General features: G+C 71.3%; 102 protein-coding genes and 2 riboswitches (2 of these 104 only partly in view). Of the genes, 58 read left to right on the forward strand and 44 right to left on the reverse strand.

Annotated elements, in window-relative coordinates; all coding sequences use genetic code 11:
- Positions 1-663, reverse strand: the 5' portion of a protein-coding gene (locus ACQ143_RS11050) for an alpha/beta fold hydrolase (RefSeq protein WP_449570738.1). The gene continues 6 nt to the left of window position 1, outside the view; 663 of the gene's 669 nt are visible here — the first part of the coding sequence; its start codon is at positions 661-663; the stop codon falls past the left edge of the window.
- A gap of 166 nt (positions 664-829) precedes the next feature.
- On the opposite strand from ACQ143_RS11050, the gene ACQ143_RS11055 reads away from it, so the two are divergent.
- The gene (locus tag ACQ143_RS11055) at positions 830-1,897 is read left to right on the forward strand and encodes an FUSC family protein (RefSeq protein WP_449570739.1); all 1,068 of its coding nucleotides are present in this window, start codon (positions 830-832) and stop codon (positions 1,895-1,897) included.
- A 332-nt stretch (positions 1,898-2,229) separates the two neighbouring features.
- Positions 2,230-2,751, forward strand: coding sequence for a hypothetical protein (locus ACQ143_RS11060; RefSeq protein ID WP_449570740.1), 522 nt, complete (start codon positions 2,230-2,232; stop codon positions 2,749-2,751).
- Between the two features lie 99 nt (positions 2,752-2,850).
- Here ACQ143_RS11060 and ACQ143_RS11065 read toward each other — a convergent pair whose 3' ends face one another.
- Complete coding sequence (locus ACQ143_RS11065; RefSeq protein ID WP_449570741.1) at positions 2,851-3,225, reverse strand: YccF domain-containing protein; 375 nt, start codon at positions 3,223-3,225, stop codon at positions 2,851-2,853.
- A 75-nt stretch (positions 3,226-3,300) separates the two neighbouring features.
- On the opposite strand from ACQ143_RS11065, the gene ACQ143_RS11070 reads away from it, so the two are divergent.
- The 6 genes from ACQ143_RS11070 (at position 3,301) to ACQ143_RS11095 (ending at position 12,148) form a co-directional block, all read left to right on the forward strand.
- Entirely contained in the window at positions 3,301-5,736 is a 2,436-nt protein-coding gene (locus ACQ143_RS11070) for an ATP-dependent helicase (protein ID WP_449570742.1), read from the forward strand.
- 90 nt (positions 5,737-5,826) lie between these two features.
- Complete coding sequence (locus tag ACQ143_RS11075) at positions 5,827-7,428, forward strand: HNH endonuclease signature motif containing protein (protein WP_449570743.1); 1,602 nt, start codon at positions 5,827-5,829, stop codon at positions 7,426-7,428.
- A 154-nt stretch (positions 7,429-7,582) separates the two neighbouring features.
- Complete coding sequence (locus tag ACQ143_RS11080; RefSeq protein ID WP_449570744.1) at positions 7,583-8,752, forward strand: SseB family protein; 1,170 nt, start codon at positions 7,583-7,585, stop codon at positions 8,750-8,752.
- Between the two features lie 287 nt (positions 8,753-9,039).
- Entirely contained in the window at positions 9,040-10,068 is a 1,029-nt protein-coding gene (gene ligD / locus ACQ143_RS11085; protein ID WP_449570745.1) for a non-homologous end-joining DNA ligase, read from the forward strand.
- Positions 10,065-10,571 carry a nitroreductase family deazaflavin-dependent oxidoreductase gene (locus ACQ143_RS11090; RefSeq protein WP_449570746.1) on the forward strand — a complete coding sequence of 169 codons (507 nt, stop codon included), beginning with the start codon at positions 10,065-10,067 and terminating at the stop codon, positions 10,569-10,571. Before ligD ends, ACQ143_RS11090 begins: the two co-directional genes overlap by 4 nt.
- Complete coding sequence (locus tag ACQ143_RS11095) at positions 10,568-12,148, forward strand: aspartate:alanine exchanger family transporter (RefSeq protein WP_449570747.1); 1,581 nt, start codon at positions 10,568-10,570, stop codon at positions 12,146-12,148. The genes ACQ143_RS11090 and ACQ143_RS11095 overlap by 4 nt, the downstream gene beginning before the upstream one ends.
- Before the next feature lie 25 nt (positions 12,149-12,173).
- Here ACQ143_RS11095 and ACQ143_RS11100 read toward each other — a convergent pair whose 3' ends face one another.
- Entirely contained in the window at positions 12,174-13,217 is a 1,044-nt protein-coding gene (locus ACQ143_RS11100) for an ATP-dependent DNA ligase (RefSeq protein ID WP_449570748.1), read from the reverse strand.
- Between the two features lie 222 nt (positions 13,218-13,439).
- Positions 13,440-14,108, reverse strand: a complete 669-nt coding sequence (locus tag ACQ143_RS11105) for a TetR/AcrR family transcriptional regulator (protein ID WP_449570749.1) — start codon at positions 14,106-14,108, stop codon at positions 13,440-13,442.
- A gap of 149 nt (positions 14,109-14,257) precedes the next feature.
- On the opposite strand from ACQ143_RS11105, the gene sucC reads away from it, so the two are divergent.
- The 3 genes from sucC (at position 14,258) to ACQ143_RS11120 (ending at position 16,886) form a co-directional block, all read left to right on the forward strand.
- A complete protein-coding gene (gene sucC, locus ACQ143_RS11110) occupies positions 14,258-15,424 on the forward strand; it encodes an ADP-forming succinate--CoA ligase subunit beta (protein WP_449570750.1) in 1,167 nt (388 codons plus the stop codon).
- 28 nt (positions 15,425-15,452) lie between these two features.
- Complete coding sequence (gene sucD, locus ACQ143_RS11115) at positions 15,453-16,355, forward strand: succinate--CoA ligase subunit alpha (RefSeq protein WP_449570751.1); 903 nt, start codon at positions 15,453-15,455, stop codon at positions 16,353-16,355.
- A gap of 90 nt (positions 16,356-16,445) precedes the next feature.
- Positions 16,446-16,886 (forward strand): nitroreductase family deazaflavin-dependent oxidoreductase, encoded by a 441-nt coding sequence (locus tag ACQ143_RS11120; protein WP_449570752.1) that lies wholly within the window; start codon positions 16,446-16,448, stop codon positions 16,884-16,886.
- Positions 16,887-16,907: 21 nt separating this feature from the next.
- Here ACQ143_RS11120 and ACQ143_RS11125 read toward each other — a convergent pair whose 3' ends face one another.
- Positions 16,908-19,502: a hypothetical protein gene (locus tag ACQ143_RS11125; protein WP_449570753.1), complete on the reverse strand. Its 2,595-nt coding sequence runs from the start codon at positions 19,500-19,502 to the stop codon at positions 16,908-16,910.
- 97 nt (positions 19,503-19,599) lie between these two features.
- Positions 19,600-21,057 carry an NCS2 family permease gene (locus ACQ143_RS11130; RefSeq protein ID WP_449570754.1) on the reverse strand — a complete coding sequence of 486 codons (1,458 nt, stop codon included), beginning with the start codon at positions 21,055-21,057 and terminating at the stop codon, positions 19,600-19,602.
- 85 nt (positions 21,058-21,142) lie between these two features.
- Here ACQ143_RS11130 and ACQ143_RS11135 point away from each other — a divergent pair, with 85 nt between their 5' ends.
- The 17 genes from ACQ143_RS11135 (at position 21,143) to ACQ143_RS11215 (ending at position 39,248) form a co-directional block, all read left to right on the forward strand.
- The gene (locus ACQ143_RS11135; protein WP_449570755.1) at positions 21,143-22,717 is read left to right on the forward strand and encodes a cell division protein PerM; all 1,575 of its coding nucleotides are present in this window, start codon (positions 21,143-21,145) and stop codon (positions 22,715-22,717) included.
- Positions 22,718-22,721: 4 nt separating this feature from the next.
- On the forward strand, positions 22,722-23,312 hold the full coding sequence (gene purN, locus ACQ143_RS11140; protein WP_449570756.1) for a phosphoribosylglycinamide formyltransferase: 591 nt from the start codon (positions 22,722-22,724) through the stop codon (positions 23,310-23,312).
- 28 nt (positions 23,313-23,340) lie between these two features.
- On the forward strand, positions 23,341-24,948 hold the full coding sequence (gene purH / locus ACQ143_RS11145) for a bifunctional phosphoribosylaminoimidazolecarboxamide formyltransferase/IMP cyclohydrolase (RefSeq protein WP_449570757.1): 1,608 nt from the start codon (positions 23,341-23,343) through the stop codon (positions 24,946-24,948).
- A 13-nt stretch (positions 24,949-24,961) separates the two neighbouring features.
- Complete coding sequence (locus ACQ143_RS11150; RefSeq protein ID WP_449570758.1) at positions 24,962-26,323, forward strand: RDD family protein; 1,362 nt, start codon at positions 24,962-24,964, stop codon at positions 26,321-26,323.
- A 21-nt stretch (positions 26,324-26,344) separates the two neighbouring features.
- Entirely contained in the window at positions 26,345-30,877 is a 4,533-nt protein-coding gene (locus tag ACQ143_RS11155; protein WP_449570759.1) for an FtsK/SpoIIIE domain-containing protein, read from the forward strand.
- 104 nt (positions 30,878-30,981) lie between these two features.
- Complete coding sequence (locus ACQ143_RS11160) at positions 30,982-31,269, forward strand: WXG100 family type VII secretion target (protein WP_449570760.1); 288 nt, start codon at positions 30,982-30,984, stop codon at positions 31,267-31,269.
- A 165-nt stretch (positions 31,270-31,434) separates the two neighbouring features.
- The gene (locus tag ACQ143_RS11165; protein ID WP_449570760.1) at positions 31,435-31,722 is read left to right on the forward strand and encodes a WXG100 family type VII secretion target; all 288 of its coding nucleotides are present in this window, start codon (positions 31,435-31,437) and stop codon (positions 31,720-31,722) included.
- A gap of 84 nt (positions 31,723-31,806) precedes the next feature.
- Entirely contained in the window at positions 31,807-32,112 is a 306-nt protein-coding gene (locus ACQ143_RS11170) for a hypothetical protein (protein ID WP_449570761.1), read from the forward strand.
- 5 nt (positions 32,113-32,117) lie between these two features.
- The gene (locus tag ACQ143_RS11175) at positions 32,118-33,356 is read left to right on the forward strand and encodes a hypothetical protein (protein WP_449570762.1); all 1,239 of its coding nucleotides are present in this window, start codon (positions 32,118-32,120) and stop codon (positions 33,354-33,356) included.
- A 27-nt stretch (positions 33,357-33,383) separates the two neighbouring features.
- On the forward strand, positions 33,384-34,001 hold the full coding sequence (locus ACQ143_RS11180; RefSeq protein WP_449570763.1) for a hypothetical protein: 618 nt from the start codon (positions 33,384-33,386) through the stop codon (positions 33,999-34,001).
- On the forward strand, positions 33,998-34,597 hold the full coding sequence (locus ACQ143_RS11185; RefSeq protein WP_449570764.1) for a hypothetical protein: 600 nt from the start codon (positions 33,998-34,000) through the stop codon (positions 34,595-34,597). The genes ACQ143_RS11180 and ACQ143_RS11185 overlap by 4 nt, the downstream gene beginning before the upstream one ends.
- Positions 34,594-35,373, forward strand: a complete 780-nt coding sequence (locus ACQ143_RS11190) for a hypothetical protein (protein ID WP_449570765.1) — start codon at positions 34,594-34,596, stop codon at positions 35,371-35,373. The genes ACQ143_RS11185 and ACQ143_RS11190 overlap by 4 nt, the downstream gene beginning before the upstream one ends.
- 148 nt (positions 35,374-35,521) lie before the next feature.
- Positions 35,522-35,860, forward strand: coding sequence for a hypothetical protein (locus ACQ143_RS11195; RefSeq protein WP_449570766.1), 339 nt, complete (start codon positions 35,522-35,524; stop codon positions 35,858-35,860).
- Positions 35,861-35,885: 25 nt separating this feature from the next.
- Positions 35,886-37,094 (forward strand): hypothetical protein, encoded by a 1,209-nt coding sequence (locus ACQ143_RS11200; RefSeq protein ID WP_449570767.1) that lies wholly within the window; start codon positions 35,886-35,888, stop codon positions 37,092-37,094.
- Positions 37,091-37,759: a hypothetical protein gene (locus ACQ143_RS11205; RefSeq protein ID WP_449570768.1), complete on the forward strand. Its 669-nt coding sequence runs from the start codon at positions 37,091-37,093 to the stop codon at positions 37,757-37,759. The genes ACQ143_RS11200 and ACQ143_RS11205 overlap by 4 nt, the downstream gene beginning before the upstream one ends.
- Entirely contained in the window at positions 37,756-38,559 is an 804-nt protein-coding gene (locus ACQ143_RS11210; RefSeq protein WP_449570769.1) for a hypothetical protein, read from the forward strand. The genes ACQ143_RS11205 and ACQ143_RS11210 overlap by 4 nt, the downstream gene beginning before the upstream one ends.
- Positions 38,560-38,588: 29 nt before the next feature.
- Positions 38,589-39,248, forward strand: coding sequence for a hypothetical protein (locus ACQ143_RS11215; protein WP_449570770.1), 660 nt, complete (start codon positions 38,589-38,591; stop codon positions 39,246-39,248).
- Here ACQ143_RS11215 and ACQ143_RS11220 read toward each other — a convergent pair whose 3' ends face one another.
- On the reverse strand, positions 39,249-40,670 hold the full coding sequence (locus ACQ143_RS11220) for a dihydrolipoyl dehydrogenase family protein (protein WP_449570771.1): 1,422 nt from the start codon (positions 40,668-40,670) through the stop codon (positions 39,249-39,251). It abuts the gene before it with no gap.
- A gap of 102 nt (positions 40,671-40,772) precedes the next feature.
- Between ACQ143_RS11220 and ACQ143_RS11225 the strand changes: the two genes are divergently transcribed.
- The 4 genes from ACQ143_RS11225 (at position 40,773) to ACQ143_RS11240 (ending at position 46,760) form a co-directional block, all read left to right on the forward strand.
- Positions 40,773-42,314 (forward strand): DNA-3-methyladenine glycosylase 2 family protein, encoded by a 1,542-nt coding sequence (locus ACQ143_RS11225; protein WP_449570772.1) that lies wholly within the window; start codon positions 40,773-40,775, stop codon positions 42,312-42,314.
- Entirely contained in the window at positions 42,311-42,835 is a 525-nt protein-coding gene (locus ACQ143_RS11230) for a methylated-DNA--[protein]-cysteine S-methyltransferase (RefSeq protein ID WP_449570773.1), read from the forward strand. The genes ACQ143_RS11225 and ACQ143_RS11230 overlap by 4 nt, the downstream gene beginning before the upstream one ends.
- Positions 42,836-43,134: 299 nt before the next feature.
- Positions 43,135-44,946, forward strand: a complete 1,812-nt coding sequence (locus ACQ143_RS11235; RefSeq protein WP_449570774.1) for an ABC transporter ATP-binding protein — start codon at positions 43,135-43,137, stop codon at positions 44,944-44,946.
- Positions 44,943-46,760 carry an ABC transporter ATP-binding protein gene (locus ACQ143_RS11240; RefSeq protein ID WP_449570775.1) on the forward strand — a complete coding sequence of 606 codons (1,818 nt, stop codon included), beginning with the start codon at positions 44,943-44,945 and terminating at the stop codon, positions 46,758-46,760. Before ACQ143_RS11235 ends, ACQ143_RS11240 begins: the two co-directional genes overlap by 4 nt.
- Before the next feature lie 38 nt (positions 46,761-46,798).
- Here ACQ143_RS11240 and ACQ143_RS11245 read toward each other — a convergent pair whose 3' ends face one another.
- Together ACQ143_RS11245 and ACQ143_RS11250 are read right to left on the reverse strand one after the other, a co-directional pair.
- Positions 46,799-47,578, reverse strand: a complete 780-nt coding sequence (locus ACQ143_RS11245; protein ID WP_449570776.1) for a hypothetical protein — start codon at positions 47,576-47,578, stop codon at positions 46,799-46,801.
- Between the two features lie 84 nt (positions 47,579-47,662).
- Entirely contained in the window at positions 47,663-48,115 is a 453-nt protein-coding gene (locus ACQ143_RS11250; protein WP_449570777.1) for a GNAT family N-acetyltransferase, read from the reverse strand.
- Between the two features lie 153 nt (positions 48,116-48,268).
- On the opposite strand from ACQ143_RS11250, the gene ACQ143_RS11255 reads away from it, so the two are divergent.
- Both ACQ143_RS11255 and ACQ143_RS11260 read left to right on the forward strand, forming a co-directional pair.
- Positions 48,269-50,488, forward strand: coding sequence for an NADP-dependent isocitrate dehydrogenase (locus tag ACQ143_RS11255; RefSeq protein ID WP_449570778.1), 2,220 nt, complete (start codon positions 48,269-48,271; stop codon positions 50,486-50,488).
- Positions 50,489-50,559: 71 nt separating this feature from the next.
- Entirely contained in the window at positions 50,560-51,822 is a 1,263-nt protein-coding gene (locus ACQ143_RS11260; protein WP_449570779.1) for a hypothetical protein, read from the forward strand.
- 47 nt (positions 51,823-51,869) lie between these two features.
- Here the strand turns inward: ACQ143_RS11260 and ACQ143_RS11265 are convergent, their stop codons facing one another.
- The 3 genes from ACQ143_RS11265 to ACQ143_RS11275 all read right to left on the reverse strand — a co-directional run bounded on the left by ACQ143_RS11265 (position 51,870) and on the right by ACQ143_RS11275 (position 54,837).
- Complete coding sequence (locus tag ACQ143_RS11265; RefSeq protein WP_449570780.1) at positions 51,870-52,853, reverse strand: acetylxylan esterase; 984 nt, start codon at positions 52,851-52,853, stop codon at positions 51,870-51,872.
- Positions 52,854-52,916: 63 nt separating this feature from the next.
- Entirely contained in the window at positions 52,917-54,329 is a 1,413-nt protein-coding gene (locus ACQ143_RS11270; protein WP_449570781.1) for a L,D-transpeptidase family protein, read from the reverse strand.
- 79 nt (positions 54,330-54,408) lie between these two features.
- Positions 54,409-54,837 (reverse strand): hypothetical protein, encoded by a 429-nt coding sequence (locus ACQ143_RS11275; RefSeq protein WP_449570782.1) that lies wholly within the window; start codon positions 54,835-54,837, stop codon positions 54,409-54,411.
- A gap of 117 nt (positions 54,838-54,954) precedes the next feature.
- Here ACQ143_RS11275 and ACQ143_RS11280 point away from each other — a divergent pair, with 117 nt between their 5' ends.
- The 7 genes from ACQ143_RS11280 (at position 54,955) to ACQ143_RS11310 (ending at position 61,811) form a co-directional block, all read left to right on the forward strand.
- Complete coding sequence (locus ACQ143_RS11280; protein WP_449570783.1) at positions 54,955-56,118, forward strand: ROK family transcriptional regulator; 1,164 nt, start codon at positions 54,955-54,957, stop codon at positions 56,116-56,118.
- Positions 56,119-56,184: 66 nt separating this feature from the next.
- Positions 56,185-57,450, forward strand: coding sequence for an extracellular solute-binding protein (locus ACQ143_RS11285; RefSeq protein WP_449570784.1), 1,266 nt, complete (start codon positions 56,185-56,187; stop codon positions 57,448-57,450).
- A gap of 73 nt (positions 57,451-57,523) precedes the next feature.
- Positions 57,524-58,480, forward strand: a complete 957-nt coding sequence (locus ACQ143_RS11290; protein WP_449570785.1) for a carbohydrate ABC transporter permease — start codon at positions 57,524-57,526, stop codon at positions 58,478-58,480.
- A complete protein-coding gene (locus tag ACQ143_RS11295) occupies positions 58,477-59,424 on the forward strand; it encodes a carbohydrate ABC transporter permease (protein ID WP_449570786.1) in 948 nt (315 codons plus the stop codon). The genes ACQ143_RS11290 and ACQ143_RS11295 overlap by 4 nt, the downstream gene beginning before the upstream one ends.
- Positions 59,424-60,356, forward strand: a complete 933-nt coding sequence (locus ACQ143_RS11300; protein ID WP_449570787.1) for an ROK family protein — start codon at positions 59,424-59,426, stop codon at positions 60,354-60,356. The genes ACQ143_RS11295 and ACQ143_RS11300 overlap by 1 nt, the downstream gene beginning before the upstream one ends.
- Positions 60,349-61,128: a glucosamine-6-phosphate deaminase gene (locus ACQ143_RS11305; RefSeq protein WP_449570788.1), complete on the forward strand. Its 780-nt coding sequence runs from the start codon at positions 60,349-60,351 to the stop codon at positions 61,126-61,128. The genes ACQ143_RS11300 and ACQ143_RS11305 overlap by 8 nt, the downstream gene beginning before the upstream one ends.
- A gap of 20 nt (positions 61,129-61,148) precedes the next feature.
- The gene (locus ACQ143_RS11310; protein ID WP_449570789.1) at positions 61,149-61,811 is read left to right on the forward strand and encodes a hypothetical protein; all 663 of its coding nucleotides are present in this window, start codon (positions 61,149-61,151) and stop codon (positions 61,809-61,811) included.
- Between the two features lie 57 nt (positions 61,812-61,868).
- Here the strand turns inward: ACQ143_RS11310 and ACQ143_RS11315 are convergent, their stop codons facing one another.
- From ACQ143_RS11315 to ACQ143_RS11330, 4 genes are read right to left on the reverse strand one after another with little or no spacing between them, the layout of a single operon-like run.
- Entirely contained in the window at positions 61,869-63,251 is a 1,383-nt protein-coding gene (locus tag ACQ143_RS11315; protein ID WP_449570790.1) for an FAD-binding oxidoreductase, read from the reverse strand.
- The gene (locus tag ACQ143_RS11320; protein ID WP_449570791.1) at positions 63,248-63,646 is read right to left on the reverse strand and encodes a YrdB family protein; all 399 of its coding nucleotides are present in this window, start codon (positions 63,644-63,646) and stop codon (positions 63,248-63,250) included. Before ACQ143_RS11320 ends, ACQ143_RS11315 begins: the two co-directional genes overlap by 4 nt.
- A 35-nt stretch (positions 63,647-63,681) precedes the next feature.
- A complete protein-coding gene (gene nagA / locus ACQ143_RS11325) occupies positions 63,682-64,818 on the reverse strand; it encodes an N-acetylglucosamine-6-phosphate deacetylase (RefSeq protein ID WP_449570792.1) in 1,137 nt (378 codons plus the stop codon).
- On the reverse strand, positions 64,815-66,332 hold the full coding sequence (locus tag ACQ143_RS11330) for a family 20 glycosylhydrolase (RefSeq protein ID WP_449570793.1): 1,518 nt from the start codon (positions 66,330-66,332) through the stop codon (positions 64,815-64,817). The genes nagA and ACQ143_RS11330 overlap by 4 nt, the downstream gene beginning before the upstream one ends.
- An 81-nt stretch (positions 66,333-66,413) precedes the next feature.
- Positions 66,414-66,496, forward strand: a riboswitch (ZMP/ZTP riboswitch).
- Between the two features lie 67 nt (positions 66,497-66,563).
- Here ACQ143_RS11330 and glyA point away from each other — a divergent pair.
- Positions 66,564-67,838, forward strand: coding sequence for a serine hydroxymethyltransferase (gene glyA / locus ACQ143_RS11335; RefSeq protein ID WP_449570794.1), 1,275 nt, complete (start codon positions 66,564-66,566; stop codon positions 67,836-67,838).
- Between the two features lie 264 nt (positions 67,839-68,102).
- Positions 68,103-68,987, forward strand: a complete 885-nt coding sequence (locus ACQ143_RS11340) for a bifunctional methylenetetrahydrofolate dehydrogenase/methenyltetrahydrofolate cyclohydrolase (RefSeq protein WP_449570795.1) — start codon at positions 68,103-68,105, stop codon at positions 68,985-68,987.
- A gap of 163 nt (positions 68,988-69,150) precedes the next feature.
- Here ACQ143_RS11340 and ACQ143_RS11345 read toward each other — a convergent pair whose 3' ends face one another.
- The 10 genes from ACQ143_RS11345 to ACQ143_RS11390 form a co-directional block, all read right to left on the reverse strand.
- A complete protein-coding gene (locus ACQ143_RS11345; protein WP_449570796.1) occupies positions 69,151-69,906 on the reverse strand; it encodes an amino acid ABC transporter ATP-binding protein in 756 nt (251 codons plus the stop codon).
- Positions 69,903-70,748, reverse strand: a complete 846-nt coding sequence (locus ACQ143_RS11350; protein WP_449570797.1) for an amino acid ABC transporter permease — start codon at positions 70,746-70,748, stop codon at positions 69,903-69,905. The genes ACQ143_RS11345 and ACQ143_RS11350 overlap by 4 nt, the downstream gene beginning before the upstream one ends.
- Before the next feature lie 46 nt (positions 70,749-70,794).
- Positions 70,795-71,637: an ABC transporter substrate-binding protein gene (locus tag ACQ143_RS11355; protein ID WP_449570798.1), complete on the reverse strand. Its 843-nt coding sequence runs from the start codon at positions 71,635-71,637 to the stop codon at positions 70,795-70,797.
- Positions 71,638-71,813: 176 nt separating this feature from the next.
- Positions 71,814-72,374, reverse strand: a complete 561-nt coding sequence (locus ACQ143_RS11360; RefSeq protein WP_449570799.1) for a hypothetical protein — start codon at positions 72,372-72,374, stop codon at positions 71,814-71,816.
- A 120-nt stretch (positions 72,375-72,494) separates the two neighbouring features.
- Entirely contained in the window at positions 72,495-73,292 is a 798-nt protein-coding gene (locus ACQ143_RS11365; protein WP_449570800.1) for an HpcH/HpaI aldolase family protein, read from the reverse strand.
- On the reverse strand, positions 73,277-74,062 hold the full coding sequence (locus tag ACQ143_RS11370) for a 2-keto-4-pentenoate hydratase (RefSeq protein ID WP_449570801.1): 786 nt from the start codon (positions 74,060-74,062) through the stop codon (positions 73,277-73,279). The genes ACQ143_RS11365 and ACQ143_RS11370 overlap by 16 nt, the downstream gene beginning before the upstream one ends.
- Before the next feature lie 15 nt (positions 74,063-74,077).
- Entirely contained in the window at positions 74,078-75,244 is a 1,167-nt protein-coding gene (hpaD, locus tag ACQ143_RS11375) for a 3,4-dihydroxyphenylacetate 2,3-dioxygenase (protein WP_449570802.1), read from the reverse strand.
- Positions 75,245-75,284: 40 nt separating this feature from the next.
- Entirely contained in the window at positions 75,285-76,850 is a 1,566-nt protein-coding gene (gene hpaE, locus ACQ143_RS11380; protein WP_449570803.1) for a 5-carboxymethyl-2-hydroxymuconate semialdehyde dehydrogenase, read from the reverse strand.
- 11 nt (positions 76,851-76,861) lie between these two features.
- On the reverse strand, positions 76,862-77,545 hold the full coding sequence (locus ACQ143_RS11385) for a GntR family transcriptional regulator (RefSeq protein WP_449570804.1): 684 nt from the start codon (positions 77,543-77,545) through the stop codon (positions 76,862-76,864).
- Positions 77,542-79,053 (reverse strand): fumarylacetoacetate hydrolase family protein, encoded by a 1,512-nt coding sequence (locus ACQ143_RS11390; RefSeq protein WP_449570805.1) that lies wholly within the window; start codon positions 79,051-79,053, stop codon positions 77,542-77,544. The genes ACQ143_RS11385 and ACQ143_RS11390 overlap by 4 nt, the downstream gene beginning before the upstream one ends.
- Before the next feature lie 128 nt (positions 79,054-79,181).
- On the opposite strand from ACQ143_RS11390, the gene ACQ143_RS11395 reads away from it, so the two are divergent.
- The 5 genes from ACQ143_RS11395 to ACQ143_RS11415 all read left to right on the forward strand — a co-directional run bounded on the left by ACQ143_RS11395 (position 79,182) and on the right by ACQ143_RS11415 (position 84,152).
- Positions 79,182-80,567: an MFS transporter gene (locus ACQ143_RS11395; RefSeq protein WP_449570806.1), complete on the forward strand. Its 1,386-nt coding sequence runs from the start codon at positions 79,182-79,184 to the stop codon at positions 80,565-80,567.
- Positions 80,568-80,681: 114 nt separating this feature from the next.
- The gene (locus tag ACQ143_RS11400) at positions 80,682-81,650 is read left to right on the forward strand and encodes an ABC transporter ATP-binding protein (protein WP_449570807.1); all 969 of its coding nucleotides are present in this window, start codon (positions 80,682-80,684) and stop codon (positions 81,648-81,650) included.
- Positions 81,651-81,653: 3 nt separating this feature from the next.
- Positions 81,654-82,421, forward strand: a complete 768-nt coding sequence (locus ACQ143_RS11405) for an ABC transporter permease (RefSeq protein ID WP_449570808.1) — start codon at positions 81,654-81,656, stop codon at positions 82,419-82,421.
- A 10-nt stretch (positions 82,422-82,431) separates the two neighbouring features.
- Entirely contained in the window at positions 82,432-83,535 is a 1,104-nt protein-coding gene (locus ACQ143_RS11410; protein WP_449570809.1) for a sensor histidine kinase, read from the forward strand.
- Positions 83,529-84,152, forward strand: coding sequence for a response regulator (locus ACQ143_RS11415; RefSeq protein ID WP_449570810.1), 624 nt, complete (start codon positions 83,529-83,531; stop codon positions 84,150-84,152). Before ACQ143_RS11410 ends, ACQ143_RS11415 begins: the two co-directional genes overlap by 7 nt.
- Position 84,153: 1 nt before the next feature.
- Here ACQ143_RS11415 and ACQ143_RS11420 read toward each other — a convergent pair whose 3' ends face one another.
- Positions 84,154-85,821: a thiamine pyrophosphate-binding protein gene (locus ACQ143_RS11420; protein ID WP_449570811.1), complete on the reverse strand. Its 1,668-nt coding sequence runs from the start codon at positions 85,819-85,821 to the stop codon at positions 84,154-84,156.
- Positions 85,822-86,075: 254 nt separating this feature from the next.
- On the opposite strand from ACQ143_RS11420, the gene ACQ143_RS11425 reads away from it, so the two are divergent.
- Together ACQ143_RS11425 and ACQ143_RS11430 are read left to right on the forward strand one after the other, a co-directional pair.
- Positions 86,076-87,548 carry an NAD-dependent succinate-semialdehyde dehydrogenase gene (locus ACQ143_RS11425; RefSeq protein WP_449570812.1) on the forward strand — a complete coding sequence of 491 codons (1,473 nt, stop codon included), beginning with the start codon at positions 86,076-86,078 and terminating at the stop codon, positions 87,546-87,548.
- Between the two features lie 38 nt (positions 87,549-87,586).
- Positions 87,587-88,654, forward strand: a complete 1,068-nt coding sequence (locus ACQ143_RS11430; RefSeq protein WP_449570813.1) for a winged helix DNA-binding domain-containing protein — start codon at positions 87,587-87,589, stop codon at positions 88,652-88,654.
- A gap of 22 nt (positions 88,655-88,676) precedes the next feature.
- Here ACQ143_RS11430 and ACQ143_RS11435 read toward each other — a convergent pair whose 3' ends face one another.
- Positions 88,677-90,119, reverse strand: a complete 1,443-nt coding sequence (locus ACQ143_RS11435) for a helix-turn-helix domain-containing protein (RefSeq protein ID WP_449570814.1) — start codon at positions 90,117-90,119, stop codon at positions 88,677-88,679.
- Between the two features lie 125 nt (positions 90,120-90,244).
- Here ACQ143_RS11435 and ACQ143_RS11440 point away from each other — a divergent pair, with 125 nt between their 5' ends.
- The gene (locus ACQ143_RS11440) at positions 90,245-92,134 is read left to right on the forward strand and encodes a phosphoenolpyruvate carboxykinase (GTP) (RefSeq protein WP_449570815.1); all 1,890 of its coding nucleotides are present in this window, start codon (positions 90,245-90,247) and stop codon (positions 92,132-92,134) included.
- A gap of 59 nt (positions 92,135-92,193) precedes the next feature.
- Here ACQ143_RS11440 and ACQ143_RS11445 read toward each other — a convergent pair whose 3' ends face one another.
- Together ACQ143_RS11445 and ACQ143_RS11450 are read right to left on the reverse strand one after the other, a co-directional pair.
- The gene (locus ACQ143_RS11445; protein WP_449570816.1) at positions 92,194-94,083 is read right to left on the reverse strand and encodes an ABC transporter ATP-binding protein; all 1,890 of its coding nucleotides are present in this window, start codon (positions 94,081-94,083) and stop codon (positions 92,194-92,196) included.
- A gap of 47 nt (positions 94,084-94,130) precedes the next feature.
- On the reverse strand, positions 94,131-94,340 hold the full coding sequence (locus ACQ143_RS11450; RefSeq protein WP_449570817.1) for an AsnC family protein: 210 nt from the start codon (positions 94,338-94,340) through the stop codon (positions 94,131-94,133).
- An 89-nt stretch (positions 94,341-94,429) separates the two neighbouring features.
- On the opposite strand from ACQ143_RS11450, the gene ACQ143_RS11455 reads away from it, so the two are divergent.
- Genes ACQ143_RS11455 through ACQ143_RS11465 form a run of 3 tightly spaced genes read left to right on the forward strand, consistent with a single transcriptional unit; the run spans position 94,430 to position 97,064 of the window.
- Positions 94,430-95,371 carry an ABC transporter ATP-binding protein gene (locus tag ACQ143_RS11455; protein ID WP_449570818.1) on the forward strand — a complete coding sequence of 314 codons (942 nt, stop codon included), beginning with the start codon at positions 94,430-94,432 and terminating at the stop codon, positions 95,369-95,371.
- Positions 95,368-96,228, forward strand: a complete 861-nt coding sequence (locus ACQ143_RS11460; protein ID WP_449570819.1) for an ABC transporter permease — start codon at positions 95,368-95,370, stop codon at positions 96,226-96,228. The genes ACQ143_RS11455 and ACQ143_RS11460 overlap by 4 nt, the downstream gene beginning before the upstream one ends.
- A complete protein-coding gene (locus ACQ143_RS11465; protein ID WP_449570820.1) occupies positions 96,225-97,064 on the forward strand; it encodes an ABC transporter permease in 840 nt (279 codons plus the stop codon). Before ACQ143_RS11460 ends, ACQ143_RS11465 begins: the two co-directional genes overlap by 4 nt.
- Before the next feature lie 30 nt (positions 97,065-97,094).
- Here ACQ143_RS11465 and ACQ143_RS11470 read toward each other — a convergent pair whose 3' ends face one another.
- From ACQ143_RS11470 to ribD, 5 genes are read right to left on the reverse strand one after another with little or no spacing between them, the layout of a single operon-like run.
- Positions 97,095-97,445 carry a Fe-S protein gene (locus ACQ143_RS11470; RefSeq protein WP_449570821.1) on the reverse strand — a complete coding sequence of 117 codons (351 nt, stop codon included), beginning with the start codon at positions 97,443-97,445 and terminating at the stop codon, positions 97,095-97,097.
- Between the two features lie 60 nt (positions 97,446-97,505).
- Positions 97,506-97,982: a 6,7-dimethyl-8-ribityllumazine synthase gene (gene ribH / locus ACQ143_RS11475; protein WP_449570822.1), complete on the reverse strand. Its 477-nt coding sequence runs from the start codon at positions 97,980-97,982 to the stop codon at positions 97,506-97,508.
- A 43-nt stretch (positions 97,983-98,025) separates the two neighbouring features.
- On the reverse strand, positions 98,026-99,300 hold the full coding sequence (ribA, locus tag ACQ143_RS11480) for a GTP cyclohydrolase II (RefSeq protein ID WP_449570823.1): 1,275 nt from the start codon (positions 99,298-99,300) through the stop codon (positions 98,026-98,028).
- On the reverse strand, positions 99,297-99,926 hold the full coding sequence (locus ACQ143_RS11485) for a riboflavin synthase (RefSeq protein ID WP_449570824.1): 630 nt from the start codon (positions 99,924-99,926) through the stop codon (positions 99,297-99,299). Before ACQ143_RS11485 ends, ribA begins: the two co-directional genes overlap by 4 nt.
- Positions 99,926-101,011, reverse strand: a complete 1,086-nt coding sequence (ribD, locus tag ACQ143_RS11490) for a bifunctional diaminohydroxyphosphoribosylaminopyrimidine deaminase/5-amino-6-(5-phosphoribosylamino)uracil reductase RibD (protein WP_449570825.1) — start codon at positions 101,009-101,011, stop codon at positions 99,926-99,928. Before ribD ends, ACQ143_RS11485 begins: the two co-directional genes overlap by 1 nt.
- Positions 101,012-101,084: 73 nt before the next feature.
- Positions 101,085-101,227, reverse strand: a riboswitch (FMN riboswitch).
- A 97-nt stretch (positions 101,228-101,324) separates the two neighbouring features.
- Between ribD and ACQ143_RS11495 the strand changes: the two genes are divergently transcribed.
- Together ACQ143_RS11495 and glpK are read left to right on the forward strand one after the other, a co-directional pair.
- Entirely contained in the window at positions 101,325-103,100 is a 1,776-nt protein-coding gene (locus tag ACQ143_RS11495; RefSeq protein ID WP_449570826.1) for a glycerol-3-phosphate dehydrogenase/oxidase, read from the forward strand.
- A gap of 46 nt (positions 103,101-103,146) precedes the next feature.
- A complete protein-coding gene (gene glpK, locus ACQ143_RS11500) occupies positions 103,147-104,682 on the forward strand; it encodes a glycerol kinase GlpK (protein ID WP_449570827.1) in 1,536 nt (511 codons plus the stop codon).
- A gap of 24 nt (positions 104,683-104,706) precedes the next feature.
- On the opposite strand, the gene ACQ143_RS11505 is transcribed toward glpK, so the two are convergent.
- From ACQ143_RS11505 to sdhC, 9 genes are all read right to left on the reverse strand, one after another.
- Positions 104,707-105,585, reverse strand: a complete 879-nt coding sequence (locus ACQ143_RS11505) for an Fpg/Nei family DNA glycosylase (RefSeq protein ID WP_449570828.1) — start codon at positions 105,583-105,585, stop codon at positions 104,707-104,709.
- Positions 105,586-105,728: 143 nt separating this feature from the next.
- Entirely contained in the window at positions 105,729-106,289 is a 561-nt protein-coding gene (locus ACQ143_RS11510; protein WP_449570829.1) for a GNAT family N-acetyltransferase, read from the reverse strand.
- A gap of 37 nt (positions 106,290-106,326) precedes the next feature.
- Positions 106,327-107,331 carry a tryptophan--tRNA ligase gene (trpS, locus tag ACQ143_RS11515; protein WP_449570830.1) on the reverse strand — a complete coding sequence of 335 codons (1,005 nt, stop codon included), beginning with the start codon at positions 107,329-107,331 and terminating at the stop codon, positions 106,327-106,329.
- A gap of 58 nt (positions 107,332-107,389) precedes the next feature.
- On the reverse strand, positions 107,390-108,232 hold the full coding sequence (locus ACQ143_RS11520; protein WP_449570831.1) for an exodeoxyribonuclease III: 843 nt from the start codon (positions 108,230-108,232) through the stop codon (positions 107,390-107,392).
- Between the two features lie 33 nt (positions 108,233-108,265).
- Positions 108,266-109,504: a YihY/virulence factor BrkB family protein gene (locus ACQ143_RS11525; RefSeq protein WP_449570832.1), complete on the reverse strand. Its 1,239-nt coding sequence runs from the start codon at positions 109,502-109,504 to the stop codon at positions 108,266-108,268.
- A 43-nt stretch (positions 109,505-109,547) separates the two neighbouring features.
- Positions 109,548-110,303: a succinate dehydrogenase iron-sulfur subunit gene (locus tag ACQ143_RS11530; RefSeq protein WP_449570833.1), complete on the reverse strand. Its 756-nt coding sequence runs from the start codon at positions 110,301-110,303 to the stop codon at positions 109,548-109,550.
- Positions 110,303-112,129 carry a succinate dehydrogenase flavoprotein subunit gene (sdhA, locus tag ACQ143_RS11535; RefSeq protein ID WP_449570834.1) on the reverse strand — a complete coding sequence of 609 codons (1,827 nt, stop codon included), beginning with the start codon at positions 112,127-112,129 and terminating at the stop codon, positions 110,303-110,305. Before sdhA ends, ACQ143_RS11530 begins: the two co-directional genes overlap by 1 nt.
- A 25-nt stretch (positions 112,130-112,154) precedes the next feature.
- Positions 112,155-112,607, reverse strand: a complete 453-nt coding sequence (locus ACQ143_RS11540; protein WP_449570835.1) for a succinate dehydrogenase hydrophobic membrane anchor subunit — start codon at positions 112,605-112,607, stop codon at positions 112,155-112,157.
- Complete coding sequence (sdhC, locus tag ACQ143_RS11545; RefSeq protein WP_449570836.1) at positions 112,607-113,041, reverse strand: succinate dehydrogenase, cytochrome b556 subunit; 435 nt, start codon at positions 113,039-113,041, stop codon at positions 112,607-112,609. Before sdhC ends, ACQ143_RS11540 begins: the two co-directional genes overlap by 1 nt.
- A 193-nt stretch (positions 113,042-113,234) precedes the next feature.
- Here sdhC and ACQ143_RS11550 point away from each other — a divergent pair, with 193 nt between their 5' ends.
- The gene (locus ACQ143_RS11550) at positions 113,235-114,350 is read left to right on the forward strand and encodes a mannose-1-phosphate guanylyltransferase (protein ID WP_449570837.1); all 1,116 of its coding nucleotides are present in this window, start codon (positions 113,235-113,237) and stop codon (positions 114,348-114,350) included.
- A gap of 214 nt (positions 114,351-114,564) precedes the next feature.
- On the forward strand, positions 114,565-115,343 hold the 5' portion of the coding sequence (locus ACQ143_RS11555) for a BMP family lipoprotein (protein ID WP_449570838.1). 364 nt of this gene lie beyond the right edge of the window; 779 of the gene's 1,143 nt are visible here — the first part of the coding sequence; its start codon is at positions 114,565-114,567; its stop codon lies off the right edge, out of view.

Genomic DNA, 115,343 nt, shown 5'->3' on the forward strand with positions numbered 1-115,343 from the left:
CATGCCGAGATAGTCCTCGATCAGGAAGCCGGTCTCACCGGCGTGGGTCGACACGAACAGGTGCCCGGCGCCCTCGATCGTGGTGAGGCTCACCAGGTGCGGCGCGGACGCGCGCAGCTGCTCGCCGTTGGCGGGCGGTGCGACCTGGTCGTCGGAGCCCTGGATGATCAGCACCGGGTGGTGGCCGGTCAGTGCAGCCCATTCGGCTTCCGGCGTCGCCGCCAGCGCGGCGGTCTGGATGCCGGAGATCTCGGCGTCCTGCGGCAGCCCGGCCGTCGTGTCGTCGTCCCCAGCGTCGGGGCCGTCGACGGTGAGCAGCAGCACGCCGTCGACCCGTTCGTCGTGGTCGAGCGCCACGGTGCGGGCGACCGAGCCGCCGAAGCCGTGGCCGCCGACCCAGGCGTCCTCGAAACCGAGGTGGTCGAGCACATCGACGACGTCTTGCGCGAGGTCGTGCATCGTGGCGGCGGCGGTGCGGCGCGCTCCGATGCGCACGACGCGGAAGCCCTCCTCTTCGAGCACCATGGCCAGCGTGCCGAGGTAGGTGATCTCGAGGCCGCGGCCGGGCAACAGCACCAGCACGGGGCCCTCGCCCGCGCCGTCGACGATGTAGCGGATGGCGCGGCCGTCCGGCTCGAAGATGCTGGCTTCTGTCGTGGTCATGGGGCCCTCTCGCGTCGTGCGGTCGGTGTCCAGTTTCCCAGCCTCCGGCCCGCGTCGCCAATCCCGCGCCCCGCCGCGGCGTGGACCCGCAGCCGCCGCACCCCGGTCCTTGTGCCCGCACGTCAAGCCCCTCGGCGGCCGGATGTCGGACGCATAGTTTTCGGCCATGGCATCCACCTCACCCCGCCGCAGGCGGGTGGTCACCGCCGTGCGGTCTGCGGCCGATGAGGCCACCGCCGCGTCGCGGCTGCTGCTCGCGCTGAAGACCGCCCTGGCCGCCGCCGTGGCCTGGTATCTCGCGCCGTTCGTGCCGTTCGCCGACGCGGAGTACTCCTACTACGCGCCGTTGGGCGTGCTCGTGAGCATGCACCCCACCGTGGTCGACTCGGTGCGATCCGGCCTGTTCTCGCTGGTCGGGTTGGCGTGCGGAATCGTCCTGGGACTGGGGGGACTGGCGATCACCTCAGCCGGAGCTCCCGGCATCGTCGCCCTCGCCGTCGTGGTCGGCGCCGGGGTCGCCCTCGGCGGTGTGCGTGCGCTCGAGACGGGACGCGACTGGATCGCGATCGCCGGGCTGTTCGTGCTGCTGCTGGGCGGCCGGGAGGCCGACGAGTTCTCCCTCTCGTACCTGGTGACCATGGGGTTCGGTGTGGTCGTCGGCGTGGCTGCCAACTCTCTGCTGCTCCCGCCGCTGTATGTGCGCGAGGCGGGCGACCGGCTGAGCGAGCTGCGCGGCGGCATCGTCGCGCTGCTGACGCGCATCGCGGAGATGGTGGATGCCGGCGACGTCGACGCGGCCGAACTCGACCGGGATGCCGATGCGCTGGCCGCCCTGGTCGACGCCGTGGCCGCCGATGTGCAGGACGCCGAGCGCAGCCGTCGCGGCAACCCCCGCGCGCGCCGCGTCGGCGATGTGTCCGAGCAGAACTCGCGGCGCTGGTGGGCGCTGGAGCGCACCGGCTTCTTCGCGCGCGACGTCGCCGACCTGGTCGCCCGCACCCCGGGGGTCGTCGACGGCTCGCAGGGCCGACCCGGGCTGCTGACCCGGGCGCTGCGCAGTACCGCCGACGCCGTCGCCGTGCCGCCCGGCGGGGCCGACGCGGACGAGAAGGTCCGCACGGCCGCCGACGCCGTCGAGCACTACGCCGCGAGCCTGGACGGGGGTGTCGGCCCGGCATCCGCTCTGGCCTCGTCACTCGGGCGCATCACGTCGATGTCGCGCCCGCTGGAGTGAGCGGGGCACGCCGATGTCGATCGACGCGACGGCGGGAGTCGAACCCGCTGCACTGCCGGTATGACCCGGAGCCCGGACCGACCGGATCGCCGCGTTGACCCCGGGTGACTGGTGGCCACCGCGAGGGCACGCCCACGCTACCCGGCGCCCCCGACCCTGAGGGCGCGGATGACCGGGGGTTCCGGCATGCGTCCCCGTATGACGTGTCGGCTAGCACACCGGGCCGCGCGGATCCGCAGTGGGCTCCCAGGAACGCGCGGGTAGCGTGGAGTCTGGGCCTCCGTCCTATCGGTGGCCTCCCCATCCCCCCGATTCCTGAAGAGGTGTTCGTCATGCGTGCCCGTCGTGCCGCTCTTGTTTCCCTGACCGCCATCGCCGGCCTCACCCTCGCCGGCTGTGCCTCCAGCTCCACCGACGAGCCCACCGACGCCGCCTCGTCGAGCACCGTCGTCGCCTCGTCGTGGGAAGACCCCGCGGCCGCAGGCGACCGCGTCGGCGCCGAGGGTGTCGAACTGCAGGTGTGGAGCAACACCACGCCCGACGAGTCCGCCGTGGCCACCCTGGGTGAGCCCGCCGAAGGCACCCAGTGGGTCACGCTGAACGTCGCCCAGTGGGTCGCGGACGAGGGCCTGTCCGATGTCGACGTCGCCCCCGTGCTGCGCTCGACGGCGGACGACGCGTTCGAGGCCGCGGGTGTCTCGCCGCGCAGCGTCGAGGTGCCGATGACCGCCGACCAGCTCTACACGTACGTCTGGAGCTTCGAAGTGCCGGCCGAGCTCGTCGACCCGACCGAGCTCATCGTGTGCACGAGCGCCGATGAGGTCGCCGGCTGCAGCGCCATCGCCGCCGAGTAATCCTCCGCAGACGCAGTCCGGCCGGGCCCTCACGGGGTTCGGCCGGACTTCTTTTCGGTGCTGACGGCCTTTTCGGGCGACGACGGCGGCCGGTCGCCGTCAGGTAGTGCGGACGATGTCCTTGCCCAGCGGCATGAGCGAGATCGGCACCATCTTGAAGTCGGCGATCGCCATCGGGATGCCGATGATCGTGAGGCACAGCGCGATGCCCGACGCGATGTGCGCCAGCGCCAGCCACCAGCCGGCGAAGAGCACCCAGATCACATTGCCCAGGAACGAGCCGACACCGGCGGTGGGCTTGGCCACGATCGTGCGCCCGAACGGCCAGATCACGTACGCGGCGGTGCGGAACGAAGCGATCGCCCACGGGATCGTGATGATCGGAACGCACAACAGGATGCCGGCGATCACATAGCCGACGAACAGCCAGAAGCCGGCGAAGATCACCCAGATGATGTTGAGCAGCGTGCGCATGGCTCCATTGTCCCCGTGCGGGCTGGGTGGATGCCGGGGGCCGGTGTCGGGCGGCGAGCCTAGACTTGACGGGCCATGCCTGAACCTGTCAAGCCCGTGATCGTGGGCGACTCTTCCGCGCGCGCCGACGACGATCTGCTGCGCGGCCTCAACCCACCGCAACGCGACGCCGTCACCTACCGCGGCCCGGCTCTGCTCATCGTCGCCGGGGCCGGTTCCGGCAAGACCAGCGTGCTCACCCGCCGCATCGCGTCGCTGCTGCGGAACCGGGAGGCCTGGCCGAGCCAGATCCTCGCGATCACGTTCACCAACAAGGCCGCCGGCGAGATGCGCGAGCGCGTGCAGCAGCTGGTGGGCGACAGTGCGCAGAGCATGTGGATCTCGACGTTCCACTCCGCGTGCGTGCGGATCCTGCGGCGTGAGGCGCGGCAGTTCGGTTTCACCAAGAGCTTCACCATCTACGACTCGGGCGATTCGCGGGCGCTCATCAAACGCCTCGTCAAGGAGCATGAAGCCGACGCGTTCGGCCTCACCCCGGCATCCGTGCAGTCGCGCATCTCGAAACTCAAGAACGAGCTGGCCGATGCCGAGTCGTTCGCGCGGCAGGCGAACCTCTCCGACCCGGCCGAGCGGCTGTTCGCCGAGATCTTCAGCGACTACCAGCGGGCGCTGCAGAAGGCGAACGCGTTCGACTTCGACGACCTGATCGCCCAGACGGTGTACCTGTTCCGCGCCTTCCCGCACGTGGCCGACGTCTACCGCCGCCGGTTCCGGCACATCCTGGTCGACGAGTATCAGGACACCAACCACGCGCAGTACGCGCTCATCCATGAGCTGACGCGGCCGGTCGTCGGCGATGCCGAGCCGTATGCCGCCGGCGGCATGATGATCTTCGAGGCCTCCGAGGCCCCCGAACTCGAGGGTGCGTCGCTGACGGTGGTGGGTGACTCCGACCAGTCAATCTACGCGTTCCGGGGCGCCGACATCCGCAACATCACCGAGTTCGAGCGCGACTTCCCCGGCGCCAAGGTCGTGCTGCTCGAGCAGAACTACCGCTCGACGCAGAACATCCTGTCGGCGGCGAACGCCGTCATCAGCCACAACTTCGACCGCAAGGACAAGAAGCTGTGGACCGATGTGGGCGACGGGGACCCCATCATCGGGTTCACCGGCTATTCGCAGCACGACGAGGCACAGTTCGTGGCCGACGAGATCGAAGCGCTGCGTGCCAAGGGCGTCGACTACGCCCAGATGGCCGTGTTCTACCGCACCAACTCGCAGTCGCGTGCCCTGGAGGAGATCTTCATCCGCGCCGCGGTGCCGTACAAGATCATGGGCGGCACGAAGTTCTACGACCGCGCCGAGATCAAGGATGCGATGGCCTACCTCATCGCGGTCGCCAACCCCGCTGACGAGCTCGCCGTGCGGCGCATCGTGAACAAGCCGCGCCGGGGCATCGGCGACGTGACGATCGAGGCGATCTCGCGCTACGCCGCCGAGGAGGGGATCACCTTCCGCGACGCGCTCGCCAACGCGTCGGCGCTCGGAGTCGGACCCAAGCTCCAGAAGGCGATCGCGCAGCTCGACGCCGTGCTGGCCGAGGCGAGTGAGATCATGCTGCCCTCGTCGGGCGAGATCGCCCCGCCCACCGCGGTGACCGAGGGGCTCACGCTGCTGCTCAACAAGTCCGGGTACTCCGACGCGCTGCGCATGTCCAAGGATCCGCAGGACGAAGCGCGCGTCGAGAACCTCGACGAGCTCATCGCCGTGACCCGCGAGTTCGCCCGCAACAATCCCGAGGGCACCGTGCTCGACTTCCTCACCGAGGTGGCGCTGGTGTCGGATGCCGACGACCTCGAGGATGCGTCGGGGGTCGTCTCCCTGATGACGATGCACACCGCCAAGGGCCTCGAGTACGACGCCGTGTTCGTCACCGGTGTCGAAGAGGACCTCATCCCGCATCGCATCTCGGCGGGGGAGCCCGGCGGACCTCAGGAGGAGCGGCGTCTGTTCTACGTTGCGCTCACCCGCGCGCGCAAGCGCCTCTACCTGTCGCTGGCGATGACCCGGGCCCAGTTCGGGGAGGTGTCGGTCGCCATGCCGAGTCGCTTCCTGCAGGAGATCCCGCACGAGCTGATCGACTGGCGGCAGTCGCCGGGCGATGTGAACTCCCGTGGCGGCTCCCGCTCGCGGGCCCTCAACGCGCGCCGGCCCGGCGGCGGGTTCGGTGGCACCTCCGGCGGTCGGTACGGAGACGATCTGGTGCCTCTGCCGCGTCGCGAGAAGCCGGCCGGATCGATCGAGAAATTCGCCAACCGCATCCCGGCGAAGGTCCGCGACAACAGCGGCCTCGAGCTGGCGCCCGGTGATCGCATCCGGCACGACGACTTCGGTGAGGGCCGCGTCGACCTGGTCACGGGCGAGGGCGCCAAGCGCGTGGCGCACGTGCGATTCGACAGTGCCGGGGCCAAGAAGCTGCTCATCAAGATCGCGCCGATCAGCAAGCTGTAGGCCTTCTCGGGGACGAGGCAGCTTCGCGCTGTAGACCCTGCTATGTCGAATCTAGCTTCGAATGTCGGAGGTCCCTGCCAGAATGTGAATATGAACATTCTGGCGGACGTGGGGCGGCGACTGGATCGCTTGTCATGCTTCGCCGAGCTCGGCGTCGACGCCGCGGAATTGCCGTCGGCGGTTCTCGGTCTGAGTGATCGATCGGTCGTGGAGATCGCCCGCGACCTTGCTGCGATCGCCGGTGATGTGGCCCGGCTGCAGGCGCTGGTGGCAGGGGTGGCGGCGCACCGCTCGCCGCGCAGAGCGGGCCAGGGCGGGTTGGCGGCGGGTGAGGGCCATGCCTCCCCGGCGTCGTTGATCCAGGACATCACCGGCGGGTCGAGGGGCGACGCGCTGCGACAGGTGCGCGTGGGCAAGGCGCTGCTGGAAGAGGCGATCGAGCAGGAGCAGCGGCGCGCCGGTGGCGGCGCCGATGCCGATCCGGGTGCCGGTGGCGGGGTGGATGCCGCCGGCGGCGCGGATGCCGAGGGCGCCGACGGTCCCGGATCGACGCCCGGTGGTCCGGGCAGCCGCGACGAGGCACCGCGACCGACATTCACGACGGTGCTGCGCGACGCGCATCTGGGCCGTCGCCTCACCGATCAGCAGCATGATGTGATCCGCCGCGGTCTGGGCGAGCCGTTCGACGACGCGGCGGACACCGCCGAGGTGTGGGCGGTCGCGGCCGCGGGCCTGATCGATGACGCCGCCTCGCTGACGCTGGAGGATCTGGCGGTGCACGCCCGGGCTGTGCGCGACGCGATCGATCCGGCCGGAGCCGAGGAGCGGTATGCGCGGCGGTTCGAGAATCGCTCGTTTCGCACATGGCTCGACCGCGACGGGCAGCGCCGCGGCAGCGTGGTCTTCGATGACGAAGACGGACTGTGGGCGCAGGCGATACTGGATGCCGGTTTGCGGCCCCGTCGGGGCGGGCCCCGGTTCATGACCGACGAAGAACGTGCGACCGGCACCCGGTTGCGCGACGACCCGCGGACGAACGACCAGCTCGCGTACGACCTGCTCATGTCCGTGATGCGGGCGGGGGCCGTCGCGGACGCGAAAGACGTGTTCGGCGTGCGGCAGCCCGGGGTGCGGATGGTCGTCGTGAAGGATCCCACCGGCGACGACGGGAGTGGTGTGTGCGCCGGCCCGCGGGACGCCTACGGGCGACTGCTCGCCACGGGATACTCCGAGGATCGTGGGCACCCGCTGGCCGGATCGGTCATCGACCGGAACCTGTGCATGCACGGCAGCACCGAGGTCACGGTGGACGTATGCGGGAACCCGTTGGACGCGGGCCGGGAACAGCGGCTCTTCCAGCCGAAGCAGCGCTTGGCGTTGGCGGCGCGAGACGGGGGCTGCATGTGGCCGGGCTGCGACATGCCTGCGTCGTACTGTGAGTCGCATCACATCGACCCGGTCGCACAGGGCGGCCGTACCGACATCGACCGGGGCATCCTGCTGTGCAAGTACCATCACCTGCTGCTCCACAACCGCGGCTGGCGCATCACGCGCGATGGGAAGGACGCGTTCCGGTTGCACCCGCCCTCCGACACCGGCGGGCCACCCACCACTCTGGTCGCCAAAGCGCCCTGGAAGTGGGCCTGGGATCCGCCGCCCGCACCGGCCAGACCCCACTGGCGCGCCGCCTGACGGGTCGGGTGGGGACAGGGCCGGCGGCATGGCGGTCGCCCACCTGACGCGGCCGGGCGAGCAAGCCGTCACGCCGCCTCACGCGGCCCGGCGGCGACGCGTCACGGTCGGTCGCACCCGGGACGTCCGATGGCCGCGCGGTTAGGCTGGCACGATGGCACTGTTCTCACGCCGATCGAAGACCCCCTCTGCCGCCCAGCCGAGCACGGGGGAGGCCGACGTACCGGTGGAAACCGAACCGGGTGCCGACGCCGGCGCTCCTGCCGGTGTGGACCCCGGCGCGTCCGCCGCTGACGGGACCACCGCGTCCACCGAACCCGCGATGCCCGCCGCTGACGGGACCACCGCGTCCGCCGCACCCGCCACGCCCGCCGCTGACGGGACCACCACGTCCGCCGCACCCGCGACGCCTCCCGGCTCCGAGGCACCCGATGAGCCGGTGCCGCACGTCAACATCTCCCTGTCCACCTACGGCAAAGCACCGACCCCGGCCCCGGCCGCGGCTCCGCTGCAGGCCCCTGCGGAGGCACCGGCCCCGACCGAGAAGGTGCCCGGCCTGCCCGACAACGTCGTGCTGCGCAGCGCCCTGGCCGCGCTTCCCGAGAAGCCGGAGAACCGCGACATCATCAACGCGATGCGGCAGACGATGCAGGGGAACCTCTACGTGCGGGTGCGCGGCGACGCGCGGGCGCTGCTGGCCGAGGGCAAACAGCTGAACCTCGCCGTCTCGGCGATCGAAGACCAGCGCTTCCTGCTCGCGTTCACCGGCGGTGAGGCCCTGCAGCGCAGCATCGCCTCCGACGGCGACACCCAGACCTCCGCGGTCGGGCAGCCGGCGCAGGTCATCCTGCGCACCGTCGTCGACGGCCCCTACGCGGGGCTCATCATCGACCACGCCACCCCCCAGGCACGCATCATCCTGCCTCGGCAGCTGATCGAGAAGGCGCTCGAGCAGGCCGACGACGGCTTCCCGGTCAAGAACCTGCTCGCCGCACCGCGCACCGACGCGACGGCGAACGACCTCGCCCAGGCGCTCACGCGCGCGAAGCTGTGGGTCGCCGCCGGCAAAGCCGAAGACTCCGACCGCGTGGGCCTGGCCGAAGTGCGCACGCAGGACGGCGAGCGGCTGCTGCAGGTGTTCTCGCACCCGCTCGAAGTCGTCGTCCAGGGCCGCGACGAGCGCCCCCTCCCACTCACCGCCGAACAGCTCGGCAAGGCGCTCGCCGCCGACTCGGAGATCACCGGCATCCTGATCGACCCGGCAGGGCCGTGGATCCGCCTGAACCGCGACGACCTGGCGCCCGTCCTCGCCCTCGCCCAGTGACGCGCGACCGGCACGCCCAGCACGCCGGCGCGCCCCCGCTCCCGCCCACGCCGGCGGCTCCCAGCCGGTGGGATTAGTTCCGGCCGGCACCCCTGTACTTCCTGCCAGAACCCGGTATTCTCGGAGCCAAGAAGCAGAGGTTCACCGAAGCTTCCACAGTTTACGGACCCGTACGACTGGCCGCCGGATGACCCGCGCCGCGACGGGTCCGTTCTGTGTGTGCCGTCGCCGACACCGGCTCCTGCCCGGCCCTTCTCGCCGCGCCTACGAAGCCGTAGGTTCGGAACATGGCTTCCGAGCGCATCACTCTGACCGTCGGCGACCACGAGGTCGGTCTGTCCAGCCCCAACCGCGTGCTGTGGCCGGAACCGGGCATCACCAAGCACGAGCTCGCCGAGTATGCGATCACGGTGGCCGAGCCGTTCCTGCGCGCCAACGGCCACCGGCCGGTGTCGCTCGAACGCTTCCCCGACGGCGTCGACGGAGAGAGCTTCTTCTCGAAGAACCCGCCCAAGGGTGCGCCGGCGTTCGTCGACCAGGTCATGTGCACCTACAACAGCGGGCGCCGGCATCCCCAGGTCGTCCTGACCGAGGCCGCCGCCGTGGTCTGGGCCATCCAGATGAACACCGTGGTCTTCCACCCCTGGGCGTCCCTGGCCACCGACACCGACAACCCCGTCGAGCTGCGCATCGACCTCGACCCGCAGCCGGGCACCGGGTTCGCCGACGCCGCCGCCGTCGCACCCGCCCTGCGCGAAGTGCTGCGCGAAGCGGGGCTGGAGTCGTGGCTCAAGACCAGTGGAAACCGCGGCATCCACGTGTTCTGCCCGATCGAGCCGACCCACGAGTTCCTCGATGTCCGCCACGCCGTGATCGCCGCCGGACGCGAACTCGAACGGCGCATGCCGGACAAGGTCACCATGAACTGGTGGAAGGAGGAGCGCGGCGAGCGCATCTTCATCGACTTCAACCAGGCCAACCGCGATCGCACGATGGCGGGCGCCTACAGCCCCCGTGCGCTGGCGGGCGCGACGGTGTCCACGCCCATCACCTGGGACGAGTTGGATGCCGGTGTCGACCCGGCCGCGTTCACGATCCGCTCCGTGCCCGAGCGACTCGCCGCCCTCGGCGACCCGTGGGCGGAGATGTCCCGCGCGCCCGGCCGCATCGACACGCTCCTCGAGTGGTGGCAGCGCGACCTCGACGACGGGCTCGGGGAACTGCCCTTCCCGCCGGAATTCCCCAAGATGCCGGGGGAGCCGCCCCGGGTGCAGCCCAGTCGCAAGAACGCCGACAACTGGGAGGAGACCGGATGACGCAGCCGAGCGTGCCCGCCCGCATCGCCGCCTGGGCGCTGGGCAACCGCCGGCTCATGCGCCTGCCGATCGGCCTGTACCGCGCCGGACTGGGCTGGGTGTTCGGGGAGCGGCTCGTCATGATCGAACACCTCGGCCGCGTCTCACAGGAGCCGCGCTACGTGGTCGTCGAGGTGGTCGAGCGGGGGCGCAACACCCTCCGCGTGGTCTCCGGTTTCGGCACCCGGGCGCAGTGGTACCGCAACCTGCGCGCCAACGGGGTGGCCTATCTGAGCACGGGGCGGGCACGGCGCGTCCCTGCGCACGTGCGCTTCCTCGACGACGCGGAGGCGGAGGCGACGCTGACCCGGTACGGCCGCCGGTACCCGAAGGCCTACCGGGAGCTCACCGCCGCGCTGGACCTCGCCGCCGGGGGCGAAGCGCACATCGCGATGGTGGAGTTCACACCGCCGGAGCCGGCGGCGGTGCCCGGACTCCCGGCCGGACCGGGCGACTGCCCGTGAGCGGGATCTTCGCGTTCCTGCAGGCGCAGCCCTCGATCACGCTGTTCCTGCTGGTCGGCCTGGGCGCGGCCCTGGGCCGCGTGCGGGTGCGCGGCATCTCGCTGGGGGCCGTGGGGGTGCTGTTCGCGGCGATCGCGCTCAACGCGTGGGCCGTCTCACAGGGCGTCACGCTCGAGATCCCGGCTGCGGTCGGCGACCTCGGCGTGATCGTGTTCGCCTTCTGCACCGGCGTCATCGCCGGTCCCGGGTTCTTCAACGCCCTGAAATCCGCCTACCCGACGATCCTCGTGGCGGTGGTGATCCTGCTGGCCGCCGCCGCGGCCGGGGTCGCGCTGGGCAGTGCGCTCGGAGTGACCAGCGACACGATCGCCGGCACGTTCGCCGGCGCGATGACCAACACCCCGGCTCTGGCCGCCACCGGCGGCAGTCCGGCCGCCACGGTCGGGTACGCGAGCGCGTACGTCTACGGCGTGGTCGGCGCGATGGTCGCGGTATGGCTCGCCCTGCGCCACAGCCCCTCCGACACCGACACCCCCGCGCCGATCATCGACAAGGCGGTCCGGGTCGACACCACCTCCCACCCCACCGTCGGCGACCTCGCCCGCCGGTACGGCGGGCGCATCACCGTCTCGCGGATGCACCGCGAGGACGAGGGCTCGATGCATGTGGCGGACGAGGACACCGAACTGACCGCCGGTGCCGTCGTCAACGTCGTCGGCCCCCGGGACGACGTCGACGCCGTGACCGAAGAACTCGGCCACACCTCGACCGTCGACGTCGTCGGTCAGCGCAGCACCCTGGACTACCGCCGCATCATCGTCTCGCGGGCCGCGCTGTCCGGCCGCACGATCGCGAGCCTGGGCCTGCGCGAGAAGTTCGGCGCGTCGATCGTGCGGATCCGGCGCGGCGACGTGGACCTCGTTGCCACCCCGGATGCGGTTGTGCAGCAGGGCGACCGGCTGCGGGTCGTCGGCCCGAAGGCGCGGATGCCGGAGGTGTCGGCCTACCTCGGCGACTCCGAGCGCGGCACGACCGACACCAATCCGGTGGCGCTCGGCCTTGGCGTCACGATCGGGCTGCTGGTGGGCGTCGTCCAGATCCCGCTGCCCGGCGGCGGAGCGTTCACCTTCGGGTTCGCCGCCGGCGCCCTGATCATCGGGCTCGTGCTGGGGCGCGTGCGCCGCATCGGCGCGGTGTCGGTGTCGCTGCCGATCACCGCGGCGACCGTCATCGCGGAGTTCGGCCTGCTGGTGTTCCTCGCGTTCGCCGGGATCAAAGCCGGCTCGCAGATCGTGGCCGCCATCACCTCGGGGGAGGTCGTGACCCTGCTCGGGCTGGGCGCGGTGATGACGACGATCGTGGTGGTGGCGACCTACCTCGTCCTGCGGCACGTGTTCGCGCTCGGCGGCACGCGCCTGTCCGGTGCGCTCGGCGGCGCGATGACCAACCCGGCGCTGCTGGCGTTCGCTCAGGAGCGGACCCACTTCGACCCGCGCGTCGCGTTGGGCTACAGCCTGATCTACCCGGCCGCGATGGTCGTCAAGATCGTCGCCGCGCAGATCATCATCCTGCTCTGAGGTCGCCCGCACGCCCGGGGCCGGCTCAGCGCAGGACGTCGGCGAGGTCGTAGGCCGACACCTGCTCGAGCTGCGAGAACGTGCACGACCGCGGCTCGCGGTCGGGATGCCACCGCTCGAACTGCACCGTGTGACGGAACCGCCGGCCCTCGAGCTGGTCGTACCGCACCTCGAGTACCCGCTCCGGTCGCAGCCGCACGTACGAGACGTCCTTGCCGCCGCTGAACCGCGACCGGTCGGTCTCGCCGGTGACCGCCTGCCCCGCGGCATCCACTTCGACCAGCTCGGCCAGCTCGTCGACCAGCTCGAGCCGGCGCGCGTTGCTCCATGCGGCGACACCGCCGACATTGTGCAGGTGACCGTCGTCGTCGTAGAGCCCCACCAGCAGTGAACCGACGCCCTGACCGCTCTTGTGGATCCGGTAACCCAGCGCCACGACATCCGCGGTACGGGAGTGCTTGATCTTGAACATCGTGCGCTTGCCCGGCGCATACGGCTGGTCGAGCGGCTTCGCGACGACGCCGTCCAGCCCGGCCCCCTCGAACTCGGCCAGCCAGCGTCGGGCCACCTCCGGGTCGTCGGTCGTGCGGGTCACATGGAGCGGGTGGCCGATGCCGGCGAGCAGGTCTTCGAGCTCTGCCCGGCGCTCGGAGAACGGCGCCGGCTGCAGGTCACGATCCCCGCGCGCCAGCAGATCGAACGCGATGAACATCGCCGGGGTGGTCTCGCTCAGCATGGACACTCGGGACGCGGCGGGGTGGATGCGCTGCGACAGGATCTCCCACTGCAGCCGCTGCGACCCGGGTTCGCCGTCGGCCACCACGATCTCCCCGTCGAGCAGGCACGGCTCCGGCAGCAGCCGGGCGCACGCGTCGACGAGCTCGGGGAAATAGCGCGTCAGCGGCTTCGCGCCCCGCGAGCCCAACTCGACGTTCTCACCGTCCCACGCCACCAGCGCCCGGAAGCCGTCCCACTTCGGCTCGAACAGGAGACCGCCCGGCGTCCGTGCCGGATCGGGGATCTCGGGCACCGACTTGGCGAGCATGGGCGCAGGGATGTCGTAGGGCACGCCCCCATCCTGCCCGCGCCCGGTGACCGGCGTAACCCCCGGTTCGGCGACGCGGGCCCCGCACACGGTGAGGGGCGGAGCCCGCAGTCCCCGCCCCGCGACGCCGGTGGCCCCCCGCGCAGGACGGCCAGTTCGGTGTCGCGACCGATCATCCGGGTGCTGCGCGCGGGCATGGACCCATCGTGGCAGGCCGCCGCCGCGAAGGCGACGACCCAGACCCCGTCAGTCGAGCTGTTCGGCGAGGCGGCGGGCGCGTTCGGCGGCGGGCATGCGGCGGGGGAAGGTCGCGACCACCACGTCGTCGGCGGCCGGGGCCTCGCCGTCGGGGTGCACGCCGAATCGGTGCAGCAGGGTGTCGTAGGCGTCGTTGAGCACCGACAGCGGCACCCGCTTGGGGCCCCGCAGCAGGCGGCGCAGCACGTGGTTGTGCACGGCGGTCACGTTCGCGGCGAATGCGACCGCGTCGATGGGGTCGAGCCCGGGCACGGCGCCGCGCAGGTACTCGTCGAACAGTCGCTCGTACCGGAACACCTCGACGATCTCGCGCTCGCGCAGCGCCGGCACCTGCCGCACGACGGTGTAGCGGCGGCGGGCGAGCTCGGGGTCGGCGGCGAAGTGCCGGTACACGCGCACGGATGCCGCGCACACGGCCGCCCACGGATTCGCATGCGTGCGGCTGAGGAAGTCGCGCAGCTCGGCGATGAGCAGGTCGTGGTCGGAGAAGACGACGTCGTCCTTGCCGCCGAACTGCCGGAAGAACGTGGAGCGTGACACCCCGGCCGCCTGCGCGATCTGCTCCACACTGGTCGCTTCGAAGCCCTGCGTGGCGAACAGGTCGAGCGCAGCGGCCACGACGGCGTTGCGTGCTGTGGGGTGGGCCGGGTCGCTCATCGTGCCTGAAATCTTAGTGTGCCCGCCTGGTGGGACCGGCCGGGCCGGTCCGTCGCGGCGGGCGTACTAAACTGGGAGATCGGTCGATCTCTCGACATCGAGATATTTTCGGCACCGATCACCCACAGTCGCCCAGCGAAGGATTGCACGTGGATCTCTACGAGTACCAGGCACGAGACCTGTTCGAGAAATACGAGGTGCCGGTGCTCGCCGGCATCATCGCCGACACCCCCGAGGAGGCGAAGGCGGCGGCCGAGAAGATCGGCGGCGTCGTGGTCGTCAAGGCCCAGGTGAAGACCGGCGGCCGCGGCAAGGCCGGCGGCGTCAAGGTCGCCAAGACCCCCGACGAGGCCTACGAAGCGGCCCAGGCCATCCTGGGCCTGGACATCAAGGGGCACGTCGTCAAGCGCGTCATGGTCGCCGCGGGCGCCGACATCGCCGAGGAGTTCTACTTCTCGGTGCTGCTGGACCGTGCGAACCGTTCGTACCTGTCGCTGTGCTCGGTCGAGGGCGGCATGGAGATCGAGGAGCTCGCCGTCGAGCGCCCCGAGGCGCTGGCCCGGGTCGAGGTCGACCCGCTGGTGGGCATCAACAAGACCAAGGCGATCGAGATCGCCAAGGCCGCGAACTTCCCCGACGAGCTCGTCTCGAAGGTCGCCGACGTGTTCGTCAAGCTCTACAACGTGTACAAGGGCGAGGACGCCACGCTCGTCGAGGTGAACCCGCTCGTGCGCACCGCCTCGGGTGACATCATCGCCCTGGACGGCAAGGTCACCCTCGACGACAACGGCTCCGAGGTGCGCCACCCCGACCACGAGGCGCTCGAGGACAAGGATGCCGCCGACCCGCTCGAGGCCAAGGCCAAGAAGGCCGGCCTCAACTACGTCAAGCTCGACGGCCAGGTGGGCATCATCGGCAACGGCGCGGGCCTGGTCATGTCGACCCTCGACGTCACCGCCTACGCCGGCGAGAACCACGGCGGCGTGAAGCCGGCGAACTTCCTCGACATCGGCGGCGGCGCCAACGCGCAGGTCATGGCGTCGGGTCTGGACGTCATCCTCGGGGACCCGCAGGTCAAGAGCGTGTTCGTCAACGTGTTCGGCGGCATCACCAGCTGCGTCGCGGTGGCCGAGGGCATCGTGAAGGCGCTCGAGATCCTGGGCGACGCGGCCACCAAGCCGCTGGTCGTGCGCCTGGACGGCAACCAGGTCGACGAGGGCCGGGCGATCCTGGCCGAGGCCAACCACCCGCTGGTCACTCTGGCCGCCGGCATGGACGAGGGCGCCGACAAGGCTGCCGAGCTCGCGAACGCCTGAGACGAAGAGACGGAAACAAGGACAAGAGATGTCGATCTACCTCAACAAGGATTCCAAGGTCATCGTCCAGGGCATCACCGGTGGTGAGGGCACCAAGCACACCGCGCTGATGCTGAAGGCGGGCACCAACATCGTCGGCGGCGTCAACGCGCGCAAGGCCGGCACCACCGTCACCCACGAGAAGCCGCACGAGGGCGAGGTCGAACTGCCCGTGTTCGGCAGCGTCGCCGAGGCCATCGAGAAGACCGGCGCCGACGTGTCGGTGGCCTTCGTGCCGCCGAAGTTCGCCAAGGACGCGATGATCGAGGCCATCGACGCCGAGATCCCGCTGCTGGTCGTCATCACCGAGGGCATCCCGGTGGGCGACAGCGCCGAGGCGTGGGCGTACGCGAAGAGCAAGGGCAACAAGACCCGCATCATCGGCCCGAACTGCCCCGGCATCATCACCCCCGGTGAGGCGCTCGCCGGCATCACTCCGGCCAACATCACGGGCCCCGGCCCGATCGGCCTCGTGTCGAAGTCCGGCACGCTGACCTACCAGATGATGTTCGAGCTGCGCGAGATCGGCTTCTCGACCGCCATCGGCATCGGCGGCGACCCGATCATCGGCACCACGCACATCGACGCCCTCGCCGCGTTCGAGGCCGACCCCGACACGAAGGCGATCGTCATGATCGGCGAGATCGGCGGCGACGCCGAGGAGCGCGCGGCCGAGTACATCAAGGCGCACGTCACCAAGCCGGTCGTCGGCTACGTGGCCGGTTTCACCGCGCCCGAAGGCAAGACCATGGGCCACGCCGGTGCCATCGTCTCGGGCTCGGCGGGCACCGCCGCCGCCAAGAAGGAGGCCCTGGAGGCCGCCGGCGTCAAGGTCGGCAAGACGCCGTCCGAGACCGCCGCCCTGATGCGCGAGATCATCGCCGGACTGTAAGACCGGCACGAGGAGGGGGTGGATGCCACGGCATCCACCCCCTTTCGCGTGCCGGGGCCGCGGGCGGCGCCGCGGCCCTACCCTGGAGGTATGCCGCTCACCGGAACCTACCTCCCCTCCACGTCCGAATGGGCCCGCACGCAGGCCGAGAAGTACGAGGCCTCCGGAGGCACGGAGGCGAACCTGCTGCGCGGCGTGCCGATCATCGTGCTCACCACCGTCGGCGCCGTCTCCGGCGGGCTGCGCAAGACCGCGCTCATGCGGGTCGAACACGAGGGGTGCTACGCGGTGGTCGCCTCCAAGGGCGGCGCCCCGGACGAGCCCAAGTGGGCCGAGAACATCCGTCGTCACCCGCACGTCGAACTGCGGGACGGGGCCGTCAAGCGCGATTACCGGGCGCGTGAGCTCAGCGGTGCCGACCGCGCCGAGTGGTGGCAGCGGGCGACCGCCGTGTGGCCCGACTACGACGACTACCAGGGCAAGACCGACCGGCTCATCGCCGTCTTCGTGCTCGAGCCGTTCGACGGCTGAGCGGCGGATCGGCAGCGCTCCTCACCCGGGCCGTCGGTCGAGCAGATCGTCGACCGCCTGTGCGTACGCCGGCGTGCGGTAGTACTCGCTGTGGGTGCCCACCTCGACCATGTAGCCCGACAGGTCGAGCTCTTCGGCGACGCGGTCGACGTCGTTGCGGAAGCCTCGGGGCGGGTCGGCCCGCGCCGTGCTCACCGCCGGGAACCCCAGATAGTCCGTCGGGCGCCACAGGCTCAGCCACGCGACCCCGCCCGGGACGAGGTTCCCGGCGAGCCGGCCCACCGCGTGCGACGCCGGATCGGCTGCGGTGGTGCCGCCCTGGGCGAGGTAGTCGGCCTGCCACGGGTCGGTGTCCCGCACCCGCGGGGCCAGGGCCGGTTCCGTGCCGAGCGCGGCGGGACCGAGCAGTTCGGGCAGCATGCGCCCGAAGTAGGCGCGCAGCTGCACCCCGAAGGTGAGCAGCGAGATGCGCGCCAGCACGGGCCGGGTCGCCGGGGCGCCCGCCAGCAGGCCGAGGGCCGACACCGCGAGCACCCCGCCCATGCTGTGCGCCGCCAGCACCGCCCGCCGCTCCGGCGCCGCGTCGAGCCAGGCCACCAGGCGCCCCGCGATCTCCGGCAGGGCGCGCTCGGCGTACGACGGGGGACCGAACGGGTGACCGGTGCGCGGCAGGTAGCAGACGATGTCCCAGACCAGCCCGAGCGGCCGGTTGCGCGTGGTCGCGGCACCGATGGCGAGCACCGCGACCGCTCCCGCGCCGGTCCAGGCCAGCACCGGCAGGGACACCGCCAGGAAGGTGCGCACGGTGCCGTCGGGCACGACCGGCAGCGTCGACCACAGCGACGTCCCGCGCAGGTACGCGGCCCAGGACCAGACGATGCCGGCCAGCAGTGCGACGCCCAGGCAGCCCGTGACGACGCCGACCAGCGGCTCGACGAGGTGCGCACGGGCGGCGTTCGCGCGCGCCGTCGCGATCCGGGCGAACAGCGTCGTGGGGGAGGGGGGCAGCACGCCGCCGGGCGGGACGTCGATGGCACCCGGGCCGCCGGGTGCCCCCCACTCCTGGGCCCGCTCGGTGACGTCGCGGCGCGCGGCCGCCGCCGCGAGCACCCCGGCCAGGCCGACGATCAGCCCCACCAGCGCCGTCGCCCCCAGCGCGACCCAGCAGCTCGACACCACGAGTGCGGCCGACGGCCCCGTCGCCTCGGCGTCGCGCACCAGCGCCGCCGCACCCGGGGTGCCGTTGATCAGGTTGCCGGTGGTCACGACCACGATCGAGCTCAATGCCGTGGCCAGCGCCAGCGCCATCGTCAGGAAGACGGCCGGCCCGCACCCGTGCCAGGCCGCGTGGCGGCGCCCGGCGACCGGGCGCCAGGCGACGCCGCTGACGGCGACCAGCGCGGCGGCGCTCACGATGACCAGCGGCGTCGCGCCGGCGCCGTACAGCCGGGTCGGGCCGGAGGCGGCCGCCGGGGCGGTATCGGCGAACACGAGGGCCACCAGCACGATGAGGAACAGGGCCAGAGCGCCGTACAGCACACCCCGGGAAGCGGCGTCGCCGGGCCGGCCGTCACCCGGCTCGGCGGCCAGCGCCGTGGTCGGCGCCACGACCGTGAGCACGCCGGCGCCCAGCAGCCCGGCCGCCGCCAGCACGGCGGGCACCGCGAACACCCAGAACGATACCGACGAGGTCGCGGCGCCGACGCACGTGCCGTCGATGCCCAGACCGGTGCACGTGGTGTGCCAGGCCATCGCGGCGTGCGCGGCGGTCAGCAGGGTGGTCAGCAGCATCCCGGCGGCGAAGTGCAGCCGTGCGAGCGTCGAGCTGCGACGATGGGCCCAGAACCCCGGGTGGGCCAGCAGCGCCGTCGGCGCCGCGGCGTCCCGGCGGGCCTCGGGCATCTCGGCGGCGCTGTCGCCCGCCATGCCCGGCAGCACCTCGTACCGCAGCCGGGAGACCACCGACAGCAGCCACAGGGCACCCACCGCGGCCGCCGGGGCGAGGGCGAACAGCGCCAGGCGCTGGCCCGGTGTCCACCGCGCCAAGGGGGCGGCCAGATCGGCGACGGGCCCGCACAGCCGGGGAGCGGCGGCGCACTGCAGCGCGCCGATGTCCAGCGCCACAGCGACGGCGGTGCAGGTGAACAGCAGGGTCAGCAGCAGCCCGAACAGGCGCGTCGCGGCGGCGAACCGGCGCACCCCGCTTTCGTCGGCGCGCGCCGACGGCAGCCGCCACGACCATTGCGCGGCGTTGGCGATGCTGAACGGCAGGATCATCGCGTAGAAGACACGCGCCACGGCGCTGGCGGCCACGCCCGCCGGCCCCGCGCTGCCGAGGTCCGGCGTGGTGCGCACCATGCCGCCCCACGAGTACGCCTCGCGCACGATGCCCGGCGGCACATAACCGCGCTGCCCCTGCGTCAGCGCCGAGAGTGCCGTGGCGGTGGGGCGCCAGAAGCTGCCCAGCTTGTCGCCGGCCACGAGCTCCACATCCTGCGGGCGCAGATCCAGCAGGGCGGGGGCGGTCGTGTTGTTCACGCCGTGCACCCGCAGCTCGAGCACGGCGGCGGCCGGCGGCGTCGCCGCGGCGACGGGGCCCGTCTGCTCGGCCTGCATGGCCGTCATGCTAGCCGGGCGCAGCCGGCGCCGGCAGGCCCGCGGGAAAGAAGAAGGGGTGGATGCCGCGGCATCCACCCCTTGATCCGACGCGGCGTCAGCTGCCCACGAGCAGCTCGATGGGGCCGCGGGCGAAGTAGATCACGAAGCCAGCGGCCACGATCCACAGCAGCGGGCTGACCGTCTTGGCCTTGCCCGACAGGGCGTGCACGACGACCCAGCTGATGAAACCGGCGCCGATGCCGTTGGCGATCGAGTAGGTCAGCGGCATGACGCTGACGGTGAGGAACACCGGCAGCAGCACGCGGAAGTCCGTCAGGTCGATGCTCTTGACCTGCGCCATCATCATCGCGCCGACGACCACGAGAGCCGCCCCGGCCACCTCGGTCGGAACGATCGAGGTCAGCGGCGTGAAGAACATCGCCAGCAAGAACAGCACGCCCGTCACGACGTTGGCCAGGCCCGTACGCGCCCCCTCGCCGATGCCCGCACCGGACTCGACGAACACCGTGGCCGACGACGACGAGGTCGCGCCACCGGCGAGCGCGCCGACACCCTCGACGACCAGCGCCGACTTGATGCGCGGGAAGTCGCCCTTCTGGTCGGCCAGCCCCGCCTCCTTGGCCAGACCCGTCATGGTGCCCATCGCGTCGAAGAAGTTCGAGAACACGAGCGTGAACACGAGCATGACGAGCGTGACGATGCTGACCCGACCCAGGTCGAAGCCGAAGTCGACGGCGCCGATCAGACTGAGATCGGGGACGCTGACCGGCGAGCCGTTCAGGGCCGGCACCGTCAGACCCCAGCCACCGGGGTTGTCGACCGCCGAGCCCAGCGACCAGATCGCCTCCGCGATCACCGACAGCACCGTGCCCACGACCAGGCCGATGAGCATCGCACCCTTCACCCGCAGCGCGATGAGCACGCCGGTCAGCAGCAGCGTGATGAGGAACATGAGCGTGGGCACCGTGGTGACCGAGCCGCCCTGGCCGAGCCCGACCGGGGGCGAGTTCGCGCCGGTCGAGGTGACGAAGCCCGAGTTGACGAACCCGATGAAGGCGATGAAGAAGCCGATCGCGACGGTGATGGCGATCTTCAGCTGCACCGGCACCGCGTCGAAGATCATCTTGCGCAGCCCGGTGGCCGCCAGAAGCACGATGATCGCGCCGTTGATCATCACCAGCGCCATGGCCTCGGCCCAGGTGACCTCCCCGACGACGCTGAACGCCACGAACGCGTTGATGCCCAGTCCTGCGGCGAACGCGAACGGCAGGCGCGTGACCAGGCCGAACAGGATCGTCATGACGCCCGCGGTCAGTGCGGTGGCCGCACCGACGGCGCCGAAGGACAGCGTGGTGCCTTCGACATCGGCGGAGCCGGTCAGGATGATCGGGTTCAGCACGACGATGTACGCCATCGTGACGAACGTGACGACGCCGCCGCGGACCTCCGCGCCGAGCGTGGAGCCGCGGCGGGTGATCTCGAAGAAACGGTCGAGCTTGCTGGTGGGGGTGGTCGAGTCGGGCTTCGGGTCGGCCGACGTGGTTGTGGTCATGAATCCTCCTGGAAGAAACGTAGCGGACCGGTGCCGGGCGCGCCCGCCGGGACGGGCCGGCTGCGGTGGGTAGGGTCGATCTCGCATGAACCGCCTTCTCGTCACCCTGCTGGCCGCCCTCGACGCCGCGATCGCCGTCGCCGTCGGTCTCGTCGTGGTCGCCGCACCCGCCACCCTGCTGTGGGCCTTCGGCTTCGGCGGCACGGCCGACTGGAGCGCGCTGTGGCCGGCGGTGGTGCGGGTGTGGCAGTTCGGGCACTTCGTCCCGGTCGAGATCACCCTGAGCGAGCAGTACCTGACCGCGACCGGCATCCCTGCCGACGGGGCCCGGTTCGCGCTCTCCCTGGCGCCCACGGCCCTGGCCGCGTTCACCGCGATCTTCGCTGCGCGCTCCGGCGCCCGCGCCGCGAAGGCGGGCGCGTGGCCGTTGGGCGTGGCCGGCGGCGCCGTCGTCGTGGTGGCGGCGGCGTCCGCGTTCGCCCTCACCGCGCACCTCGACGTCGCCGCCGTCGACACGGTGGTCGCCGTCGCCGGCCCCGCCCTCGTCTATGTCGTCCCCGCGCTGGGCGGCGCCCTCGTGGGCGCGTGGCGGCACGGCGACGACGGGTGGGTGGATGCCGCGCGTGCGGCCCTCGCCCGGCACTCCGACTGGGTGCACGTCCCCGCCGCTGCCGCGCGGGGCGCGGCCGCCGCTCTCGTCGGTGTCGTCGGCTTCGCGGCGGTGTGCCTGGCCGGGGTCCTGCTCGCCCGCGGGGGCGCGATCGTCGGGCTGTACCAATCCGCGCACCTCGACCTGCTCGGCGTCGTCGTCTTCTCCCTGGCACAGCTGGCCTTCCTCCCGACGCTCGTGGTGTGGGCCGCCGCGTACGTCGCCGGACCCGGCTTCGCCCTCGGCGCCGGCACCACCGTCTCACCGGCGGGCACGAGCCTCGGCGTCGTGCCCGGCATCCCCGTGCTCGGCGCCGTGCCCGAGGGCGCCTCGACTTGGTTGCTGCTGCTGGCCCTCGGCGTGATCGGCGCCGGCGCCCTCGCCGGCGGGATCGCCCGCGCGCGGCTGGCAGGCGGATCGGCCGGCGACGAGCCGATGGCGCCGCGCCTGGCGGTGCTCGGTCTGCTGGTGGCCACGAGCGCGGCCGCGGCCGCGCTGCTGGCGGCGCTCGCCTCCGGCAGCATCGGGCCGGGCCGGATGGCGACGGTGGGTCCGGCGGCCGGCCCGTTCGCCCTGGCCGTCGCCGTGGAGATCGGCATCGGCGCCGGCATCCTGCTGCTCGCGCCCCGGCTCGAGCCGGCACCGGAGGACCGGGCCCCCGCACGGCACCGCACGCCGGCGGTGGCACCCTGGCACGATCACGCCACCGGTCTCGCAGCCGAACCGGCGAGGGCCGCGGAGGACACCGCACCGGTCACGCCGTGGCCGGAGGCCGATCCGGACGCGACCGGGCCGATCGAGCTGTGGCCGGAGGCTGATCCGGACGCGACCGCCCCGGTCACGCCGCTCGAAGCCGACGCCCCCGCCGAGCCGGGCGGCGCCACCGTGCCGCCGCCCGCGGGCACCGCCGCCGACGAGGCCGCGCCCGACACCGCCGAGACCATGCCGCTCGACGAGTTCCTGCCGCCGCGTCACGACACCGAGGGTGGCACGCGGCCGCCGTTAGACTAGCCGGGTGCTCACGGTCGCCGTCCTCATCTCCGGAGCCGGCTCGAACCTCCGGGCGCTCCTCGAAGCCGCCGCCGACCCCGATTTCCCGGCGCGCGTGGTCGTCGTCGGCGCCGACCGCCAGGCCGACGGCTTCGACCACGCCGAGCAGTTCGGCATCCCCACCGTCATGGTGCCGTTCCGCCAGTTCGAGACGCGGGAGCAGTGGGGCCGGGAGCTGCGGGCGCAGATCGACGTGTGGCAGCCCGACCTCGTGGTGCTCAGCGGGCTCATGCGCCTGCTGCCGGCCGAGCTGGTCGACGCGTGGGCCCCGCGCCTGATCAACACGCACCCCGCCTACCTGCCCGAGTTCCCCGGTGCGCACGGGGTGCGCGACGCGCTCGCCGCCGGCGTCACCCAGACCGGGGCGAGCGTCATCGTCGTCGACAGCGGGGTCGACTCCGGTCCGGTGCTCGCGCAGGAGCGCGTCCCCGTGCTGCCCGACGACACCGAGCACAGCCTGCACGAGCGCATCAAGCCCGTCGAACGTCGACTGCTGATCGACGTCGTCCGCCGCATCGCCACCGGTGAGCTCGACCTCGCCGCCTACGCCACCTGACCCGACCCCCGACACCTCTGGAGCTCCCATGGCCGGTCCCACCATCGATCCCGCCCGCTACCGTCCCCGCGACGTGGTCCCCGTGCGCCGGGCCCTGGTCTCGGTCAGCGACAAGACCGACCTGCTCGTGCTCGCCGCCGCGCTCGCCGAGGCCGGGGTGGAGATCGTGTCGACCGGATCGACGGCCCAGACCATCCGCGACGCCGGTCACGAGGTCACCGACGTCTCCTCCGTCACCGGCTTCCCCGAGTCGCTCGGCGGCCGGGTGAAGACCCTGCACCCGTCGGTGCACGCCGGTCTGCTCGCCGACCTGCGCCTCGAAGAGCACGAGCAGCAGCTGGCCGCCCTCGACATCCAGCCGTTCGAACTGGTCGTGGTGAACCTCTACCCGTTCGTCGAGACCGTGGCATCCGGAGCCAGCGCCGACGCCGTCGTCGAGCAGATCGACATCGGGGGACCGGCCATGGTGCGCGCCTCGGCGAAGAACTTCGCGAACGTCGCCGTCGTGGTCTCGCCCGAGTCGTACCCGGCCATCATCGAGTCCCTCGGCCAGGGCGGCACCACCCTCGCCCAGCGCAAGGAGCTCGCCGCCCGCGCGTTCACCCACACCGCCACCTACGACCGCGCCGTGGCGACCTGGTTCGCCGACGAGACCATCGTCGAAGAGGGCGACCTGCCCCAGCACCTCACGATCAAGGCCGAGCGCCTCGCGACGCTGCGCTACGGCGAGAACTCGCACCAGCGAGCGGCCATCTACACCCGCGTCGGCGGCCACGGCATCGCCCAGGCGACCCAGCTGCAAGGCAAGGAGATGTCGTACAACAACTACGTCGACGCGGATGCCGCGTTACGTGCCGCGTTCGACATGGTCAAGCCCGCGGTGGCCATCATCAAGCACGCCAACCCGTGCGGCATCGCCGTGACCGCCCCCAATGCTCTCGACCCCATCGCCTCGGCGCACCTGCGCGCCCACGAGTGCGACCCGGTGTCGGCGTTCGGCGGCGTCATCGCGGCCAACCGCACCGTGACCCTGAAGATGGCCGAGAACCTGCGCGACATCTTCACCGAGGTCATCGTGGCTCCCGACTTCGAGCCGGAAGCGCTCGAGGTGTTCCGCCTGAAGAAGAACCTGCGCATCCTGCAGCTGCCCGCCGACTGGAAGCAGGAGACGATGGACGTGCGCCTCGTCTCCGGCGGCCTGCTGCTGCAGGACGCCGACCGGTTCCCCGACGACATCGAGTCGGTCGCGCACGACTGGGAGCTGGTCGCCGGCGAGCGCCCCGCCCCCGAGGAGCTGGAGGGCATGATCTTCGCGTGGAAGGCCTGCCGCGCCGTGAAGTCCAATGCGATCGTGCTGGCCCAGGGCTCGGCGACCGTCGGCGTGGGCATGGGACAGGTCAACCGCGTCGACTCGTGCCGCCTGGCCGTCGAGCGTGCCGGCAGCCGCGCCGCCGGATCGGTCGCGGCCTCGGACGCCTTCTTCCCGTTCGCCGACGGGCCGCAGGTGCTCATCGACGCCGGCATCAAGACGATTATCCAGCCGGGCGGATCGGTGCGCGACGAGGAGGTCATCGACGCGGCCCGCGCCGCGAACGTGACGATGTTCTTCACCGGCGAGCGGCACTTCTTCCACTGATCGGGAGGCACCGGTGAGCGAGAGCGAAGCGCGGCGCGCCCAGCCCGGCGGGGTGTCGATCTGGGAGATCGACGAGGCCGAGCGTCCCGTCGAGGGGTTGGACCCCTACGGTCGCCCGCGCCCGGAATACGCCGCATCGCTCGGCCTGATCCCGGCCCCGTTCGGACGGCGGGTGCTCGCGACCGTGTATGAGGCGCTGGTGGTGTGCGTCCTTCAGCTGCCCCTGCTGCTGGTGACGCTGCCGGCGCTGCTCGACACGGTCACCGGCGGCGACCCGGCGGCGGTGCTGCAGCGCGGCGACCTGGTGTGGGTGGTCCTGGCCGGAGCGTTCTCCTACGCCCTGACGACCGCATTCCTCCTCGTGCAGCTCATCCTGCTCGGCCGCCGCGGCGTCACCCTCGGCAAAGCGTTCACCGGCATCCGGGTCGTCAACGTGCGCACCCTCGAGCGGCCGAAGTTCTGGCGCGGCGCCGTCGTGCGCTACCTGGTCATGTGGGCGAGCTTCCTCGTCGTGCTGATCGGCCCGCTGCTGGTCATCGCGCTGTCGCCGCTGTTCGATTCCGAGAAGCGGGGCCGGGGCTGGCCCGACCGCGCCGCGCAGACCTGGTTCGTCGACGCGCGTCGCGGCCTGAACCCCTACGACGCCAAGCGCATGCGCATCGCCCGTAAGGCGGTGAGCACCGACCTGGTCGACCAGCGCAACGTGCTCCCGTCCCTGGCCACCCCCCGCAGCGGGCGCGGCCCCGAGGTGTACATCCCGGTCACGCGCAGCAGCTCCGGCGTGCTCGGCGCCGCCCGCAGCGAACGCACCGACGCGCCCGGCGAACCGCCCGCGATCCCCACCGTCGTCGCGCCCTCGGTGGCCGAGCTCGCCGCCGCCCCGGCCGCCGCTCAGCCACCGGCCGCACCGGCCGCCGCCCCGACGCCGGCCGCCCCGCCACCGGTCGTCGGGCCACCGGCATCCACCCCCGCCCCCGCCGCCTGGCAGCCGCCCCAGCTGCTGCCCCGCGATCCGGAACCGGCGGCGCCGTCGTCGACCCGCAGCGTCTCGCTCGTGCTCGACACCGGGGAGACCCTCGACATCCCCGACGGCGGTGCCCTGATCGGGCGCGCCCCCACTGCCGGCCCCGCCGACGCGGGCCTGGACCTCGTGTCGGTCGTCGACGCGTCCATGTCGGTGTCGAAGACCCACCTGGCCGTGCTCGTGGGCGACGAGGTCGTGGTCGTCGTCGACCGCGGATCGACCAACGGCAGCGCCGTGATCCGTGGCGGTGGCGAACAGCCGCTCGCCCCGGGAGAGAAGGTTCCCGTGACCGCCGGCGATACCATCCGATTCGGGGACCGGCTCGCCCAGGTCCGCATCTCCCGCCGCTGACCGCAGAATGAGGACACCTGCATGAGACTCAAACTGACGCTTCAGCGCAGCAACGCGCAGCGCACCGACATCGTGATCACCTCCGACACGACCGCGACCGTCCACGACGTCGCCCGGCGCATCGTCGACGCCGACCCGCAGCGCGAGATGGTCGCCGCTCCCGACGACGTGCTGACCCTGTCGGTGGCCCCGCCCACCGGGTCGGATTTCGCGATGCTCGACCCGAACCTGCTGATCAGCGACGCACCGGTCGGCTCCGGGTTCCTCGCATCCGTCATCAACCTCGGCGCCGACTATCAGCCCGCCCGCGCCGCCGGGGCGCCCGCTACCGCCGTGCTCGTCGCCGTCGCCGGCCCCGTGGCCGGGCGCGAGTTCCCGCTGCCGCGCGGCCACTTCACCGTCGGCCGCGCCCCCGACAACGACGTGGTGCTCGACGACCCGCTCATCTCGAAGCGGCACGCGCGCATCGAGGTGGGCGCGGCGGTCGAGATCGTCGACCTCAACTCGGCCAACGGCATCGTCATCGACGGCGGCCTCGTGCCGCGCCTGCGCGTGATCCCCGGGCAGCGGTTCGTGCTCGGCGACACCGAACTGGTCGTGCGCATGGTCGAGGACTTCGCCCCGCAGCACGAGCCCGACCCGGTGCTCGAGCGCGGCGGCAGCCTGCTGTTCAACCGCAGCCCCCGCGTCGAGCCCCGCTATGCGGGGGAGGAGCTGCCCGAACCGAGGATGCCGAAGGAGCTGGCCACCCGGCTGTTCCCCTGGCCGATGCTGGTGGCGCCGATCCTCCTCGGCCTGACCATCTACTTCATCAGCGGCAACGTGCGATCCCTGGTCATCATCTTCATGACCCCGCTCATGCTGCTGGGCAACTTCGTCTCGCAGCGCACCCAGGTGGGCCAGCGGACGAAGAAGGAGGCCGAGGTCTTCGAGCGCACCTTCGAGCAGCTCGAGGAGGACCTTTACCGCGAGCGGCCGCGTGAACGCGAAGTGCGCAACGCCGAGGTGCCGCCGGTGGCCGTCGTGTTCGACGAGGCGATGCGGCTCGGGCCCATGCTCTGGACCCGCCGGCCCGAGCACTGGAACTTCCTCGCGGTGCGCCTGGGCAGCTGCGAGGCCCCCTCGCGCACCACCGTCAAACGCAGCGAGAACCCCGATGCGCTGCAGGAGTACGTCGACCGGGTGGAGCGCCTGCGCGAGCGCTACCGCATGATCGACGGCGTGCCGGTGCTCGAATCGCTGCAGAGCGTCGGGGTGGTCGGTGTGGCCGGACCCAAGCGCGAGGCCGCCGACGCGCTGCGGGGCCTGGCGGTGCAGCTGTTCGGGCTGCACTCGCCCAACGAGCTGGTCGCGGTCGCCCTCACCGAGCCGGAATGGGCCCAAGAGCTCGAGTGGCTCAAGTGGCTGCCGCACACCTCGAGCGAACGCAGCCCCTTCCGCGACATGCCGCTGTCGGACTCGGCATCCACCGGTGCCGCGCTGCTGTCGGGCCTCGAGGAGCTCGTGATGCGGCGTTCGAAGGCCTCCGCGAGCCCGCGCCTGCCCTACGACGCGGACTGGGATCCGATGCACTACGGCACCGATGTGCGCCGCGCCGCCGAGGAGGCGACCTTCCCCGGTCAGGCCGCAGTCGTGGTCATCGTCACCGGCGACGCCCCCGTCGACCGCGCCCGGCTGACCCAGGTGCTCGAACGGGGCGCCGACGTCGGCGTGTACGGCCTGTTCGTCGCGCCCGTCGTCGATGCGCTGCCGGCGGTGTGCCGCAGCTTCGTCGACGTCACGAACGGGCTGGAGCACGCCCAGGTGGGCACCGTGCTCAGTGGCGTCGAATACCCCGACGCGGAAGTCGAAGGCGTCTCCAACGAGCTGATGACGATGCTGGCCAAGCGCCTGGCGCCGGTCGCCGACTCGAGCACGGTCATCGAGGACTCCTCCGACATCCCCAACTCGGTCATGTTCCTCTCGCTGGTCGGCTCCGAGATGGCCGAGGATCCGAGCTTCGCGATCGACCGGTGGCAGGAGAACAACACGATCATCGACCGCTCGGGCGCCACGCTGCCGCGGCTGAAGAAGGCCGGCAACCTGCGCGCCATCGTCGGCCAGGGCGCGTCGGACGCCATGACTCTCGACCTGCGTCTGCAGGGCCCGCACGCGCTCGTGGGCGGCACCACCGGTGCCGGCAAGTCCGAGTTCCTGCAGGCCTGGGTGCTGGGCATGGCCGCCGCGCACAGCCCCGACCGGGTCACATTCCTGTTCGTCGACTACAAGGGCGGGTCGGCCTTCGCCGACTGCGTCGAACTGCCGCACTGCGTGGGCCTGGTCACCGACCTGAGCCCGCACCTGGTGCGCCGCGCGCTCACCAGCCTGCGCGCCGAGCTGCACCACCGCGAGCACCTGTTCAACCGCAAGAAGGCGAAGGACCTGCTCGAGCTGGAGAAGCGTCGCGACCCCGACACGCCACCCGCCCTCGTGCTGGTGATCGATGAGTTCGCGGCGCTGGCCGGCGAGGTGCCCGAGTTCGTCGACGGCGTCGTCGACATCGCCCAGCGCGGCCGCTCGCTCGGCATCCACCTGATCATGGCCACGCAGCGTCCGGCGGGCGTGATCAAGGACAACCTGCGCGCCAACACCAACCTGCGGGTCGCGCTGCGCATGGCCGACGAATCCGACTCGAAGGACGTCGTCGACGATCCGGTCGCCGCCAGCTTCGACCCCTCGATCCCCGGGCGCGGCATCGCCAAGACCGGTCCCGGTCGTCTCGTGCCGTTCCAGTCCGCGTACGCGGGCGGGTGGAGCACCGACGAGAAGCCGGTCGCCGACGTGAGCGTGGCCGAACTGCGGTTCGGGTCGATCCAGAAGTGGGAGCTCGACGACGCCGGGGACGACGCCGCGCACGACGCCGACCCCGGTCCCAACGACCAGAAGCGCATCGTGGCGACCCTCATCGCCGCCGCCGCGCAGGCGAAGATCCCCGCCCCGCGCCGGCCGTGGCTCGACGACCTCGAGCAGACCGTCGACATCCGGCGCCTGCCCGCGGGACGCTCCGGCGCCATCCTGCTCGGCAAGCGTGACGTGCCCGAGCGACAGCTGCAGGAGGCCGTGTACTTCCATCCCGACCGCGACGGCTCGATGCTCGTGTACGGCACGAGCGGGTCGGGTAAGTCCACGGTGTTGCGCACCATCGCCATCTGCGCCGCGATCGGCCGCCGGCCGGAGAACGTCGCCGTCTACGGCCTGGACTTCGGCTCCGGGTCGCTCAAGAGCCTCGAGACGCTGCCGCACGTCGGCTCGATCATCCCCGGTGACGACGCCGAGCGCGTGCAGCGCATCATGCGGTCGCTCGCCGCCGTGCTCGACGACCGCGGCAAGCGCTTCAGCGCCGCCAACGCGTCGAGCATCGCCGAATACCGCGAGCTCACCGGCCGCGACGAGCCGCGCATCATCCTGTTGCTGGACGGCCTGCCGCAGTTCCGCGCCGAGTGGGAGGCCACCACCGCCCGCATGCCCTTCTACCAGGCGTTCATGCGGATCCTCGGCGAGGGCCGCCCGCTGGGCGTGCACGTGGTCGCGACGGCCGATCGGTCGGGCTCGGTGCCCACCGCGGTCAGCTCGAACGTGTCGCGCCGGGTCGTGCTGCGCCTGTCGGACGAGAACGCCTACGCGCTGCTGAACGCGCCCAAGGACGTGCTCGACGAGCGATCGGCCCCGGGTCGCGCGATCGTCGACGGCTTCGAGACGCAGATCGCCGTGCTCGGGGGCACGCCCAACGTGGCCGAGCAGACCAAGCTCATGGAGCAGCTGGCCGCCGAGCTGCGCGCCGGCGGTGCCCGCGAGGTCGACGAGATCGGTTCGCTGCCCACCCGGCTCGCCCTGCGCGACCTGCCCGACCGCATCGGCGACTTCCCGGTGCTCGGCATCGCCGAAGACACCCTCGCCGCCCGCGACTTCGACCCGGTCGGCACCTTCGTGGTGGCCGGCCCGCCGCTGTCGGGAAAGACCAACGCGATGAAGGCCATCGTCACGGCGATGACCCGATTCGACCCGGGGGTGCGACTGTTCCACTTCGGCGGACGCCGCTCACAGCTGCGCGACTTCGCGCCGTGGATGCGCAGCGCGACGACCCCCGAAGACGCGAAGGAGCTGGCGACCGAGCTGGCAGAACTCGTCGCCGACGAGTCGATCGACACGCGACTGATGATCGTGGTCGAGGACGTGCCGCAGTTCGCCGACTCGCCGGCCGAGCGACCCCTGAAGGCGCTGTTCCAGGCCGTCAACCGCAGCGACCACTTCCTCATCGGCGACGCCGACGTCAACCAGGTCACGAGCGGCTTCGGCCTCATCGGCGACTTCAAGGCGGGCCGCAAGGGCATCATCATCCGCCCTGATGCGTTCGACGGTGACTCCGTGTTCAAGGTGCCGTTCCCCAAGGTCAAGCGGTCCGACTTCCCCGAGGGTCGCGGCATCTTCGTGCAGGCCGGTCGCGCCGTGACCGTGCAGCTGCCGTTGGTGGATGCCGCGACACTGCCCGTCGGCGAGCCGTCGCCGGCCGGCTGATCGGGGATGGGGAGTGCTCCCCATCGACGGGGTCGTGTGGGGGTTGTTAGGTTTTCGGTGTCGGCCCGGAGCGGGTCGGGATCATTCGACTGAGGGAGTTGACGATGGCTGATTTCGGAGCATCGTATTCGGAGATGGAGCAGGTGGCTTCGACGCTGTCGCAGGCCCGTGACGACATCCAGGGCCAGCTGGACACGCTGAAGAGCCAGGTGGACACGCTGCTGGGTGAGGACTTCAAGACGCAGCACGCGTCGGGCAAGTTCGGTGAGGGCTACGAGGAGCTGACCACCGGTCTGAAGAACGCCACCGACGGCATCAACGACATGGCCGAGGCGCTGCTCGGCATGATGCGCGCGATCCAGGACCTGGACCAGCAGCTCGCCGGCGGCTGAGCCGCGCACACGCTTCGAGAGGGCGGGTCCGGTCGGGCCCGCCCTCCGGCGTGCGGTCGGGGCGGGGATGGGGAGTGCTCCCCATCGACGGGGTCGTGTGGGGGTTGTTAGGTTTTCGGTGTCGGCCCGGAGCGGGTCGGGATCATTCGACTGAGGGAGTTGACGATGGCTGATTTCGGAGCATCGTATTCGGAGATGGAGCAGGTGGCTTCGACGCTGTCGCAGGCCCGTGACGACATCCAGGGCCAGCTGGACACGCTGAAGAGCCAGGTGGACACGCTGCTGGGTGAGGACTTCAAGACGCAGCACGCGTCGGGCAAGTTCGGTGAGGGCTACGAGGAGCTGACCACCGGTCTGAAGAACGCCACCGACGGCATCAACGACATGGCCGAGGCGCTGCTCGGCATGATGCGCGCGATCCAGGACCTGGACCAGCAGCTCGCCGGCGGCTGAATCGCCGCACCGGGCGGGCCGACGTATCGGCCCGCCCTTTCGACATCCCGGCACCCGTGACCGACGCAGCGGAAGTGAGTACCCATGAGCGTGAAGATCTCCTACGACGAGCTCGGCGAGCTGTACACCAACCTGCTCGCCATCTCCACGGAGTTCGACGAGGCCTCGGCCCGTCGCAGCGACCTGGAGGATGCGGTCGGCCGGCCCTACGGCTATGGCGACCTGCGCTCGGTCACCGGTGACTTCGAGAAGCAGTGGGACGACCGGCGCAACAAGCTCAACGAGGGGCTCAAGAAGGTGACCGAGCGCGCCAAGACCGTGCTCGAGGGCTTCGGCGACTTCGACGTCGAACTCGCCGCCGAGATCGCCGCCTCGATGCAGGAGGTCTGACCCGCATGGCCACGCACGACTCACCCCAGGGCCGCCCCGTCGAGGTCGTCGGCGGCAACGCCGACGACATCCAGGATCGCGGACAGCAGGTCATCAATCTCGGCGCGGCGATGACGGAGGCCGAAGGGCTGCTCACGCGCCTGGTGCAAGACGGCGCCAACATGGAGGGCGACTCCGTCGACAAGCTGCGCGAGGTCTCGGAGGATGTCTACAAGGAACTGGGGCGCGCCGCCGACCTCTACGTGAAGGTCGGCCCGTACATCAAGGAGTACGGCGTCGATCTGGCCGCGGTCCAGTCGGCGATGTCCACCATCGTCAGCACGGCCGAATCGGCGTGGACCACGTACCAGCAGCGTCTGTCCGACTGGCAGGACGCGCAGCACTCGCCCGTCGCGTACCCCTCGGGCACGTCGCCCAGCGACGACGGATCGGCGCGCGAGCAGGCCGAGGAGGAGCACGCCGCGGCCGTCTCCGACGCGAAGGAGCTCAAGGACGCCGCCTACAAACTGTGGAAGGAGGCCGGGGACGACTTCGACGCCCAATACGACAAGTGGTGGGACGCGTTCGACAAGGCCGTCCGCCACATCCGCAGCGAGAACAGCGAGGGCATCGAGGATGACTGGAGGGACAACCTCGACGGGTTCGTCGACTTCGCGCTGGACGTCCTCGCCGTCGCCGGCGTGGTGCTGGCTGTTCTGGCGCTGGTCGTGGGCGGTCCGATCGTGGCCCTCGCCGCGGTCCTGGTGGGTGTGCTCACGCTCGCCGGCACCCTGTGGCAGTACAGCCGCGGAGATGCCTCCCTGCTCGAAGTCGGCATCGCCGTCATCGGCGTGATCCCCTTCGGCGCGCTGGGCGAGTTCGCCAGCGGCGGGTTCAAAGCCGGCATGCGGGCCTGGGGCGGGTTCTCGGCCGGGGGGCTCTCGTTCGGAGACGACTTCGCTCGGTGGGGTCTGAGCCTGCGCTCGACCAGCCCCGCGCAGTGGGTCAGCAACATGCGCACCCTCGGCCCCGAGGCCGGCTTCGTCGTCAACAGCTTCGACGACGTCCTCAGCGCGGTGATGACGGGCCAGGACCCGTTCATGTGGGAGGTCATCGGCGAGCTCGGCACAACCGGACAGCAGTTCGTGTACGGCGTCTCGGCCGTCGGCCAGCACTATGCGAACATCCTGAACGTGGTCGGAGGAGCGCAGGGCATCACCGGACTCGTGTCCAACCCGGGGGCCATCCGCTGGCCCACCTGGTGATGCCGTCGGCTATGGCAGGGTGGACACGTGGCATCCCTTCGTGAAGAGCTCGGCGGCGGCCGCGCGGGCGTCCCGCCGTTCCGGATGATGCTCCCGCCGGGATGGACGATCCTCGACACGTCGGCACAGACCGAGCAGGCGTTGCTCGGCCGCGCGCGGGAGCGCCTGGCCTCGGTCCATCGCCCCGACGCCTACGCCGCACTGTCGCAGCACGTGGAGCACGCCCTGGCGGCGGCGCGTAAGCAGGGCGCGTTCATGATGATCGTGGCCGGCGACGAGGCCCCGCCGTGGTCCACGGTGCCCATCAGCATCCTCGGCACTGTCACCTCCGGAACCCCGGCCGTCTCCCTCGACCGCATGGTGGCCGATGCCATCGAGCGCCGCGGGGCTCGCGCCCTCGACGGCAGCCGGCACTTCCTGCGCTGGGTGGATCGGCGCACCGCCGAGCTGTCGGGCGAGAAGGTCGGCGCCTACACGGTGGTGTACCTCACGCCCCTGCCCGGCAGCGGACGGCGGTCGGCCCTGCAACTGACGGCCACGCTCGCGCATCCGGTCGAATCCGACCCCGACACCGAGCCGCTGATGAAGGCGTGGCTGGCGCTGCTGGATGCCAACATCGCCACCTTCGCGTGGATGCCGGCATGACGGCGGTACGGTTCGAGTACGACGAGGCCACGGCGATCGTCGTGCCCGGCGACGGCGGGGAGGACGCGGCGCAGTGGCCCCGGGCGGCCGTCGAGCGCTTCGCCGCCCACCATGACCTGGATCCGCAGCGCCGGACCGCGCTGGAACGCGTCCTGCATCGCGCGCAGCGGGGCGCGGCAAGCGACCCGGCCACCAACATCCTGTTGCACGACCCGGGCACCGACGCCTGGGCACCGCTGCGCCTGACGCTGCTCGAGGGCGGTCTGCCGCCGGCGCAGCAGCAGGAATACCTCGCACCGGCGGGCGTCCTGCGTCCCCAGCTGCGCGGTCACGTCGCACCGGGACTGGGCGTCGGGTACTCCGCCACCGTGCTCACCGACGCCTCGACCGCCGACATCCGCTGGCTGTACCTGCCGGGCGGCCAGGCGTTCTTCGCCGTGCTGCGCGCCGTTCCGCTCCCGGCGGTGATGGGCCTGGCGGTCGCCGTCGAGAACATCCTCGAATCCGTCCGCCTGGACGGCCTCGCACCCGGCACCGCCGACGCGTTCGCGCTGGACGGACTCGTGCCGCCGGCGGACACCGGGTGGCGGTCGTGACCGACGGCCCCGCCACCCGGTACGCCCGGGTGGTCGACGACTGGCAGCCGATCGACTGGTGGAAGCTCGAGGCGCGCGCCCTGCAGGCCTCCCCGCCGATGCGCCGCGCGATCGCGTTCTTCTCGCCCGCCGAGGCCTGGCGCGACCTCGCCCGGGGCGCCGACCGCGCATGGGCGTGGGGGTGCCTGCTGACCCTGTCGCACATCGCCAGCTTCACCTTTCCCGCCGTGGCGGCGCTGGCGATGCTCGCGTGGATCGTCGACTCCGGCGCGGACGCGCCCGTCGGCTTCGCCGGCATCCTGACCGCCGTCGCAGCCCTTGTCGGCGGGGTCGGGCTGATCACCGAGCGGCGGCAGCCGTTGGATGTCGACCCCAAGATCGGCCGGCTGCTGGGCGGCTTGCACCTGATCCCCTCGGCCGCCGCGGCGCTGCTGGCGGTGGCGGCACTCACCCAGCAGGCAGCGGACGGTGCGTGGGGGCTGGCCGGCATCGGCGCCGACATCCTCGTCGGAGCGCTGCACTTCGTCGTGTACCGCGGCCCCGCCGAGGCAGGGACCGAGCGCTGGCGACGCAACTTCGCGCGACTGGAAGCCGCACTCGACGCGCTGCCCGCCGACGAGAGGGCCCGCATCTACGCGGACCTGCAGCAGGCGTTCGACGTGATGGCCCAGCGCCGCATCGTCCCCGACGACGCGCTGGTGCGCGCCCGTGACGTCCGGCCGGGGCTGCTCGGGATGACGATGGCCCCTCGCGACGACCTGCGCCCCACGTCCTGATCCGGCCACCGGCCGCGCACCGCCGCCGGAGATCGGGGCCACCGGTGGGTGCCCCGGCATCCCTCATGGGCAGTGCTCCCCATCGCGAGCGCGCCGCGGCGCTGAGTAGGTTTCTGGTAACGGCATGCAGACGCCAGAGGAGAACGCCATGACAGACGCGGTCTGGATCAACTACGCGTTGCTGGAGCGGACGAGCAACCGGCTCGGCCGGATCATCGAGGAGCTCGAGGACGCGGGCGGCCTCGCCGACGAGCTGCAGGACGCCATCGGCCGGCCCTTCGGTCACGGCGCGCTGCGCGACCGGGCGGGCGACTTCGAGGGTCAGTGGAACAACAAGCGCAACGACCTCGTGCGCGACATCACCAAGATCCACGAGCATGTCGTCGGCGTCCTCGAGGGATTCGCCGACTGGGACGCCGAGACGGCATCCCAGATGGATGTCGACGCATCCGGCACGACGGACCAGACCCGGCCGACGCCGGCCTGACAGGAAGACGGAACGAGTCATGTGGATGGAGAACTCCCCGCGCGGACGCGTCATCGAGCCCCTCGACGGCGACGGTGACGAGATCAAGCGGCACGGTCGGCGGATCCGTTCGATCGGCAACCAGATGCTGGCCAGCGCCGACGTCCTCGAAGAGCTCGCCGCCGGTGAAGACGGGCAGAAGGGGCAGGCGATCGAGAAGATCCGCGAGATCGTCGGCGACACCTACACCCAGCTGCGCCGGGCCGGCAACATGTACCAGCCGACCGGGCCGGTGCTCATCGCCTACGGCGCCGAGGTCGATCGCCTCAAGCCTCTGATCGCCGGTGTGGTGGCCGACTGCGAGTCGTCGTGGACGGCGTACTACGGCGCGCCCGGCGACCGGAACGGCCGCCTGTTCCCGCCGTCCGACCCGGACGAGGCCGAGACGGCCGCGGAAGAGGATGAGGAGAAGGCGCGCCTGTATGCGGCTTTCCGCGCCGACGGGCGCCAGTTCGACCAGTACTACGACGACTGGTCGGAGGCCTTCGACGAGGCGGTCACGGGCATCGGCGACGTGCTGGACGTCTCGATCAAGGACGGCTTCTGGGACAACGTGGACGGGTTCGTCGCGGGGGTGCTCGAGGTGCTCAGCGTCGTGGGCCTGATCGTCGCGATCGCCGGCATCATCATCGGCGGTCCGCTGTTCGCCCTGATCGGCGCCGTCATCGGCGTCGTCACCCTCGCCCTGACCGCCTACCAGTACTTCCGCGGCGATACCGGGTTGACCCAGTTGATCATCGCTGTGATCGGCGTGATACCGATCGGCAAGCTCGGCAAGCTCTTCCAGGGCAAGGCCGGCATGTTCGACTTCGCCGGGGAGATGTTCACCGCATTCCGGCCGTCCTCCTGGTCGGCGGCCGCCGGACAGCTCGGCCAGATGCGCACGATCCTGAACTTCTCGACCGGCTTCGCCAACGGCGCCTGGAACATCATCAACATGAACAACGGCAGCATCCTCGACGTGATCAAACGCACCGCGTTCGGCAAGCCCGGCGAGAAGCTGGACACCCTGTTCGACGGGCTCAGCGGCGCCGCCGGCCAGTGGGACGTGCGCAACTGGGGTCCGATGGTCTGGGAGGGCGCGCACGGTTTCGCCTCCGGTGTGTGGGGCCTGAGCGACAAGATCGCCCGCTGGACGGGCAACGCCGACCAGGCGCCCAGTAAGCAGTGGCCGTGGGTCGGGGCGTTCCTGTGAGCACGGACGCCGCGGTGGGGGTGGATGCCGCGACCGAGCAGCCCACCGCACCGCCACCCGGGTGGGGGGCTGGGATGTGGCGGCTCGACGGGCGCAACGACGCCGCGGGCTGGCTGCCGATCCCGGCGCAGGTCGACGACGTCGACGCGTGGGTGGGCACCAAGCTCGAGGAACTGCGCGCCGAATGGGCGGACGAGTGGTCTCGCGAAGCTGCCGGAGCGGCCGAACAGGTGCTGCGGGCGGGCCTCGCGGCGCGACCAGCCGATGCCGCGCAGGCGTTCCAGGTGTGGCCGCTGCGGGCGCCGATCGTCGCGCACGTCGATGTCGCGTTCGGAGAGCCGCCCGCCGGTGGCGGCCCGCGCGAGGGGATCCTGTACGAGGCCGACGGCCTGGGTGTCGGGGTGCAGACAGTCCAGCGGGTCGTCGACGAGGCGACCGGCACCGTGCTCATCGGCGTGCAGGTCAGTTTCGTCGGCGATGACGCCGCGGTCGTGGCGACGTTCCACCCGACCTTCGGCGAACTGCTGACGATGCTCATCGGGCAGTTCCACGCGCTGGTGCAGTCGCTCGAGTTCTTCCGCCCCGACGGCACGCGCGTGGTCGCCGCGGCCCCGGCCGGGTTCCTCGAGCCGGAGGGGTGGGCTGATAGCCTGCCGTCACCATGAGCTTCCGTTACGACAGCGCCCGTGACTGGGCCGTGGACCATTCGCTGGCGGCTCCCCTGTCGCTGGCACGGCTGGAGGCGGTCGCCTTCCAGGAACACCCCGAGATCTACCGGCATTTCGGCGCGACCGGTGCGGCGCTGGCCGAGACGGTCGGTGCGCCCCCGCGCAGGGGCGGGCAGCGGGCCGGCGGCATCGTCCTCGGCATCCTGGCGGTCATCGCCGCCGTCGCCCCGCTGGCCGGGTACGGCGCGCTGGTGGGGGACCGGTTCCAGTTCTACGTCATGCCCGCCGAACGCGCCGTGCCGTTCTCCGGGGTGAGCTACGCCATCGCGGTGGTCGCGCTCGTGGTCGCACTGGTTGTCTGGCTCGCCCGCGGGGCCCGCTGGTCGCCGTTGCTGCTGGGCTTCGCCGCGGTCGCGGCGCTGTGCGCGGCCGGGTCGAGCTGGACGATGCCGGGCGTGGCCGAAGACGCCGGCTACGCCGACTGGCGCGGCTGGCATGTGGTCGTGCTGGCCTGCCTCGTCGTCGCCCTGGTGATCATGGTCGCCGTGGCGGCGCGCTTCCGCGTCCGGGGCGGTGACGAACCGGAGGAGACCACCGCCGGGCCGGTGACCGTCGGCACCGTGCACGAACGGCTCGCCGCCCTGTCGCGCGAAGAGCGCGACGCCATCCGCACCGACCGCGACGCCGCGCTCGAGGTCCTGCACGAGCGCGGGCTGCTGGACGCGCAGCTGTTGGAGCGCGCCCGAGACCGCGAGCTGGGCACCCTGTACCTGCTTGACGGCACCGGCTCGAACTGAGCCGCCGAGACCCCCCAGAGAGGACCCCCGTGACTGAGCCTTCCGGTGCCGACGGTCTGAGCGACCGGCCCGAGCGGATGTCGCTGCGCGAGCAGCTGGGCGGTGCGCCCGACCCCGATTTCGAGCTGAGCCTGCCCACCGGCTGGGTGCGCCGTGAACCCGGCGAGGCGGACCGCGAGGAGCTGGTCTCGACCCTGCGCACGCGGCTCATGCAGGGGCACCGCCCCGATCTGCTGGCGCGGATGCAGCCGCTGATCGACGACGCCTTCCAGAAGATGGCGGACGAGTCGGTGATCGCCTTCTTCACGCCCGGGTCCGGCGACGACACCGCCCTGGCCATCCCCGGCTCGCTCGTGGCCTCCCTGCGGCGCACCCCCGCCGGCGATGCCAACCTCGACCCGATGATCCGGTCACTGGTGCGCGAGGCGGGCGCCACACCGCTGCTGGGCGACAAGCGCTTCCTGCGCCTGGAACGCGAGAAGACCGTCACCATGGAGGACGGCCAGCTGCGCCAGACCACAGTGGTCTACCTGACGCCCGTGCCCGGCTCCGACCACCGCCGCGCCCTGCAGCTGACGGCGACGGTGCTGCGCCCCGTCGACGCGCCGGACGACGACGAGCCGTTCGTGCTGATGAAGACGCTGTTCGATCTGTGCGTGTCGACGCTCACCTGGAAGCAGCCGGCCTGATCACCGGCGCTCGTACTGCTCGAGCCAGCGCAGCCACACCTCGCTGAGCGTCGGGTAGGCCGGCACGGCATGCCGCAGCCGGTCCAGCGGGACCGCGGCGACGATCGCGATGGTCGCCGCGTGCAGCAGTTCGGCGACGTCGGGCCCCACGAACGTCGCCCCCACGAGCACCCCCCGCTCGGTGTCGACGACCGCCTGCGCCCGGCCCCGGTAGTCGTCGGCCCGCGTCGACGCGCCGGCCAGGCCCGCCAGATCGACCTCGAGCACGACGGTGGGGATGCCGCGGTCGGCCGCCGCGGCGGCCGACATCCCGACCGCAGCCACCTCGGGGTCGGTGAACACCACTTGCGGCACCGCGTCATGGTCGGCGGTGGCGGCATGCGCGCCCCAGGCCCCGGCATCCACCTGTCCGCCCCGGGCCCGTGCCGCGATCGCGTCCCCGGTCACGCGCGCCTGATACTTGCCCTGGTGCGTCAGCAGCGCCCGATGGTTCACGTCGCCGACGGCGTACAGTCCGTCGACACCGACGACCTGGAGGGTGTCGTCGACCGTGAGCCAGTCACCCGGTGTCAGGCCCACCGAGGCGAGACCGAGGTCGTCGGTGCGCGGCACGCGCCCGGTGGCGACGAGCACCTCCGCCGCCGTCAGCGTCGTCCCGTCGCTCAGCGACAGCACCGCGTCGCCCGCGCCGTCGCGCCGAGCGGCCGTCACGGTGACCCCGGTGCGGATCCGCACCCCGGCGGCCGTCAGCGCGGCGGCCACCGCCTCACCCGCGAACGGTGCGAAACCGCGCAGCAGCCCGCCGCGCACCAGCAGCGTGACCTCCGTGCCGAACGACGCGAACGCGGTGGCCATCTCGACGGCGACCACCCCGCCGCCGATGACGGCCAGCGACGCGGGCACTTCGGTGACACTCGTGGCCTCCCGGCTGCTCCACGGGCCGATGTCGCGCAGACCCGGGATGTCCGGGAGCAGCGCCGCCGACCCGGTGCACACCGCCACCGCGTGCCGCGCCGTGAGCACGACGTCGCCACCGGACTCACCGGTGACCCGAACGCTACGCGGCCCCTCCAGGCGGCCGTGCCCGCGCACCAGGTCGATGCCCGCGCCCTCCAGCCACGCCACCTGGCCGTCGTCCTGCCAGTGGCCCACCATCTCATCGCGACGACGCAGCACCGCCGCGACGTCGAGGTCACCGGTGACCGCCTCGCGCGCCCCCGGCACGCTACGCGCCGCGTTGCGGACGGCGCCGGCGCGCAGCAGCGTCTTCGACGGCATGCACGCCCAATAGGAGCACTCGCCGCCCACGAGCTCGGCTTCGACGATCACCGCCGTCAGGCCTCCCTGCACGGCCCGATCGGCCACGTTCTCGCCGACGGGCCCGGCGCCGATCACGATGAGGTCGTACGCACGCTCGTCCATGACGTGACGCTATCGCCGTGCGTGCCGTGCGCGGTACCGCCCCCGCACAGTGATGTCCGATTTCCGCGAGCCGGGAGGTCGTGTGCGTGCGAGAGTGGACGCATGAGCCTGACGATGACTTTCGACGAGCGGTACCGCGCGATCGACGCGCGCGACGCGCGGTTCGACGGCCAATTCGTCACGGCGGTGCGTTCGACCGGGATCTACTGCCGGCCCTCGTGCCCGGCGCGCACGCCGAAGCCGGCGAACGTCACCTTCTATCCGACGTCGGCCGCCGCCCACGAAGCCGGATACCGCGCCTGCAAGCGCTGCCTGCCCGAAGCCGCGCCCGGGTCGCCGGAATGGAACCTGCGCGGCGACACCGCCGGTCGTGCCATGCGACTCATCGCCGACGGCGTCGTCGAACGCGAGGGGGTGCCCGGCCTCGCACACCGCCTGGGCTACTCGTCCCGTCACCTCACCCGGCTGCTGATGGCCGAGCTCGGCGCCGGGCCGCTCGCCCTGGCCCGCGCACACCGCGCCCATACCGCGCGCATGCTGCTGACCGGGACCGACCTGCCCATCGCCGATGTCGCGTTCTCGGCCGGATTCGCCAGTGTGCGCCAGTTCAACGACACCATCCGCGAGGTGTTCGACCTGTCGCCCGGGCAGCTGCGCGCCCGGCGGCGTGGCCCGAGCCCGGCCGCTGCCACCCCCGGAGCGATCGACCTGGTGCTGCCGTACCGGGCGCCGTTCGACGCGGCCGGGCTGTTCGCCTGGATGGCCGCCCGTGCCGTCCCCGGCGTCGAGGCGGCGACCGCCGACGCGTTCGCCCGCACGGTGCGGCTGCCCGGCGGGCCGGCCTGGTTCGCCCTGCACATGGAAGCCGGTGGCCGGCTCCGGCTGCACGCGAAGCTGACCAAGCTCGGCGATCTCCCGGTGCTGGTCTCGCTCGCACGGCGCCTGTTCGATCTGGATGCCGATCCGACGGCGGTGGACGGCGCCCTGGCCGCGCACCCGGAGCTGACGCCGCTGGTGGCGGGACTGCCCGGCATCCGTGTACCCGGCACGGCCGACCCGCACGAGATGCTCATCCGCGCCATGGTCGGCCAGCAGATCTCGGTGGCGGCCGCCACCACCGCCCTCAGCCGCCTCGCCGACGCGCTCGGCGAGCCGGTCCCCGCCCTGACCGACTCGGCCGCGTCCACCACGGTCGCCGGGCTCACGCCCGTCGACCGGCTGTTCCCCACGATGGCCGCCATCGCCGAGCACGGCGCCGAGGTGTTGCGCGGGCCCGGCGCCCGCATCCGCGCGATCACCGTGGCCGCCCGTGCCCTGGCATCCGGTGACCTGACGCTCACGACCGGAGACGACGGCGCCGCGCAGCGCGCCGCCCTGCTGGCCATGCCCGGCATCGGTCCGTGGACCGCCGACTACGTGCGCATGCGCGTGCTGGGCGACCCCGACGTCGTGCTGCCCGGCGATGTCGCCGTCCGCACCGGCGCCGCCCGCGCCGGGCTGCCGTCCGAACCGGGCCCGTTCGCCGCATGGGCGTTGCGCGCCGCCCCGTGGCGCAGCTACCTCATGACCCACCTCTGGCGTGCCGCCGTGCCCGCCCCCTCGCCCGCCCGCCCACGGCGATCCGCCGCACTGGAGACACCATGACCGCCACCTACGAGACCATCGCGACATCCGACGGGCCGTTCACCGTGCTCGTCGACGCCCGGCAGCGCGTGCTGGCCAGCGGCTGGACCGACCGGCTCGACAGGCTGGTCGGCCGCCTCGCGCCCGGCACGGTCCCGGCCGACATCGCCGAGGGTGTCGTCACCGCCGCCGAGGCCGTGCGCGCCTACTACGCCGGCGACGTCGCCGCGATCGACGACGTGGTGGTGCACCAGCCGGGCACCGCGTTCCGGGAACGCGGCTGGGCGGCGCTGCGGCGCATCCGGCCGGGGGAGCCGCTCAGCTACGCGGCGTTCGCCGCGGCGCTGGACCGGCCCCGCGCGGTGCGCGCCGCGGCATCCATCTGCGCGAGCAACGCCCCCGCCCTGTTCGTCCCCTGCCACCGCGTGCTGCGCACCGACGGGTCGCTGGGCGGATTCGCGTGGGGTGTCGACGTGAAGCGCGCCCTGCTGGGCCGCGAACGCGAATACTCGCAGTTGCGCTCAGTGAACTCCCAGGAATAGACTGGAGGGCTCTCGCGTCGTTTCGACGCACCATCACCCCGTCGATCCAGGAGGAAGCCATGTCCACGGCCGTCGTCATCACGAAGTCCGTCGCCTTCCCCACGGTCGGCGCGTTCCCGCGAGGCGAAGGATAGGCCGCCGCAGCACGAGCTGCTGCCCGCCGACGGCTCGGAGCCGTCGCACCTTTCGTTCGCCCTCTCGGGGCCTGCCCCGGCCTCGCCGCTCTGCGCTTCGCTGACGCCTGTCCGCTCGCGCCCCGCCGTCTTCGCTCTGCGACCCCCGCTCCACCCCCAAGGATCATGTCTCTCCCTCCTGAACGCCTCTCCACTCCGCGGGCCCTGGCCCGCCTCATCCCGTTCGCGCGCCCCGTCTTCGGGCGGCTGATCGCGGGCCTGTTCGCGGCCCTGGGCGCGGCCGTCGTCTCGCTGATGATCCCCCTGGTGCTGCAGGCGGTCGTCGACGGCCCCATCGCCGACGGCGAGATCCCGCTCATCATCTGGGCGTCGCTGGGCGTGCTCGCCCTCGGTGTCGCCGAGGCGCTGTTCGTGTACCTCCGCCGCGCGTTCGTGCTGACGCCTGCGACGGGCGTCGAGTATGAGATCCGCCAGCGGTTCTACCGTCGGCTGCAGCGACTGCCGGTCGCGTTCCACGACCGCTGGCAGTCGGGGCAGCTGCTCAGCCGCATGATGCAGGACATCAACCTGCTGCGCCGCTGGCTCGCGTTCGGCTCGATCCTGCTCGTGGTCAACGTGCTCACGATCATCATCGGCGCGGTGCTGCTGTTCCGCTGGCACTGGGCGCTGGGCGTCACGTTCATCGTGGTGTCGATCCCGCTGTGGTTCTTCGGCTACCGGTTCGAGCGCAAGTACGGGGTGCTGGCGCGGCAGAGCCAGGATCAGGCGGGCGACCTCGCCACCGCGGTCGAGGAGAGCGTCCACGGCATCCGCGTGCTGAAGGCGTTCGGTCGCAGCAAGCACGCGCTGCAGAAGTTCACCCGCCAGGTCGAGACGCTGCGGCAGACCGAACTGGGCAAGGCCCGCGAGGTCGGGCTGCTGTGGTTCTGGCTCGAGGTCGTGCCGATGATCGCGTTCGCGCTGTGCCTGCTGATCGGCATCTACCTGTCGACGCAGGAGCAGCTCACCGTCGGGGAGATGCTCGGGTTCTTCGCCATGGCGACGGCGCTGCGCTGGCCGCTCGAGTCCCTCGGGTTCCTGTACTCGTTCCTGGTCGACGCGCGCACCGCGACCGACCGCGTGTTCGACGTGCTCGACGAGCAGAACGAGATCGTCGACCCGGACAACCCGCGGACGATCGCGCATCCCCGCGGCGAGCTGGCGTTCCGCAACGTGCACTTCCGCTACCAGGATGCCGCGGCCACTGAGCGCGACCTGCTCGACGGCGTCGACCTCGTCCTCGAACCGGGGGAGACGATGGCGCTTGTCGGTCTGACCGGATCGGGCAAGACGACCCTGACGACCCTGCCGACCCGGCTGTACGACGTCACCGACGGTGCGGTCGAACTCGACGGTGTCGACGTGCGCGACCTGAGCCTCGACGAGCTGCGCCGCCACGTCTCGATGGCGTTCGAGGACGCGACCCTGTTCTCCAGCACGGTGCGCGAGAACGTGCTGCTGGGCCGCGACGAACTCGACCCGCACAGTCCCGAAGCCGAAGCCGTGCTCGCCGAGGCGCTCGAGATCGCGCAGGCGCACTTCGTGCACGAACTGCCGGACGGCGTCGACACGACGGTCGGCGAAGAGGGGCTGAGCCTGTCCGGCGGGCAGCGGCAGCGGCTCGCGCTGGCCCGCGCGGTCGCGGCCAAGCCCACCGTGCTCGTGCTGGACGACCCGCTGTCGGCGCTCGACGTCGACACCGAGGCGCTGGTCGAAGCGGCGCTGCGCCGCGTGCTGGCCACCACCACCGCGCTCATCGTCGCCCACCGGCCGTCGACGGTCGCGCTGGCGGACCGGGTCGCCGTGCTCGAAGCCGGGCGCATCACCGCCGTGGGCACCCACTCGGACCTGCTGCGCACCAGCGAGCATTACCGTCACGTGATCTCGAGCCTCGAGGCCGACGATACGCGCCACCGTGAGATGGAGGTGAACCTGTGACACCCTCGACCGTCCAGGGAACCGCGGGCGAAGACCGCAGCGACTACACCAAGGAGGAGAGCCGGGCGATCCGCCGCCGCTCCCTGCGGCTGCTGGGCTCGCTCGTCGCCCCGCTGCGCGGCCTGCTCATCCTCACCGCGGTCACGATCGTCGCCTCCACGGCCCTGCGCGTGCTGGGCCCCGCGCTGATCGCCTTCGGCATCAACGAGGCGCTCCCGCGCGCCGTCGGGTTCGCCGATTGGATGCCGGCGTTCGGCGTGACGATCGCGTACCTGGTCACCGGCGTCGCCGGCGCGGGCCTGGTCGGCTGGTACGTCGTGCTGTCGGCCCGGCTGACCCAGGCGGTGCTGATGGACCTGCGCACGCGCATCTTCCGCCACACGCAGCGCTTGAGCCTCGAGTTCCACGAGAAGTACACGTCGGGCCGCATCATCTCGCGGCAGACCAGCGACCTCGAGTCCATCCGCGAGCTCCTCGACGGCGGCCTCAACCAACTGGTGCAGGGTGCGCTGTACGGCGGCTTCACGCTCGTCGCGCTGTTCCTGCTCGACTGGCAGAGCGGCCTGATCCTGGTCGTCATGGGCATCCCGCTGTACCTGCTCATGCGGTGGTTCTACCGGGAATCGCAGAAGGGCTTCCGCCTGTCGCGGGTGGTCAGCGCGCGCCTGATCGTCCAGTTCGTCGAGACGATGACCGGCATCCGCGCCGTCAAGGCCTTCCGCAAGGAGAAGCGCAACGACGAGGAGTTCGGCGACATCTCGGCCGAGTACCGCCGGGTGAACCTGAAGCTCGTGAAGCTGTTCGGCGTGCTCGACCCGGGCCTGATCCTGCTGGCCAACGTCACGATGGCCGTCGTCCTGCTGTGGGGAGCCCTGCGCGTGGTCGACGGGACGTTCCTGATCGGCACGCTGCTGGCCGCTGTGCTGTACGTGCGCAACTTCTTCGGCCCACTCGAAGAGGTCGCCATGTTCCTCAACTCGTACCAGTCGGCCAACGCGGCCCTGGAAAAGGTGTCCGGCGTGCTCGAGGAGTCGCCCACGGTGCCCGACCCGCGCGAACCGGTCGACCTGTGGACCTCGACCGGCCACATCGAGTTCCGCGACGTGGAGTTCGGCTACTCGGGCGACCGCCTGATCCTGCCCGGTTTCTCGCTCGACATCCCCGCCGGGCAGACCGTGGCCCTCGTGGGCACCACCGGTGCGGGCAAGTCGACGCTCGCCAAGCTCGTCTCGCGGTTCTACGACCCGTCGTCGGGCTCGATCACGCTGGACGGGGTCGACCTGCGGTCGCTGCACCCGAAGGATCTGCGCCGCGCGATCGTCATGGTCACGCAGGAGGCGTACCTGTTCAGCGGCACCGTCGCCGACAACATCGCCCTCGGCAAGCCGGACGCCACCCTCGACCAGATCGAGGCGGCCGCGCGCGCGGTCGGTGCGCACGAGTTCATCCAGGCGCTGCCCGACGGGTACAGCACCGACGTGAACAAGCGCGGCGGCCGGGTATCGGCGGGGCAGCGGCAGCTGATCTCGTTCGCACGGGCGTTCCTGGCCGACCCGGCGGTGCTGATCCTCGACGAGGCGACCGCCTCGCTGGACATGCCCAGCGAGCGGCAGATCCAGGACGCCCTGCAGACGCTGCTGGCCGACCGCACGGCGATCATCATCGCGCACCGGCTGTCGACGGTCGCGATCGCCGACCGGGTGCTGGTGATGGAGCACGGCCGGATCATCGAGGACGACACCCCCGACAACCTCATCGCCGGCACAGGCAAGTTCGCGCAGTTGCACGCCGCCTGGCGCGAGTCGCTCGTGTAGAGCGGATGCCGGGGCCGCCATGCCCCGGCATCCGTCGGTCACCCGCCGGTGTGGGCGCCGGCCAGGCCGGCCCGGTCGACGAAGTACCGGGCGTAGACGGCGTCGAGCTCGGGGGCGAAGCCGCCGGGCAGCAGCACCTGCGAGCCGAGGTAGGCGAACTTCTCGTCCGGTCGCGCCTGCGGGTTGTCGCCGACCGACGCCTCGATCTGCGCATGGATCGGATCGTCGGCGGGCACGCGTGCCATCTCGACGGTGACGAGGGCGTCGATGTGGGTGCGCTCTGTGTCACTCATGCGACGGTAGGCCGCGTGCAGCAGTTCATGCGCGGCCGTGGTCACCAGCACCGGGGTGCGTCGCTCACGCAGCAGATAGATGCGGTCGGTGCCCAGGTAGCAGCCCGCGTGGTAGAGCCCGCCGGGCAGCTCCTCGCCGTCGGTGCAGATCCGCGCGATCTCCGGTCCGTCGACGATCGCCGGCTCCGCGTCGTAGAAGATGAGCCGCCCCTCGGCGGTCAGCCCCATGTGGTCGGCGAGCTGGGCGATCTCGACATCCGGATCGGGCGGGATGCCGACCAGCCCGCGCGCGGCCGGCAGCGACTCGGCGACCCAGGTGCGCACCGGGAGGGGCAGCTCATCGAGGTAGAAGGTGCCCAGGAACGCGAAGGCGAGCGCGGCGCTGACCAGGAACAGGATGCGGCTCGCGCGCCGTCCCCGCGCGGAGGCCGGCGGCGGTCCGGCCGGTGGTGGCCCGGCAGATGGTGGTCCTGGCGGTGGCGGTGGTCCGGGCGGCGGCGATCCGGGCGCCTCGAAGAAGCTCATCCCGCTGCCCCGTCGCCCATGGCGCTCACTCTAGCGTTGCGGCGCGCGGGCGCCGGGTGCGCTCAGCGCTCGGGAGCAGGACGCCTAAAGGCGGATCTCGGCGACGACCTCGCCGAACTCGGTCTCGTCGACCGGGGTGAAGCCCACGCGGCGGAAGAAGGCCTCGGGTCCGCCCTCGCCGGCCTCGTAGATGACGTAGACGTGGTCCTTGCCGCGTCGGCGCGCCTCCTCGAGCAGGCCCTCGACCGCGAACCGACCGACACCGCGGCCCTGATCGTCCGCGTCGACGTTGATGCGCCACAGCACCGAGCGGAAGTGCTCCTGCGGTGCGTCGTCGTCGAAGTTGGCGCTGACGAACCCGACCACCTCGTTCTCGTCGAGCACGACGCGCTGCCACGAGGTCGCGGGATTGACCACCGCACCGGCCACGGCGTAGCTGGTCGGAGCCAGGAACTGCTCCTGTCCCGGCTTGAGGGACATGTTGTTGACCGCCACGATCGTGGAGGCCGACAGTTCTACCAACCGCAGCTCAGACATGGCAACAGGGTACCCGCCGTCGGCGGCACGCGGCACCGTCGATGACCGATCGCGACAGCGGAGCCCGCGAGATATCTCGACATCAAGATATCTCCGGGTGGTGGGATAGGCTGGAACCATCCCCGATCACGCCCGAAACGGAAGACGCATCAGGTGACCGAGTCCACAATCATCTACACCTACACCGACGAGGCGCCCGCTCTGGCCACCGCCTCGTTCCTCCCGATCATCCAGGCCTACACCGGCCAGGCGGGAGTGCACGTCGAGACCCGCGACATCTCGCTCGCCGGCCGCATCCTCGCCGCGTTCCCGCAGCGCTTGACGCCCGAGCAGCAGGTCGGTGACGCGCTCGCCGAACTCGGCGGTCTGGCCACCCTGCCCGAGGCCAACATCATCAAGCTGCCGAACATCTCGGCATCCATCCCGCAGCTGAAGGCGGCCATCGCCGAGCTGCAGGCGCAGGGCTACGACATCCCGGACTACCCCGACGAGCCCGCCTCGGTGGAGGAGAAGGACATCCGGGCCCGCTACGACCGCATCAAGGGGTCGGCCGTCAACCCGGTGCTGCGTGAGGGCAACAGCGACCGCCGCGCGCCGCTGTCGGTGAAGAACTACGCGCGCAAGCACCCGCACCTGAACAAGCCCTTCCCGGCCGGTTCGAAGACCCGCGTGGCCACGATGGGCCACGACGACTTCAAGAGCAACGAGCGCAGCTGGGTCGCCGCCCACGACGACGTGCTCTCGATCGTGCACACCGCCGTCGACGGCACCGAGACGGTACTCAAGGAAGGCCTCAAGGTCCTGCCGCGCGAGATCATCGACGCCACGTTCCTGTCGGCCAAGGCGCTCGACGCGTTCCTGGCCGAGACCATCGCCCAGGCCAAGGCCGACGACGTGCTGTACTCGGTGCACCTGAAGGCCACCATGATGAAGGTCAGCGACCCCATCATCTTCGGCCACGTCGTGCGCGCGTTCTTCGCCGACGTGTTCGCCACCTACGGCGACAAGCTGGCCGAGGCGGGCCTGTCCGCCAACGACGGCCTCGGCTCGATCCTGAGCGGCCTGGCGCAGGTCGACGGCGGCGCCGAGATCGCCGCGGCGTTCACCGCCGCGATCGAGAACGGCCCGCGCCTGTCGTACGTCAACAGCGACAAGGGCATCACCAACCTGCACGTGCCCAGCGACGTCATCGTCGACGCGTCGATGCCGGCACTCGTCCGCAACGGCGGCAAGCTGTGGGGCGCCGACGGCGGCGAGGACGACACGATCGCCGTGATCCCCGACTCGTCGTACGCCGGCGTCTACCAGGCCGTCATCGACGATGTCATCGCGAACGGTCCGCTCGACCCCACCACGATCGGCACCGTCCCGAACGTGGGCCTCATGGCGCAGGCGGCCGAGGAGTACGGCAGCCACGACAAGACGTTCGAGATCCCCTCCGACGGCACCGTGCAGGTGCGCGACAGCGAGGGCACCGTCCTCATCGAGCACACCGTCGGCGCCGGCGACATCTGGCGCGCGACCCAGACCAAGCACATCGCGGTCATGGACTGGGTGCGCCTGGCCGTCACCCGTGCCCGCGCCACCGGCGCCCCGGCCGTGTTCTGGCTCGACGTCAACCGCGCCCACGACGCGCAGCTGATCGCCAAGGTGCACCAGGGACTCGCGCTGCTGGACACCACCGGCATCCAGATCACGATCCTGCCGCCGGCCGAGGCCACCCGGTACTCGCTCGCGCGCATGCGTCAGGGGCTGGACACCATCTCGGTCACCGGCAACGTGCTGCGCGACTACCTGACCGACCTGTTCCCGATCCTCGAGGTCGGCACCAGCGCGAAGATGCTCAGCATCGTCCCGCTGCTGGCCGGCGGCGGCCTCTTCGAGACCGGTGCGGGCGGCTCGGCCCCCAAGCACGTGCAGCAGCTCGTCAGCGAGAACTACCTGCGCTGGGACTCGCTGGGCGAGTTCTTCGCCCTGGCGGCCTCGCTCGAGCACCTCGGCGAGAGCACCGACAACCCGAAGGCGAAGATCCTCGCCGACACGCTGGATGCCGCGACCGGCACGTTCCTCGAGAATGACAAGTCGCCGGGACGCAAGCTCGGCACGACCGACAACCGGGGCAGCCACTTCTACCTCGCGCTGTACTGGGCGCAGGAGCTGGCGCAGCAGACCGCCGACGCCGACCTCGCCGCCGCGTTCGCGCCGGTCGCCGAGGCGCTCGCCGCCCGCGAGGAGGAGATCGTCGCGCAGCTGCTGGCCGTGCAGGGCAGCCCCGCCGACATCGGGGGGTACTACCGTCCCGACGCCGAGCGGGTCGACGCCGTGATGCGCCCGTCGGCCGCCTTCAACGAGGTCATCGACAGCCTCCGCTGACACCGTTCCTGAAGCGGGGGTGGATGCTGCGGTATCCACCCCCGCTTCCTCTCTCCGACAGGACATCGCGCATGACCGACAGCACCCCTTTCGACTTCGCCGACGGCGATGTGCGACCGACGGGCGACCGTGGCTGCACGCCCGAGCAGGTCGCGACGCTCCTGCGCGACCGCGGTCTGATCGGTGCGGTCGGCCGCGCCCCGCAGGACGCGCTGAGCACGGCGGCAGGGATCACGGAAGACCGGCTGCCGGTGCAGCTGTGCCTGGCCGTGACCGCCGACCGGCGCGTGCTGACCAGCGCGGCCGCCGGCCCCGTGCCCGGGCCGACGCTCGCCGACGTCGTCGAGACGCTCGCGGGCGCGACCTGCTGTGACGTGGACATCGCCGAGGAGTTCGCTGCCGGGGTCGTCGAGCCGGGACCGGATGACGAGGACCCGGCGGGCATCGAGTGGGTGGACATGCCCGACGACACCCTTCCCGATGTCGTGATCTGCCGGTCGCCCCTCGACGTGCTGCCCCTGCTGGCGCGCGACGTCTCCGCCCCGCTGCGCGCGACACGGATCGGCGAGCACCTCGTGGTGCAGTTCGGGCCCGGCGCCCAGCTGCACGAGCACGGCTGGCTCGCCGCCGAGGGGCCGGTCATCGCGCTGTCGGGATTCGGCGGCGACCGGTATGTGAGCGTGCTCGTCGGCCGCGGCACCCTGCCCGGCCAGGCCACGCTGGCCCGCTCCGTGGAACTGACCCCCGTCTTCGCCCCCGACGAGGTGGCGCCCGCCACGGCTCCGATCATCGACCTGCTCGGCACCCCGCACCGGCAGCCGGATTCGCAGCTGTCCCTGCTGCGGGCCGAAGCACCGTTCGCGCACCTGGACCCGCACGCCGTGTCCGCCGCCCTGCAGTCGGAAGCGCCGGGCTGGTACGCCCGCGTCCTCACGGCGATCGGGATGCCCGCCGACGTCGCCACGGTCGCCGCCGCCGCGATCGAGGACGGCGCGCTGCCGGACGACGCGATCGAGATCGAGCCGCTCGGGTTCTGGGCGGCGCTGCGGGAGACCGTGCGCCGGTTCGACCAGGATGCCCTCGATGACACACGTCGCCGCGGACCGCTGCGCCGGCTGCACGCGCTGGGACTGCGCAAGCCGCTCGCGCTGCTGGCCACCATCATCCCCGAACTCGCGATCGGCGTGCCCGCGCTGGTCTGGGTGTGGACGGCCGACCCGCGGCCGTGGTGGATGGTCGTCATCGGCGTGGTCGCGGCACTGCTCATCGTGGATGCCGTCGCCGACATCGTGGTGATGATCCGGCGCCTGACGCGCCGCGCCGCCACCCGCTGACGGTCGCGGGGCTCGGGCTACGTCCCCGGCATCCGCCTCGCTGCGGCCTACGCCGCGGGCACCGGCATCCGCTCGCCCACGAACCCGGCCTGCACCATCCACTGCACGGCCTGACCGCCCTCGTGCTGGTTGTGGGTGTAGACCTCGATCTGCTTGTCGGTGTGCGCGTAGCGGTTGAAGGCGGCGAACACGGTCGACGGCGGGCAGATCATGTCGTGCAGAGCGACCGAGAACAGGCCGGGCGCGGTGGCCCGGGTGGCGAAGTTCGCGCCGTCGAAGTACGACAGCGTCTCGAACACCCGGTCGTCGCTGCCGCGGTGCACGGCCAGGTAGCGCACGATCTCCTCATACGGGTCCTGCCCGGTCATGCCGACAGCCCGCTCGAAGTGACACAGGAACGGCACGTCGGCCAGCACGGCCACCAGGCCCTCGGACAGGCCGCCCGCGGCCAGGGCGATGCCGCCGCCCTGGCTGGCGCCGGTCACGGCGACGCGGCCGGCATCCACCTGGGGGATGGCGCGCACGGTGTCGACGGCGCGCACCGCATCGGTGAACACGCGTCGGTAGAAGTAGGTGGCCGGGTCCAGGATGCCGCGGGTCATGAATCCCGGAGCGGCAGGGCCGCTGCCGTGCGGATCGGGTGTCGCACCGCCCACGCCCCACAGGGCGCCCTGTCCGCGGGTGTCCATCACGAGGTGCGCGTAGCCCGACGACGCCCAGCCCAGACGCTCGACCGGTAGGCCGCGGCCGCCGTTGTAGCCGATGAACTCCACGACCGCCGGCAGCGGTTCGGCGGCGCCGGCCGGCACCGTGAGCCACGCCTTGATGGGATCGCCGGCGAACCCCGAGAAGGTCACGTCGAACACGTCGATCGTGGTCAGCGGCGTCTCGACGGGTTCGACGACCGGATCGTGGGCGGCCGCGCGGGCCTCGGCGAGCGTCGCACGCCAGAACTCGTCGAAATCCGCGGGTTCGCGGACGGCAGGGCTGAAGGACCGGAGCTCGTCGAGCGGCAGATCGAAGCGGGGCATGTCCACAATCTAGCGGCATCCAGGAATCGTTTCCCGACGTGCGGGCCGGCGGGGATGCCGGGGTCAGGCGTGGATCCACACCTCGACGCCGTCGGGCGCCCAGTTGTAGATCTGCTGCGCACGCCAGTTGGGCATGCCCACGCATCCGTGGCTCATCTGGTTGCCGAAGTTGTTGTGCCAGTAGATGCCGTGGAACGCCTGGTCGCCGTTGAAGTACATGACCCACTCGACGTTGGGGACCTCGTAGTTCCAGTACGGGTTGTCCGGGTCGGAGGCCCGCATGGTCTGCGACCGCACGTGCCAGTTGATGGTGTAGTGCCCCTGATAGGTGGGGGAGATGTCGAGTCCGCTGGAGATGAGCCAGGAGTCGATGACGGCGCCGTTCTCCTTGACGTACAGGCGCTGCTCGCTGAGATCGACCTCGAGCAGCCGCACCGACTCGGCCATGGTGTGCGCGGTGACCTCGACCGGCAGCTGGTACACCGGGTCGCCGGTGGCGAGCTGGTCAGCGAAAGCGCGCGCGATGCCGTCGGCGTCGCCGAGGACCCGGCCGTCCTGCCCCGGCGTCGGGGTGGCCAGCACGGTGCCGGCGGAGTCGACGATGACGGTGCCGTCGATCGGCTCCTGGTCGACCTTCTCCTTCAGCGTGTCGACCATCGTCTGGATCTGGGCTGCGTCGGCGGTGATGACGAAGTCGCCCGACGCGTCGGGGGCCACGGTCAGCCACTGGGCCGCGGTGGCCGCCGGAACCGGCACGGTGCGCTCGTCGCCGACGTAGAAGCCGATCTTCGCCAGCATCGCGTTGAGCGCCGTCGCCGTGCCTTCGGCCTCGGCGGTGGTCGCCGCCGCCTCGACGGGGGATGCCGTGGGCTCGAACAGGAGCGAGGTCTCACCGGCCGCGAAGGCGGCCTCGACGGCGGCTTCGAGTGCGGTGACGTCGACGCCCGTGCCCGGCTCGGCCGGAGTGGCGATGTAGGCGGTGCCGTCGAAGCCCACGGCGGCGTCGACCGGGTCGGTGAACAGGTCGGGCACGGCGGCGCGCAGCGCCGCGGTGGCCATCTCGGGGTCCAGGGTGACCTCGGCCGAGACCGGGTCGCCGAACCACTGGCCCAGGTTCCACATCGGACGCTCGTCGAACGCGCGGGCGGCCAGGGCCCCGGCATCCACACTCGCGCCCAGGTCGGCGCCGGTCAGGGTCGGCCCGCCCTCACCGATCGTCACCGATGTCTCGGCGAGGCGGTGGGTGATGGCGTCGGTCGCGGCACCGGAGGTGTGCAGGCCCACGGGCGTGCCGGCGACGGCCGTGCCCGGGGCGATGAGCACGAGCGAGCCGGCGACCAGGCCCACGACGGCGACGGCGGCGGGCACCCCGATCCACAGGCCCAGGCGACGTTTGCGCGGCGCCGGTTCGGCCGGTGCCCAGGCGAGGGGCGGAGTCGGCGCCGACCCCGACTGGTCGGCATCGTCTCTGGTCACCAGATCTGTCACGCCGCGCACCCCCCGATCCCGCGAATCCGCGTCCCCTCATGGTACGTGACCGCGGATAAAGACCTGATCACGATCTGCCGCATGCCTCCCGGAACCGGGCGAACGATTTCTGCATTCCGGCGATCGGTGCGGCCAGCTCGGCCGATTGTGACAGATCGCCGGCGGCGATGGCCGTCAGGGCGGCGCCGATCGCGTCGAGGTCGTCCTGCATCGCAGGCAGCAGCGCGGCCACCGTCGGGTTCACGACGCCGGCGGAGGCGGTCTCCAGGTGCGTGGCGACCTCGGCGATCGCGTCGGCGGCCGCGGCCGGGTCGGCCGGGTCGACGGCGGCCAGGGCTGCCACCGCGTCGGCGACGGATTCGTCGACGGCGGCGCAGGCGGCGCTCACCGATTGGCTCGGGCTGCTGCGGTCGGGCTCCGGTGCCCCGGTGTCGTCACACGCCGCCAGCCCCAGGACGAGCGGGAGGGCCAAGAGGGCGAGGAACCGGCGGGGCATGACCACCATTGTCGGTCACCGCGACGCCGACCGGTGTATGTAACAGTTTTGTAAACACGCCTAGCAAAATGGAGCCGAGGCTTGCGCGCGCGGCATTCGTAAGGTCTACTAACAAACATGCAGAGCAGCATTCGCGAGTCCCAGGTCGCCGCCGGTCGCTCGTTCGCCGGGGGCCGGACCCTCCGCCCGGCCGCGAAGGTGCTGCCCGAGCACGCCCGCGCGCACAACCGCGCCCTCGTGCTGCAGACGCTGTTCCAGTCCGGGGCGATGAGTCGCGCCGATCTGTCGCGCGAGACAGGGCTGACGCGCGTCACGATCTCCGATCTCGTGTCGGAGCTCATCTCCGACGGCTACGTCGTCGAACGCGGCGTGCGCGAGACGACAGGGCCGGGCAAGCCGGCGATCCTGATCGACCTCGATCGCGAGGGGCACCGCATCGTCGGCCTCGACCTGTCGGGCAACGACCGCTTCCTCGGGGCCGTGCTCACCCTCGACGGCGAGATCGTCGCGCGTCACGAAGCCGCGGTTCCCGGCGACCCCGCGCAGATCCTCGACACCGTCGTGGGGCTGGCCCGCACCCTCGTCGCCGATGCTCACGCGCCCGTACTGGGGATCGGGGTGGGCACACCCGGTGTCGTCGACGACCGCGGGGTGGTGCTGGCCGCACCCAACTTCGGGTGGACCGACGTCGACGTCGAAGGCGTGCTGGGAGCCGCGCTGGAATTGCCGGTCGTCGTCGCGAACGACGCCAACGCCGCGATCCTGGCCGAGTACACCTTCGGCGGCGCCGGTGACGACATCATGCTCGTCAAGGTCGGCCGCGGTGTCGGCGCGAGCCTGCTCGCCGGCGGCCAGCCGCTGCGCGGCAGCCGATTCGCCGCCGGTGAGATCGGCCACGTGACAGTCGCCACCGACGGCGGCCCCGCCTGCGCGTGCGGCAAGGTCGGCTGCCTCGAGGCCTGGCTGTCCGCGCCGTCGTTGGGCGCGCGGGTCGCGGCCGCCGGCGCCGACACCACCACCGTGCTGCGCGACGCCGGCGAACGGCTCGGTATCGCTCTGGCCCCCATCGTCGGCGCGCTCGACCTGTCGGAGATCGTCCTCTCCGGCCCGGCTGAGCTGCTGGCCGGGCCGCTGGCCGAGGCCACGGCGCAGACGCTGCGCACACGCACGCTCGCACACTTCCACGACGGCATCCGCGTGCGGATGACCGCGCAGGGCGAAGACATCGTCCTGCGCGGAGCCGCCGTCATGGTCCTGTCAGGACAGCTAGGGGTGTCCTGACGCCCGTCATCCCCCCGGATGGGCCACCCGACCCCTGGACAACCAAGAGAACAGAAGGAAGACACCATGAACAAGAAGCTCGGAGCGCTCGCGCTTCTCGGCGCTTCGGCCGTCGTGCTCTCCGGCTGCTCGGGCGGCGGCAATGAGGCCGACCCGGGCGCGGCGCCGACCGGCGACGTGAAAGTGTGGCTGGTGGGCACCGACACCCCCGACGCGGCACGCGACTACCTCAAGACGACCTTCGAAGACGAGAACGAGGGCTGGACCCTCACGATCGAGGAGAAGACCTGGGCCGACACCAACGAGGCGTACGTCGCCGCGCTGTCGTCCAACGACGCCCCCGACATCGTCGAGGTCGGCAACACCCAGGCGCAGGGCTTCATCGCGCAGGGGCTGTTCGAGGACATCACCGACCTGGCCGGCGACCTCGGCGGCGACGACATGCTCGCCAGCTTCGTCGAGCTGGGCAGCGAGGGCGACAGCCTGTACGCGGTGCCGTACTACGCCGGTTCCCGCATCGTTTTCGCGTCGACGGGGGTGACCGGTGGTGAGATCCCGGCGACGCTGACCGACTACGTCGCGGCCGGGAAGGCACTCAAGACCGACACCCGCTCGGGCATCTGGGCGCCCGGCAAGGACTGGTACAACGCCCTCGCCTTCGTCTGGGCCCACGGCGGCGAAGTGGCCGTCCAGGACGGCGACACGTGGGACGCGCAGTTCTCCAGCGACGCGTCGCTGGCCGGCTTGGAGATGCTGCAGGACGTCTACCTGAACGCGAACGTCGCCCCGGCCGACGGCAACGAGACCGACCCGCAGGTGCCGTTCTGCGCCGGCGAGATCGGATTCCTCTCGGCGCCGTCCTGGGTCAAGTGGTCGATCCTCGCGCCGGCCGACGCCGACAACCCCGGCTGCCCCGACACGTACGGTGCCGACCTGCAGGCGTTCCCGCTGCCGGGCATGACCGCAGGCGAGGCCGCGCCGGTGTTCGCCGGCGGCTCGAACGTCGCCATCGCCGCCAAGAGCGACGCGAAGGACATGGCCGGTGCCGCGCTGAAGATCATGCTGTCGGAGGGCTACCAGTCGATCCTCGCGGAGAACGGCCTCATCCCCGCGCTGAAGTCGTTCGCCTCGCACCTGCCCGACGACGAGATCACGCAGGCCGCCGCGGCGGCCACAGCCGCGTCGAAGTCGGTGCCCGCCAGCCCGAACTGGGCCGAGGTCGAGGCATCCCTGGCGATCCCCGACGCGCTCGTGAAGATCGCCCAGGGCGGTGACGTCGCCGAGATCGCTGCGGCGCTCGACGCGCAGATCGAGGACATCCTCAACGGCTGAGCCGGAGGATGCCGAACGGCGAGGGGTCCCGGCAGCCCCGGGGCCCCTCGCCACGTCCAGGAGAGAAGACGCAATGACCGCTACGATCGTGCCGCCGGGCGCCGCGACCGCACCGGGGCGCACAAGCGCCTCACGTGCGCAGCGTCGCGATGCCCGCAGCGGCTGGGCGCTGCTGTCGCCGGCGGTGATCATCCTCACCGTGATGGTCGGCTATCCGGCCGGGGTGATGGTCTACCAGTCGTTCACCGACTACTCGATCAAGAACAAGGTGCAGGGCACCTGGCCGAACTTCGTCGGGTTCGACAACTACATCGAAGTGTTCACCTCGTCGCAGTTCCCCGAGGTGCTCGTGCGCAGCCTCGGCCTCATGGTCGTGATGTCGGCGCTGATCATCGGCCTCGGGGTGCTCATCGCGGTGCTCATGACGCGGCTGTCCCGCGCCTGGCGCATCACCGTCTCGGTCGGGCTCCTGCTGGCGTGGGCGATGCCGCCGCTGGCCGCCACCGTCGTGTGGGGCTGGATCTTCGACACCCAGTACGGCGTCGTCAACTACGCGCTCAACACGATCACCGGGACGAGCGACTTCACCAACCACCCCTGGCTCGCCAACCCGTGGACGTTCTTCGTCGTGCTCATCATCATCGTCGTGTGGCAGGGCATCCCGTTCGTGGCGTTCACCACCTATGCCGCGCTCGGTCAGGTGCCCGACGATGTGCTCGAGGCGTCCTCGCTCGACGGTGCGACCGGATTCAGCCGATTCCGCCTGGTCGTGTTCCCGTACCTGCGCAACGTCCTCACGGTGGTGCTGGTGCTGCAGATCATCTGGAACCTGCGCATCTTCGCCCAGGTGTACGGCCTGCAGTCCCGCGGCGGCATCGCCAGCGAGACCAACGTGCTGGGCACTTACCTGTTCCGGCAGGGGGTGGGCGAGTTCGGCGTGACCAGCGCGATCGGCGTCGTGATGGTGATCCTGTTGCTGACCCTGTCGTGGGGCTACGTCCGCACCACCTTGAAGGAGGAGGAGCTGTGAGCACCCAAGTCGGCATCGCCACGCAGCTCGGCACAGTCGGGGTCGACGAGGTGCTGGCAGGACCCGCGCCGGCCCGCCCGCCGCGGCGCCGCCCGTCGCCGCGCAAGGTCGCGGTGCGCACGCTGCTCAACATCGCCGCGCTGGTGGTGATCGTGTGCTCGGTGTTCCCCGTCTACTGGATGGTGAACATGGCGCTCACCCCGAGCAACCGGATCATCAGCCGCACCCCCAGCTTCTTCCCCGCCGAGCCGACGTTCGCGAACTTCGTCACGGCGTGGACCCGTGAAGCCGCCCCGGGGCAGACCGACTTCCCGCACGCCCTGGTCAGCACGATCACCGTGACCGGCGGCGTGCTCGTGGCGACGCTCCTGTTCGCGTTCCTGGCATCCGTCGCCGTGGCCCGCTTCCACTTCCGCGGCCGCCGCGGGTTCATCGTCTCGGTCCTGATCGTGCAGATGATCCCGGGGGAGGCGATGATGTTCACCCTGTACGGCATGATCGACGACTGGCGGCTCATGAACACCCTGCTGGGTCTGGGCATCGTGTACACCGCCACCGTCATCCCGTTCACGATCTGGACCCTGCGCGGCTTCGTCGCGGGCGTGCCCGCCGACCTGGAGGAGGCCGCCATGATCGACGGGTGCACCAAGACGCAGGCGTTCTGGAAGGTGACCTTCCCGCTGCTGGCGCCCGGACTGGTGTCGACCGGCATCTTCGCGTTCATCCAGGCGTGGAACGAGTTCACGATGGCGCTGCTGCTGATGAGTGGATACAACCTCACGCTCATGCCGTGGCTGAACTCGTTCCAGTCGGCCACCGAGGCCACCAACTGGGGTGCGGTCATGGCGGGGTCGACCCTGATCGCGATCCCCGTGGTGGTCTTCTTCCTGTTCGTGCAGGGCCGCATGACCGGCGGACTCGTCTCGGGAGCGGTGAAGGGCTGATGCGGTTCGGGCTGGACGTCGGCGGCACCAAGACCGACGCGGTGGCCGTCACGCCCGACGGCGCCATCGTCGCGCGGGTGCGGCGCGCCACGGGCTGGGGGCCGGACGCGGTGGTCGCCACCATCGTCGAGACGGTGCGTGAGCTGGCCGCGGCCGTCGGCATCGACCCGCGGGCGGCCGCCTCGATCGGCGTCGGCATCCCCGGCCAGGTCGCCGACGGCACCGCCACCGTGCGGCACGCCGTGAACCTCGGGGTGGACATGCTCGATCTGCGGGCGGCGCTGATGCCGGTGTTCGCGGTGCCGGTGCGCGCCGAGAACGACGTGAAGGCGGCCGCGCTCGGCGGGGCGGCGTTGCACGGCGGGGCCGGCAGCATCGCGTACCTGAACCTCGGCACCGGCATCGCGGCCGGGCTCGTGCGCGACGGCCGGCTGTGGCGCGGCGCCCACGGCACCGCCGGCGAGGTGGGGCACATCTCCGTCGACCCCGCCGGTCCGCCGTGCCCGTGCGGGCAGCGCGGCTGCATCGAGGCGTTCAGCGGCGGCGGATCGATCGCCCGGCGGTGGGGGCGCAGCGGTGCGCTGCCGGTGCGGGACGTGTTCGACGCCGCCGATGCGGGCAGCACCGAGGCGCAGCGACTGCGCGCCGGCTTCGCCTACGGGGTCGCCGCGGCGGTGCGGGTGCTCGTGCTCACCGCCGACGTCGACACGGTCGTGCTCGGCGGCGGCATCACCGCGCTGGGCGAGCGCGTGCTCACGCCGGTGCTCGACGAGCTGGCTGCCAGCGCCGCGGCATCCGCGTTCATGCGTTCGCTGGGTCTGGGCGATAGGGTGCAGCTATTGCCGTCCGGATCACCTGCCGCGGCACTGGGCGCCGCCCTGATCGGCGACGCCGACCCCACTCATCTGAAGGAGACAGTCGTCCATGGCTGAAGTCGTCATCGTCCCGTCCGCCGCGGAGGCCGGTGCGCTGGTCGCCGACGAGATCGCGGCGCTGATCCGCCGTGTGCCCGATGCCGTGCTGGGGCTGGCGACCGGCTCGACACCGCTGCCGGTGTACGAAGCGTTGCGCCCCCGTCTCGAGGGGGTCGACGTGTCGCACGTGCGCGGGTTCGCCCTCGACGAGTATGTGGGCATCGACCCGGCCCACCCCGAGAGCTACCGCAGCGTCATCACCCGTGAGGTCGTCGAACCGCTCGGGCTGAACCCCGACCTGATCCGCACGCCCGACGGCTCCCTCGAGACGATCGAGCACGCCGGCGACGACTACGACCGGGCCATCGCCGAAGCCGGCGGCATCGACCTGCAGATCCTCGGCATCGGCACCTCCGGCCACATCGGGTTCAACGAGCCCGGCTCGTCGTTCGCCTCGCGCACCCGGGTCAAGACCCTCATCGAGCAGACCCGGGCCGACAACGCCCGGTTCTTCGACTCGATCGACGAGGTGCCCATGCACTGCATCACCCAGGGGCTCGGCACGATCCTCGAGGCACGGCACCTGTTCCTGCTCGCGTTCGGTGAGAACAAGGCCGCCGCCGTGGCCGGAGCGGTAGAGGGGCCGATCACCGCGTCGCTCCCGGGTTCGGCGATCCAGCTGCACCCGCACGTGACGGTCGTCGTCGACGAGGCGGCCGCCTCGCAGCTGGCGGACGCCGACTACTACCGCTACGCGTACGCGAACAAGCCGGCCTGGCAGGGCCTGTAGGTCGCACCCGGCTCGTCGGCATGACCTCGGCCGCGTCCGCCACTCCGTCCGCACCCGTGACCGCCTGGGCGTGGGGCGGCGGGCTGCTCATCGGCAGCGCGCTGCTGCAGCTGAGCATGATGACCGGGTTCGAGGCGATGCCCGGTGCTCGGCAGGTCGGCTTCTGGCTCGGGTCGGCGGTGTTCGCCGCGGCGCTGGTGCTGTTCGCGCTCGGACTGCGCGGTCGCGGGTCGGTCGTCGCGGGTCGGATGCCGGGGATCGTCGCGCTGCTCGTGCTGGCGGCGTGGCCGGTGCTCGACGCGATCGGTGGGCTGCTGGTGCCCGCCTCGGCCAGCACTGCAGCCGAATTCGAGGCGTACGCCGTGTGGGCCACGGTCGCCGCCGTGGTGTGGCTGGCCGCCGCGCTGGGCTCGGTCGTGGCGATCGGCCGCGCCGGGGTCGTGCCGGGGCGGTGGCGCTGGGCACCGGCCTGGGGGCTCGCGGTCGTCGTCGGCTCCTTGCTGTCGACGCAGGTCGTGGCCGTCGCGCTGGGGTCGGACGGGATGCAGGTGGTGTTGCCGCTGCTGCAGTTGCAATCGATGCTCACGGTCCTCGTGCCCGTGCTGCTCGGGATCCTGGCGATCGTCCTCGGCCTCACGCCGCGTCGGGTGGGCGCGGTGCGCGTGTATCCGCCGGAAGCGTGACGGCGGCAGCCGCCCGTCACGACGAGACGGTCGGGTTAGCGCTCGTCACGCCGGCGATCACGGTCGGGGCGCGAACACCTTGCCGGGGTTGAGGATGCCGGTGGGGTCGAACACCCGGGTGATCTGACGCTGCAGCTCCCACTGGTCCTCGCCCAGCTCGTCGGCCAGCCAGCGACGCTTGAGGACGCCGATGCCGTGCTCGCCGGTGAGCGTGCCGCCCAGGCGCAGCGCGGCGTGGAACAGATCGTCCGCCGCGTCCCAGATCTCGGGCGGCACGTCGGGGCCGGAGAACACGAAGTTCGGGTGCAGGTTGCCGTCGCCGGCGTGCGCCACGGTCGGGATGCGGATGCCGTAGGCCTGCTCGATGCGTGCGATCTCGTCGAACATCGCCGGCAGGGCGCTGCGGGGCACCGACACGTCTTCGATGAGCGTGGTGCCCAGCGTCTCCATGGCGGGATGCATCGCGCGCCGGATCGCGAGCAGCCGCTCTCCTTCCGCGCGATCATGCGAGACGGTGACGGTGCCGCCCACGTCACGCAGCACGGTGCCGATGGCACCGGCTTCGACGATCGCCGCGGGACCGTCGGTCTGCAGGGTCAGCTGTGCCTGACCGGCCGGCGGGGCCGCCAAGCCGAGCAGGGCATGCACGGCCTCCAGGCAGGCGGCATCCATGAGCTCCATGATCGCGGGCTGGAGGCCGGCGGCGGTCACTGCGGCGGAGCCGACGGCTGCGGAGCGCACATCGGGGAAGGTGGCGACGATCGTGCACACCTCGCCGGGCACGAGACGGCGCAGCTTGAGCGTGGCGCCGACGATGACGCCGAGGGTGCCCTCGGAGCCGATCACGAGCGAGGTGAGGTCGAGTCCGGTCACGCCCTTGATGCTGCGGTGGCCGAGCTTCAGCAGTCGGCCGTCGGCGAGCACGAGGTCGACGCCGAGCACCGCGTCGCGCACGACCCCGTACTTGGTGCACAGCAGGCCGCCCGCACCGGTGGCGATGTTGCCGCCCACCGTCGCGATGTCCCGGCTGGCCGGGTCGGGCGCCCACCACAACCCGTGTGCGGCCAGGGTGTCGTTGAGGTCGGCGTTGATGATGCCGGGCTCGACGACCGCGAGCAGATCGTCGGGGCGCACCTCGAGGATCCGGTCCATGCCGCGCACCGACAGGGCGATCTCACCGGCGCCCGTGTTCGCGCCGCCGGCCAGGCCGGTGCCCGCGCCCCGGGTGACGACGGGGGTGCCGGTGGCGTGCGCGATGCGCATGGTGGCCTGCACGTCGGCGACCGAGGCGGCGTGGACGACGGCGAGCGGCCGGCCGGCCGCCGCGTGACCGGACTTGTCGGCGCGCACGGCCTCGAGACTCGCGGGCGTGACGTCGACGCGCTCGCCGAGCTCGGCGCGCAGCAGCGCGACGACGTCGGTCGAGAGCGGGGCGGTCACGACGCGGTCAGGCGGCGCCGGCCGGTGACGAGCCCGACGGCCACAGCGACCACGGCGAAGGCGAGGCCCACCCAGGCGTTGCCGAGGTCCCACCAGGCGGCCGTCGCGGCGGCGTAGACGAGCAGCTCGACGAAGGCGCGCACGAACGGGTGCACCGGGATCATGGCACGCGGGGAGACGAATAGTGCCCACACGGCGACGGCCAGCAGCGGAGCGCCGATGCCCGCGACGATGCTCCACGGGAGCGGCCAGGAGACGAAGCCCCAGAAGGCCAGGGTGCCGACGGCGAACAGCGCGACCAGGAACGCGACGACGTCGACGGCGGTCAGCGCCGGGACGGTTCCGGGAGCGGGTTCGGCCGGCTTTTCCGGGCGCACGTGGGGGAGATCGGCCATGTCCCCAGTCTACGTCGGCCGGGTGCGGCCGCCGATCAGATCCGGACGCCGTCGACCCAGACGGCAGTCACGGCCAGATCGGCGTCGAGCACCACGGCGTCGGCGGCATGGCCGGGGCGCAGCGCGCCGTATCTGTCCTCTAATCCCAGGACCCGCGCCGGCACCGTCGTCAGCGCCGCCACCGCCGCGGCCAGGGGGATGCCGGCGGCCACGGCCGTGCGCAGTGCGGCATCTTGGGTCAGCGTCGAGCCGGCGATGGCGCCGCCGGCGTCGAGCCGCGCGGTCCCGTCGGTGACGGTCACGGCGAGCCCGCCCAGCACGTAACGCCCATCGCCCACCCCGGTGGCCGCCATCGCATCGGTGACCAGCGCGATCCGGTCGGGTGCGGCGCCGAAGGCGAGGGCGATGACGTCGGGGTGCACGTGGACGCCGTCGGCGATCACTTCCAGGGTCACCCGCGCGTCGCGCATCGCGGCCACGATCGGGCCGGGCGCGCGGTGATGGATGCCGGGCATCGCGTTGAAGGCGTGGGTGAGCAGCGTCGCACCAGCGTCGAAGGCGGCCTGTGCCTGGGCCTCGGTCGCGGCGGTGTGGCCCACGGCCACGACGACCCCGGCATCCATGAAGCTGCCCACCGCGGCGAGTCCCCCGTCGAGTTCCGGAGCGAGCGTCACCTGCCGGATCGTGCCGCGGCCGGCGTCCAGCAGCCGGGCGACGGCCGCCGGGGTGGGGGCGCGCAGCAGGCTCTCGGTGTGGGCGCCCTTGTGCCCGGGATCGAGGAACGGACCCTCCAGGTGCGAGCCGAGGATCGTGGCGTCGGCCTCGGCCAGGTCGGCGATGACGGCGGCGCGGGCGGCCATGTCGTCGACCGACGCGGTCACGAGCGAGAGCACGGCGCGCGTGGTGCCGTGCGCGCGGTGCAGCGCCCGGGCGGTCGCGATCGCGTCGGGGCCGTCGTCGAACGCGGCACCGGCGCCACCGTGACCGTGCAGGTCGATGAACCCCGGCGTCAGCCACGCGCCGGCCAGGTCGACCGCCTCCGCGCCGGCGACCGACCGCCACCCGTCACCGGTACCGGTGGCCGTGACCACCCCGTCGGCGAACGCGACCCATGCGTCGTCGGTCACGGCACCGCCGTCGACCAGGCGCGCGCCGTGCAGAACCGTCGTCATGTGCTGCTCCATTCGATGCCTGCCAGCGGCGTGTACCCGATGCCCATGCTGGTCCACAGCGGGCCCAGCGCACCAGCGCGCACGCGGAACGACTCCCACGTGCGCTCCGGGGTGGATCCCAGCGGCGGTGACCAGGCCGCTTCGGCGGCCGCGGCGATGCGCGGGAAGGCGAGGGCGTCGATGTCGGCGAGGCTGCGCACCGTTTCGGTCCACAGCGGCGCCTCCACCCCGAGGATGTCGGCCTCGCCGATGCCGTCGATGACCGCCGCCGGCTCCCACTCGTAGGCGCGCTGCGCCGAGGTCACGCCCCGCGCCCAGGTCAGGCCCAGCGGCGAGGCCTCGTCGAACTTCATGTCCAGGTAGACGGCGTCGGCGGGCGACAGGATCACCTTCGGCCCACCGGTCGCGAACGTGCGGGTCTTGGCGTCCGAGCCGTCGGTGGGGGTGACGAACCCCCAGTACTGGCCGACGGTGGCCGATGCCAGTCCCGGGGCTGCACCGGCCTCGTGCCACGTCACCGGGATCTTGCCGAGATCCGCCACCAGGTGGGTGACCCGGCCCATGAACAGCGCGAAGTCGGCGGGATCGGTGCCCAGCGCCTCGTCGCCGCCGACGTGCAGGTAGGGGCCGGGGGTGAGGGCGGCGACCTCGCCGAGCACGTCGGCCAGGAACGCGTAGGTCGCCTCGTCGTGGATCTTCAGCGACGAGAAGCCGACGGCCATCCCGTCGTACGCCGTGCCGTTGACCGGCAGCGCACCGCCGTGGTCGCGCACGATCTCACGGATGTGGTCGCTGAGCACCGGCTGCTCGCACAGCCCGGGGTACGCGAGCGAGACGGCATGGGTGTGGCCGGGCGTGTCGATCTCCGGCACGACCGTCATGTGGCGGCGGGCGGCGTACGCGATGATCTCGCGATAGTCGTCCGCGCTGTAGAAGCCGCCCGGATCGCCGCCCACCGACGATGCCGAGGACCGCTCGGTCAGCAGCGGGCGGGAGGCCACGTGCAGCCGCCACCCCTGGTCGTCGGTGAGGTGCAGGTGCAGGTGGTTGAACTTGAGACTCGCGGCGCGGTCGATGTACGCCTTCACCGTCTCGACGGGGTGGAAGTGGCGGGCCACATCGAGCATGACGCCGCGGTAGGCGAAGCGCGGGGCGTCGTCGATCTCGACGGCCGGGATGATCCACCCCTCGCCGGCGCGCTCGATCAGCTGCACGAGGGTGTGCACGCCGTAGAACAGGCCGGCGGCGTCGGCGCCGGTGACGGTGACCCGGTGCTCAGACACCGCGATGCGGTACGACTCGGGCGTGCCGCTGCCGGTGGTCCTCAGCGTGATGGCGCCGTCGCCGTCGCCGGGGCCGTTGTCGGAGGATGCCGGAGCGAGAGCCGTGCGGATGCGGAGGAGGTCGCTCAGAACGGCGCCGGCGTCAGACTCGCCGGCGATGACGGTGCCGGAGGTGAGGGCGAACGCGGCGGCAGGGACGGTCGTCAGTGACCGGGGGACCGGGACAGTCATGTAAGGAACCCTAACAAATACCGTGACGCGGTGAAAGGCCGTTCCGATGTGCTGTGGTCGGTGCCCCGGCATCCGTTATGCTCGGAGGGTCGCGACTGGCGTTGAGGTGGACCACCACCGGGAAGCGACCGCATGGCATTCGGCCGCACGCCTGGGCCGGGGCTCGATACGCCGCCGCCTGCCGACGGTGACCCTCGAAACCCGCATCACACCAGCCACCCAGGAGATCGCATGACCGATTCCCTTTTCAACGCCCCGCTCGCCGAGGCCGACCCTGAGATCGCCCAGGTGCTCGAGCGCGAGCTCGACCGCCAGCGCGGCTATCTCGAGATGATCGCCTCCGAGAACTTCGTGCCCGTCTCGGTCCTGCAGTCGCAGGGCTCGGTGCTGACCAACAAGTACGCCGAGGGGTACCCGGGCCGCCGCTACTACGGCGGCTGCGAAGAGGTCGACGTCGCCGAAGAGCTCGCGATCGAGCGCGCCAAGGCACTGTTCGGCTCGGCGTTCGCGAACGTCCAGCCGCACTCCGGCGCCTCGGCCAACGCCGCCGTCCTGCATGCGATCGCCCGCCCCGGCGACACGCTGCTGGGCCTGTCGCTCGACCAGGGCGGCCACCTCACCCACGGCATGAAGATCAACTTCTCGGGCCGGCTCTACAACATCGTCACCTACGGCGTCGACCCCGACACCTCGATCATCGACATGGCCGAAGTGCGCCGCCTCGCGCAGGAGCACAAGCCGAAGGTGATCATCGCCGGCTGGTCGGCCTACCCGCGGCAGCTCGACTTCGCCGAGTTCCGCGCCATCGCCGACGAGGTCGGCGCGCTGCTGTGGGTGGACATGGCGCACTTCGCCGGCCTCGTCGCCGCGGGCCTGCACCCCAATCCGGTGCCGCACGCGCACGTCGTCTCGTCGACCGTGCACAAGACGATCGGCGGCCCGCGCTCGGGCTTCATCCTGACCAATGACGCCGAGATCGCCAAGAAGATCAACACCGCGGTGTTCCCGGGCCAGCAGGGCGGTCCGCTCATGCACGTCATCGCCGCGAAGGCCACGGCGTTCAAGCTCGCCGCGACCGACGCGTTCAAGGAGCGCCAGGAGCGCACGGTGCGCGGCGCCGCGCTGCTGGCTGAACGCCTGTCACAGCAGGATGTGGCCGATGCCGGCATCACGGTCCGCTCCGGCGGCACCGACGTGCACCTCGTGCTCGTCGACCTGCGCAACGCGGCGATAGACGGCAAGCAGGCCGAAGACCTGCTGCACGAGATCCACATCACGGTGAACCGCAACGCGGTGCCCAACGACCCGCGGCCGCCGATGGTCACCTCGGGGCTGCGCATCGGCACGCCGGCGCTGGCCACCCGCGGCTTCGGCGACGCCGAGTTCACCGAGGTCGCCGACATCATCGCGCTCGCACTGCTGCCGGGCGCCGACGTCGAGGCCCTGCGCACGCGCGTGGCCGCGCTGACCGCCGCGTTCCCGCTCTACCCCGGCCTCCAGCAGTAAGCCCCGGCCGCGCTGCGCGCCGCGCGCACGAGTCGCCCGGCTCGCGGGAACTGCCTCCGTACCGCGAGAGAACATTGGAGCGCCGAGAGAACGGGTGAACCCCGCACTCTCGGCCGCCGGTTGTTCTCTCGCCGACGGGAGGCAGCCTGGGCGGCGCGGGCAGACCGGCTTTCCGATAGGAGAAACTCGCGGCCGTGCGCGCCGCGCGCGCATGGCATGGTTCTCATGTCAGCCTGGATGTGACACCCGAAAGGAACCCACCCCATGACTGCGATCCGACTGGACGGCAAGGCGACTTCGGCCGCCATCAAGGACGAGCTGCGTGAACGCATCGCAGCCCTGAAGGCGCGGGGTGTCGTCCCCGGCATCGCGACCGTGCTGGTCGGTGCGGACCCGGCATCCCAGCTCTACGTCGGAATGAAGCACCGGCAGTCGGAGGAGCTCGGGATGAACTCCATCCAGCGCGAGCTGCCCGCGGATGCCACGCAGGCCGAGGTCGAGGCTCTCATCGACGAGCTGAACGCCGACCCCGCATGCCACGGTTACATCGTGCAGCTGCCGCTGCCCAAGCACCTCGACACCGACGCGATCCTCGAGCGGATCGACCCGGCCAAGGATGCCGACGGCCTGCACCCGACCAACCTCGGCCGCCTTGTGCTCAACGTCAACGGCCCGATCGACACGCCGCTGCCGTGCACGCCGCGCGGGGTGATCGAACTGCTGCTGCGCAACGACTACGACCTGACGGGCAAGCACGTCGTGGTCGTCGGCCGGGGCGTCACCATCGGGCGCTCGATCGGCCTGCTGCTCACGCGCCGCGAGCTCAACGCGACGGTCACCCTGACCCACACCGGCACCGTCGACCTTCCCCGGTACCTGCGCGAGGCGGATGTGATCGTGGGCGCTGCGGGAGTCAAGCACCTCGTGCGCGCCGAGGACGTGAAGCCGGGCGCCGCGGTGCTCGACGTAGGTGTGACCCGTGAGACCGACCCGGAGACCGGGAAGTCGGTCGTGTACGGCGACATCCACCCCGATGTGGCCGAGGTGGCGGGCTATCTGTCGCCGAATCCCGGCGGCGTGGGCCCGATGACCGTGGCCCTGCTGCTGACCAACGTCGTCGAGGCCGCCGAGCGCGCGGCCCGCGGGTGAGGTTCTGCTGACCCGAAATGCGGGTGTGCGGCTCAGCGACTCGCGTATCGGGTCAGCCGAGCAAGGCGTCCGCGCGTTCTGCTGACCCGAAGTGCGGGTGTGCGGCTCAGGCACTCGCGTTTCGCGTCAGCCGAGCCACGAGTCGCCGCGACCGCGACGCGGCTCAGGCGGTGAAGCGGGCCAGGAACTCGCGCGTGCGGGCCTCGCGCGGGGCGCCGAACACCTCAGCGGGGGCGCCCTGTTCGAGCACCCGCCCCTCGTCGAGGAACACCACGCGGTGCGCGACGTCACGGGCGAAGGCCATCTCGTGCGTGGCCATCAGGATCGTCGCGCCGTCGGCGGCGAGCTGACGCACGAGCTCCAGGACCTCGCCGACCAGCAGCGGGTCCAGCGCCGAGGTGATCTCGTCCAGCAGCAGCACCTCGGGGTCGGTCGCGATCGCGCGCACGATCGCCACGCGCTGCTGCTGGCCCCCGGAGAGCCGGTCGGGATGCTCCGTCGCCTTGTCGGCCAGGCCCACGCGCGCCAGCAGCTCCCGGGCGCGCTGCTCGGCCTCGCGGCGCGGCACGCGGTGCACCACGCGGGACGCGAGGGTCACATTGTCGAGCACCGACAGGTGGGGGAAGAGGTTGTAGCTCTGGAACACCGCGCCGAACCGGCCGCGTACGGCGTTGGCATCCACACGCGGATCGGAGATGTCGGCGCCGCTCAGGAAGATCTGGCCGTCGTCGATCGGCTCGAGCAGCCCGAGGCAGCGCAGCAGGGTCGACTTGCCCGATCCGCTCGCACCGATCAGGGCCACGACCTCGTGACGGTCCAGCGCGAGATCGACCCCGCGCAGCACCTCATGGTCGCCGAACGCCTTCCACACGCCCTCGGCCCGCAGCACCGCCCGATCGCCCGGGGCGCCGGCGCTCACAGGATCGACCCCATCTGCTCGCGGGCGCGTACCCGTGCCGTGTACCAGTCGGTGAGCCGGATCGAAGGGATGGCCAGCAGCACGAACAGCACCCCCGCCACGACATACGGCGTGAAGTTGTAGATGAGGTTCGTCTCGATCTGCGCCGCGCGCACCGCGTCGACGGCCCCGAGGATCGAGATCAGCCCGACGTCCTTCTGCATGGCGACGAAGTCGTTCATCAGCGCCGGCGTCACCTTGCGCAGCGCCTGCGGCAGCACCACCCGGCGCATGCTCTGCAGGTACCCGAGTCCGAGCGCCCGGGCCGCGAGCCGCTGCGACGGGTGCACGGCCTCGATGCCCGCACGGATCACCTCGGCCACATACGCGGAGTAGGTCAGCGTGACGCACAGCACCCCGAGAACCCACAGCGGGATGCGGGCGTTGGTGAGGGCCGGGATCCCGAAGCCGAACACGTACAGCACGATGATGAACGGCAGGCCGCGGAACAGGTCGGTGTAGCCGGCGGCCAGAACGCGCACCGGGAAGAACACCGGGCCGCGCAGCGTGCGCAGGGTCGCCAGCAGCAGCGCGGCCGCACCCACCGTGAACACCGACACCACGAGCACCTGCAGGTTCAGCAGGAACCCGTCCCACACCCGCGGCAGTGCCGCCAGGGCCACCGCGGGATCGAAGAACATCTGCTGCACCGCGGCCCAGCCCGGCGTGTTGATGATCGTGACCCAGACGATGACGGCGAACGCCAGCGTCGAGGCGACGGCCACCAGCACCGACTGCCGGGAACGCCGGTCGCGATACGCACGCCGCTCGAGCTCGAGGGCGCTGGGCCGGTGTGTGGTCATGGCTCGACGCTAGTGGACGAGGGGATGCCGGCACGCGGCCGTGCGGTCACTGCAGCAGCGTGACGCCCTGGCCCGACCCGAGCCACTCGTCGGTGATCGCCTGCAGCGTCCCGTCCTCACGCAGCGCGTCGACGGCGGCGGTGACCCGCTCGGTCAGCGGCGAGTCCTTGGCCAGCAGCAGTCCCCACTCGTCGGGGACACCGGCCGCCGGCAACTCGCCCACGATGAACGAGTCGGCGATGTACGCGCTGGTCGCGAAGTACGCCGTCGGCAGGTCGAGCACGAGCCCGTCGATCTGGTTGGCCTCCAGCGCCGCCCGGGCGTCCTCGTTCGAGTTGTACAGCCGCGGCTCGACATCGGGCTGCACGGCCTCCTCGATCGTCGTCGCGCTGGTGGATCCGGCCATCGCGCCCAGCGTGAGGCCCTTGAGCTCGGCGATCGAGTCGACGCCGTCCGCGGCGCCGCCCTTGATCGCCACCACGGCCTGGCTGGCCGCGTAGTACGGCGACGAGAAGTCGACGGCCTGCTTGCGCTCTTCGGTGATCGTGTACTGCTGGATGTTGATGTCGAAGTCCTTGGGCCCCGGCGCGATGGCCGCCTCGAAGGTGGTGCGCGTCCACACCACATCTTCGGGGGCGAAGCCGAGCTCCTCGGCGACCGCGTACGCGATGGCCGCCTCGAACCCTTCACCCGACTCGGGCTCGTTGTCGATCACGTACGGGTAGTACGCCGGCTCGCCGGTGGCGAAGGTGAGCTTGCCCGGGGTGAGGTAGCCCTCGTCGGCGGCGTCCTCGCCGGCGGGGTCGGACCCGCCGGACGCGCAGCCCGAGAGCAGGAGGGCGACGGCGGCCGCCGAGGCGGCCAGAACGGTGCGCACGGAGCGTGACATGGGGATCCTCCGGATAGGGGACGGCCGGCTCCGAGGGGTGTGGGATGCCGGGGCATCCGGCGCGCGGATGCCATGGGCACCATCATCCCGCGCCGTGGCCCGGACACGGCGCGGCGGCGTCGCATTGTTACGCCCCTGTCACCCACGGCGCGCGATGCGGGCGCACCCGACGCGCGTCAGCCGAGATCGTCGAGCATCTTGCGCTGCTCGGGGGTGAGGCCGTCCTTGAGCTCGTCGCGCCCCGCGCGGGCGGCGGGGGACTCGGGGGCGGGCGGCACCGACCCGGCGGTGCCGCTGCCGGCATCCACGCGCCGTCCGGTGGCGCGGTCGTACAGGTCGCCGGCGCGGGCTTCGACCCGGTCGTCGATCTGGTCGTAGACGACCCACGCCAGCAGCAGGAGCAGCGGCGGCAGCACCCACCCCCAGAAGAACCCGCGCACGTCGACGCCCGACAGCAGGACGACCACGATCCAGACGATGAGCTCGACGACGAACACGATGCCGTACTGGACGAGCTTCTCACCGGCCTTGGTGCGGCTGCCGGCGGATTTGGCCGCCGACCCGGTGAACAGCTTGGTGATGAGCGGCTTCAGCCAGATCGTCGCGAGGGTGAGCACGAGCGCCGCCCACAGCGCCGCCCAGCCGACCCGCACCGTCGGCAGCAGCAGGCCGATCAGCAGCAGCACGACGACGTTGAAAACGTACAGCGAGACAGTGCGCACGATCCAGGTCTTCATGTCCCCAGCGTGGCACGTGCGGGCCCCGGCCGCCAGGATCCGGCGCGCTCATTTCCACGTCCCGCACGCCCCCGGGTGCGCGCCGACACGACCGGCGGCCGGTCACACCGCCCGCGCCGGTCAGTACGACGCGCGCGTCTCTGCGTCGGATGCCGGCACCCAGCGCGCCGCGAGGGCTTCGGTCCCGCGGGCGAGCATCGCCACGTCCGCGCCGACCAGCACGAACGAGGCCCCGGCATCCACATAGGACTGCGCCACGGCCGGGTCGAACGCATTGACACCGAACGGCGTGCCGGTCACACCGATGTCGTCGAAGGCGCGCAGCACCGCGGCGGTGACCTCGGGGTGGGTCTGCTGTCCGATCAGGCCCATCGACGCGGCCAGATCGGAGGGGCCGACGAACACGCCGTCGACGCCGTCGACCGCGGCGATCTCGCCGGCGGCATCCACCCCGGCCTCGGTCTCGACCTGCACGAACAGCGACACATAGCGGTCGGTGTTCTGCAGGTAGTCGTCGACACGGTTCCAGCGGGCCGAGCGCGCCAGCGCGGAGCCGACGCCGCGCTTGCCGCGCGGGGGATAGCGCACCGCTTCGACGACCTCGCGGGCCTCGTCGGCGGAGGAGATCATCGGCACCAGGATGTTCTGCGCACCCAGGTCGAGCACCTGCTTGATCGTCACGATGTCGCCGATGGGCACCCGCACCACCGGCGTCACGTCGTAGGGTGCGACCGCCTGCAGCTGCGCGAGCACCGACTCGAGCCCGTTGGGGGAGTGCTCCATGTCGATGAGCATCCAGTCCATGCCGGCCCCGGCGAGGATCTCGGCCACCAGCGGCGACCCCGAGCACGCCCACACCCCGGCCAGGGGGCGGGAGGCGGCGGCGAGCTCGTCGCGGAAGGTCAGACGAAGCGGCATGTGATCTCTCCCATCGGCCCGTAATCGCACCGTACCGTGTCGCCGCGCGAGACCCACATCGGCCGGGTGAACGACCCGGCGAGGATGATCTCGCCCGCTTCGAGCCGCGCGCCGTGCTGGTGGAACTTGTTCGCCAGCCAGGCCACGCCGGTCGCCGGGTGGCCGAGCACGCCGGCCGACACGCCGGTCTCCTCGATCTCGCCGTTGCGGCTGAGCACCCCGGGCACCCAGCGCAGGTCGACCTCGTCGACCCCGAAGCGCCGGTCGCCGAGCACCATCGCCCCGTACGCGGCGTTGTCACTGATGGTGTCGACGATCGTGCGACCCTCCAGCTCGATGTGCGAGTTGAGCACCTCGAGTGCGGGCACGACGTGGTCGATGGCGGCCAAGGCCTGCTCGAGCGTGCAGTCCGGCCCCTCGAGCGGGCTGGCCAGTACGAAGGCGAGCTCGACCTCGATGCGCACGTTCGAGAAGTGGTCCACCGGGATCTCGGCGCCCGACCGGTACACGGTGTCGTCGAACATGACCCCGTAGTCCGGTTCGGTGATGCCGGTCGCCTGCTGCATCGCCTTGGAGGTCAGGCCGATCTTGCGTCCCACCAGGCGGCGCCCGGACGCGACCATGCGGTCGCGCCAGATGCCCTGGATCGCGTAGGCGTCCTCGATCGTGGCATCCGGATAGCGGGCGGTGATCCGCGGGATCACGCCGTGCGTGCGGTCGGCCTCGGCGAGCTCTTCGGCGATCGCATTGCGTGTCGCGTCATCCAGCATGTGCGGGCCTCCGATTCAGAGCTGGTGTCCGAGCTTGTACTCGCCCTTCTTCCAATCGGGCATCGACTCCTCGCCCTCGTCGCGCCGCGTGTACGAGAACCCGTCGGCGCCGATCGTGACGGCCATCTCCGATGCGTCGGTGCGGGCGCGCACCGGCTGCGGGTTGCCGTCCAGGTCGAGCACCAGCGACGCGTCGGTGTACCAGCTGGGCACGACCGGGTTGCCCCAGAAGTCGCGGCGCTGGTTGTCGTGCACGTCCCAGGTGACCACCGGGTTGTCCGGGTCGCCGGTGTAGTAGTCCTGGGTGTAGATCTCCACGCGGTGCCCGTCCGGGTCGCGCAGGTAGAGGTAGAACGCGTTCGACACGCCGTGCCGGCCCGGGCCGCGCTCGATCATGTCCGAGCGGCGCAGCGCGCCCAGCTTGTCGCAGATCGCGAGGATGTTGTGCTTCTCGTGCGTAGAGAACGCGACGTGGTGCATGCGCGGGCCGTCACCGCCGGTGGTGGCGGTGTCGTGCACGGTGGGCTTGCGGCGCATCCAGGCGGCGTAGACGGTGCCCTCCTTGTCCTGGATGTCCTCGGTGACGCGGAAGCCGAGGTCCTGGTAGTGGCGCACGGCGCGCGGCACGTCGGGGGTGACCTGGTTGAAGTGGTCGAGGCGCACCAAGGCACCGGGGGTGTAGAGGTCGTAGCGCCAGGCGAGGCGCTCGACGTGCTCGGTCTCGTAGAAGAACTCGTACGGGAAGCCGAGGGGGTCGACCACACGCACCGAGTCGCCGACGCCCTTGGTGAAGCCGTTCTTCTCCCGGCGCACGTCGCAGCCGAGCTCCGTGTAGAACGCGACCGCCTTGTCGAGGTCCTCGGGCGAGCGCACGCGGTAGCTGAAGGCGGCGACGGCGGCCACGGGGCCGGCGCGCAGCACGAGGTTGTGGTGGATGAACTCCTCGAGCGACCGCAGGTAGATCGTGTTCTCGTCCTCCTCGGTCACCGTCAGCCCCAGCACGTCGACGTAGAACTCGCGCGACCGGGCCAGGTCGGTGACGACGAGCTCCATCGAGGCGCACCGCAGGATGTCCGGGGCGGGCGACGACGGGGTCGGCACGGGGTTGTCGGATTCGATCGGTGCCTCCTGGCTCACGTAGAAGCCCGAGGAGGTCAGGGTCATGTCGTCACGGTTGGTCATGTCAGCGTCCTTGCTCGCGTGGTGATGGGTGGATGCCGGGTCAGCGCGGATCCGGGTCGTCGATGTCCGACTCGGTGTGCACGTCCTGCTTGCCGAAGGTCGGGTTGTGGACCTCGCCGAGGGTGATGTGCACGGCCTGCTGGTCGGTGTAGAAGTCGATCGAGCGGTACCCGCCCTCGTGGCCCAGGCCCGAGGCCTTCACCCCGCCGAACGGGGTGCGCAGGTCCCGCACGTTGTTCGAGTTGAGCCACACCATGCCGGCCTCGACCGACTGCGCGAAGTTGTGGGCGCGCTTGAGGTCGTTGGTCCAGATGTAGGCGGCCAGGCCGTACTTGGTGTTGTTGGCCAGGGCCAGGGCCTCCTCGTCGGTGTCGAACGGGGTGATCGCCACGACCGGGCCGAAGATCTCCTCCTGGAAGATGCGGGCCTCGGGCGCGACGTCGGCGAACACGGTCGGGGCGACGAAGTTGCCGAACTCGAAGCCGGTGGGGCGGCCGCCGCCGGCGACCAGGCGCCCTTCGCTCTTGCCGATCTCGACGTAGCTCATGACCTTCTCGAAGTGCTCGGGGTGCACCAGCGCGCCGACCTCCGTGGCCGGGTCGTGCGGGTAGCCGACCTTCACACGCTTCGCCTGTGCGGCGTAGCGCTCGACGAACTCGTCGTAGATGTCGCGCTGCACGAGGATGCGGCTGCCGGCGGTGCAGCGCTCGCCGTTGAGGGAGAAGACGCCGAAGATGGTCGCGTCCACGGCGGCGTCCAGGTCGGCGTCGGCGAAGACGACGGCGGGGCTCTTGCCGCCCAGCTCCATCGACAGGCCCTTCAGGTACGGGGCCGCGTTGCCGAAGATGATCTGGCCGGTGCGGCTCTCGCCGGTGAACGAGATGAGGGGCACGTCGGGGTGCTTGACCAGCGAGTCACCGGCGAAGCCCTCTTCGCCGAAGCCGTTGACGAGGTTGAAGACGCCGCGGGGTAGGCCGGCCTCCTCGAAGATGCCCGCCCACAGCGACGCCGACAGCGGCGTGAACTCGGCGGGCTTGAGAACGACGGTGTTGCCGGTGGCCAGGGCCGGGCCCAGCTTCCACGACTCGAGCATGAACGGCGTGTTCCACGGGGTGATGAGCCCGGCGACGCCGATCGGCTTGCGGTTGACGTAGTTGATCTGGCGGCCGGGCACCTTGAAGGTGTCGTCGGCCTGCGCGACGATCAGGTCGGCGAAGAAGCGGAAGTTCTCGGCGGCGCGGCGCGCCTGGCCGAGGGCCTGGCTGATGGGCAGACCCGAGTCGAAGCTCTCCAGCTCGGCGAGCCGCTTGTCGCGCGATTCGACGATGTCGGCGATGCGGTGCAGCACGCGCGAGCGCTCACGGGGCAGCATCTTCGGCCAGGGGCCCTCGTCGAACGCCCTCTTGGCCGCCTTCACGGCGCGGTCGATGTCGGCGACCTTGCCCGATGCGGCCTGCACGTACACCTCGTTCGAGACGGGTTCGAGCACGTCGAAGGTGTCCCCGTCGAGCGAGTCGACGAACTCGCCGTCGATGTAGTGCTGCAGGCGGGTGGGCAGGTCGGCAGGGACGTGCCGGCGGTCGAGGGCGGGAACGGTGTCGGTCATGGTTTCCTCCGTCAGTGGTGAGGCGCGTCGGGGTGCCGTGCGGCCAGGAACGCGTCGAGCGTGCGCAGGCGGTGCGTGCGGGTGGCCATCTCGATCTCGGTCGGGTCGGCGCGGCGCCGGATGAGGTCGAGGATCAGGGTGTGCTCTTCGACCGAGTGGCGGGGCCGGTCGGGGATCTGCGCGAACGACGTGTCGCGCAGGCCCGACAGCCGCGACCACGAGCGGTCGACGAGCTCGAGGATGTGGGGGTTCGGGCACGGGGCGTACAGCACCCGGTGGAACCGGTGGTTCAGCTGCGTGAAGGTGTGGGCATCGAAGTGGTCGAGCAGCCGCTCCATGCGGTCGTTGATCTCGGCGGCCTCGGCGACGTCGGCATCGGTGATCACCGGGGCCGCCAGCGACGTGGCGTAGCCCTCGACGAGGCTGAGCGTCTGCATCGTGTGTACGTACTCGTCTTCGTCGACGACCGAGACCCGCGCCCCCACGTTGCGCTCGAACGTGACCAGGCCCTCGGCCTCGAGCCGGCGGATCGCCTCGCGCACCGGCACGACGCTCATGCCGAGCTCGTCGGCGATCGAGCCGAGCACCAGCCGATAGCCGGGGGTGTAGTCGTGGCGGCCGATGCGGTCGCGGATCCACGTGTACGCGTGCTGCGACTTGCTGTTCGGCGCGCCGCCGGTGGTGGCCGTGGTCATCGGCCCGCCTCCGCCTCGTACTTCGCGCGCCACTGCGCGTTCATCGGGAACAGGCCGTCGACCGGGTGGCCCTCGGCGACGCGGGCGGCGATCCAGCCGTCCTCGTCCTCCTGTGCGAGGGCGTCGTCGACGACCTCCTCGACCAGGCTCGGCGGGATCACGATGACGCCGTCGGCGTCGCCCACGATGATGTCGCCGGGCTGGACCGTGGTGCCGCCGCAGGCGATGGTGATATCGGTGTCCCACGGCACGTGCTTGCGGCCGAGGACCGCCGGGTGCGCCCCGGACGAGTAGACCGGGATGCCGACGGCGGCCACGGCGTCGGCGTCGCGGACACCGCCGTCGGTGACGATGCCGGCGGCGCCGGCGGCGTGCGCGCGGATGGCGAGGATGTCGCCGAGCGTGCCCGACCCGGTCTCGCCGCGCGCTTCGATGACGATGATCTCCCCGTCGCCGACGGCGTCGAATGCGCGCTTCTGCGCGTTGTATCCGCCGCCGTGGCTGGTGAACAGGTCTTCGCGGTTGGGCACGAAGCGCAGCGTCTTCGCGGTGCCGACGATCTTGCGATCGGGGTGGTTGGAGGTCACGCCGTCGATCGTGACGTTGTTGAGGCCCCGCTTGCGCAGCTGCGCCGACAGGCCCGCGACGGGCGCTTCGGCCAGCTTGGCACGCAGCTCGGGTGTGAGGGCGGATGCCGGGGCGGCGGGCTCGCCGGCCGTGTCGGTCGCCGGCAGTCCCACGGCTTCGCGCGAGCCCCAGGCCTCTTCGCGCTGCGTGTCGTCGACGGCCGGCAGTGAGCCGAGCGCGGGGTCGAACGCCGGGCCGGTGCCTTCCACGACCGTGGTGACCAGCCGGCCCGAGGTGGCGCCGGTGGCGGGGGAGTCGACCTCGACCTCCACGACGTCGCCGGGTTCGATGACCGACGAGCCGGCGGGCGTTCCGGTGAGGATCACATCGCCGGGCTCGAGGGTGAAGTGCTGCGAGAGGTCGGCCACGAACTGGGCGAGCGGGAAGAGCAGGCCTGAGGTGTCGTCGTCCTGCACGACGGTGCCGTTGACCCATGTGCGCACGCGGAGGGCGGCCGGGTCGACGCTGCGCGCGTCGATCAGGTGCGGGCCGATCGGGGTGAAGCCGTCGCCGCCCTTGGACCGGACGTTGGAGCCCTTGTCCACGGCGCGCAGGTCGTACACGCCGAGGTCGTTCGCCGCGGTCACCCAGCCGACGTGCCGCCAGGCGTCCTCGAGCCGGACACGGCGGGCGGCGGTGCCGATCACGAGGGCGATCTCTCCCTCGAAGGCCAGCAGCTCGGTGCCGGCGGGCCGTTCGACCGTGCCGCCGGTGGCGGCGACCGAGCTCGAGGCCTTGAAGAAGTACGAGGGCGTCGCGGGGGTGCGGCCGCGCTGGTCGGCACGGGAGCGATAGCTCAGGTGCACCGCGATGATCTTGCCCGGTCGGCCGGGCAGTCCCGCGAAGCGCGCGTCTGCGGCATCCGTCGTGTTCTCAGTCATGAGCCCCCTCGCTCTGGCATCCACTCTTGCGTCGTATCTCAAATCGTATATGATCGACCGCGAAGAGGCAACCGTCGCTCCGATCCGATGCCTCGGACAGCGAAGTCGCAGACACAGGAGTCTTCACCATGAGCACACCCCAGCCCACGCCCGAGGGATTCACCCCCACGGGCACCATCGCCAGTGCGACCGACCGACGCCGCGTCGTGTTCGCCACGGTCGTCGGCACCACCGTCGAGTGGTACGACTTCTTCATCTACGCCACCGCCGTCGGCCTCGTGTTCGGCGATCTGTTCTTCGGCGCGCTCGGCGCCGACAGCGCCCTCATCGGGTTCGCGACGGTGGGCGTCAGCTTCCTCTTCCGGCCGCTCGGCGCCTTCCTGGCCGGCCACTTCGGCGACAAGCTCGGCCGCAAGGTCGTGCTCATGTGGACGCTCATCCTGATGGGCGCCGCGACGGCCCTCATCGGCGTGCTGCCCACCTACGACAGCATCGGCATGGCCGCACCGGTCCTGCTGGTGGTGCTGCGCGTGCTGCAGGGCATCTCGGCCGGCGGCGAGTGGGGCGGTGCGGTGCTCATGGCCGTCGAGCACGCCCCCAAGAAGCGCCGGGGCATCTTCGGCGCCTCGCCGCAGATCGGCGTGCCGCTGGGCCTTCTGCTGGCCTCGGGGGTCATGGCCATCATGACCATTCTCGCGCCCGGTGAGGCCTTCCTGCAGTGGGGCTGGCGCGTCCCGTTCCTGCTGAGCGTCGTGCTGATCCTGGTCGGCTACTACGTGCGCCGCAAGGTCGAGGAGAGCCCGGTGTTCGCCGAACTGGCCGAACGCAAGGAGAAGGCGCGGATGCCGATCCTGCAGCTGTTCGCCAAGCACACGCCGCTGGTGATCATCGCGGCACTCGTGTTCGCCGGCAACAACGCCGTGGGCTACATGACCACCGGCGGCTACATCCAGGGCTACTCGACGAACCCGGACGGTCCGCTCGGCCTCGAGCGCGGACCGGTGCTGTGGGCGGTCACCGGGTCGGCCGTGACGTGGCTGCTGTCGACACTGGTCGCCGGTTGGGTGTCCGACCGCCTCGGGCGCCGCACGACCTACATCATCGGGTGGATCCTGCAGCTGGGCGGCGTGTTCGCGCTGTTCCCGCTGGTGAACACCGGCAACATCTGGTTGCTGTTCGCGGGCCTGGCCATCCTCACCATCGGCCTCGGCTTCACCTACGGCCCGCAGGCGGCGCTGTACACAGAGCTGTTCCCCGCCTCGATCCGGTTCTCCGGCGTCTCGATCTCCTACGCGATCGGCGCCATCGCCGGCGGCGCGTTCGCCCCGACCATCGCGACCGCGCTCGTGCAGGCCACCGGGACGACCGTGTCGGTCACCTGGTACCTGGCGGGGATGACCGTCATCGGCCTCATCGCGACGCTGCTGCTGCGCGACCGCAGCGGGATCCCGCTGGGCCCCGACCACGAGGCCGAGCAGCAGGTCAGCCCCATCTACGGCCTGTCCAAGGCCTGACGGTGCGTGGGGATGCCGGGGACTCGCACCCCGGCGTCCCCATGACACGTGTCATGCCGACAGCGTGACGTCGCCCTCCGGCGCCGGGGGGACCGGTGCGGCCAGGCTGGAGGCATGCGAACCGCACTCGACACCGCCCCCGCGCCGACCACCGGCCGCACCGCGACCCCGGCCCCGCCCACCGACGTCATCACGCTGACGGGCCTGCGCCGCCACTTCGGCATCGGCGACCACGTCATCACCGCCGTCGACGGCGTGGACCTGCGCATCGCCCGTGGCGAGGTCGTCGCCCTCCTCGGCCCCAACGGCGCCGGCAAGACGACCACCCTCGACATGCTGCTGGGCCTGGCCACGCCCAGCGCGGGCAGCGTCACAGTGCTCGGCCAGGCGCCCGCGAAGGCCGCCGCCCGCGGCGCGATCGCCGCGGTGCTGCAGACCGGCGGGCTGCTGTCGGACCTGACCGTCCGCGAGACCGTCGAGGTCATCGCGTCGCTGCACGGCCGCGCCGCGCTGGGCCGCGTGCCCGACGTCCTCGAGCGTGCGCAGCTGACCGGCCTGGCTCGCCGCCGCATCGCGAAGTGCTCCGGCGGCGAACAGCAGCGGGTCAAATTCGCGCTGGCACTGGTCGCCGACCCCGAGATCCTCGTGCTCGACGAGCCCACCGCCGGCATGGACGTCACCGCCCGCCGCCACTTCTGGGACGTCATGCGCGCCGACGCCGACGCGGGCCGCACGATCGTGTTCGCCACCCACTACCTCGAAGAGGCCGAGCAGTTCGCCCGCCGCACCGTCGTGATGCACCGCGGGCGCATCGTCGCCGACGCGCCCACCGCCCGGCTGCGAGCCGGACTCGGTGCCCGCACGGTCGCGGCGACCCTGCCCGGCGACGGTGCCGACGCGCTCGTCCGGCGGCTGCGGGACACCGCCGGCGTGGCCGATCTGCGCGTGGACGCCACGCGGCTCACGCTGCGGGCCACCGACTCGGATGCCGTGGCGTCCCTCCTGCTGGCCGCCGGCGCCCAGGACCTGGAGATCGCCGTGCCCACCCTCGAAACCGCCTTCACCGCCCTCACGGAGGACTGACCGATGACCATCCCGATGACCCTGTCGCCCACGATGCTGCGCGTCGAAGCGCTGCGGCAGATCCGCAACCCCTACACACTCGCGTTCACGCTCGGCATGCCCGTGGCCATGTACGTGCTGTTCGGCGTGACGATGGGATACGGCTCGATCTCCGCCGGCCACGGGAACGTCTCGTTCTACATCATGGTGTCGATGGCCGCCTACGGGACGGCCGTCGCGATGAGCTCGATCACCTCGCTCGCCGCCACCGAGGCCAAGCAGGGCTGGGGTCGCCAGCTGGCCATGACGCCGCTGGGCACCGCCGGCTACGCGGTGACCAAGCTGATCACCGCGGTCTCGTTCTCCGCGCTCGCCGTGGCGGCCGTCTTCGTCGCGGGCGCGCTGACCGGCGCGACGGCCACCGACACCTGGCGCTGGTTCGCCGCCGCGGGGATCATGCTCGGCGTCGGGCTGATCTTCGGCCTGTACGGGCTCGGCGTGGGGCTGTTCTTCAATTCCGACACGTCGGCCGCCCTGGCATCCATCTCGATGACCTTCTTCGCCTTCTTCGGCAACGTGTTCATGCCGCTGGACGGTGTCATGCTCGACATCGCGCGCTTCACCCCGCTGTACGGGTTCGTGGCGCTGAGCCGCTGGCCGCTGACGGAGGGGACGCTGACGACCGGACAGACCGACCCGCTGTGGGCCCTGCTGCTGAACGTCGCCGTGTGGCTGGCGGTGTTCGCGGTGCTCGTGGCCGTCGGTGTGCGTCGGTCGCGCAGCCGCCGATAGGGTCGGACGCATGGCACAAGACGGGGCGCGCCGTCCCGGCGCGGGGTCGACGTGGTCGCGGTACGGCTGGATCATGCCGCTGCTGTGGATGGTGTTCCTGATCTATCCCATCCTCGCGCTGCTGCGGTCGCCGGCCACCCCGGCGTGGATCGTCACCGGCTGGGCGGCCCTGGTCGTCTTCGTCATCGTGTACGTCGCCGCCTTCGTCAACGGCATGAGCTTCTCCGGCGGCGGCCTGGTGGTGCCGCCCCGGCCGATCCAGTGGGTCGCGTTCGCGGTGATGATCGCCTGCGCGGTGCTGGCGGCCCCGGCCACCGGGCCGAACGCGCTGAGCTTCGTGCCGTTCATCATGTCGTTCGCCTCGTACGGCCTGACCCGGGCGGCGCACTGGCTGACCCTCGTCGCCGCCGTCGGCGTGACCGCGGCGGCCGTGTTCGGCGTGCCCGGCGGCACCCGGTACCTCTCGCTGCTGGCGATCGTCGGGCTGCTGGGCGTGGTGAACACCGTCACCACGTGGCTGATCATCCGGTCGGACCAGGCCGAGCGGCTGGGGCTCGAGCTGGCCACCAGCGCCGGGCGGGAAGCCGTCGCCCGCGATGTGCACGACCTCATCGGGCATTCGCTGACCGTCGTGCGCATGAAGGCGCAGCTGGCGCGTCGGCTCATCGACACGGACCCCGATCGGGCCAAGGCCGAGCTCGCCGACATCGAGACGCTCACCGCCGAGGCGATCGCCGGCGTGCGCGAGACCGTCGCCGGAGTGCGCAACGCGAGCCTGGCCGACCAGCTGGCCGGATGCCGCGAGGCGCTGCAGGCCGCCGGCATCGACCTGGAGGTGTCCGGCGAGGTCGAGGCCCTCTCACCGGCGCAGTCGCTGACGGCCGGCTGGATCCTCCGCGAGGCGACGACGAACGTGCTGCGGCACGCGGCGGCGCGCACCGTCACCGTCGGCGTGGAACCGGGGCGGTTCACGGTCACCGACGACGGCGTCGGCTTCGCCGGCACCGAGGGCAACGGTGTGCGCGGCATGCGTGAGCGGGCGACCACCGCGGGGGCGACGCTGTCGGTGAGCGCCGGCGCCGCGGGCGGCACCCGGGTGGCGGTGACGTGGTGAGTGCGCAGGAGCCGATCCGGCTGCTCGTCGTCGACGACCAGGCGATGCTGCGCGGAGCCCTCGCGGCGCTGCTCGACCTCGAGTCCGACATGACGGTCGTCGGCACCGCCGGCGATGCCGATGAGGCCGTGCGTGCGGCCGGCGCAGCCGAGATCGACGTGTGCCTCATGGACATCCAGATGCCGGGGACCGACGGCATCGAGGCCACCCGGCTGCTGCGGGCAGCCCGGCCCGCGACCCGCGTGCTGATCGTGACGACGTTCGCGCGGCCCGGCTACCTGCGCGCCGCTCTCGACGCGGGCGCGAGTGGCTTCGTGGTCAAGGACGCGCCCGTCGAACAGCTCGCCGACGCGGTGCGCCGGGTGCACGCGGGCCTGCGTGTGGTCGATCCGGTGCTGGCGGAGGCGAGCCTGTTCGAGGGGGCCAACCCGCTGACCGATCGCGAGCGGCAGATCCTGCGGCTGGCCGCGGACGGGCGCACTGCCGCCGACATCGCCGCCGAGGTCTACCTGTCGGCCGGCACCGTGCGCAACAACCTGTCGTCGGCCATCGGCAAGGTCGGGGCCGCCAACCGTGGACAGGCCGTGCGCATCGCGCAGGACAAGGGCTGGATCTGACTCAGGAGTTCACCCGGATGATCTCCTGCTGGTACGGCGCGATGATCGTGTTCGAGATGCGGCAGTCCAGCAGCAGGAAGGGGCGGGCGTCTGCCGACGTGGCCGCCCACTCGTCGAGCGCGGCGAGGTCCTCGAGCGTGCGGACCACCACGCCGCGGGCGCCCACCGCGCGGGCGAAGCCGGCGAAGTCGACCTCGGGGATCAGCATGGGCCCCTGCGCCAGCCCCTGCAGACCGTACAGGTTGACCTCGGCGCCGTAGGCCGCGTCGTTCCACACGACGGCCAGGCCGCGGCCGCCGGCCACCCGCACCGCCGACTCGAGATCGGCCAGGGCCATGAGCCCGCCGCCGTCACCGGTGGACAGGACCACGGTGGATGCCGGCTTGGCCAGGGCCGCCCCGGGCACCGATCCGAATCCGAGGCCGATCGCCTGATAGGCGGTGCCGACCATCATCATGCGGTCCGGACTCGCCACCGGCCAGTACATGTTCGCCCAGCCCAGGAAGTGCCCGCCGTCGGTGACGACGACGCGGTCACGCAGCTCGGCGGTGGACTCGAGCACGGCGCCGATGCGCTCGGCCACCGACCGCGGGTCCAGGCGCCCGTCCTCGGCGACGCCTTTCCCGGAGTCGTACGCGCGCAGCGCCGGGACGTCGACGGACTCGCGCCAGCCGCTGGGCTTCGCCGCGCGCTCCCGCAGCATCGCGGCGATCTGCTCGGCCACGACGCGGGCATCGCCGCGCACGAACCCGCCGACGTGCGGGTGGGTGGCCGCCGGTGCCGTGTCGACCTGGAACACGCGCGTGCCGGGTGCGAACAGCGCCCCGAAGCGCATCGTGAACTGGTTGAGCGAGGCGCCGAACACGACCGCCACGTCGGCGGTGCGCACCAGGTCCATCGCCCCGGCGGCGCCGAAGCCGCCGGTGACGCCGAGGTCGTAGGCGGATGCCGGGAACAGGCCCCGGCCGAGCGCGGTGGAGGCGGTCACCGCCCCGGTGAGGTCGGCCACCTCGCCCAGAGCCGCGCCGGCCCCGGCGATCCAGGCGCCGCGCCCGCCCAGCAGGAACGGCCGCTCGGCGCCGGCCAGCGCCTCGGCGATCTCAGTGACCGTTCCGCGGGCGAAATCGTTCGCCGGTGCCAGCGGCGCGGGCAGGTTCGGAGCCGGCACCGGCGGCAGCGGCCCGGCATCCACCTTCGCCACGTCGTAGGGGATCGCCAGCACCGTCGGCACGCGGTACGAAAGGGCATGTTCGACGGCGATGATCGCGGTCGCGGCGGCGTCGGCGCGACCGACCGTGTAGGTCCGTGCGCCGACAGCCGAGGCCAGCGCGATCTGGTCGACATCCCAGGGGCGCGGTCCGCTCGTGGGCTCGTCGCCCACGACGAGCAGGAGCGGCACGTGGGCCTGCACGGCTTCGGCCAGCGCGGTGAGCGTGTTGGTGAATCCGGCGCCGTAGGTCGCCGTCGCCGCAGCCAGCCCGCCACCGGCCCGATGGTAGGCGTCGGCGGCGACGACGGCGGCGGCCTCATGGCGGACGGCCGTGTAGCCGACGTCGGTCGACCGCTCGAGCGCGTCGAGGAAGTACGCGTTGCCGTTGCCCATCACCCCGAACACGTGGGCGATGTGGTGCGAGAGGGCGTGGGCCACGTGGGCGGAGACGGTGGGCATGGGGATGCTCCTTCGAGACAGACGGGAAAGTGAACGATGCCGTATGTGTCTCGCGCGCCCGGACCCCGGTCGAGGCGGCTGCGTGCCCATTTTTCGAGCACCGACGGCGTGCGCTGCCGCCGGACGATCCGAGTATAGGGTGAGCGCGCAGCGGGTGCGTGCGGTGCGCCGACCGTTCGCACTCGAGGGTAGGATCGTATACGATTCTTCCGGAGGGTGCGGCACCGGCATCCATTCGCGACGAGGGAGTCCACATGAGCGAGAACCGTGAGACCGAGCTGCTGGCATCCGTGCCCGACGGGCTCTACATCGACGGGCAGTGGCGCGCGGCCACCGGCGGGGCGACGCTGAAGGTCTCCGATCCGGCCACCGGCGCCGTCATCAAGGAGATCGCCTCGGCAACGCCGGCTGACGGCCTGGCCGCACTGGATGCCGCGGACGCCGCCTTCCCGGCCTGGGCGGCCACGCCGCTGCGGGAGCGCGCCGAGCTGCTGCGCCGCGCGTTCGACCTGCTGCAGGAGCGCAAGGAGGACTTCGCGCTGCTGATGACCCTCGAGATGGGCAAGCCGCTCGCCGAAGCGCGCGGCGAGGTCGCCTACGGCGGCGAGTTCGTGCGCTGGTTCAGCGAAGAGGCACCGCGCATCCAGGGACGCTACGGGCAGAACCCCGAGGGCACCGGGCGCATGATCGTCTCGCAGCACCCCGTGGGGCCGTGCTTCCTGATCACCCCGTGGAACTTCCCCCTCGCGATGGCGACACGCAAGATCGCGCCGGCGCTGGCCGCCGGCTGCACCGTGGTCATCAAGCCCGCCGCGCTCACGCCGCTGACGACGCTGTACTTCGTGAAGCTGCTCGAGGACGCGGGACTGCCCGCCGGTGTGGTCAACGTCATCACCACGTCGACCTCGAACGCGGTGTCCGAGCCGATCATCCGCGACCCGCGGCTGCGCAAGCTCTCGTTCACGGGTTCGACGCCGGTGGGTCAGGCGCTCATGGAGCAGGCGGCCGAGGGGGTGCTGCGCACGTCGATGGAACTCGGCGGCAACGCCCCGTTCGTCGTGTTCGAAGACGCCGACCTCGACAAGGCGGTCGACGGTGCCATCGCCGCGAAGTTCCGCAACGTGGGCCAGGCGTGCACGGCCGCGAACCGGTTCATCGTGCACCGGTCGGTCGCCGACGAGTTCGCCGACCGGGTCACCGAACGGGTGAAGGCCATGAAGATCGGCCGCGGCACCGACGACGGTGTGGCCATCGGGCCGCTCATCGACGACCGCGCGGTCGCCAAGGCCGACGAGCTCGTGCAGGACGCGGTCGGCCGCGGCGCGACGCTGCGCACCGGTGGCGCCGCGCTGGACGGCGCCGGATCGTTCTACCAGCCCACCGTCGTCAGCGACGTGCAGCCGGGGTCGGAGATCCTGCGCGAGGAGATCTTCGGCCCGGTGCTGGCGATCATCCCGTTCGACGACGAAGACGAGGCCGTGCGCATCGCCAACGACACCGAGTACGGCCTGGTGTCGTACGTGTTCACCGAGAATCTCGCCCGGGGGCAGCGCATGATCGAGCGGCTGGCCACCGGGATGATGGGCCTGAACATGGGTGTCGTCTCCAACGCGGCCGCGCCGTTCGGCGGCTGGAAGATGTCGGGCCTGGGTCGCGAGGGCGGCGCCGAGGGCATCCACGAGTACCTGCAGACCAAGTACACGCTCACCCCGAACCCCTTCGGGTGACGGGAGGCGCCGTCGGAGGCCCACGGCATGATGGGCGCATGGATCTGCACCGTCTGCGTGCCGAACGCCTGCGCTCGCACCGGCTGACCGCACCGGCCCGGACCGTCGTCGACGCCGCCGCCCACATGACCGCGACGCAGGCGCAGGAGTTCTGGGGCGGCCGGTGGGCGCTGGCCGCCCGCACCCGCGGCGAGCCGACCCTGCGCGAGGTGGATGCCGCGTTCGCGGCCGGCCGGCTGATCCGGTCGTGGACGATGCGCGGCACGCTGCACATCCTGCGTCCCGCCGACCTGTCCTGGCTGCTGGCCGTCACCGCCGCCCGGCAGGAGAAGCAGTACGCCGCGCCGCTGCGCAACGCCGGGATCACGGCATCCACGCTGACCGCGGCCGAGCGTGCCGTGCGGCCCGTCCTCGCCGGGGGCAACCGGCTCACGCGACGGGAGTTCGCCGAGGTGCTGCAGGCCGCCGGTATCGAGACGACCGGGATGCGCGGCAATCACATCCTGGTGCTCATGTGCCTGCGTCAGGTGGCCTGCCTGGGCCCGGTCGTGCCGCGGGACGGCGCCCCCACCCGCGACCAGTACGTCGTGTCGGCGGAGGAGTGGATCACCGAGTCGGCACAGCCGGCCGACCCGCTGGCGGAGATGTTCGTGCGCTACATCGTGTCGCACGGGCCGGCGGGCGTCGCCGACTTCCGGTGGTGGGCGGGGCTGCCGCTGGGCATGGCCCGCGCGGCGCGCGAGGGCGCAGGCGACCGGGTGATCGAGGTCGAGGAGGGGCTGTTCACGGCGGCGGGCGCGCGGCCGCGGCGGTCTCCCGTGCCCGAGGTGCAGGCGCTGCCGCCGTTCGAGGAGTACTACCTGTCGTACGCCGACCGGTCGGTGCCGTGTCCGCCCGAGACGCAGGCGGTCGTGGGGCCGAGCGCCCAGGGGTTCGTCCGCCCCGTGCTGCTGGCGCAGGGCGAGATCATCGGGTCGTGGTCGCACTCGCTGGCCGTCGGTCGGCACGCCGAGCCGCCCGTGCCCGAACTGTTCCTGCCCGGTGCCGCCCCGGCATCCGCCGTCGAGGAGGCGCTCGCCGGCTACACGCGCTTCCTCACCGGCTGACCCGCCGCGTCACCCGGGACGGTCAGCGCGGGGCGTGCCGCTCGAGGAACGTGTAGACCTCGCCGTCGTCGACGCCGGGGAAGGCGCCGCGGGGCAGCGGCGAGAACATCTGCATGTGCACGCGGGCGCTCGGCCAGGCCCTGCCCTCCCAGCGGGCCGTCAGCTCGCTGTCCGGGAGTCGGCAGCACGACTCGTCGGGGCACGTCGACGCGGCCCGCTTCTGCGTCTCGCGGCCGCGCCACCAGCGGGCATCGTCGAAGGGGACACCGACGGTGATCGAGAACTCGCCCGCGGTGGTCGATCCGGTCTGGCTCGAGCACCAGAACGTGCCGGCCGGGGTGTCGGTGTACTGGTAGTGCTCGGTGGTGCGGTTCTGCTGCCCGAAGGCCGACCGCGCGGCGAAGTGACGGCAGACGATCTGGCCCTCGATGGCGCCGGTCACGTCCATCGGCAGCGGCAGGCCGTCGTTCTCGTAGACGCGGTTGATGGCACCGGTGCCGTCCACCCGCAGGAAGTGCAGCTTCATGCCGAAGTGCTCGGTCAGCAGGTTCGTCAACCGCATGCCGGCCGCCTCGTGCGTCACCCCGAACGCGTCGCGGAAGTCCTCCACCGCCAGGTTGCGGTCCTTCTTGGCCTGCGTGAGGAACGCGACCGACGCCGTCTCGGGCATGAGGCAGCACGCTGCGTAGTAGTTGATCTCGAGGCGTTGCTGCAGGAAGTCGGCGTAATCGGTGGGCGGAGTGTGGCCGAGCAGGCGGTGCGCCATCGCCTGCAGGGCCATCGACCGCAGGCCGTGGCCGCCGGGGATGGATGCCGGGGGCAGGTAGATCCGGCCGTTCTCCAGGTCGGTGACCGACCGCGCCGAATGGGGCAGGTCGTTGACGTAGATCAGTTCGAACCCGAGCTGCTGCGCCATGATGCTCACCGTGCGGTGCGTGAGCGCGCCCGACACGTGGCCGGCTGCTTTGAGCTGCTTCTCGGCCAGCTTCTCGATGTCGCCGAGGTAGTTGCCGCGCTCGCGCATGCGCAGTCGCAGCTCGGTGTTGGCCCGACGCGCCTCTTCGGGGGTCGCGATCGCCTCGCGCTCGCGGCGGTGCAGTTCGCGGTGCAGCCCCAGAATCGACTCGATCGTCTCGTCGCTCATGGTCTTGGTCACCCGCACCGGCTCGACGCCCAGGCGACGGAACACCGGGCTCGCCTGCGCGCGCTGCAGCTCCAGCTCCAGGGCGGCGCGCCGGTTGGGCGGTTCCGCCGACAGCAGGTCGGTGACGTCGGTGCCGGTCGCGTGCGCGATCGCCTGCAGCAGGGACAGCTTCGGCTCGCGCTTCCCGTTCTCGATCAGGCTCAGCTGGCTGCCGGCGACCCCGACGAGCGCCCCCAGCTCGTCGAGCGTGTAGCCGCGGGCGGTGCGGTGGTGCCGGATGCGGTGACCGAGCGTGGACAGTTCCAGGGACGAGGGAGCCATTCCTTGATGATAGTGAAAGATTCAGGATTCTTGTCGCTGTCAAGGGCTGAAAGAGTGGGTCGCCATGCCGCAAAGTGGAAGGCATAACGACCTCGACATCGTTTGTCTGATCCGAAGGAGCCGACATGGCCATCGCCGACATGTTCACCCGCACCGCCCCCGTGACCCGCCCCGCCGGCGGTCCGCGTCCGGCGCGGGCGTATGGCGAGCGTCCCGACATGCCGGGCCTGGAGGAGCTGCACGCCTGGGTCGACGAGATCGCCGCGCTCACCAAGCCCGCCCGCGTCCACTGGGTCGACGGCTCGCGTGCCGAGAACGAGGCACTGCTGCGCGAGATGGTGGACGAGGGCAAGCTCATCAAGCTGAACCCCGAATGGCGTCCCGGCTCGTACCTGGCCCGTTCGCACCCCAGCGACGTCGCCCGCACCGAGGCGCGCACCTTCATCGCGTCCGCGCGGGAGGAGGATGCCGGTCCCACGAACAACTGGGTCGCACCGGATGAGATCCGCGGCACCATCACGCCGCTGTTCGACGGGTCGATGCGCGGGCGCACGATGTACGTCGTCCCGTTCTCGATGGGCGCCGTCGGCGGCCCGCTCTCGCACATCGGGGTGCAGGTCACCGACAGTGCCTACGCCGTGGCATCCATCGGGATCATGACCCGCGTCGGCACCGGCGTGCTCGACCAGATCGCCGCCGGCAAGCACTGGGTCAAGACGGTCCACTCGGTCGGCGCCCCGCTCGAGCCGGGCCAGCAGGACGTGGCCTGGCCGTGCAACGACGAGAAGTACATCGTCCACTTCCCCGACACGCTCGAGGTGTGGTCCTACGGATCGGGCTACGGCGGCAACGCGATCCTCGCGAAGAAGTGCTTCGCGCTGCGCATCGCCTCCGTCATCGGCCGCGACGAAGGCTGGCTGGCCGAGCACATGCTGCTCATCCGCGTGATCTCGCCCGAGGGCAAGGCCTACCACGTCGCCGCCGCGTTCCCCTCGGCGTGCGGCAAGACCAACCTCGCCATGCTGCGTCCCACGATCCCCGGCTGGCGCGTCGAGACGCTCGGCGACGACATCGCGTGGCTGCGCCCGGGTGAGGACGGCCGACTGTGGGCGATCAACCCCGAGGCGGGATTCTTCGGCGTCGCGCCGGGCACGGGCGAGTCGACCAACGTCACCGCCGTCGAGACGCTGTGGGGCAACACGATCTTCACGAACGTCGCGCTGCGCCCCGACGGCGACGTCTGGTGGGAGGGGCTGACCGACGAGGTGCCGGCCGAACTCACCGACTGGACGGGCAAGCCCTGGACCCCGGCTTCGGGCACGCCCGCCGCCCACCCGAACTCCCGGTTCACCGTCAGCGCCGCCCAGTGCCCGCAGATCGCGAGCGACTGGGATGCCGCCGAGGGGGTGCCGCTGGACGCCATCCTGTTCGGCGGCCGCCGCGCCACCAATGTCCCGCTCGTGGTCGAGGCCACCGACTGGGCCCACGGCGTGTTCATGGGCTCGAACATCTCGTCCGAGCGCACCGCCGCCGCCGAGGGCACCGTGGGCGAGTTGCGCCGCGACCCGTTCGCGATGCTGCCGTTCTGCGGGTACAACATGGCCGACTACTTCGCGCACTGGCTGAAGGTCGGGCAGACGCTGCGGTTCGACCGCGCGCCGCGCATCTTCCAGGTCAACTGGTTCCGCAAGGGCGCCGACGGCCGGTTCCTGTGGCCCGGCTTCGGTGACAACTCGCGCGTGATCGACTGGATCATCCGCCGGGTGGAGGGGCAGGTCGGCGCCGTCGACAGCCCCATCGGCCGCCTGCCGCGCACCGAGGACCTCAACCTCGACGGCATCGACGTGTCGCAGGAGGATCTCGACGAGCTGTTCGCGGTGGATCCCGAGCTCTGGCTGGCCGAGGCGGACCTGACCGAGGAGTTCTACCGGACCTTCGACGGGAAGGTGCCCCCGGCCCTCTACGCCGAGTTGGCCGCTCTGCGCTACCGCCTGAAGCGCGCGCAGGCCGCCTGAGAACCCCGACGACGAACGCCCCGGCCCGCTGCTGCGGAGCCGGGGCGTTCGCCTGTGCGTCAGACCAGCAGCTGGCGCGCGGCCAGGTCGCGGTACAGCGGCACCGACTCGATGAGCTCGGCGTGCGTTCCCTGACCGATGACACGGCCGTGGTCGAGCACGACGATCAGGTCGCTGTCAACGACCGTCGACAGCCGGTGTGCGATGACGATGAGCGTGCGGCCGGTCGCCACCGCGTCGATCGCCTCGCGCATGCGCTGCTCGTTGAGTCCGTCGAGCGACGACGTGGACTCGTCGAGCAGCAGGATCGGGGGAGCGGCCAGCAGGGCGCGCGCGATCGCGAGGCGCTGACGCTCACCGCCCGACAGCATGACGCCGGCTTCGCCCACCGGCGCCGCCAGCCCCAGCGGGCTGCGTTCGAGCACGTCGCCGAGGTTCACCGCGCGCAGCACCCGCTCGCACTGGGCGTCGGTCGCCTGCGGCGCGGCGAGCCGCAGGTTGTCGGCGATCGTGCCGGCCAGAGTCGGCGCATCCTGCTCGACGTAGCCGAGCTGGGCCCGCAGCGCGCGCCGGTCGAGGGTGCGCACATCCTCGCCGTTCAGCAGCACCGCACCGGAGGTGGGGTCGTAGAACCGCTCGATGAGTGCGAGCGTCGTCGACTTGCCGGCCCCCGAGGGCCCGACCAGCGCGACCCGCGATCCGCGCGGGACGGTGAACGACACCCCGCGCAGCACCTCGCCGTCACTGTCGGTGACGTCGATGGTGTCGGCGTGCACCTCGGCGAGGGCCTTGAGGGCCTGGGCCTGCGCGTCATGGCGGGTGGCGACGACGGCGGCGGGGTACGAGAAGTGCACGTCGCGGAATTCGATCGCCGCGTCGGCCCGCCCGTCGTGGTCGAGGCCGGCGGCGGCCACCTCCGCGGCCAGGGCGGCGTCGGCGGCGGTCTCGGTCGGCAGATCGAGCACCTCCTGGATGCGGCCGAGCGCCCCCAGCGCCTGGTTCACCGAGGTGATCGCCCCGAAGAACGAGCCCAGTGGCTGGATCAGGAAGAACAGGAACATGACGAACGTGACCAGCTGTGCGATCGAGATGGCGCCGGAGGCCACGCGGTAGCCGCCGACGCCGAGCACGACCAGCAGCGACAGCTGCAGCGCGATGCCCGCCACCGGCACCACGAACGCCGAGGCCTTCGCGACCTTGACGCCGGCGTCGTAGGCGGCTGACGCCGTGCCCTCGATCGCCGCCCGCTCGCGGTCTTCGGCGCCGGCGGCGCGGATGGTGCGGATGGAGCCGATCGCACGCTCCACCCCGGAGGCGAGGTGCCCGACCTGCTCCTGCTGCACCTGTGTCGCCCGGCGGATGCGACCGCTGAGCACTCCGACCACGGCGACCGAGGCGCCGATGACCACGAGGATCAGCAGCAGCAGGATCGGATCGATCACGAGCATCGCCACGATGGCGCCGACGAAGATCAGTGCGTTGCCGACCGAGTCGGCCAGTCCCTGGGTGAGCACCGCGTACAGCAGCGTGGTGTCGGTGCCCACGCGCGAGACGAGGTCGCCCGTGCGGCGGGCGTCGTACTCCCGCACCGGCAGGTGCAGCAGCTGCGCGATCAGGCGCCGCCGGCTGGAGAACACGACGGCGGTTCCCGTGCGCTGCAGCAGATAGTGCTGGTACCCGCTGATGATCGACGACACGACCACCAGCGCGACCAGCACCCACACCAGCGCGCCGAGCGCGTCGCCCAGCTGCACGCGTTCGATCAGCTGCCCCACCACGAGCGGCTGGGCCAGCGTCGCGAAGGCCGCCAGCACGCTCAGGACCGCGACGGCGGTGAGGACGCCCTTGTGCTCGAACAGGAACGGCAGCAGCTGTCGCAGCGACGCGCGGGGTCCGTCGTCGGCCGGGCGGCGGCGGGAGCCGCGACGACGTGCGGTGTCGGATGACATGTGGTGTGTCCTCGGGGTCGGGGTGGATGCCGGGTGCGCGGCCGGCTCTATTGTCGTCCGTACTTCTTATGGACCGCCTGCCTGCTGACGCCCAGCGACATCGCGATCGCCTGCCACGAGTAGCCGGCGATGCGGGCGCGGCGCACGGCCGCCTCCTCGGCTCGTTCGAGCTCGCGGCGGCGTCGCGTGATCTCCTGGAGGGCCCGCAGGGGTGGCTCGTCCTCGGCGGTGCCGGTCGGCGTGGGCGGGGCGCTCATGCGTCAACCGTAGTTGACATCGCGAGAAGTGTCAACATGGGTTGACGAAGGCTCCGGCGGATGTCCGCTGCGGGGGTTAGTGTGGTGCGGTGCCAGAACCTGTCATCTCCGCTCGGAACCTCGTCAAGGCGTACGAAGTCAAGGGCAAGCCCGACTTCCTCGCCGTGGACGGACTGGAGTTCGAGGTCGCCCCGGGTGAATCGTTCGGTCTGCTCGGGCCCAACGGCGCCGGCAAGTCCACGACCATGAAGATGATCGGTGCGGTCTCCACCCGCACCGGGGGCGACCTGCAGATCCTCGGGCTCGACCCCGACCAATACGGACCCGAGATCCGGTCCCGGCTGGGCGTCGTTCCGCAGCAGGACAACCTCGACGGCGAGCTCAACGCCCGCGAGAACCTCTACATCTACGGGCGCTACTTCGGCCTGCCGGGCAAGGTGTGCCATCAGAAGGCCGATGAGCTGCTCGCGTTCGCGGCACTCGAGGACAAGGCGAAGGCCAAGGTCGATCAGCTCTCGGGCGGCATGAAGCGGCGGCTGACGATCGCGCGCGGCCTCATCAACGACCCGCGCATCCTGCTGCTGGACGAGCCGACGACGGGCCTGGACCCGCAGGCGCGCCACGTGCTGTGGGACCGGCTGTTCCGGCTCAAGGAGCGCGGGACGACGCTGGTGCTCACCACCCATTACATGGACGAGGCCGAGCAGCTGTGCGATCGGCTGATCGTCGTCGACAAGGGACGCATCATGGCCGAGGGCACCCCGGCATCCCTCATCCGCGAGCATTCCAGCCGGGAGGTGCTCGAGGTGCGGTTCGGATCCGACCGCAACCAGCAGGCCGCCGCGCAGCTGCAGGGCATCGGCGATCGGGTGGAGGTGCTGCCCGACCGCGTGCTGGTGTACACGGCCGACGGTGAGGCGGCCCTCGAGCGCGTGACCGCCGCCGGCCTGCAGCCGCGGACGAGCCTCGTGCGCCGTTCCAGCCTGGAGGATGTGTTCCTGCGCCTGACGGGAAGGTCGCTGATCGAATGAGCGCCGAGGCCGTCACCACCCACCCGACGCTCGAGCAGCTGCGGGCCGAGGCCCTGGAATGGGGCCGGAAGCCGCGCCGCCGCGGCAGCTGGTACGTCACCGAGCACATGGTGCGCGCGATGCGCGCGTACGGGTGGACCATCATCGTCGGAGCCCTGGGGCAGCCGATCGTGTACCTGCTGGGCCTCGGGATCGGCCTGGCGATGCTCATCGACGCGCCCATCGACGACCGTGGCACGCAGGTGTCGTACCTGGTGTTCGTCGCCCCGGCCCTGCTGGTCACCGCGGCCATCGCGGTGGCCAGCGAGGAGATGACCTACCCGGTGATGGCCGGATTCAAGTGGCGTCGCTACTTCTACGGGTTCAACGCGTCGGCGCTGTCGAGCCCGCAGATCGCCAACGGGGTGATCCTCGGCGCCGCCGCGCGCATGACCGTCGCGGTGGCGGCGTACTACGTGTTCATCTGGATCTTCGGCGCCGTGCCCGAGCCGGGGACGGGCTGGCTGGCGATCTTCGCCGGGGTGGCGGCCGGGCTGGCGTTCGGTATTCCGCTGCTGGCATACGCCGGATCGATCGAGGACGACAAGGGTCAGTTCGCGCTCGTGCAGCGCTTCGTCTTCATGCCGATGTTCCTGTTCTCCGGCACGTTCTACCCGCTGGACACCCTGCCGGTGTGGCTGCAGTGGATCGGCTGGATCTCACCGCTGTGGCACGGCGCGGAACTGGGCCGGGTCGCGACGTATGCGGCGCCGATCCCGGGGGAGATGATCGCCGTGCACGTCGGGTACATCCTGCTGCTGTGCGTGGTCGGATACCTCTGGGGCCGCCGCGTGTTCATCGAAAGGCTGGCGAAATGACGGTCGTGGACGAGAGTCTCCCGCAGCCGGTCGGTGCCGCCGTGCGCCGCGGCGGCGTGCGTGCACTGTGGGCCGGCAACCCCGGGGCCGTCGTGCAGCGCGGACTCATCGCCGCGCGCTCCTCGAGCTGGGTCGTCGTGCTGTCGGGCTTCTTCGAGCCCGTGTTCTACCTGGCATCCATGGGCATCGGCCTGGGCGCGCTCGTCGGCGACGTGCAGACCTCGCAGGGCGTCGACGTGCCGTACGCGGCCTTCATCGCCCCCGCACTGCTGGCGGTGTCGGCGATGAACGGCGCGATCTACGACTCGACGTGGAACGTGTTCTTCAAACTCAACTACGGCAAGCTCTACGAGGGCATGTTGTCCACCTCGCTCGGGCCGCTGGATGTCGCCCTGGGCGAGATCCTGTACGCGCTGCTGCGCGGACTGCTCTACGCCACCGGCTTCATGGTCATCATGCAGATCATGGGCCTGAACCTCGCGCCCACCGCGATCCTGGCCATCCCCGCCGTGCTGCTGATCGCGTTCGGCTTCGCGAGCCTGGGCATGGCGGTCACGAGCTACATGAAGACCTTCCAGCACATGGACTGGATCAACTTCGTCCTGCTGCCGATGTTCCTGTTCTCGGCGACCTTCTACCCGATCACGGTGTACCCCGAGGCGGTGCAGGCGATCGTCATGGCCTTCCCGCTGTGGCACGGCGTCGAGCTCATCCGGGGGCTGACCACCGGCATCCTCGCGCCCGCCATGCTGTGGCACGTGCTCTACTACGTCGTGATGATCGCGGTCGGTCTCGTGTTCACGACTAAGCGGCTGCGCGCTCTGTTCCTGGACTGAGTGCGCAGCCGCTTCGGCGGGTCGGTCGGGTCAGCGCCAGAGCACCGCGATCGCGGCGTTGGCGAGGGTCAGCAGCCCGATGAGCCAGAATACGGCTGCGGGCACGCCCCCCGACTTGCGGGCGCGACCGGCGCCGATGCCCAGCAGCGCACCGATGACGATCAGGATGACCAGCTTCGTGCCGATCTTCGCGTAGTTCATGTCACCGTCGATGCCCCACGGGGCGGCCAGAGCCAGCCCCGCCACCGCGGCGACGGCCAGACCCCAGTGCATGACGCGGTTGATTCCGCGCTTGCCGATCAGCTCGACGACCCAGCCGCCGAACAGCATGGCGAAGCCGACGAGGTGGACCAGAAGGACGACGAGACGCAGGGTTTCCATGGTCACACCGTACCTTACGGAGGGCTGAAGGTCCCGGCTGTGTGCGGACCGAAGCCCCGGTCAGCCGGCGCGCAATTCGCGCAGCACAAGGGCGGTGCGCAGTGCCGCGTCGGCGGCCTCGGCCCCCTTGTCCTCCTTCGAGGTGGGCAGGCCCGCCCGGTCGAGGCCCTGCTGCTCGTCGTCGAGGGTCAGCACGCCGAAGCCGACCGGCTTGCCGGTGTCCAGCGCGACCCGTGTCAGCCCGTCGGTCGCGGCGGCCGAGACGTACTCGAAGTGCGGGGTCCCGCCGCGGATGATGACCCCGAGGGCCACCACGGCGTCGGCCCCGGCATCCAGCGCCGTCTTGCAGGCGACCGGCAGCTCGAACGAGCCGGGCACGCGCACCAGCCGCCAGGCGGCCCCCGACGCGTCGAGGGTGCGCTGGGCACCGGCGATGAGGCCGTCGGTGATGACGTCGTGCCACTGCCCGGCCACGACGACGACGTTCAGCCCCGTCGCGTCGACCTGCTGGGTCTGGGGTGCTCCGTGTCCGCTCATGCTGTCTCCTGATCCCTGCGTCCGGCGCGCATCGCGGCGCGCGTCATGCCTGCGATTCGTTCTGCGCCAGGGCGCTCTCGAGCGCGGCCGTGTCGATGAGGTGCCCCATCCGGTCGCGCTTGGTCTCGAGGTACTGGTGGTTGTTCGCGCCCACGCCCACCAGCAGCGGCACCTGCTCGACCACGTCGAGGCCGAGTTCGCGCAGCTGGCCGACCTTGTCGGTGTTGTTCGTGAGCAGGCGCAGCTTGTCGATGCCCAGATCGGACATGATGCCGGCGGCGGCCGCATAGTCGCGCGCGTCGGCGGGCAGGCCCAGTGCCAGGTTGGCGTCGACGGTGTCCAGGCCCTGCTCCTGCAGGCTGTACGCGCGCAGCTTGTTGATGAGGCCGATGCCCCGTCCCTCGTGGCCGCGCATGTAGATGACCACACCGCCCTGGGTCGCGATCGCCGCGAGCGCGGCATCCAGCTGCGGCCCGCACTCGCACTTGAGCGACCCGAACGCCTCGCCGGTGAGGCACTCCGAATGCACGCGCACGAGGGTCGCGTCGTCGGTCAGGTCCCCGGCGACGACCGCGATGTGGTCGGTGCCGGTGACGCGGTCCTTGTAGGCGAGGAAGCGGAAGGTGCCGTGCGCGGTGGGCACCTGCGCCTCGGCCCGCAGGCTCACCCGGCGTCGCGCGTGCGGCTCGGGGGCGGCGACGTCGTCGGCCGGCAGTTCGTTCAGGTGGGCGATGAGCTGTTCGATCGTGATGACCGGAATGCCTTCGCGTTGTCCCATCTCGAGCAGCCCGGGAAGGCGCATCATGCTGCCGTCTTCGGCGACGACCTCGCCGATCGCGCCGACGGGCGGAAGCCCGGCCAGTCGCATGAGGTCGACGGCCGCCTCGGTGTGCCCGGCACGTTCGCGCACGCCGCCGTCGACGGCGCGCAGGGGCAGGATGTGCCCGGGCCGGATGACCGACGCCGGCGTCGACTCGGGGTCGGCGAGCACGTTCAGGGTGTGCGCACGGTCGGCCGCGCTGATGCCGGTGGACACGCGGTCGGCGGCGTCGACGCTCACCGTGTAGGCGGTGCCGCGGCTGTCCTCGTTGACCGCGACCATCGGCGGCAGGTCGAGCCGGTCGGCCCAGTCGGCCGGCATGGGGGCGCACAGGAAGCCGCTGGACCAGCGGATGGTCCAGGCGAGCCACTCGGGGGTGGCCAGGGCGGCCGACAGGATGATGTCGCCTTCGTTCTCGCGGTCCTCGTCGTCGGCGACGATGACCGGCCGGCCGGCGCGCAGGGCGTCGAGGGCGTCGGAGATGGGGGAAAGGCTCATCGGGAGCCTCCTTCGCTGGTGGTGGGGAAAGAGAGCAGGCGCTGCACGTGGCGGGCCAGGATGTCGGTCTCGAGGTTCACGCGGTCGCCGACCGCGAGGGCGCCGAGGGTGGTGACCTCGAGGGTCTCGGGGATGAGGGAGATCTCGAACCAGTGGGCGTCGGCGTCGGCCGGGCTGGTGGCGCTGACGGTGAGCGAGACGCCCTCGACGGTGATCGACCCCTTGTCGACCACGAGCGGGGCGAGGTCGGCGGGCAGGCCCACCCGGATCACGCGCCACTGCGCGCCGGGACGCACCTGCAGCACCTCGCCGGTGCCGTCCACGTGCCCCTGCACGATATGGCCGCCCAGGCGGCCGTGCGCGGCCATGGCGCGCTCGATGTTGACGCGGCTGCCCGGGCCCACCGCACCGAGGGTGGACATGTCGAGGGTCTGCTTCATGACATCGGCAGTGAACCCCTCGGCGGTCTGGTCGACGACCGTGAGACACACGCCGCTCACGGCGATCGAGTCGCCCTGTCCGGCATCCGATACCGCCAGTGGCGCGCGGACGGTCAGGCGCAGGCCGTCGCCCGACGGTTCGACGGCGACGACCTCGCCCTGCTCTTCGATGATTCCGGTGAACATCAGGCGCTCTCCTTCTGATCCGGTCGTGGTTCCGGGTGGGCCACGATGCACAGGTCGTCGCCCAGGTGGTCGACGGATGCCACGCGCACACGCCGCTGCTCGGCGATCGTGCCCACGCCCAGCGCACCCAGCGCGGGCCAGTCGGTGCCGTCGGCGCCGGCGCCGATGAGCGTGGGGGCGAGGTAGGCGACGATCTCGTCCACCAGGCCCGCCCGCAGGAAGGCGCTGGCGATCGTGGGTCCGCCCTCGACGAACACGCGCTGGATGCCGCGGGCACGCAGCTCGGCCAGCACCGAGTCGGATTCGGCGGTGCCGGGATGCTCAGCGAACAGGTTGCCGCCGTCGCGGTGCAGCACGGGGTGGGGATGCCGGCGGATCGCGGCGTCGACGGGGATCGCCCGTGCGCCCAGCACGACCGGCACCGGCTGGTGCTCGTACAGGATGCCGTCCGCGCGGCGGGCGGTGAGGGCCGGGTCGTCGGCCAGCAGGGTGCCGGTGCCCACGATGATCGCATCGGCCTCGCTGCGGCGCCGGTGCACGTCGGCGCGGGCGACCGGACCGGTGATCCACTGGCTGGTGCCGTCGGCGGCGGCGGCTCGGCCGTCGAGCGACTGCGCCCACTTCACCGTGACGTGCGGGCGGCCCAGCCGCTGCACGGTCAGCCAGGAATCCAGCAGGGCGGTGCCCTCGTCGGCCAGCACCCCGCCGACGACGTCGACGCCCGCGGCGCGCAGTCGATCGGCGCCGCCGGAAGAGATGCGGCCGGGATCGGCCACGGCGTAGACGACACGGGCGACGCCCGCGTCGATGAGCGCCTGGGCGCACGGCCCGGTGCGGCCGGTGTGGTTGCACGGCTCGAGGGTGACCACCGCGGTGGCGCCGCGGGCGGCTCCGGGGGTCAGGGCCGAGAGGGCGTCGACCTCGGCGTGCGCGGTGCCGGCGCCACGGTGCCAGCCCTCGGCCAGCACAGCGCCGGTGGGATCGAGCAGGACCGCGCCGACCTGCGGGTTGACGCCCCGCGGTCCGCGCCGCGCGAGCGCGAACGCCCGGCGCATGGCGCTGCGTTCCGCGGCGGTCGCGTCCATCCCTCGTCCTTCGGTCAGACTCCGGGGATGGCAGGGGAGGCGGGCGCCCGCACGGTGCGAGACCGTGACAGCGCTCGTGCTGCCTCCCATCCGGACTCGCGACTCACGTCGCATCACCGTCGGTCCCGGAATTCCACCGGATCGGCACTTCGCCATGGCGAAGGGCTCGCGGACTGTCACCGCCGGTTCGGATTCTCACCGACCCCGGAGCACGTTGCTGCTCTCGAGTGTACTCAACGCAGCACGACGCGACGCATTCCCGCAACGTGATGTCATCGGGAGCACGTAGCCTGGGGGCGGGGAGGAGCCCGAGATGGACACGACGAAAAGCCCGGCCGGCCGGCTCCGTGACCGGCCCTACGCCGACGTGCTGGTCATCGGCGGCGGCATCAACGGCCTCGCGACGTTCCGCGACCTCGCCATGCAGGGGGTCGATGTCGCGCTCGTCGAACGCGGCGACTTCGTGTCCGGTGCGTCCGCGGCCTCGAGCCACATGATCCACGGGGGCATCCGCTATCTCGAGAACGGGGAGTTCCGTCTCGTGCACGAGGCGGTCACCGAGCGCAACGCGCTGCTGAAGACCGCGCCGCACTATGTGCGCCCGCTGCAGACGACCATCCCGATCTTCACGACCTTCTCGGGTCTGCTTTCCGCCCCGCTGCGGTTTCTCCGTCACGGCGCCGGCAAGCCCCGGGAGCGCGGGGCGCTGCTGATCAAGATCGGCCTGGTCATCTACGACTCGTTCTCTCGCGGGGGCGGCCTGTTCGGTAAGAGCACGGTGCCGCGGCACGAGTTCGACGGCCGGCGCCGGTCGCTGGCCCGGCTGCCGCAGCTGAACCCGGACATCCGCTACACGGCGACCTATTGGGACGCCTCGCTGCACGACCCCGAACGCCTCGCGATCGACGTGTTGCGCGACGGGGTGGATGCCGGTGGCGACCGCGCCCGCGCGGTGAACTACGTCGAGGCGGTCGGTGCCGCCGACGGGAAGGTCGTGCTGCGCGAGGTCGACTCCGGCGACGAGTTCGCCTTCACAGCCTCGGTCATCGTCAACGCCTCCGGGCCCTGGACCGACCTGACCAACGAGCAGCTCGGTCAGCCGACGCGGTACATGGGCGGCACGAAGGGATCGCACATCGTGCTCGACAACGAGGAGCTGCTGCAGGCCACCGGTGGCCGCGAGCTCTTCTTCGAGCACTCGGACGGCCGCATCGTGCTGATCTACCCGCTCAAGGGGCGCGTGCTGGTGGGCACGACCGACCTCGAGCACGACATGCACGAGCCGATCGTGTGCACCGAGGAGGAGGTCGACTACTTCCTTGCGCTCATCCGGCACGTGCTACCGGCGATCCGGGTCGACCGCTCGCAGATCGTCTACCGGTTCTCCGGGGTGCGGCCGCTGCCCGGCCACGGGGACCTGGCCCCGGGATTCGTGTCGCGCGACTACCGGATCGAGTCGGCCCGGCTGCCCGGGTCGACCGCGGCGACCGTGCTGAGCCTGGTCGGCGGCAAATGGACCACGTTCCGCGCCTCCGCCGCGCACCTGACCGACCGGGTGCTCGCCGCGCTCGCCACGCCGCGCCGCCGCAGCACGAAGGGGGTGCCGATCGGCGGGGGTGCCGGCTACCCGACGACCGAGCGGGCCCGCCGGCAGTGGCTCCTGCCCTACACCTCGACGGTGGGGTATGCGCGCGCCTCGCAGCTCCTCGACCGATACGGCACGACCGCGACCGACGTCATCGCCGCGATCACCGCCGACGCGGACGACGCCGCGCTGAGCCACGCCCCGGGCTACTCGACGGCCGAGCTGCGGCACCTCGCGCGCACCGAACAGGTGGTGCACCTGGAGGATCTGCTGCTGCGGCGTACGAGCATCGCGTTCACCGGTGGTGCGACCGCGGACGCGGCCGCCGAGGTCGCCGCCGCCGTGGCCGACGTGTGCGGCTGGGACGTGCCGGCACGCGCCGCCGAGGTCGCACGGGCGCTGGCCGCCGTGCATGCCGCCGACCCGGGCGGGCCCCACAGTGCGGGCGTCGCGGGCGCCACAGCCGGCACAGCCGGGTCAGATCGCGTCGACACGATAACGTGAAGCGCCGGCGTCCCCGCCGGGAACCGAAGCTCGAGGAGGAGACGACGTGGCCGACCATGTGATCGCGATCGACCAGGGGACGACCTCGACCCGCGCCATCGTCTTCGACGCCGGCGGGCGGCTGGTGGCCACCGCGCAGCGGGAGCACGAGCAGATCTTCCCCCGCGCCGGGCGGGTCGAGCACGACCCCGTCGAGATCTGGACGAATACACAGTGGGTGCTCTCGGACGTGCTTACCCGCGCCCGGCTGAACGCCGCCGACATCGCGGCGGTGGGGGTCACGAACCAGCGTGAGACGGTCATGGTGTGGGACAAGCGCACCGGTCGTCCCGTCCACAACGCGCTCGTGTGGCAGGACACCCGCACCCAGCCGGCGATCGACCGCCTCATCGCCGAGCACGGCGTCGACGCGTTCGCCGATGTCACCGGGCTGCCGCTGGCGGCGTATTTCTCGGCGTCCAAGCTCGCGTGGATCCTCGACCACGTCGACGGCGCCCGAGCCGCGGCCGAGGCCGGCGACCTGCTGTTCGGCACGCCGGACACCTGGGTGGTGTGGAATCTCACCGGGGGCCGGGACGGCGGCATCCACATCACCGACGTCACCAACGCCAGCCGCACTCTGCTCATGGATCTGCGCACCCTCGACTGGTCGGACGAGATGCTGGCCCGGTGGCGCGTGCCGCGGGCGATGCTGCCCGAGATCCGCTCGTCGAGCGAGGTGGTCGGGCAGGTGCAGCTGCCGGGCGTGCTGCGCGGGGTGCCCATCGCCGGCATCCTGGGCGATCAGCAGGCCGCCACCTTCGGGCAGGCCGCGTTCGAGGCGGGGGAGTCGAAGAACACCTACGGCACCGGCAACTTCCTGCTGGTGGGCACCGGCACCGAGATCGTGCGGTCGGATGCCGGACTGATCACGACCGTCGCCTACCGCATCGGCGACGAGCCCGCGCGGTACGCCCTGGAAGGGTCGATCGCCGTGACCGGGTCCCTCGTGCAGTGGCTGCGGGACAACCTCGGCATCATCCGGCGCTCCGAAGAGATCGAGGCCCTCGCCGCAAGCGTCGACGACAACGGCGGCGCCTACTTCGTTCCCGCCTTCTCCGGCCTGTTCGCCCCGCACTGGCGGCCGGACGCCCGCGGCGCGCTGGTGGGGCTGACCCGTTACGTCAACAAGGGGCACATCGCGCGGGCCGCGCTCGAGTCGACGGCGTTCCAGACCCGCGACGTCATCGACGCGGTGGTCGCCGACACCGGGCGCGGCCTCGACGAGCTGCGCGTCGACGGCGGCATGACCCGCAACGACGCCCTCATGCAGTTCCAGGCCGACATCCTCGGCATCCCGGTCGTGCGGCCCCGCGTCGTGGAGACGACCGCGCTGGGCGCGGCGTATGCTGCGGGCTTGGCCGTCGGCGTCTGGCCCGACCTGGCGGCGCTGCGCAGCCAGTGGCAGGTCGACCGCACGTTCGAGCCGCAGATGCCGGCCGACGAGCGCGAACGGCGCTACCGGCTCTGGCAGAAGGCCGTCACCAAGTCGCTGGACTGGGTCGACGACGATGCCCGGATCCTGGCCGACACCGTCGACTGAGCCCGCCCGCCCGGGCCGTCGCGACTACTTCAGCAGCCGGGACAGACGCCGATCGGCGAGGATCTTGCCGCCGGTCTGACACGTCGGGCAGTACTCGAGTGAATTGTCGGCGAAGAACACGCTGCGCACCTCGTCGCCGCACACCGGGCAGGGCTGCCCGCGCCGGCCGTGCACGGCCATGCCGCGGCGCTTCGCGTCCTTGAGGTCGGCGGGCGGCTTGCCCGCGGCCGCGTCGACGGCTTCGGCGATCGTCGCGCGCAGGGCGGCGTAGAGCCGGTCGATCTCGGCGTCGTCCAGGTGCGCCGCCAGTGCGTAGGGCGACATGCGCGCGGCGTGCAGGATCTCGTCGGAGTACGCGTTGCCGATGCCGGCGACGGTGGACTGGTCGCGCAGCACGCCCTTGATCTGGGTGCGGCGGCCGGCCAGCAGCCCGGCGAGCGTGTCGCGCGTGAAGCCCGGGTCGAGCGGGTCGGGTCCCAGGCGTGCGATGCCGGGCACGTCGTGCGGCGCCCGCACCGCATACACGGCCAGGGACTTCTTCGTGCCGGCCTCGGTCAGATCGAACCCCGCGCCGTCGTCGAACGCGACCCGCAGCGCGATCGGGGTCTTCCCGGGGCGGATGACGGTGCCAGGCAGCGCGTCGTACCAGCGCAGCCACCCGGCCTTGGCCAGGTGGAACACCAGATGCATCGGGTCGACATCGGCCGCGCCGGTGGTGGTGAGGGCGATGAACTTGCCGTGTCGTGCGGCCGCGCGCACGGTGCGGCCGGTCAGTGCGTCGATCGGCGGGTCGTAGGTCTTCAGCGCCGCGATGTTCGCGACCGTCACCTTCGTCACCGTCAGGCCGACGGTCCGCTCGGCGAGGAAGTCGACCAGGCCCTGCACTTCCGGCATCTCAGGCATACCGGCATCCTGCCACGCCGGCCCGCGCCCCCTCGTCCGGTGCCGTTCGCGAGCCGCCTATGTGCGTGCGAGCCGCCCAGCATCGGACCGCACACACCTGGGCGGCTCGTACAGCAGCAGGCGGCTCGCGGGCGCCGGGGCGATCAGTCGAGCACGGACCAGGGCTGCGGCGTGCGGTCGTCGGCGGGCAGGAGCCCCGCGACCCAGGCGTCCTCGTGGCCCCGGCCGCTGGCCATCGCGCCGCGCAGCACGCCCTCGTAGCGGAACCCCAGCGCCCGCGCCGACCAGGCCGACGCGGTGTTGCCCACGACAGCGCGCCACTCGAGGCGCTTGAGGTCCAGCCCGGCCGCGCTGAACGCCCGGTCGACCACCGCGCGGCCCGCCTCGGTGAGCACGCCGGCGCCGCGGAAGTCCGGGGTCACCCAGTACCCGATCTCGCCGATCTCGTCGACGATGTGGTGGATGCCGATCATGCCCGCCAGCCGACCGCCCCGGCGGATCGCCCAGTGCACCTCGGTGCCGTCGGCCCACCATCGGGCGGTCAGCGCGACGAACGACTCCGCATCCGAACGCCGGTAGGGCACGGGCACCGTCGTGTAGCGCTGGATCGACGCGTCCTGGCAGGCCGCGAAGATCTCGTCGACGTCGTCGGGCCGCGGAGCCGAGAGCTCGAGACGTTCGGTGCGCAGCGTGACCGATTCCATCCCTCGATCCTAGGGATCCCCGGGCCGGCGTTCCGCCTCACACCCGGCGCAGCAGGCCCACCTTGTCGTACACGTCGGCGAGCGTCCGGTCGGCGACCTCGTCGGCGCGGGCGGCGTTGGCGGCCAGCACCCGGTCGAGTTCGGCCGGGTCCGACAGCAGTTCCAGGGCGCGCTCGCGCACGGGCGAGAACTCGTTGACGACCACCTCGGCCAGACCCTTCTTGAAGTCGCCGTAGCCGCGGCCGGCGTACTCGTCCTCGATCGCCGGGATCTGCCGGCCGGTGAGCGCCGCGTAGATGACGAGCAGGTTCGAGACACCGGGCTTGGCCTCGCGGTCGAACCGCACCGAGCCGTCCGAGTCGGTCACCGCCCGCATGATCTTCTTCGCCGACACGGCCGGGTCGTCCAGCAGCCACAGCACACCGGCATCCGACTCGGCCGACTTCGACATCTTCGCGGTCGGGTTCTGCAGGTCGTAGATGCGGGCGGTGTCCTGCTGGATGACCGGCATCGGCACCGTGAACGCCGTGCCGTAGCGCGAGTTGAACCGCTCGGCGAGGTCACGGGTCAGCTCCACGTGCTGCTTCTGGTCGTCGCCGACCGGGACGATGTCGGTCTGGTACAGCAGGATGTCGGCGGCCATCAGCACCGGGTAGGTGAACAGTCCGACGCTCGTCGAATCGGTGCCGTACCGCTGCGACTTGTCCTTGAACTGCGTCATGCGGCCGGCCTCGCCGAAACCGGTGATGGTCGACAGGATCCAGGCCAGTTCGGCGTGTGCGCGCACGTGCGACTGCACGTACAGCGTCGAGCGGGACGGCTCGATGCCCGCGGCGATGTACTGCGCGGCGGTGCGGCGGGTCTTCGCGCGCAGCTCGGCCGGGTCGTTCGGCTGCGTCAGGGCGTGCAGGTCGACGACCGAGAAGAACGCCTCGTACGCCTCTTGCAGGTCGCGCCACTGCATGAGCGCCCCGATGTAGTTGCCGATCTGAAGCGAGTCGGCCGAGGGCTGCATTCCGGAATAGAGGCGCGGTTTCGTCACCCGTCAATCCTACGGGGACCGGCGCAGGCGAACGGATGCCGGCGGCGGGTCTGGGCGCTCACAGCCCGAGCCTGTAGTCCGCGACGACGGGGGCGTGGTCGCTCCAGCGGGTGTCCCACGACGCGGCCCGCACCACCCGGTAGTCGGTGACCCGCTCGGCCAGAGCGGGCGACGCCAGGTGGTAGTCGATGCGCCACCCGGTGTCGTTGTCGAACGCCTTGCCGCGGCTGGACCACCACGAGTACGGGCCGTCCACCTCGCCGGCCCAGCGGCGACCGACGTCGACCCAGCCGAGACCCGTGCCGCGGGTGCCGTCGACGCAGTCGATCTCGGCGCCGGCCGCGCCGGTGAACCGGTCGAAGTACGCGCGTTCGCGGGGCAGGAACCCCGCCTTGGTCAGGTTGCCCTTCCAGTTGCGGATGTCGAGCTCGCGGTGCCCGACGTTCAGGTCACCGGTGATCAGGGCGAGCCGGTCGCCGGCCGCCGGCATCCACTGCTCCATGGCGTCCAGGAACGCGTACTTGGCGACCTGCTTCTCGGTGCCGTGCTCGCCGGTGTAGACGTAGGCGCTGACGACCGTCACCTGTTCGCCGTCGACGTCGATGTCCGCTTCGATCCAGCGGCCCTTCGCGTCGAACGACCCGTCACCGAACTCGGCGCGCCACACGTCGAACGGCTCCCGCATCGCGATCGCGACACCGGCCCGGCCCTTCGCGAGCGCCTCGTCGCCGATCACGTGCCAGCCCGGCAGGGCGGCGGCCAGGGCGTCGGCGTCGGCGCGCACCTCCTGGAGGGTGAGGATGTCGACACCCGCCTGATCGAGCCACGGGTGCATGCCCTTGCGGGCGGCGGCGCGGATGCCGTTGACGTTGACGGAGGCGATACGGAGATTTCGAGGCACCGGACAAGCCTAAGCACGACCGGTGACACACGCTCACTCGAAGAGGCTGAGGCGCTGCTGCGGTGCCGGGGGAGCGGCCGCTTCGACGGCATGCAGCTCGTCGATCGCCTCCCGCACGGCACGGTTCGCGCTCCACACCCGGTACCACGGCGCCGCGGCCCGTGCCTCCCGGGCGGTGCGCAGGCGGACCCGCGCGGCCAGCACGAGGGCGGCGTGCTCGGCGGCCAGACGCTCCTCCTCGGTGGGCTCGACGAGCGGCTGATCGCCGTCCTTCGCACCCACGGCGATCCAGGCGGCGGCCACCAGGAGGATGACCCCCACGATGCGGAACCACAGCAGCAGACCGATGAACACCGCGAACGTCGCCAGCAGCGGGTTGGCCGGGGTGTACAGCAGCAGGATGCCGGCACCCAGCTGCAGGACCGTCAGCGCCGCCCCGCCGAGCATCGCGCCGGTCCAGATCGACCGCCACTGCAGCGACGTGCCGGTCAGGAACCGCACGAGCGCGGCCAGCGCCAGCGTGTACAGGGAGAACGAGACCGCGACCGTCGCGATGCGCAGCCCGAAGCCGAACCAGCCCGACCGGGTGTCCCAGCCGAACAGACCGAACAGCAGCTCCAGCGCCCAGGTGCCGACGGCGCTCATCGCCGACCCGACGAGCAGGGCCACCCCGAACACGACCGCCGCGACCAGGTCACGGGCCTTCAGATAGACGTAGTTGCGCAGGTCCGGCCGCAGCCCGAAGATGTCGCGCACCGCCCGGCGCGCGAAGGTCACGAAGCCGATCGCCGTCCACGCCGCCACGATGATCGCGATGCCACCGGTGACGGCCAGCACGCCGGCGCTGCCGGTGGCGATCGCGGTGACCTGCTCGGTCGTGAACAGCCCGCCCTCGCCCTCGGGGAGGATCAGATTGGGGATGTAGGTGTTGATCGCCGCGATGAGCGCCGCGATCGCCTCGGCGCTGCCGCCCAGCCACAGCCCCGCGATCGCGAAGGCGACGTAGATGCCCGCGAACACCGCGAACAGCGCCTGGTAGCTGACGCCGGCGGCCAGCAGGAAGCCGTTGTGCTGCAGGAAGTGACGCCACACCCGGATCGGGAACCACGCCAGCGTGCGCTGGGTGATCGCGGCGGCCCGGGCGATCGGCTCGTCCAGGCGCTCGCGCAACGCGCTCTGCGTCGCCTCCCACCGGGCCCGCAGCGTCTCCTCCTCGCGCGCGGCGGCGTCGGCGGCGCCGCGCGCCTGCGCACGGCTCAGCTTGTCGATCACGGTGCCAGGCTATCGAGCCCGCGGTCGCCGGTGTCGCGGCCGGTCAGCCGCGCATGATGGCCTGCTTCACCTCGGCGATCGCCTTGGTGACCTCGATGCCGCGCGGGCAGGCCTCGGTGCAGTTGAAGGTCGTGCGGCAGCGCCACACACCCTCCTTGTCGTTGAGGATGTCCAGGCGCACATCGCCCGCGTCGTCGCGCGAGTCGAAGATGAAGCGGTGGGCGTTGACGATGGCCGCCGGCCCGAAGTACTGGCCGTCGGTCCAGAACACGGGGCACGACGAGGTGCACGCCGCGCACAGGATGCACTTGGTGGTGTCGTCGAAGATCGCCCGGTCGGTGATCGACTGGATGCGCTCCTTGCCCGGCTCCGGCGCCGTGTTCGCGATGAGGAACGGCTGCACCTCGCGGTACGACGCGAAGAACGGCTCCATGTCGACGATGAGGTCCTTCTCCAGCGGCAGGCCCTTGATGGCCTCGACGTAGATCGGCTTCGAGATGTCGAGGTCCTTGATCAGCGTCTTGCAGGCCAGGCGGTTGCGGCCGTTGATGCGCATGGCGTCCGACCCGCAGATGCCGTGCGCGCACGACCGGCGGAACGACAGCGAGCCGTCGACCTCCCACTTGATCTTGTGCAGGGCGTCGAGCACGCGGTCGGTGGGGTACATCTCCACGTCGTAGTCGACCCAGCGAGGCTCGGCGTCCTGCTCGGGGTCGAAGCGACGGATGATGAAGGTGACCAGATACGACTGGATGCCGGAGTCGTCGGCGACGGCGGTCTCTTCAGCGACGAGGGTCATCAGTACTTCCTCTCCAGCGGGGGATAGTTCAGCTCTCCCTGCGCGTTCTTGGTGAACACGACGGGCTTCCAGTCGAGCCGGATGTGGTCCTCCGGGTCCGGCGAGTGCGGGTCGCCGGTGAGGTAGGCCATCGTGTGCTTCATGTAGTTCTCGTCGTCGCGGTCGGGGTAGTCCTCCCGCATGTGGCCACCGCGGCTCTCCTTGCGGTTGCGGGCGGCGTAGGCGATGATCTCCGCGAGATCGAGCAGGAAGCCCAGTTCCACGGCTTCGAGCAGGTCCGTGTTGAATCGCTTGCCTTTGTCGTCGACGTGCACGTTCTTGTAGCGCTGACGCAGGTCGTGGATCGTTCCCATGACATTGGTCAGCGTCTCCTCGGTGCGGAACACCTGGGCGTTGGCGTCCATCTCCTCCTGCAGCTTCTTGCGCAGGACGGCGACGCGCTCGGTGCCGGGGTTGTTGCGCAGGCCCTCCAGCATCTCGCGGGTCTCGCGGGCCGGGTCCTCCGGCAGCGGCACGAAGTCGGCGGTCTTGACGTACTCGACCGCGTTGCGGCCGCTCCGCTTGCCGAACACGTTGATGTCCAGCAGCGAGTTGGTGCCCAGCCGGTTCGCGCCGTGCACCGACACGCACGCGCACTCGCCCGCCGCGTACAGGCCCGGGACGACCGTCGTGTTGTCGGCGAGCACCTCACCGTCGGTGTTGGTCGGGATGCCGCCCATCGCGTAGTGGGCCGTGGGCATGACCGGTACGGGCTCGACGACGGGGTCGACCCCGAGGTAGGTGCGGGCGAACTCGGTGATGTCGGGCAGCTTCGTCTCGAGCACCTCGGCGCCCAGGTGGGTGCAGTCCAGGTACACGTAGTCCTTGTTGGGGCCGGCTCCGCGGCCCTCCAGGACTTCCTTGACCATGCAGCGGGCGACGATGTCGCGCGGCGCGAGGTCCTTGATCGTGGGGGCGTAGCGCTCCATGAACCGTTCACCCGAGGCGTTGCGCAGGATCGCGCCTTCACCGCGGGCGCCCTCGGTCAGCAGGATGCCCAGGCCCGCCAGGCCCGTCGGGTGGAACTGGAAGAACTCGATGTCCTCCAGCGGCAGCCCCTTGCGCCAGATGATGCCGACGCCGTCACCGGTGAGGGTGTGCGCGTTGGAGGTCGTCTTGAACACCTTGCCGAAGCCGCCTGTCGCGAAGATGACGGCTTTGGAGTGGAACACGTGCAGCTCGCCGGTGGCCAGCTCGTAGGCGACGACACCGGCGATCTGGGTGGCGCCGGCGGCATCCTTCACCGTGATGAGGTCGAGCGCATAGAACTCGTTGAAGAAGTTGATGCCCAGCTTCACGCAGTTCTGGAACAGCGTCTGCAGGATCATGTGCCCGGTGCGGTCGGCCGCGTAGCAGGCGCGGCGCACGGGGGTCTTGCCGTGCTCGGCGGTGTGGCCGCCGAAGCGACGCTGGTCGATCTTGCCGTCGGGGGTGCGGTTGAACGGCAGACCCATGTTCTCCAGGTCGATGACCGCGTCGATGGCCTCCTTGGCCAGGATCTCCGCGGCGTCCTGGTCGACGAGGTAGTCGCCGCCCTTGACGGTGTCGAAGGTGTGCCACTCCCAGGAGTCCTCCTCGACGTTGGCCAGGGCCGCGGCCATGCCGCCCTGCGCCGCGCCGGTGTGGGAGCGGGTCGGGTAGAGCTTCGTGATCACGGCGGTCCTCGCGCCGGGGCCGGCCTCGATCGCGGCGCGCATGCCGGCGCCACCGGCGCCGACGATCACGATGTCGAACTGGTGGTAGTGGACGCCGTCCTTGACGTAGCTGTCGGCGGTGGAAGTGCTCACGTGGGGGTGCCTCTGCTCTCGTTCGTTAGCGTGCCGCGCACATCTCGATCAGCCACTCGGTCGTGCTGTTCTCGATGCCCAGGCAGGGATCGAAGGTGAACACGACGAGGGTGCCGAGGAGGATGAGGAACGCGGACGCGATCCACACGGCCCAGACCAGCACCTTGCGGGTGGTCTCACCGGTCACGTAGTCGTTGACGATCGTGCGCATGCCGTTCGCGCCGTGGATGAGCGCCAGCCACAGCATCAGCACGTCCCACCACTGCCAGAACGGATCGGCGAACTTGCCGGCGACGAACGCGAAGTCGATGCCGTGGATGCCCTCGCCGAGCATGAGGTTGACGAACAGGTGCCCGAAGATCAGCACCACCAGCAGCACGCCGGAGGCGCGCATGTAGATCCAGCCCCACTTCTCGAGGTTGCTGCCCTTGCGGCGCACCTGCGCGGAGCGCGGAGCGGCGAGCGTGTCGGCGGTCATCAGTGCGTCCCCCCCAGCTGCGAGAACACGTTCGGGATGTGGCGTGCGCTGAACCCGGCGACGGTCACCGCCCAGACGGCGAGCACGCCCCACCACAGCTGACGCTGGTGACGGGTCGCCCACGGCCACAGATCGACGGCGATGACGCGCAGGCCGTTGAACGCGTGGTAGACGATCGCGGCGACGAGGGCGACCTCGCCCAAGCCCATGATCGGGTTCTTGTAGGTGCCGATCACCGCGTCGTACGCCTCCGGCGACAGACGGATCAGCGCCGTGTCGAGCACATGGACGAGTAGGAAGAAGTAGATGGCGATGCCGGTGATGCGATGCAGGACCCAGGACCACATGCCTTCGCTGCCGCGGTACAGGGTGCCGCGCGGCGTGCGTGAGGTGGTCTCGGATACCGACGGTGTGACGCGTGCTGCTGCAGACACGGTCGTCCTCCCTTGGTGTGAACGGGCGCCCCCACGGCGTGGATCTTTCGACTCCCTGAGGAGGACCCCGTCGTCGCACACGGGCGCACCGCCATCCTATTCCCGTCTGCGGCCCCCGGCGACGAAGGACACCCTAAGTATCTCGACATCGAGATAAACCGCCCCCGGAGCGGGCGCCGGTACGCTCGGAGCCATGGTCGAGCGCATCGAGGACTTCTACGCCGTGATCCCCGCCGGCGGGGTCGGCAGTCGGCTGTGGCCGCTGTCGCGCGCCGACGCCCCCAAGTTCCTGCACGACCTCACCGGGTCCGGACACTCCCTGCTGCGCGACACCTGGGACCGTCTCGAACCGCTGGCCGGCGCCGATCGCATCGCCGTGGTGACCGGCCGCGCGCACCGCGCCGCCGTCGAGGAGCAGCTGCCCGGCATCCCGGACCACAACGTGTTCCTCGAATCCGAGCCGCGCGACTCGGCGGCCGCCATCGGGCTGGCCGCGGCCATCCTGCACCGTCGGGACCCCGAGGTGATCATCGGATCGTTCGCGGCCGATCACGTCATCCGGGTGCTGTCGGTGTTCCACTGGGCAGTGCAGCAGGCGGTCGCGATCGCGCGCGAAGGGTATGTCTGCACGATCGGCATCACCCCGACCGAGCCGTCGGTGGGCTTCGGGTACATCAAGAAGGCCGACAGGCTCTCCGTCGAGGGCGCACCCGAAGGCGCGCTGGTCGAACGGTTCGTCGAGAAGCCCGACCTGGAGACCGCGCGGGAGTACGTGCAGTCGCGCGACTACCTGTGGAATGCGGGGATGTTCATCTCACGCGCCGACGTGCTGCTCGGGGAGATCGAGGCGAACAATCCCGAGCTGCACGCGGGGCTGCTGGAGCTCGCCGAGGCGTGGGACGACCGGGACCGGCGCGGGCCCGTCGTCGACCGCGTCTGGCCCAAGCTCGCCAAGATCGCCATCGACTACGTCGTCGCCGAGCCCGCCGCCGAGAAGGGCCGGCTGGCGGTCGTGCCCGGACACTTCGACTGGGACGATGTGGGCGACTTCGCGAGCCTGGCCAAGCTCAACTCGCACGGCCGCAAGAACGACCTGGCGATCCTGGGCGAGAACGCCCGCATCCTGTCCGACACCGCGAGCGGCATCGTGGTCAGTCACACCTCCCGGGTCATCAGCCTGATCGGAGTGAAGGACATCGTCGTGGTCGACACCCCCGACGCCCTGCTGGTCACCACCAGCGAGAACGCGCAGCGGGTCAAGAACGTCGTCGACGCGCTCAAGCTCACCGGACGCGGCGACGTGCTCTGACCGGATGCCGCCGGCATCCACCGGCGCACGCCTTCGCGCGCACGTTGCGCGGAACCGAACGGGTTGATTGCGTCTTTGTAACCTTTGGTGCGGAAAACGCTTTGCAGGATGCAAGCCCGGAGTCATAAAAGGTAACTTCTAGTGTCCCGCGTGTCGCGCGGGCCCCAGCAACTCGGTCCCGCGAGGTCCGCGGGCCATCGATGTGGAGGCTGCTTTGACCATCTCGAACACCAAGAAGGTTCTCGGCGTCACCAGCGCCGCCGCCCTTCTCCTGGCCCTCGCCGGCTGCGGCAGTGCCCCGGAGGCGGGCCCGTCGGGCGCCGCCCCCGAGCCCGCCGACGACTTCCTGCCCTGCCTCGTCTCGGACGAGGGCGGTTGGAACGACAAGTCGTTCAACCAGTCGGCCAAGGAGGGCATGGACCGTGCCGCCGAGGAGCTCGGCGTGACCCCGATCGAGATGGAGTCGACGTCGGCCAACGACTACGCCGGCAACCTCGAGACCCTCGTCTCGGAGGGCTGCACGTTCATCGTCTCGGTGGGCTTCAAGCTCTCGGCCGACACGATCACCTCGGCGCTGGCCAACCCCGAGATCGACTACGCGATCATCGACGACTGGGCCGACAACACCGGCGCCAAGGACGATGACGGCAACGACATCGGCGACGGCACCACCGACGCGCCCAACATCCGTCCGCTCATGTTCGACACCGTCCAGGCCGCCTACCTCGGCGGCTACGCCGCTGCCGCCTGGTCGGCGCAGTCGGGCGTGAACAAGGTCGGCACCGTCGGCGGCATCCCGATCCCGCCGGTCACGATCTTCATGGACGGCTTCGTCGACGGCGTCGAGAAGTACAACGAGGACAAGGGTGCCAACGTGGCCACCCTCGGCTGGGACGTCGACGCGCAGAACGGCTCGTTCACCGGTGGCTTCGAAGCCAACGACACCGCCAAGCAGGCCATGCAGGGTGTGCTCGACCAGGGTGCCGACGTGCT

Source organism: Microbacterium pollutisoli (genome assembly GCF_053586795.1).

Coding starts and splice junctions, on each gene's coding strand:
- ACQ143_RS11055 (WP_449570739.1), top strand. CDS start 830: ATGGCATCCACCTCACCCCGCCGCAGGCGGGTGGTCACCGCCGTGCGG.
- ACQ143_RS11060 (WP_449570740.1), top strand. CDS start 2,230: ATGCGTGCCCGTCGTGCCGCTCTTGTTTCCCTGACCGCCATCGCCGGC.
- ACQ143_RS11065 (WP_449570741.1), bottom strand. CDS start 3,225: ATGCGCACGCTGCTCAACATCATCTGGGTGATCTTCGCCGGCTTCTGG.
- ACQ143_RS11070 (WP_449570742.1), top strand. CDS start 3,301: ATGCCTGAACCTGTCAAGCCCGTGATCGTGGGCGACTCTTCCGCGCGC.
- ACQ143_RS11075 (WP_449570743.1), top strand. CDS start 5,827: ATGAACATTCTGGCGGACGTGGGGCGGCGACTGGATCGCTTGTCATGC.
- ACQ143_RS11080 (WP_449570744.1), top strand. CDS start 7,583: ATGGCACTGTTCTCACGCCGATCGAAGACCCCCTCTGCCGCCCAGCCG.
- ligD (WP_449570745.1), top strand. CDS start 9,040: ATGGCTTCCGAGCGCATCACTCTGACCGTCGGCGACCACGAGGTCGGT.
- ACQ143_RS11090 (WP_449570746.1), top strand. CDS start 10,065: ATGACGCAGCCGAGCGTGCCCGCCCGCATCGCCGCCTGGGCGCTGGGC.
- ACQ143_RS11105 (WP_449570749.1), bottom strand. CDS start 14,108: ATGAGCGACCCGGCCCACCCCACAGCACGCAACGCCGTCGTGGCCGCT.
- sucD (WP_449570751.1), top strand. CDS start 15,453: ATGTCGATCTACCTCAACAAGGATTCCAAGGTCATCGTCCAGGGCATC.
- ACQ143_RS11120 (WP_449570752.1), top strand. CDS start 16,446: ATGCCGCTCACCGGAACCTACCTCCCCTCCACGTCCGAATGGGCCCGC.
- ACQ143_RS11125 (WP_449570753.1), bottom strand. CDS start 19,502: ATGCAGGCCGAGCAGACGGGCCCCGTCGCCGCGGCGACGCCGCCGGCC.
- ACQ143_RS11130 (WP_449570754.1), bottom strand. CDS start 21,057: ATGACCACAACCACGTCGGCCGACCCGAAGCCCGACTCGACCACCCCC.
- ACQ143_RS11135 (WP_449570755.1), top strand. CDS start 21,143: ATGAACCGCCTTCTCGTCACCCTGCTGGCCGCCCTCGACGCCGCGATC.
- purH (WP_449570757.1), top strand. CDS start 23,341: ATGGCCGGTCCCACCATCGATCCCGCCCGCTACCGTCCCCGCGACGTG.
- ACQ143_RS11155 (WP_449570759.1), top strand. CDS start 26,345: ATGAGACTCAAACTGACGCTTCAGCGCAGCAACGCGCAGCGCACCGAC.
- ACQ143_RS11160 (WP_449570760.1), top strand. CDS start 30,982: ATGGCTGATTTCGGAGCATCGTATTCGGAGATGGAGCAGGTGGCTTCG.
- ACQ143_RS11165 (WP_449570760.1), top strand. CDS start 31,435: ATGGCTGATTTCGGAGCATCGTATTCGGAGATGGAGCAGGTGGCTTCG.
- ACQ143_RS11170 (WP_449570761.1), top strand. CDS start 31,807: ATGAGCGTGAAGATCTCCTACGACGAGCTCGGCGAGCTGTACACCAAC.
- ACQ143_RS11175 (WP_449570762.1), top strand. CDS start 32,118: ATGGCCACGCACGACTCACCCCAGGGCCGCCCCGTCGAGGTCGTCGGC.
- ACQ143_RS11185 (WP_449570764.1), top strand. CDS start 33,998: ATGACGGCGGTACGGTTCGAGTACGACGAGGCCACGGCGATCGTCGTG.
- ACQ143_RS11195 (WP_449570766.1), top strand. CDS start 35,522: ATGACAGACGCGGTCTGGATCAACTACGCGTTGCTGGAGCGGACGAGC.
- ACQ143_RS11200 (WP_449570767.1), top strand. CDS start 35,886: ATGGAGAACTCCCCGCGCGGACGCGTCATCGAGCCCCTCGACGGCGAC.
- ACQ143_RS11210 (WP_449570769.1), top strand. CDS start 37,756: ATGAGCTTCCGTTACGACAGCGCCCGTGACTGGGCCGTGGACCATTCG.
- ACQ143_RS11220 (WP_449570771.1), bottom strand. CDS start 40,670: ATGGACGAGCGTGCGTACGACCTCATCGTGATCGGCGCCGGGCCCGTC.
- ACQ143_RS11225 (WP_449570772.1), top strand. CDS start 40,773: ATGAGCCTGACGATGACTTTCGACGAGCGGTACCGCGCGATCGACGCG.
- ACQ143_RS11230 (WP_449570773.1), top strand. CDS start 42,311: ATGACCGCCACCTACGAGACCATCGCGACATCCGACGGGCCGTTCACC.
- ACQ143_RS11235 (WP_449570774.1), top strand. CDS start 43,135: ATGTCTCTCCCTCCTGAACGCCTCTCCACTCCGCGGGCCCTGGCCCGC.
- ACQ143_RS11245 (WP_449570776.1), bottom strand. CDS start 47,578: ATGAGCTTCTTCGAGGCGCCCGGATCGCCGCCGCCCGGACCACCGCCA.
- ACQ143_RS11250 (WP_449570777.1), bottom strand. CDS start 48,115: ATGTCTGAGCTGCGGTTGGTAGAACTGTCGGCCTCCACGATCGTGGCG.
- ACQ143_RS11260 (WP_449570779.1), top strand. CDS start 50,560: ATGACCGACAGCACCCCTTTCGACTTCGCCGACGGCGATGTGCGACCG.
- ACQ143_RS11265 (WP_449570780.1), bottom strand. CDS start 52,853: ATGCCCCGCTTCGATCTGCCGCTCGACGAGCTCCGGTCCTTCAGCCCT.
- ACQ143_RS11275 (WP_449570782.1), bottom strand. CDS start 54,837: ATGCCCCGCCGGTTCCTCGCCCTCTTGGCCCTCCCGCTCGTCCTGGGG.
- ACQ143_RS11280 (WP_449570783.1), top strand. CDS start 54,955: ATGCAGAGCAGCATTCGCGAGTCCCAGGTCGCCGCCGGTCGCTCGTTC.
- ACQ143_RS11285 (WP_449570784.1), top strand. CDS start 56,185: ATGAACAAGAAGCTCGGAGCGCTCGCGCTTCTCGGCGCTTCGGCCGTC.
- ACQ143_RS11290 (WP_449570785.1), top strand. CDS start 57,524: ATGACCGCTACGATCGTGCCGCCGGGCGCCGCGACCGCACCGGGGCGC.
- ACQ143_RS11300 (WP_449570787.1), top strand. CDS start 59,424: ATGCGGTTCGGGCTGGACGTCGGCGGCACCAAGACCGACGCGGTGGCC.
- ACQ143_RS11305 (WP_449570788.1), top strand. CDS start 60,349: ATGGCTGAAGTCGTCATCGTCCCGTCCGCCGCGGAGGCCGGTGCGCTG.
- ACQ143_RS11310 (WP_449570789.1), top strand. CDS start 61,149: ATGACCTCGGCCGCGTCCGCCACTCCGTCCGCACCCGTGACCGCCTGG.
- ACQ143_RS11320 (WP_449570791.1), bottom strand. CDS start 63,646: ATGGCCGATCTCCCCCACGTGCGCCCGGAAAAGCCGGCCGAACCCGCT.
- nagA (WP_449570792.1), bottom strand. CDS start 64,818: ATGACGACGGTTCTGCACGGCGCGCGCCTGGTCGACGGCGGTGCCGTG.
- ACQ143_RS11330 (WP_449570793.1), bottom strand. CDS start 66,332: ATGACTGTCCCGGTCCCCCGGTCACTGACGACCGTCCCTGCCGCCGCG.
- glyA (WP_449570794.1), top strand. CDS start 66,564: ATGACCGATTCCCTTTTCAACGCCCCGCTCGCCGAGGCCGACCCTGAG.
- ACQ143_RS11340 (WP_449570795.1), top strand. CDS start 68,103: ATGACTGCGATCCGACTGGACGGCAAGGCGACTTCGGCCGCCATCAAG.
- ACQ143_RS11350 (WP_449570797.1), bottom strand. CDS start 70,748: ATGACCACACACCGGCCCAGCGCCCTCGAGCTCGAGCGGCGTGCGTAT.
- ACQ143_RS11355 (WP_449570798.1), bottom strand. CDS start 71,637: ATGTCACGCTCCGTGCGCACCGTTCTGGCCGCCTCGGCGGCCGCCGTC.
- ACQ143_RS11360 (WP_449570799.1), bottom strand. CDS start 72,374: ATGAAGACCTGGATCGTGCGCACTGTCTCGCTGTACGTTTTCAACGTC.
- ACQ143_RS11365 (WP_449570800.1), bottom strand. CDS start 73,292: ATGCCGCTTCGTCTGACCTTCCGCGACGAGCTCGCCGCCGCCTCCCGC.
- ACQ143_RS11370 (WP_449570801.1), bottom strand. CDS start 74,062: ATGCTGGATGACGCGACACGCAATGCGATCGCCGAAGAGCTCGCCGAG.
- hpaD (WP_449570802.1), bottom strand. CDS start 75,244: ATGACCAACCGTGACGACATGACCCTGACCTCCTCGGGCTTCTACGTG.
- hpaE (WP_449570803.1), bottom strand. CDS start 76,850: ATGACCGACACCGTTCCCGCCCTCGACCGCCGGCACGTCCCTGCCGAC.
- ACQ143_RS11385 (WP_449570804.1), bottom strand. CDS start 77,545: ATGACCACGGCCACCACCGGCGGCGCGCCGAACAGCAAGTCGCAGCAC.
- ACQ143_RS11390 (WP_449570805.1), bottom strand. CDS start 79,053: ATGACTGAGAACACGACGGATGCCGCAGACGCGCGCTTCGCGGGACTG.
- ACQ143_RS11395 (WP_449570806.1), top strand. CDS start 79,182: ATGAGCACACCCCAGCCCACGCCCGAGGGATTCACCCCCACGGGCACC.
- ACQ143_RS11400 (WP_449570807.1), top strand. CDS start 80,682: ATGCGAACCGCACTCGACACCGCCCCCGCGCCGACCACCGGCCGCACC.
- ACQ143_RS11405 (WP_449570808.1), top strand. CDS start 81,654: ATGACCATCCCGATGACCCTGTCGCCCACGATGCTGCGCGTCGAAGCG.
- ACQ143_RS11410 (WP_449570809.1), top strand. CDS start 82,432: ATGGCACAAGACGGGGCGCGCCGTCCCGGCGCGGGGTCGACGTGGTCG.
- ACQ143_RS11420 (WP_449570811.1), bottom strand. CDS start 85,821: ATGCCCACCGTCTCCGCCCACGTGGCCCACGCCCTCTCGCACCACATC.
- ACQ143_RS11425 (WP_449570812.1), top strand. CDS start 86,076: ATGAGCGAGAACCGTGAGACCGAGCTGCTGGCATCCGTGCCCGACGGG.
- ACQ143_RS11430 (WP_449570813.1), top strand. CDS start 87,587: ATGGATCTGCACCGTCTGCGTGCCGAACGCCTGCGCTCGCACCGGCTG.
- ACQ143_RS11435 (WP_449570814.1), bottom strand. CDS start 90,119: ATGGCTCCCTCGTCCCTGGAACTGTCCACGCTCGGTCACCGCATCCGG.
- ACQ143_RS11440 (WP_449570815.1), top strand. CDS start 90,245: ATGGCCATCGCCGACATGTTCACCCGCACCGCCCCCGTGACCCGCCCC.
- ACQ143_RS11445 (WP_449570816.1), bottom strand. CDS start 94,083: ATGTCATCCGACACCGCACGTCGTCGCGGCTCCCGCCGCCGCCCGGCC.
- ACQ143_RS11450 (WP_449570817.1), bottom strand. CDS start 94,340: ATGAGCGCCCCGCCCACGCCGACCGGCACCGCCGAGGACGAGCCACCC.
- ACQ143_RS11460 (WP_449570819.1), top strand. CDS start 95,368: ATGAGCGCCGAGGCCGTCACCACCCACCCGACGCTCGAGCAGCTGCGG.
- ACQ143_RS11465 (WP_449570820.1), top strand. CDS start 96,225: ATGACGGTCGTGGACGAGAGTCTCCCGCAGCCGGTCGGTGCCGCCGTG.
- ACQ143_RS11470 (WP_449570821.1), bottom strand. CDS start 97,445: ATGGAAACCCTGCGTCTCGTCGTCCTTCTGGTCCACCTCGTCGGCTTC.
- ribH (WP_449570822.1), bottom strand. CDS start 97,982: ATGAGCGGACACGGAGCACCCCAGACCCAGCAGGTCGACGCGACGGGG.
- ribA (WP_449570823.1), bottom strand. CDS start 99,300: ATGAGCCTTTCCCCCATCTCCGACGCCCTCGACGCCCTGCGCGCCGGC.
- ACQ143_RS11485 (WP_449570824.1), bottom strand. CDS start 99,926: ATGTTCACCGGAATCATCGAAGAGCAGGGCGAGGTCGTCGCCGTCGAA.
- ribD (WP_449570825.1), bottom strand. CDS start 101,011: ATGGACGCGACCGCCGCGGAACGCAGCGCCATGCGCCGGGCGTTCGCG.
- ACQ143_RS11495 (WP_449570826.1), top strand. CDS start 101,325: ATGGACACGACGAAAAGCCCGGCCGGCCGGCTCCGTGACCGGCCCTAC.
- ACQ143_RS11505 (WP_449570828.1), bottom strand. CDS start 105,585: ATGCCTGAGATGCCGGAAGTGCAGGGCCTGGTCGACTTCCTCGCCGAG.
- ACQ143_RS11510 (WP_449570829.1), bottom strand. CDS start 106,289: ATGGAATCGGTCACGCTGCGCACCGAACGTCTCGAGCTCTCGGCTCCG.
- ACQ143_RS11530 (WP_449570833.1), bottom strand. CDS start 110,303: ATGACCCTCGTCGCTGAAGAGACCGCCGTCGCCGACGACTCCGGCATC.
- ACQ143_RS11540 (WP_449570835.1), bottom strand. CDS start 112,607: ATGACCGCCGACACGCTCGCCGCTCCGCGCTCCGCGCAGGTGCGCCGC.
- ACQ143_RS11550 (WP_449570837.1), top strand. CDS start 113,235: ATGGTCGAGCGCATCGAGGACTTCTACGCCGTGATCCCCGCCGGCGGG.